This is a genomic window from Fulvivirga imtechensis AK7 (assembly GCF_000331535.1).
Classification (GTDB): Bacteria; Bacteroidota; Bacteroidia; order Cytophagales; family Cyclobacteriaceae; genus Fulvivirga; species Fulvivirga imtechensis.
The window spans coordinates 173,015-287,315 of sequence record NZ_AMZN01000055.1 but is presented as its reverse complement, the minus strand read 5'-3'; the positions used below and the strand labels follow the sequence as shown (position 1 = coordinate 287,315).

The following is a 114,301-nucleotide window of genomic DNA, read 5'->3' as shown; positions in this document are numbered from 1 at the left end:
GACTTATGAGGATGAAGCGCTATTTTATCTGTCATGCACTCGTTCACACTGTCCTGAGTAAGTTACACACAAGCAGTGGACAGCGCTACTAAAAAAGCTACCCATAGAGAACTCACAAAGAAAGGATCAACCTAAGGTAACTCCATACCTCCCGAAGATTCAACAATCGGATTGCTACCCTCACCTCATAATAAAGCCTTTTTTTCAAAGCCGTAGCTTCTTCTTTGGTCCTGACCAGCTTACTCGCTTTTTTACAAACCAAATAAGTAGAGCGTGTATGCCCGCTCCCAAGACTAAATTGTTTTCTACTCAAGGAATTTCGGACTATCCGCTTTTTTACCAGCACCTGATCTACATAATTATATTTAAAATGCCGGGATGAGCGTATCCAGAAGTCAAAATCTTCGTAGGTCAATTGTTCATCGTAGCCTCCCAACTGCTCGATCACTTGTCTTTTGAACATAACTGTAGGCGGGCAAATGAAATATCTTCTGATCACCTCCAGAAAAACATCTCCTTCCGGCACTTCCATCTTTGACTTCCCCTGCCCGTCTATCGGATAATGATATTGCACAAAATTTCCCTCCTCATCAATGATTTCGCAATTTGCGATGGTTACTCCGAAGTGATCTCCGGCTTCCTCTAGTGCCTTTACCCCTGCCTCCACCCTCTCAGGCAGAAGAACGTCATCAGTAGCCAGATCTATAATATATTCCCCTTTTGAAGCCTGTAGACCTATATTAAAAGCCTTGCAGTTACCTACGTTCCGTTCCAGCGGTATAAATCTGATCTGCGGATATTGCCTCACCAATTGTTCAATAATTTTTCGGCTGCTGTCAGAACTTGCGTCATCCACTACAATAATTTCTATATTGTGATAAGTTTGCTGTAGTACAGACTGTATCGCCTCCTCTATAAACCGCTCATGGTTGTAGCAGAGGCAGATGACAGAAACCAGAGGTTGTGAACTCATATAGACATAGTTGCTTAGGTATTATAAACATAGCGAAATAGACATTGAAAAATGGGATCAATGCGTGTTAAAATCAGAAAATGGTCTGGTTTACGTTACTTCATGGTACCTCAATATTATTTGCCCTGACTGGGAGGCGTTGATAGAGGAAAGAGAAGGTGAATATTATACTATTGCACCTCTTCTTGGTCAACAAAAGTGGGGGATAAAGTTTCACCCCAAGCCTCCGCTTGTGCAACAATTAGGAATTGTCTCCATAAAACCGACAACGGAGCATACCCTAAAAGAGGTTGTAGAATTCTTAAAAAGAAAGTATTTATCCTTTAGCTATCCGATCAGCAATACTGTAGCAGAAAATATCCGAGATATTGAAATTCAAAAATGCAACAATCATATTCTTAGCCTGAACAGAGATTACAAGACGATTTTCTCTACATACAGGAGAGACAGAAAAGCTCGTATTAAACAGGGACAGCAGCAGAATATATCACTACATTTTACTGATAATATCGATCAGTTGTTAGAACTATTCCAAACTGAAGTTACTCCTAAAATTGTAGGAGGAGTCAGCGAAAGTTCTATTGAACATATTCAGTCCATTGCTAAATATGCTTTAAAAAAACAGTGTGGCTTTATTTTAGAAGCACTGAACAATGAAAATAAAGTTATAAGTATAGGATTGTTTTTGAAGTTTAAGAACAGAATTATTTACTTAATTGCAGCCACCACTAAGGAAGGTAAAATCTTACAAGCGAATTCGTTGTTGTTAGATCATGTAATTGCAACACATGCTCAAAAACCATTAATACTCGACTTTGAAGGATCCATTGTTCCTGGAATTGCAGATTTTTACAGGAGTTTTGGGGCGGAAGTGGAGGAATATTTTTTATTGATGCATATTCACTCACTGGGTAAGTTACTTTTTAAAATAAAATCAATTTTCCATAAATGATGTTAAGGTCATTGATTGAAATAGGGCGCAGCTTAGGAAAGAAGCTATCCGGTCCATTCCTTATGGACATCGGAAGGCTGGGTGTTGGTAATTTATTTGCAGTAATAATAAGTTTCATTGGCTATCCAATCCTTGCACGTTTATATTCTGATTTAGAATTTGGAGAATTTGCCCTATTTCAAAGCGTCTTTTTAGTCTTAGTATTTTTGTCATCCTTGAATTATCAAGAAGCTTTGCTGTTGATAAAATCTAAAACTCAATTCACTCACCTGCTTAATGGCTTAATTTTAGTCATTATTGGCTTTTCTTTATTGATCACTTTCTTTATATCCTTTTCTGGATTTTCATTCCTAGGTATTAACCTTAACCAACATCATATTTGGTTACTGCCGATCACAGTGATGCTAGGGGCATTTGCACAAATAGGTCACTATGCATTTCTGCGTCAGAAAAAATTTAAGTTCATTTCCTTAGTAAAAATAGTAGAACGAATAATTTTCCTGTCAACAGCTATTTTATTAGCTATTACCAAAGTTATTCACAGCGGCCTAATCTGGGGGCTATTGGCGGGAAGGTTTGCAGCATTTTCTATCTCACTCTGCCATATTACTCCGAAACAGTTTAGAATAACCAAACAGTTTAGGAAAATACTATGTAGACACAGAAATTTTCTTTTTTATGCACTTCCCGGGGGTCTTTTAGAAAGGATTTCACGCCATTTACCCATAATTATAATATCTACACTTGCCGGTAAGATAGCAACAGGTCAGTATGCAATGGCATACAAAATTCTCACTCTACCTGAACTAGTAATTGGGGCGAGTATCGGTCAGGTTTTTTACCAGCGTGCAAGTAAAAAGTTTTTGAGCAACCGAAAGCTTTTGCCCATAATTATACAAACTTGGGGTCTACAATTTATGTTGGGAATTATTCCCTTAGTAGTAATTGTCTTTTTTGGGGATTATCTATTTGCCTTTTTTTTAGGGGACTCGTGGCTGCAAGCTGGTGAAATAGCAAAAATATTGGGAGTAATGTTATTTGCTATGTTTGTAAGTACTCCAACAAGTTCAATACTTAATATACTGAATAAGCAGCATATAGGATTAGTCTTTGGTATTATAGTGTTAGCTACAAGGTCGGTAAGCTTGGTAATAGGCCTGAAACTATTTGCACTAGATGGGGCGTTATGGACATTTGTGATTACCGAGATTGTTGTTATCATCGCTTTTAATCTGTTCCTTCTTAAATTCACCTCCAATTGGGATAATCAATTGACATGAAAATTTTAAAGTGGGCACTGAAATGGACTTATTTGCTTTTTTTAAGCTTAAAAGGATGTTTGTATAGAAATAGACGTATCTTCTATAGTAAAAAACTAGATCTACGATTCTTATTGGACTTGGATGATCTAGTCGATTTTTTGATTTTTCATAAGGGAGTTTTTCAACCTGAAATTATACATAGTATTGCGTTGATCCTGACATCAATAAAATGTACTCATTTTATTGATGTAGGCTCTCACATTGGACAAATGAGTCTTTATGTTGCAAAACACTTTACAAGTGTCAAAATAATTTCATTCGAACCAAATCTGCATTTGGTAGAACGTCAAAAAGAGAATATGCAACAAAATAAATTAAGTTATCAAATAGAAAATGTCGCGCTCTACTCCAAATCTGGATTCGAGCAGCTAGTTGGTGATTCAAAACGTTATAAAGGAGAATATTTTAAGCGTAATACCGGCAAATATACTATTGTATCAACTCCCAAAAATGATAAACAAACAATTTTTCGGGTTTCTACTACAAGCTTAGATAGTTATTTATTAGGCACAAAAAAGCAAACTATATTAGTAAAATTGGATACAGAAGGGTCTGAATTGGAAATATTAAAAGGGGCAAATAATCTTTTTAACCAAAATAACATAATTGTAATTATTGAACTTCTATTTTCCGAATATTCTGAAAAATGCAGTCAAATTTGTAACTTCTTTACAGAAAGATCTTATTCCATTTTTGATCTTCAATTAAAGCCCCTCTCCATAAACGACCTTAAAGATGGCGATTACATATTTATGTATAGAACGCAATGAACATTTTTATCATTCCCTCATGGTATCCATCTGAAAGTAATCCTCTTAATGGAATATTTGTTAAGGAACAAACTTTGTTGATGGCCCAACACTATCCTGATATCAACTTTGGGATTAGCCGGTGGGGACAGAATGACGAAAGCTTTCTTCTACATTCCCAACAGGTAATGAGAAACATAAGGAAGATCTTAAACAAACAAACTGCTTTTGATCATTTGTTGCTGGAAAATGTCTCGGAATTCTTTAGCCCTGCTTATTCCTGGCATCAAAGTATTACAAAAGGTAATATCAAAGGCAAGATAAAAGCATGCCTGAATAACCTGAGACACTTTGAACAGAAATTTGGTAAAGCAGATATTATCCATGCCCATGTCTCATACCCTGCCGGATACATTGCCCAGCAGTTGAGTAAAATCACAGGAATTCCATATGTAATCACTGAGCATATGGCTCCATTTCCTCAAAAATATCATTTAACTAAGACAGGTACACTCAAGCCAGAAATATTAGAAGCTATTAACAAAGCTCATAAAGTAATCGCTGTTAGTGCTGATTTAAAAAAAATGATGCGTCAATATTGCGTATATAATCGTCCCCTGGTAATTCCCAATTTTATACAGATAGCACCACCCATTAAGAAAGCTCCCAGCAAAAAAATATTCAGGTTTATTGTACTAAGTGGAATGATTGAACGAAAAGCAATTGATCAATTGCTGAATGCCATTGATATTGCAACTAAATCCAACAAGAAAATCCACTTCACATTGGTGGGAGATGGTCCGTTACTTAATAAATTGGAACAAAAAGGTACCGATCTAAACTTAGACAAATACCTGACGTGGACTGGTTTCAAACCCAGAAGTGAAATTACAAATCTTCTACTTGAAAGTAATGCTCACATTCTGGTTAGTCACTATGATTCCTTTGGCGTAGCCTATATTGAAGCCATGGCTATGGGCCTGCCTAGCATAGCTGCGGCCATCGGAGGTCCCTTGGACATCATTGATGAGAACACAGGGGTACTTGTGAAGGAGGTAAAACCTGAATTGATCGCTGAAAAAATTCTTTGGATGGTGGACAATTATCAGCAATTTGAAGCAAAAACCATTAGAAAATCTTTTGAAGAACGATTTTCCGTTGAAGCGGTAGCTCCAAAGATCCGAAGTGTGTATGAATCACTCTTGTAGGTGCCTTATCATTACTTTTTTGGAGGTGGTCCTGCAACCACAGTTTCTCTTAAACCGAAGCAAACCTTCATTCACCTCTCCATTGACCGATGAGATGCCAAGGTCCAGATACTTTATCTTTTTTTCCTGGCAATACGCATAAACCCCATCGAGCAACATCACCACCGGGCTATAGCTTCGATAGTCAGCAGCATCTCCGTGATAAAAATTATAAAGCACTTCATTGCTCACCCTGATGCTTACAGCAGTTGCTATCAGCCTGTCTTTGTCATACACGCCAAAAAGCAAATAATTTTCAGGAAGATTGTGGTACATCTTATCCAATGCCTCAAAAGTCATTGTTACGGGGAAACCCCTTCTTAAGCGATTATCTTTGATCAACTCATAAGCCTCCTGAAGCTGACCGGGAGACAGCTGTTTGAATTTAAAACCAGCCTCCCGGCATTTTCTTAGTCGCTTACGCTCATTTTTCCGGATAATAGCCTGATATGCTTCAGAGGAAACTACAATGTGCTGATTAAGTTCGTCTGATAATACTTCAAAACGGTTGTCTGTTAAAATTCGCTCTGTTTGGATAGCGTTGGAGACATAGAATGGCGCTGGCAGCTTTAGCTTCAGCAATAACACCTGCTGCTCTGAACACCAGTCCAATAGTTTTTGGATAAACCATTGCAACATTTCATCTGACAGCTCATGCTCAATTCCCCCAAAACCCGAAAAAACAGCATTGAGCGCCTCATTTTGCCTGATATGAAGGTTCACCTGTGCGTAAGTCGTGTTATTCTTTATCATTACCAACCGATAAAAGGCATCTGTGGGGTAGTTGCCAAGGAATTTCTCAGTATTATAGAGGGCTGAATTTTTATAGCTGTGAGCAAACGGATATTGAAGTACCTGGAAAGAATATGACTCCTGCATCATGATTGTCTGAAAAGATCATAGTCCTTTTGATACTGATCATCTTCAAACTTGCACGAAGTTAATGTTAGCAGCAGAGCATCTTCCGAGCACCGCATTCTGATCCAGTGCTTTCTGGGAAAATACAACGCTTCCCGGGCCTTTGCCAGCTCAAAATGGTATTTTTGCCCTTTACTGCTTTCCAACTCAACCTCAACACGGCCTTTGAGACAGATCAACACACGGTCGGAGTTCAAGTGGCTGTGCCCTCCTCTCACAGCATTGTCCTGCAAGTCGTAGATCCAATACAACCGCTTTACATCAAAAGGGATCGCTGGATTTTCGATAAAACTTAATTTTCCTCCCTTACTTTCTGTCTCGGAAAGCTCGATAATGTATGGCTCCACTATTACTTCCGGCTTCTTAATAAGGTATTCCGATTCTTTTGTAGATAAAGTGCATCAGCCAGGCCGGCCCAATAAGCAGGAATTGCACATCCTTAAAAAACGAAGGTTTTTTCCCTTCCACCTTGTGCCCGTAAAACTGGCCTATCCACGCCACGATAAAAATGACAATCGCAATCAACCAAAGCGGGGCTATATTTAACTGCACCAACCCTCTTGCTGCAAACAAACAAAGCACGGAAAACAGCATCATACCGATGGTCAGGGGTATGGAAAGTGTTACATAATAGATCAATACGATCACCAACACCACAGTAGCCCAGTTCACAAACGGATTCCCGTCATTGCCTAAAAACCTCTCCAGTGGGCCATGAGGTATAGACCAGATCAGCGCCACTATGCTGAAGAATATCAATGGCACACATATCCAGTGGATCATTTTATTGGTCTTATTCTGATGACTTTCGCCATACTCCTGAAGCAGTTGATCTATTTTTCGCATGATTATTCAGTTCTCAGTTCTCAGTTCTCAGTTTACAGTTCTCAGTTCACAGTTCTCAGTTTTCTGTATGCTAATGCGCCCCCAGTCATCCCGACTTTGGAGGGATCTATGTACAAGAAACTGCTTTAAAGATGCATAAATCTCTCCCTTAGACTCAAAATGACCGTTCTTTTTCTTAACTAGTGTCTCTAAGAAAACTCTTGCCGTCATCGCGAGGAATCGAAGCGATCCCCTCTTAATGCACGCTAAAGAAGGGGGATTGCCGCACTTCGTTCGCAATGACGATAAGTTGGTGAGTTTCCTTACAGACACTAAGCCGAACTAATTTAACAATTTTCGAGTAAACCTAAGCAGTCACTTTCGTTTTTACTTTGCTCCAGGCCTTCACCTGCCAATGTACTTTTCCAGTGGTGAGATGATTACCGGCCTCGTCATGGATCTTAATTTCACAGACTACAACAGTAGCATCATTATTTTCCAACGGATCATAGATATTTTCCTGAAGCCACTGATCAGTAATCTCAAAGGCGCCATAGGCCTTCATTTTTCCCTGGTAATGGTAGTCCATTTCCAATGTTTTGAGTATGATCCTGTATTTCTTAGGATCGAGGCGGGATACCATCAGGAAGCCGGTGGTGAACTCAGAAAGTGTGGCCAGGGCACAGGCATGGAGCCCTCTGATGTGGTTGAAATTCCTCTTCTTAAAAGGTAATGAGGTTTTTATGTAATCTTCCCTGATCTCTTCTACTTTAAAACCATGTGGTTTATTGAAAGGGATCATCCTGTTGAGCCCTACATTGAGTACCCACAGGTAAAATTTGGAGATTTTTGCTTTTTCTACTATTCTGGAAGTATCCATGGTTGGTTTTGTTCAAAACGAAAAGATAAATAATTCCGGGGTAAAGTCATTACTCACAAAGCATATTAGTTCAACCATCTCCCTGCTTAATCAATAAGGTAAAAAGTCGTTTGGGCTTTACTCCTAAAAACTGTTGCACACGGCTCAGTACTTCCTGAGCATCAGTGGTAAGCGCTTCATAAGTCACCTCAAGCATCTGATGGCTGGCGAATAAGGAGCGAATTTCTGTGGCACTACTATTAATTTTCTTCTCATAAGCTACCAACTCTTCCGCAGAGAAATCCACCTCCACCTTTGTCTGTAATTTGGAAGTACTGCTCCATATCCCCGTCTCCTCGGCCCGTTTAAGTGAAATCAATTGCTGCCGTTTATCCTCCCTGGTCAGATGAATGACTTTTATATCACGGTCATTTACAACCTCTTCAAAAGCCCTTTGGTAAGCCTCCTGCTCTCGATAGTCGTAAAACATCTTTAGACCAATGGCCCTGATCGCTTTGGTATGAGGTTTAAAAACCATTCTTTCCAATGAAATTATGGGTTTCTCTTTGACCAATCTTTTACGCAGTATTTCCCCATAAGACCATATTTGAGGGTGTGAGTTAAGATAAGTATGTAACAATGTGGATCCCGACCGTCCAGTGCAAACAATAACAAACCTGGTATAATAATTTCCTTTGGGCAGAAGGAGATTAAACAACTGCTTTCGCTTGATAATCCACCAGGTGCTGAAGTATTTCCACTTACTTTTCATGTTAGCCTGATGGTATTGGGAACAAAAGTTAAACCTCCGACTGAGATATACATTAATGAGATCCAAATGTTTAAAAAGCAGAATACGAGTTTCACCAAATCCCCTCCGAATCATAAACCAACACTTTTTCCCACAGATGTTCTGACTCTTTAATAAAGGTTTTATGCACTTCCTCTGCCTGGTATTTGTCCTGCTCCTCCTTGGAAGCAAAGGTCAGGATCATGCAATAGGTGTAGGTATTATCAATTACCGGACGGTCTGTAGCGGCAGGCAGGCCGAGGTATTTCGTTTTTACATATTTGGAGCTGTCGATAAACTTTTTCAAAGAAGCCTCAAATTTTGCCCTATCCTCCTGATTATCGGGGTTCTTCAGCCAGATGAAGACCATGTGGACAAAATCATTATTATCAATCTTCTGAGCTGTTGCTTCATGGACAATCAAGCACGTAATAGCTAAAATGATGACGGATAGATATTTTTTCATGATGGGTGACCATTAAGGTTTAGAAACGATTGCAGAGTTGCGTTTAATTTTAAATATAGGCAGTCTATCCATAGTTTGGATAAAAAAGTTGGATTTTCACTTATAGGACGCGCTGCATGTGTCTTTCGTGTTACATATTTTGATATTTTATTCCAAAATATGTAACTTAGCTCATTCCATGAGAATTGTAAGTAAGAAAAAAATAGTTGATTATTATTCTAAACATGCTGACTCTAAAACTGCTCTGGAGGAATGGTACAAAAAAGTCTCAAAAGTTGAATGGCAAAACCTTAATGAGCTGAAACAACATTTTGTGAGTGCCGATTATGTTGGCAACAGCAGGGTGGTGTTTAACATCAAAGGAAATGATTACCGACTTCTAGCAATTGTAATTTACATATCGGGAAAGGTGTATATCCGGTGGATAGGAACACATGCAGAGTATGATAAAATAGATGCTAAAAACATTTAAAACTATGAAGAAAATTGAAACGGACGCGCAATATCAGAAAGCATTAAAGCAGATCGATGAACTGATGCTCAAGATCGGTGACGATCATAGTTTCGACAATCCGGAATTTGTTATGATGGACAGGTTATCGGACTTAGTTACTGACTATGAAGATCAACATTATAAAATTGAAACACCGTCACTCATAGAGGTGATCAAACTGCGAATGTATGAAATGGGTCTTAAGCAATCCGATCTTGCACAGCTCCTTGGTGTTTCCAAAAGTAGAATTAGTGAGTATCTACGCGGAAAAAGAGATATCACACTCGATGTGGCGAGAAAGCTTCACAACCAATTAAAAATAGATGGCGATATCATCCTTCAATGATAAGTAATTCCGCTTTGCACTGCGGAAGAGGCAAAAAAATCCCGCCTTTCAGCGAGGCTAATGAGCCAAAAAATTCCTTTACACTTGGCTCAAACCACCATCCACAACAATTTCGGCTCCATTGACAAACGATGCTTCGGATGATGCTAAGAATACAACAGCACGGGCTATCTCATCTGCTGAACCGAAGCGACCCAAGGGAACCTGTGCTGCAAAAGCGGCTCCCATCTGCTCCACTTCTTCTTCCGACTTTCCAAGCTTACTGAAAATAGGTGTATCGATAGGGCCCGGGCTAACTGCCACTGCGCGTATTCCTTTTTCTTTCAGTTCAGAGGTGAGTATGCGAACGAGGGACCGTAATCCTGCTTTGGAGGCCACATAGGCGCCTGTGTGAGGAAAACCTTTCGTGTGAGCTATGGTTGTATTAAATATAACCACGCCATTGTCATTCAAAAAAGGTATGGCTTCTTTCACCAGAAAGAATGGCCCTTTTAAATTGGTGCCAATCACCTCATCAAAAAGCGCTTCGGATGTTTGCTCAACAGGGAAGAATGGGGCAATGCCAGCATTGGGAAACAAGATATCAATGCTTCCAAATTTCGACACTGTAGTACTTATCACCCTTTTAATATCATCGATCTTCCCTGCATCGGCAGTTATTGCCAAAACTTCACCGTCAATTTCGGAGGCAGCTTCTTTAAGTGCTTCCTCCCTCCTGCCGGTAATTACTACCTTAGCCCCTTCGCGGGCAAATAATTTAGCTGTAGCTAAACCTATGCCACTGTTGGCCCCGGTAATTATGGCTACTTTTCCAGTTAATTTAGTCATGTTATTTAGTTTTATTTGAAACGAATATTCCAATATACGTTATATTGAAACGATCGTTTCAAATAATTTCAAAAAAAATTATCCGAGGGAAGACATAATTTCCTCTGCTATCCCTTCAAGTTCCTTTCTTGAATTATTAAGCATTCCGGTAAGTCTTAATCCCTGAAGGCTGGAAAAAAGATAGAGTGCCAGGTGTCTCGCATCCTTTGTGGCAGGTATTTCACCGTTTTGTTGCCCGGAATGTATCAGATCGGTAAATGCTCTGATTAGAGAATGTTGGTTATCAGTAAGGAAATCACGGACATGAGGATCCGTGGCGGATAATTCTGCAGTGCAGTTAATTAAATAACAGCCCTTTTTATCTTTATCCTCCTCAATATTGTCTATCAAAGCAATAAAAAAAGACTGTATGCATTCAACGGCTGAGCCACTTTTAAAAAGGTGACTGTATGCAGCGCCTTGCTCCTGCTGCTGGTAGTATTTCATTGATTCAAGAAACAGGGCAAACTTATCACCAAAAGTATTATAAAGGCTGGAACGGTTTAAACCGGTCGTATCCACGAGATCTTGCATAGAGGTGCCATGATAGCCTTTTCGCCAGAAAAGCTCCGTGACCTTTTTGATGACCACCTCTCTATCGAATGTGATGTGCTTCGGCATTCTTTCTAAGACATCATATTTGGACTAATCGTTCCCGATAACAAGAACTTACAAATGCAAATGTAATACTTTGTGGATGTTAATTATTAATTGTGCCCGTTTGCTTTTCTTTCTTACCCGCTGCCGGAACCTTCCACCTTTACCCCAACTCAATATCCGGAGAAAGTCCCACTAATAGCAATTACCCCATTATACCATTAACTCATCATAAATCAAAAAAGGCCACCTTATAGGCAGCCTTTTCTTGCTTTATATTTTAGGGTGTTTAGTATAAGTAATTTAAAGCAGTTTTGTCTGCATTTGTAAATGGTCTGCTTGAACCATCAGTACAAGCCAGCATCCATGAACCATTACCTTGTAGGTCAGCGCCAGTTGGCGTACCTGGTATATGATTAGCTCCTATACTACCACTACCTTCGTTAGCAGTTCCCCCTCCGCAACTGATGCTTCTGTCAAAGTAATCAGTATGACGGAAGCCAATGCAGTGGCCCATTTCATGAGCCATAATTGTGGCAATGCCATCGGTGCTCAACCCATAAGTTGATTCCAATATTCCGCTCATTTTTATAGTACCATAAGGATCACCCGAAGCCGTAGGAAAACCTGCAGAACCAAGAATACCCCTGCGCTCATCACCCTTACTCAATCTCTGAAACACGATGTCTGCACTGCTGCTGGTTACTCTCTGGAATGTTATTGTCAGGTTCTCAGCATTATATCTGCGAATTGCCTCATCCAGACCGGCCTGCTCACCTGAGCTAAACCCCTTTCTTCCTGTAGGCATATAAACGGTTATCACTCTCGGAGTGGCCGTAACCAGGTTATCTGTACTATACTGCTCAACAACTGGTATATTGTGACCAGGACTCATGCGATGAATATCACCTGCGGTTAAATAAATATCATTTTCCACCAGAAAACCGTCTTCGAAACGCATTACACCATCTGTACTAAAACCCAGTTGTGTTAGTTTGGAAAGAATTTCCTCCGGCACCTCATCGCCAGGAGATACATTTTCATTTTCGCATGAAAAGAACAGGAAACCGGCTGCTATAGCTAGCGCCAAAATATGATTTAGCTTTCTCATAATAAAATTGGTTTAGGTTTGTAAAATAAATAATAACGCAAGGTTCGGATTCCTGCCGACTTATCAAAACCTTATTTGGCCTTTTTGCCTTTGGTAGAAATATCAGAAGATCAATTTGAATAATATGAAAATAATATTTTGTCGGTTCAGGGAGTCGGGAGTATTTGACGTTTTGCTTGCAGCTTGAAGCTTAGAGCTTGCAGCTCTAAAATCCCACCCATTAAGGATTAACTATCATAACGTTAACTTTCCTGTAAACCAAAAAAGGCCACCTTGTGGGCAGCCCTTTCTTTTTTTATGTTTAAGATTGATTAGTATAAGTAATTTAAAGCAGTTTTGTCTGCGCTGGTGAACGGTCTGCTAGACCCATCAGTACAAGCCAGCATCCATGAACCATTTCCTGCCAGGTCAGCGCCCGTTGGAGTACCAGGGATATGGTTAGCCCCTACACCGCCATCACCTTCGTTAGCAGTTGAGCCTCCACAACTGATGCTTCTGTCGAAATAGTCAGTGTGACGGAAGCCGATGCAGTGACCCATTTCATGCGCCATGATAGTAGCAATACCATCTGTGCTCAGACCATATTTTGACTCAAGAATACCACTCATCTTGATAGTGCCATAAGGATCACCGGAAGCAGTAGGGAAACCTGCAGAGCCCAGTACTCCTCTACGCTCATCCCCTTTGCTCAGTCTCTGGAAAACAATATCAGCGCTGCTTGTAGTCACCCTTTGGAAGGTAAGGTTTAGATTTTCAGCATTATATCTCCTGATAGCCTCGTCAAGTCCTGCTTGCTCACCAGAGCTGAACCCTTTGCTACCTGTAGGCATGTAAACTGTGATCACCCTTGGTGTACCTGTCACGAGGTTGTTGGTACTATACTGCTCAACAACAGGAATGCTTTGACCCGGGCTCATTCTATTGATATCGTCTGCGGTCAGGTAGATATCATTCTCTACAAGAAATCCATCTTCAAAGCGCATCACTCCTTCGGTACTGAAGCCCAATTGAGTAAGCTTAGACAACACTTCCTGAGGTACATCATCTCCTGGGGCAACACTTTCATTTTCACATGAGAAAAAGAAACTACCGGCTAAAATTGCCAACGCCAAAACAGAATTTAATCTTTTCATAATAAGAAAATTTGGGTTTAAGGTTTTTAAAATAATTTCGCAATGTTCGAAATGATCCCGAATTGTCAAAACATTATTTTGTATATTTTCTCCCGGTAGAATTATTCCGCATAATAATATTCCAAAAACCAAATAAAATTTCATTCATTAGATTAAAAGATGAGGAATAAAATAATGGAGGAAATTCATTTAAAAACCAACATTGTACTGCCGGTGAGCTCACCCAAAAGGAATCAGTATTTCATGATAAATGACTGAAAATAAGTATATTATAACCTGAGCTCTATATTAAAATACTAAAAGGCTGGCATCCCAGGATCTTCCTAAGTTGTGAATTGTATCTTGAAACTTAGTAAGATCTTTCGTGCCTCCTCGAGGCAAGTTAGGCAAGTTCGGGACAGGCAGAATTACCTCAAAAAGAAGCTTTTTAGGTCTGTTTTTTAGATACGAATACAATTTAATCGGCTCTACTATATCGTACTCACGTTATTATAAATACAAAACAAGTTCAACAGGGCAATGATCCGAGCCGTGGAACTGGTCATGAATCGCAGCCGTTTTTACCTGACCCAAAAGTGCAGGACTCACCAGGAAGTAGTCTATTCGCCAACCAACATTTCGTGCCCTTGAATTAAACATCTGATTCCAATAGGTATACTTAACCTCTTCGGGGAAAAAGTGACGAAATGTATCCACGAAACCATGCTCCAGGTACGACTTGAAGCCGTCTATTTCCTGCTGCGTATAGCCGGCTGACTTGTTATAGTTTTGCTTGGCCCGCGCGATATCTATTTCTTCATGGGCTACGTTAAGATCCCCACACAGCACCACAGGTTTGCGTTGTTCGAGGCTTCTCAGGTGGTTTAGAAAGATGACGTCCCATGCCTGGCGGTATTCAAGCCTGTTTAACCCCTGTCCGGAATTCGGGGTATATACATTTACAAGAAAAAAGTGATCAAATTCGGCTGTTATAACCCGGCCTTCCTGATCATGCTCTTCATGCCCCAGATCGTATGTAATATCCAAAGGTTCTTTTTTGGATAAAATAGCGGTACCGGAATATCCCTTTTTCAGCTTAGAGCAATTGACATAGGCCTTGTAATCCGGTAGCAGTTGAAGTGCGGTTTTAATATCCTCAACCTGCCCCTTCGTCTCCTGCAGACATAAAATATCAGGATCAAGGCTTTTCAAACTTGTAATGAAGCCTTTTTTAATTATGGCTCTTAATCCGTTGACGTTCCATGAAACAAGAGACAAATTATTCATACCTGTTCGTTTTTATGTTTACTACAAATAAATAGAATATTTGCTCAGTGAAAAAATAAAACATCGCTGCTACTTGTATTGCCGGACATATGCTCTTTCCAGGCCTTTAAACATATCCATTAATTGCCTGGTGGTCTCACCGGGCTTACCACCACCTATTATAATCTCATCCACCTGTGTAACAGGCAGAACCTTTTTTGTTGTACCGGTTAAAAAAGCTTCTTTTGCCTGGTGCAAATCTGAAATTAAAATATCTTTTTCTAGCACTTCAACCACCCTGGAAGCCAAACCCAACACCTTTTTTCTGGTGATGCCTTTCAATATCCCTGATCCGGGGGTCACCAGTTGGTCCTGATCATTAACTATAAAAAAATTGCTTCTGGTAAGCTCAGTTATTCTACCTCCGGAATGATATAGTACATCAAAAGCCCCTTGTTTCATGATCTCCCGTTGCATCCAGATGCCCGTCATATAATTAATCGTTTTTACATCCGGAAGCTCACGCACATAATTATGAGTAATAACCTTCACGCCCTTTTCATAGCTAAGATCATCAGGAAACTTTATGGACTCCTGTGTAATTATCAGATTAGCAATGCCCTGGTTATAGGCATTAGCAGAATACCCACCTGTCAAAACCATTCGAATGCCTGATAGCGGAACCCCATTCTTATTTATCAGCGTAGATATCTTTTCCAGTATTTGATCTCTGTCAAAAGATATATGATCCACTACTTTTTCAGCAGAGGCAAAAAAACGCTCTATATGGTCATCGAGAAAAATGGGGACATTATCATTCACCCTAAAAAAATCAAAAATACCATAACCCCTTAAAATGCTAAGGTCTCTGATACCAATAGAAGCTTCTTCTACTTGAAGAAGATCATCATTAACAAAGCAAAACATGGCATGAAATTAATGCATTTGTAGAAAATTGTAGTTACAAGGGGACTATATTTCCACAGCCATGCGCCTGATAAAGTGCATAAAGATCTAAATCCATTAAATGGCATGAATGTAGAAGCTTATTTCATCAAACAAGTATTATATGAGGAGTTGTTTTTTAATACTGATCATCGTTTTGTTGGTAGGCTGGTTGCTGGGATTCTTTGCATTTGACCTGGGCTGGTTTATACATTTTCTACTGGTGGCAGCGCTTATTTTACTACTCTTGCGCCTCATTGGAGGCCGCTAAATAATGCTTATACGAAAACTCTAAGTGACTTTAAGAAAATATTCTCGCCAATTAGTGGGATGAAGTCCCCAAAAGCGGAGTCCCCTGCGGAAGAACATCTTTGGGACAAAGCGCAACGCAGACATTGGCGTTTTCTTAGAGACGCTAAATAGTAAAAACTAAATTACAGACTATGAGAACTGACATTCAAACAGTCGGTTTTGATGCCGATCAGGATCTTTTGAATTTTGTAAACGACAGAATTAAACATCTGGCACAGTTAGAGTCACGGATAACAGGTGTGGATGTGTATTTAAAATCTGTTAAGGATGACCGTAATGACACAAAAGTAGCTGAGATCAAGATATTTCTACCCGGGCCTACACTTTATGCAGACTACCAGTCCGACAGCTACAGGGAATCGGTAATGGAGGCTGTGGACAAAGTGAAGCGACAGTTATTGAGGAGAAAGGAATTGCAAAATGAGAAAAGACCTTAATTATAAATGGGAAGGTTCAGCTTATTACCAATAGTATAGTAATAAGCTGAACTCTTTTTAAGGTACTATTAACAACTTAGAAAGATCCTTATCCGGAAAACCTTAAAGCATTCAGGATAGGAGGCTGCCTGTTTCTAAGCATTTTATATCGAACTCAGGTTATACTACTGTATGGAAGCTGTGCCTGATCCGGTACTAATTTGTATTTTGACTTTACTGTCACCGATGACGGCTGTCTTTTTAACAATAATCTGATTGTGATCCTGATCTATTTCCTCAATAGTATCAAAATCAAAGGGCGCTTTAATGGCACCGTTGCGTTTATTAGCCTTCATTACAATCTCTCCCTCAATTTTTTTACCTCTGAAGTCAAGTCGGGCATCACCCGAACCACTGCTCAAAGCAATATTGTGCTGCAGGGCCGAAGCCAGAAATACTTCTACATCTCCTGAGCCTGAATTAAAGGAACTCTTTCCTTTAAGGGTCACGCTTGTAGCCTTGATACTTCCGCTACCAACATTGGCACTAAAAATTGCCTCACTATCTTTTATTGAAATGTTGCCTGAGCCACAATTAAATTTTAGCTCCCCGGATATTCTATAAGCAGAAATATTGCCTGAGCCCGTGTTGGCTTTAATATCTCCGGTAAATCCTTTAAGAGCGATATCCCCAGAGCCCGTGTTGATATCAATATCTCCTGACACACGCGAGAAGTCGATATCACCGGAGCCGGTATTCATTTTTAAGTTTATCTCCAGATTCTCCGCTTCCATATTTCCTGATCCTGAATTGACTTTGATATCCACACCATCAGGTATAGTCAGCGTCCATTTTGAAGAACCACGGTGAGATCCTTTTTTAAAGTCTTCTTTGATAGTGAGTCGCTCGCCCTGTTGTTCGATAACCGGTTGGTATCCACTTCCGAAGCTATGTTTGAGATGTACGCCAACTTCATGATTTGAACCTTTTTTTAGTATGCAATCACCGGAAGAAGTGCTAAGGTTTATTTTCTTAACACCAGAAAATGACCGGGACATCTCCTGAGCAACGATCACTCTTGGTGCAATCAGCAGTAAAGCGACAAAAAGCAAAGTATTAATCTTTTTCATATTTATTTTGAGTTTTTGATCCTTGAGCTAAAGACTGCCCTTGATGCAGAGGGTTGCATTACTATTCCGTGTCTTTAAGAAAACGCCAATGTCTGGTTACGCTATATTTTTACAGTTGCCTCCAATTACTCATTTCGCAGGGTATTCACCGGGTCAAGTAAAGTAGCTTTGATCACCCGGTAGCTCACCGAAACCAGGGCAATAACAAAAGCGACCACTCCAGCCAGCAAAAACTCGGCAACACCTAAATTAAACCTGAATGCAAAGTTGTTCAGCCAGTCATTCATCAAATACCATGAAACAGGCGTGGCTATCAGAAATGCCAGTAGTACCTGAAGTGCAAATGTCTTGGAAAGCAACAGAAACAGATCAACTATTGATGCTCCAAGGACTTTGCGTACTCCAATTTCTTTTGTGCGCTTCTGGATGATAAAAGACGCCAGGCCGAATAGCCCTAAGCAAGCCACGAAAATGGTAATCCCTGCTCCAATGGTAAAAATATTACCGGCCCGTTGATCACTCTTGTAAAACTGTTCCCACTGCTCATCCAGAAAATGGTATTCTATTGGTGTATTTTGATCAAATGTATCGTGGACCTTTGAGGCATGCGCTACCGCTTCTTCGGTATACCTGGGATCAAATTTTAATGAAAAATAGTCTATCTGTTGAAAGGCGTTAGCTCTGTACCCGAGCACCAGCGGAGCTATTCTGTTGTGCAACGACTCAAAGTTAAAATCTTTCACAACGCCTATTACCTGGTATTGCCCACCCCCGATTTGAATATATCGACCAACTGGCTCTTTAAACCCTAATGTCTGTGCCGCTGTTTCATTGATCAGTACATGAAGCGAATCAGTCACAGCATTGCCGGAGAAATTCTCTCCTGCCAGCAGTTCCATTTCGTACACACCGAGCATATGCTCATCAAACCCAATATAATTCGAGCGAAGAGAATCCTGTTGCTCAGCACCGGAAGCTTTCAGATACACCTGTGCAAGATTCTTCCACTCCCCCGGCACACGGGAAGACACTGCTACCCCGGTTATATATGGAGACTTTGCAAATTCATTCTTCATGACCTCAAAGCGTCTTCTCACCTCTCCGCTATTGATGTCCACAACAATAAGTTGCTCTTTGTTAAACCCAAGTGACCTTTCCTGAATGTAGTCCATTTGATTGGATGCTACAATAGTGGCAATGATCATGATAATGGATAAGGTAAACTGCGTAACCACTAGAATTTTTCGCAATGCTACGCTTCCTTTTCCCGTACTCATAGCTCCTTTGAGTATTCTGGCAGGCTTGAGCCTCGACATTACCAACGCAGGATAAATTCCTGACAGTAATCCTATTGCCAATGTAATAATAAAGAGAAGCCCCAGTACACCACCAAATGTTGTGCTGTTAAAAACAAACTGCTTGTCAGTGAGCTGATTAAAGTAAGGAAGCAACACATCTACAAGCCCTATGGAGAGCAGCATAGAAATAAGAGCGATAATTGCAGATTCACTTAAAAATTGCAGCACCAACTGATACTGCTGGGCGCCAGATACTTTCCGCATGCCTATCTCTTTTCCTCTGTGGAGTGACTTTGCAGTAGCAAGGTTCACATAATTAATACTGGCAATTAACAGCATAAAAATGCCGATGCCCATAAATATGAAAATATATGCTTCCTGGCCTTTCGCAGCTTCCGCTCCAAATTCAATGTCTTTGGACTTAAAATGAATATCATTAAGAGATTGCAGGTAAAAGTTGCGGTTGGCTTCCGGCTCGAAATATTTTTCTATGAATGCAGGAATATTCATGGCAAACCGGTCCGCCTGTGCCTGACCATCAAGCACCACATAGGTGTAGGCGCCAAAATTATTCCAGTTTGACATATACCCTCCAAAGCGTTCATCGGTATAAGGCAAAGAGGTCAGGATTTTCAACTGTAGGTGAGAATTTTGGGGCACGTTCTTCATCACTGCTGTGACTACGTAGGCCCCACCATCATCCAGCACTATTTCCTTTCCAATCGGATTCTCATTACCAAACAGCCTTTGCGACCAATCTTCATCTATTACCATTGAAAATGGCTCATCAAGTGCGGTTTTCCTATCCCCTGTGATCAACTCAAAGTCAAAGACCTCAAAAAATGTGGAGTCTGCGAAGTAGTAGGCTCTCTCACCAAACTTGGTGTCACCAATAGAGAAGTTGATATGACCTCCAAACTTAAAAAGCCGGGCACACCGGACCACCTCTTCATAATCGTTCGCCAGAATTGGACCCGTGGGCGGTGATGTCTGACCAAAATATCTTACTTCCCCACCTTTATCATTTATTTCAACGATTCGATATATATCATCTTTTTTGCTGTGCATAGCATCGTAGGCCGTTTCATCAAGTACAAACAAAAAGAGCAGGCTACAGCATGTAATGCCAAGTGTAAGTCCGGCAATATTGATGAAGGAATATACTTTGTTCCTGGCTACATTCCTTATCGCGATCTTTAGATAATTTTTTAACATGTTGTTATAAGTTATTTTGGTTAGAGTTGATCCATCATTCGTTTCGAAGGGTATCCACCGGGTTGGCCAATGCTGCCTTAATGGCCTGGAAACTTACGGTTAGAATTGCAATGGTTAGCGCTGCAATCCCTGACAGGACAAATACACCAACACCTATTTCAACACGGTAGACAAAGTTGGCCAGCCACTTTTCCATACCATAATAGATAATCGGTACTGCTATGAGCAGCGATATCACAATCATTATGGAGAAGCTACCGAACTGAACGCCCACCAGTTGTCCGGCCGAAGCTCCAAATACTTTTCTGATGCTGATCTCCTTTTTCTTTTGTTGCGCCATGAATAATGACAAGCCGAATAGTCCCAGACAGGCGATGATGATGGCTATAATCGTAGCAGAGGAAATAAGCGCCACACCCTTCTGGTCAGCTTCGTATTGTTGGCGCAGGTGCTGATCGAGCTCTGTATATTCCCAGGGAGTATCCGGTATTTGCTCATTCCAAAGACCTGCTATTTGCGCCACTATCGGCTCAAAACTTCCAGGCTCTGCCTCCACCAACATATACTCATAGGCTTCCTCCTGACGATGCTGAAGCATTAAAGGTTCTATACCATGGTGAAGTGACCGCTGATTAAAGTCTTCTACCACTCCTATCACGGTAAAGTTGAAGCGCTCACCGGAAAATGAGTCGGTAAAAACATCTTCACCTATGATATCCTCGGGTGTATAGCCATACTCCTTCACAGCTTTTCGGTTAAGGATCACGTCATTTTCTTTTCCGGTAATGCTTCTCATGAACCCGCGGCCCGCAATGATCCGCAGATCCAACGTCTCAAGGTAGTCGTAGTCGATCCGGTTAATACTGGTGATCACTCCCTCGTTAATGGTGTTTCCTTCGGTATAAACTCTCATGTCGTTAAAGACTTGGTCTCCTGGCAGATAGCTGGCCCCGGTAATATGCATAACACCGGCTACACCCTCCAGATTTGGTCTCATATTATGATAAGCGGCTTTCGCTTCAGGGGTGCGAAGCGGCACAATCACCTTTGAACCCGATGAAAATCCCTTTTCGTAGCTGCTCATGTAGTTCATTTGCTTCAGCATGACCATTACACCACCGATAAGTGCGATAGAGATTACAAACTGAAAAACTACCAGACCCTTTCTAAAAAGCTGAGACCCCCTACCGGGAGCCGTTTTTTGCTTCAAAACTTTGGCTGGCTGGTACGAAGAAAGTAAAAGAGCGGGATAGCTTCCCGAAATAATAGCTGTTAGGAAAAGAATACCACCAATAGCGCTCAAGATATAGAGGTCAAGAAGGGCGCTAAGCTGAAGCGCTTTACCTGTCAGGTAGTTGAAGAATGGCAAAACAATGTCCATCAATAAAAATCCCAGCAAAGTAGCCAATGCAATAAAAAGAACCACCTCCATGAAAAACTGAATGATCAGAGAAGTTCTCTGGGCTCCAAGTGTCTTTCTTACTCCGATTTCCAGCGCACGCTTTCCTGCTTTCGCGGTGGCCAGGTTCACGAAGTTGACACATGCTATCACCAGGATAAAAAAGCCTATCAGAGAAATAATTGTTACCTGCTGAATGCTGCCGTTGGTACTCAGGTCAAAGTTGAAGCCTGAATGCAGGTGTATTTCCTGCACCGGGAACATTCGCAGCATTTTTGTCATGCCGGAAGTGCGGAAGTGCTCAGCACCACGCTTTTGCAGCACATCATTGATTTTTTGCTCCAAAGCTATGGGGTCTGTTCCTTCATTAATTTTTATGTACGAAAAAACAAAATTTTGCCCCGCCCAGGTGGTTACTCCGTTGATAAAATCTCCCCATCCGGGGCTGTTCATAGTAATAAAAAAGTTAGCATTGATGTGAGAGTTTTCCTGCTGATCGGCAATCACCCCTGTCACTTCATATTCATACGGCTCATCTCCATTCGTAATAGTGATCAGTTGGCCAAGGGGAGAAATTTCCGGGAACAATTTTTTGGCAATAGCCTCCTTAAGCACCACAGTGTTAGGCCGGTCCAATACGCTTTCAGGGACACCCTCAGTAAATTTGTAGCTGAAAACATCAAAAAAAGTGGAGTCAACCAGGAAGCCACGGGTCTCGTAGAACCTCCTGTCTTTGAATCGCAGCAAATTCTTATCCACCTGGGGCGGATTTACTACTCTTACAGCAGTGGTGATTTCGGGGATCTCATCCTTCAGCGCCCAGACAATGGGTGGCGACCCTGTGGGCATACCGTTACCTTCTGAACTGGGAAACACTGTAGTTAGGCGATATAAACGATCTGCGTCTCTATGATGCTTGTCATAGCTCAATTCGTTACTGATATAAAGCAGCAAAAGCAGAGTACAACCGATGCCCACGGTAAGACCCGTTATATTCAGGAAAGAGAAGGTTTTTTCTCGCCAGATGTTCCTGAAAGCAATTATGAAGTGATTGCGTAACATATTCTATACAAAATTATAGCGCAATTATTCGTTTCTTAATGTCTCAGCCGGATTGATCATGGCGGCTTTAACAGTTTTATAGCTAACTGTCAGAAATGCTATAATCAAGGTGGCAACCAAAGTGATGATGAAAATATCTGGTTGTAAAGTCATGCGATAAGCAAAGCTTTCCAGCCACTGGTTGCCGAAATACCAGATCAATGGTATGGCAATAAGATTGGCGATCATCACCAAGAGCAAGAACTCTTTTGAGAGCATGCTTGTGATACTCCAAACTCCGGCTCCAAGTACTTTTCTTACCCCAATCTCCTTGGTGCGGGTGACGATCATAAAAGATACCAGTCCGAATAAACCTACGCTGGCTATTATTATGGTAAGCACAGCAAAGATGATCATTACATTCATCAGCCTCTCCTCCGCACGATATTGCTTATCGAAATCTTCATCAAGGAAAAAATAATCGAAATTATCATCAGGGAAATGTGATTCCCAAACACCGGAAATCTGCGTCACAAGGTCTGCTGTGCTACCGGTATTGAATCGAATCGCAAAATACCTGCTTGCTTGGGGGTTATAGTCCATCACCTTTGGCCATATTCTGTTTTGCAAGCCTAGCCCATGATAATCCTTAACCACACCGATTACGGTACCTTCAGGATAGCCAGATGGGGAGGTAATGGTTTTTCCAATGGCATTTTCGGGTGTTTCCCAGCGCATTTCCCTTACAGCAGTTTCATTGATAATTACGCCTTCCTTCAACTCAGCTCCACGGCTCCGGTCGAAATTATTGCCGGCTATGATCTCTAACCCCAGGGTTTCAATGTAGTGCTCATCAATAGACATGTACTCAACGGTAACATTCTCACCTTTCATAAACCCTTCAGGGAAAGCCCACTGACCTTGCCACCCTGGTCTTCCTGGCAGCGCGTTGGTGAAGGTAATTTGTTGTGCAACTGCTTGAGAATGCATGGCATTTATAAATATTTCATGGCTGGTCCCGGTGAAATTATTGGATGTATGGGAAGCGTCAATGACTAATATTTGCTCCTTTTCAAAGCCCAGGTCCTGATCACGCATGTAGTTCAGTTGTTGGAGCACCACCAGAGTGCCGAGTACCAGACCTGCTGAAATGAAAAACTGAAAAACAACGAGAGTTCTTCTAAGTTTCACTCCCTTTCTACTCGTTTGCATCCTCCCTTTAAGCACTTCAGCAGGTTTATAGCCTGACAAAACCCAGGCAGGGTAATATCCGGAGAGTACTGTAATTAAAATGACAAGGATGGCCACACCACCCAGTGTTGTCAGGTTCAAAAAATTGCCTATCTCATACGATTTGTCCATCAATACATTGAAAAACGGAAGAATAATATCGATAAGTAGCGCCACCAGGAAAAAGGCCATGAGTGTAAGCACAAATGATTCGCTCAGAAACTGCCAAAATAATGAGGATCGGGTAGAGCCGACTATTTTTCTCAGTCCAACCTCCTTCGCCCGGTATACCGCCCTGGCTGTGGTGAGGTTGATAAAGTTGATACAGGCCAAAAGAATGACAAATATTGCTATAGCTGATACCAAGTACACCTGGGATAGGGCGCCTTTGGGGCCTAGCCTGTTGCCGATATCTGATCGTATATAAACATCTCCTAAAGGCTCTAGTCCCACATACAGTTCCATGCCCATTTCATTAAGCCACTCTCCTACATTATCCATGTAAATGTGTTTGGCTTTTGCACTGATCGATGCCAAATCAGTTCCATCTTTTAGCAGTACATAATTGAATACATTGATGTTGCCCCACCCCTCACTACTATGATAATCAAAGAATGGGTTGATCTGTTGATAGGCGGTCATGGGGAGTAAAATATCGAATTGTATATGGGATTGAGAGGGCACATTAGCCAAAACACCTGCAACCTGAAAATCAAGTGTATCTCCAAGTATCATAGTTTTGCCAAGTACCTCCGTTTGGCCGAAGTACTTATCACGGATCTTCTCGGTAATGACAATAGAATTGGGCTCCATTAGTGCCTGATTAAGATTACCCTCCCTCATCTCAAAAGAAAAAACCTTCAAAAATCCGGGGCTGGAAAACTTAATGTTTTCATGGTATTTTTTCCCCTCATGATTAACCTCTAAGAAAGAACCACCTTTAAGATAAACCACCTCTTCCACCTCCGGAAATTCTTCTTTTAGTTTTATCCCAACCGGCCAGCCGTTTGTATCCATGCCCCCACCGGCCGGGTTTCTGGTAACCACTCTGTAGATACGATCCTTATTTTCGTGAAACTTATCAAAAGACAGTTCATCTTGAACGAATAGGAGTATAAGGACTCCTACCGTTAGCCCCAAAGCAAGACCCAGTAGATTTATACCGGCATAGGCTTTGAACCTCAGCAGGTTACGAACAGCTATTTTCAAGTAATTCTTTATCATGATCAGATAGATTTTCTCATTATTCGTTTTTCAGTGCTTTTACAGGATCCATCATAGCAGCCTTCAGCGCTTGTATGCTTACTGCCAGCAGTGTAACTACCAGCGTAGAAGCCAACGCCACTCCAAACACCCCAAAAGGCATATCTATTTTATATGCAAAATCGTTGAGCCATTCGTTCATAAAATGCCAGGCTACCGGAGTAGCCACGATGAATGCCACCACTACCAACAGCACAAATTTCCTGTTGATCATTACGGCTATGCCGGATACTGTCGCACCCAGCACTTTCCTGATCCCAATTTCTTTTGTTCTTTGCTCTATAGTAAAAGAGGTGAGCCCGTACAAGCCCAGGCAGGCCAGTAAAATACTGATGACTGAAAATACAGTAACCGTGTTCAGCAACTGTTCTTCGGTTTTGTACTTGTTGTCGAACCAGGTATCGGCAAAATAATATTCAAAAGGAAAACGACCTTCATACTTATTCCAAACCCTTTCCATATGGACCAATGTTTCATGGATATTGTTACCACTTATTCTTGCTGTCAGGTTGGTAAAGTTGCGGGGGTGGATATACATTACAATGGGTTGTATTGTGTTGCGTGACAAACCTTCGAAATGGAAATCCTTAACCACCCCTATGACAGGGTACTGCTCACCATCAGAACTAAATCGGATCTGCTTTTGCAGTGGTTCTTCCCACGCCATCAGCTTTACAAAAGCCTCATTGATGATCAGGGCATTGGAATCCGTTGCCAAAAGCGGGTTGAACTGTCGCCCGTTTGCCATCTCTATCCCCAATGTATTGATGAAATTGGCATCTGTTCTAAAAATGTTCACGCTGATCTGATCCTCACGCCCTTCAGCCAGCACGGTAGTGCCAAAAGTACCCGAACCAATAGTCGCCTGGCAGGCAGAAGTGGCAATAATATCAGGGTGTTGCTCCAAATCGTGCTGAAAACTATGATATTTATCCTCTATGGCGTTATCGATGTTCATCACCACCACATGCTCCTTATCAAAGCCTAAAGGTTTGTTTCTCAGGAAATTGGTCTGCTTATAAACCAGCAACGTAGCCGCTATCAAAACAATTGCAATGGCAAATTGCAGTGTGGTAAGCACCTGCCTGGGCATATGCCCCGAAAGCTTGCTCTTCCCTGAATTTTTTAGTACTTCGGAAGGTTGAAATGCCGATAACACGAAGGCAGGATAGGTGCCCGATAATAGCCCTACTACCAGCACAATACCAGCCACCCCGGTTAACACCAACGGATGGAGCAGTAGTGAAATTTCCATCTGCTTTCCGGTTAGCGCATTGAAGTATGGAAGTGTGATGTCAACAACAAAAAATGCAATGGCTGATGATATGATTGTCAGCAAAAACGATTCACTCATAAACTGAGTAAATAGTTGCTTCCTGTTGGCTCCGAGTACTTTTCGCATACCCACTTCTCCGGCTCTTTTTGTTGCCTTGGCTGTATTGATATTGACATAGTTGATACATGCAATTAGCAGTATCAATAATGCAGTGATGCCGAATATCTTCACATAGGCATAGCTGCCGGACTTTGTATCCCGGCTATACATAATGTCAGAGGAATAGAGGTAGACATCTTCAAAGTTTTGAAGGTATAAAAAATAGCTTTCCGCCCGCTCCGGAAAATGGGACTTCATAAAATCAGGAAATTTCTTCTCTAATAGCCTTGGATCGGCCTTTTCATCTAACAACAGATAAGTGATAAGCGTCTGGCCAAGCCAGTTATTCATCCAGTCGTAGGAAAGCGGCCCAGTACCGGGCACCGTTGTAGACCACGACATAAGTACATTATATTGAATATGTGAATGCACCGGAGCATCTTCAACAATACCGGTGACGAAATATTCCTGCTCATGTAAACCTGTGACCATTTTTCCCAATGGGTCCTCCTCCCCGAATAATTTTTTAGCCAGACTTTCGGTCAAAACAATAGAGGAGGGCGCCACTAATGCTTTATCAGGATTCCCCCGCAGGAGTTTAAAGTCAAAGAGATGGAAAAATGTACTGTCTACAAACAGCAGATTACCCACCTTGCTCTTTTTATCATTGTATGAAATCACTGTTTCATCAAACCAGGGCATCACCCGCGCTACATTCTCCACTTCAGGATATTCTGCATTTAGGGTAGGTCCCATTAAACCGGAAGTTTCGGCCGTTAGAAACGATTCTCCCGTATTAATTGAAACATTTTTCTTGTTGAGTCTATACAGCCGGTCTTTTTTGCTATGAAACTGATCATAAGCATATTCATCAGCTATAAAAGCAATAGCAAATATTGAACAGGAAACAGCAACTACCAGCCCCAGAATGTTGATCAGCAGATATGCCCTGTGTTTGAGCATATTACGCAGCATGATTTTTAAGTAATTTTTAATCATAATTCATGAAGTTTTACTCGTCCTTCAATACGTTCACCGGGTTAGTTCTGGCAGCTCTAATTGACTGGTAGCTGATAGTAACCCATCCTATAACAATAGTGACGAGGCCAGCCAGCAGATAAGTACCCACCCCTGGAGTGATCCTGTAGGCGAAAGTTTCCAGCCAAATATTCATCCCGTAAATGGAAATGGGAATCGACAGGACAAAAGCAATAATGATCAGCTTCGAAAGATCTCCTGATACCATGATCAGAATATCTTTTACCTCGGCACCCATCGCTTTTCTTACTCCAATTTCTTTAAACCTGCGTTCGGCAAAGAACATAGATAGCGCATAGAGTCCCAAACAACTGATTATCACAGATATTACGGCAAAATACTTGATCAGGTCGAATGTATTACGGTCTGACGCATATTGCTTACCCAAATGGTCCTCAAGGGTAAAGTATTCAAAAGGTGTATCAGGCAGCACCTGCTTCCAGTCACTTTCCAGTGTTGCAAGTAGCTCCTGATAATTATTGGTGTTCACATTTAAAATAAGGTTCTCTTCATAATTCCCTTCAGCGAGCTGAAACATCATGGGGTCAATTTCATCGTGAAGTGAAAACTGGTGAATATCATGAACCACCCCCACAATCCGGAATTGAAATTTCATGTCCCGGAAATCGAAGTAGAGCATTTCTCCGACAGCTTCCTCTGGTGTATAACCCAGTCTGTCTGCAGCAGTTTTATTAAGAATTACTTTAGAGATCACAGTATCTTTCTCGGGCTCCTCAAAATATTTTCCAGAAAGCAGCGGTATGTCAAAAAACTCAAAAAAATCATGCTCTACACGGTTGTTATACATCCTTATCCCATCATCCATCGTCTGTCCCTGTTTATACGCAAAAAGATCTGTGATAACGGATGAGCCTGGTACCGCCTGTACACCTGTTACGCCTTGTACCGGTGCATTGGCAATAAATTTTTGCTTGAGTACTCCATAACTGGACGCAGCTTCATCGGTAGACAGTGGAATGACCAACTTTGCCTCTTTATTAAAACCCAGGTCTTTATCTTTAATAAAATTTACCTGTTTTGAGATAATAATGATTGAGCTGATAAGTACTATGGAAATCACAAATTGAAAGACCACCAACGCTTTCCTCAGGAATGACGCCACGCCCTTATCTTTGTTTTTACCTTTAAGCACCTGCACAGGCTTGAAAGAGGACAAGTAAAATGCCGGATAAAGGCCGGCTAACAATCCGGTAACCATTAGAAACATCAGCAAATACTTGCCTGTAGTCCACAGGTTGGCAGACGATAATGCCACCGGATCGTTCACCAGTTGGTTAAATACCGGCAGTGCCATTTCAGCAAAAAGTATACTGAAAAGCAGAGATATCAGCACAATCACAAAGGACTCTCCTAAAAACTGCGTGATCAATCCTTTTGAGGTTACGCCCATTACTTTCCTTATCCCTACTTCCATGGCCCTGTTACCCGCCTGGGCAGTGGCGAGGTTGATATAGTTAACGCAGGCCAGTATAAGGATGAGTACACCAATGGTCATGAGTACCTGGATAAACACCAGACTTTTCCCTTCAAATACGTCCATGTCAAGGTCTGTTGAGGTATGGATCATCTCTATTGGCTGGAGCTTCATTTCCTTTGTTACACCCAATTCCTTCATCTCCTTTCCTCCATTCTTCAGAAATATCTCATGAATCTTATTCTCAACAGTCGCAATATCAGCCTGTTGATTCAACTGCAGATAGGTTGTGATAAGATTGTTACCTACCCAATTAGACTCGAAGCGTTGTATCAAAGGCTTCCAACCGGCATTCTCCATAGATACTACATAGGTGGGCTTCAAATGTGTTGGATAAGCCTCTGCATCAAATACAGCCGTAACTTCATAGTCCTGAGGGCCTGTGGTACTATTAAGTTTGATCATTTGGCCAATCACCTTTCCATCTCCAAAAATTTTTGCTGCCAGTTTCGCCTCAAGTACAATGGCATTTGTGTGGGGCAGTGGGTTTTCCGTATCACCTTTAATAAATTTGAATTTCAGCAGTTGGAAGAATGATGGATCTACGACCACACCATCCTTCAAGTAAAATGCATCATCTTTATAAGAAATAAGATCCCGACTACCAAAAAGAGATGGCATCATTATCCGAACAGAATTGGTAATTTCAGGGATTTCAGCCTCGATAACAGGAGCAATGGGAATGGAAGAAGAACCAAGGGTTAACTTTTGTCCATCCTTTTGTGTAAGATGTGATATGATCCGCACCAAACGCTCGCCGTGATGTTCATCATAACTGAGCTGCTCAGAGATATACAAAAAAAGAAGCAGACAACACGCCAGGCTTACTGAAAGGCCTAAAATATTAATTGCAGCGAAAAGCTTGTTTCGCATGATATTTCTAAAGGTGATCTTGAGATAATTCTTTATCATAGTTGCATATGTTTCCAAAAACCAGCTTTCCAATGATTATGCCACGCGTTAAAATACTGATAATCAAGAATTTGAAATAAAATTACTTATAATTCAACCGTACAACTGCCCACTCATAGAACAAAAAAGTGCCCATCAGTGGACACTTTGCCCCTTATTTCATATCTTTTACGATAGCTTTGAGGTTAAAAATCAAAGAGTTGTTCCACGGCCAAGCAAAGGGGAAAAAGTTTGGTAAAGCGGAAATGACAAGAAGCACCTACAATGCGTCAGCTTTCCTGGTCCTTGGAGGCTTGGGAAAGCATAAAGAAAAAAAGCTTCAGGGATGCTTTACTAAACTTCCAAAAGTTTGGTGAAGCTAAACCGCTCGGAAGTTCAGGCAGTGCGTCAGCTTTCCTGGTCCTTGAAGGCTTAGGAAAGCATAAAGAAAAAAAGCTTCAGGGATGCTTTACTAAACTTCCAAAGTGGTAAAGCTAAACCGCTCGGAAGTTCAGACAGTGCGTCAGCTTTACTGGTCCTTGAAGGCTTAGGAAAGCATAAAGAAAAAAAGCTTCAGGGATGCTTTACTAAACTTCCAAAAGTTTGGTAAAGCTAAACCGCTCGGAAGTTCAGACAGTGCGTCAGCTTTCCTGGTCCTTGAAGGCTTAGGAAAGCATAAAGAATAAAACTTCCGGGGATGCTTTACTAAACCTCCAAAAGTTTGGTAAAGCTAAACCGCTCGGAAGCTCAGACAGCGCGTCAGCTTTCCTAGTCCTTGGAGGCTTAGGAAAGCATAAAGAAAAAAACTTCCGGGGATGCTTTACTAAACTTCCGAAAGTTTGGTAAAGCTAAACCGCTCGGAAGCTCAGACAGTGCGTCAGCTTTCCTAGTCCTTGAAGGCTTAGGAAAGCATGGAAGCTCAAAGGGGAAAAGATACGTAACCAAACTATGGCTAAGCAAAAAGGAAAAATACTGATCATTGATGATGATGACATTATACTACTAACAGCAAAGATGTTCCTGGAGCAGCATTTTTCTGAGGTCCGTACCCTTGATATCCCAGAAAACATTCCCAGGGAGTTGAGTAGCAAAACTTATGATGTCATCCTTCTGGACATGAACTTTAAACAGGGAGAGACATCAGGCAAAGAAGGCCTGAAGTGGCTGAGGGAGATCATGGCCATTGCTCCAGAGACAACCGTGCTACTCATGACTGCTTACGGTGAAGTAAATCTGGCTGTGGAAGCAATGAAAGAAGGTGCGGCTGACTTTATCGTTAAGCCCTGGCAAAATGAGCGGCTGCTGGCTACTGTTCAAACCGGCCTCAAACTCACTGACCAGCAAAAGCAGGTACGGCAACTGAAATCACAGCAGGAGATATTATCATCTTCCGCAGATCATCAGGCCGGGGATATTATCGGCCAGTCCAAAGCCATAAAAGAGGTATTTAATATCATCAATAAGGTAGCGCGTACAGATGCAGACGTATTGATCCTGGGAGAAAATGGCACGGGCAAAGAAGTAGCTGCCAGAGCCATACACCGTCAGTCGATGCGTGCTGATCAGGTTTTTATAAGCGTGGATTTAGGGTCTATTTCAGAGAATCTATTCGAAAGCGAACTCTTTGGTCATAAAAAAGGGGCTTTTACAGATGCTAAAGGGGATAGAACAGGAAGATTTGAGGCGGCCTCGGGGGGCACCTTGTTTCTCGATGAAATAGGAAACCTTTCGCCTGCACTACAAGCCAAATTATTAACCGTATTACAAAACAGGAAAATCGTTAAAGTAGGTACTAATCATCCAATAGATGTGGATGTAAGAGTGATTTGTGCCACCAACAGTAATCTTCATAACATGGTTGCCGAAGGAACTTTTCGTGAGGACCTGCTTTACAGGATCAATACCGTGGAGTGTACAATTCCTTCACTAAGAGAGCGTACGGAGGATATTCCATTGCTTATCAATCATTTTTTGAAGGCATATTGCAAGAAATATAATAAACCAAAACTTTATGTACCTGAAGGTGTAATTAAAAGATTGCAGAAATACAACTGGCCCGGTAACATACGTGAGCTACAGCATGGCATCGAACGTGCTGTCATTATGAGTGATGGAAATGAGCTACAAAGCAGTGATTTTGCCTTTGCTGGAGATGCAAAAAAAGAAGAACAGCTATTTGAAAATTACAACCTTGAAGATCTGGAAGCCTGGGCCATAAAAAATGCCCTAAAAAAGCACAATGGGAACATCAGCCATGCTGCCAAAGAGCTCGGCCTCTCCCGTGGCGCCATGTACAGAAGAATGGAGAAATACGGGATATGATTATTTAACAGAAACCTCCATGCGTAAAAATTTCAGAGTCAATATTATATTCCGAATTCTGCTGATCACACTGCTGCTCACGTTTTTGATCTATTTCTTGCTAGTAAGCGGAAAATACTTGAGAAGCACCTATTTCGCCATTTTTTTGGTCATTGCTATTGTTGAATTTATCTGGTATGTAGACCGTAGTAACCGCGATTTTGCCGCGTTCTTACTTGCGCTGCTTCAGAACGACTTCACCACCACTTTCTCCGAAACTGCCAAAGGTCGATCTTTCAATGAGCTGCATTCTGCCTTTAACCAGATCACGCAAAAATTTAAAACCATCAGCTCTGAAAAAGAGGTGCAACATATTTACCTGGAGTCATTGGTAGAACATGTTAGGGTGGGTATTCTTAGTTATGACGAAAGAGAAAAAATACACCTGATGAACGAGGCGTTAAAAAGGATGCTTGGAAAGCCACAGCTACTCTACTTAAAAGGACTGGAAGGAGTTGATAAAAAGCTTCTGAAAGCGATCCGAACAATAAAACCTAAGGAAAACAAACTGATTAAGTTAAGGACGGGCACTCAGCTATTACAACTTAGCCTTCATGCCTCAGAATTCAAGCTCCAGGGGCAATATTACAAGCTGGTTTCCTTTCAAAACATAAAAACTGAACTGGATGCCAATGAAATGGATGCCTGGCAAAAGCTGATCAGGGTGCTTACACATGAAATTATGAATTCGGTCACTCCTATTTCTTCTCTGAGCAACACTTTGCATGAAATAGTAGAAAAAGAAAGTCAAAATGGTCCATTACAAAAAGATACTGTCGAGAAGCTCCTTACCGGGCTGGATGCAGTCAAAAGCAGGAGCAGCGGCTTGCAGGCATTTACTGAGGCCTATAGGAACCTAACCAGAATACCACCTCCAAATTTCAAAGAAGTGGCAGTAAAACGGCTGCTGGAAAGAATAGAAGTGCTGCTCAAGCCTAATCTGGAGAACATCAATTTTTACATTAATTACACGAAGCCCAACATTAAAGTGACAGCCGATGCGGATCTGCTGGACCAGGTTTTTATCAATATTTTAAAAAATGCATTAGAGGCGCTGGAAGGGACAAACAACCCCACTTTAGAGGTTCTAATTACAGAAGAAGAAAAAGTACGGATCATCATTAGCGACAATGGTCCTGGAATAGATGAAGATAAAATCGATCAGATATTTATACCCTTCTTTACCACAAAAAAAGGGGGATCGGGGATAGGATTGGCCCTTTCAAAGCAGATCATGAGGCTACACAACGGCACTATTAATGTGGAGTCCGCACCAGGAACAGGAACTTCTTTTATCATTGAATTATAATTCCTTATCCATCTCCTTTTTCTTCCTATAATACCGCTTAGCCTTCACGGTACTGCCACAGGCTTGCATATCGCACCATCTCCTGCTGTTGTTCTTACTCTTATCAAGAAAAAGCCATCCGCAAGCACCACATTCTTTAACACGCGAAAGCCTATCGGACATAAGCAGATCATATGCAGATTTCATTACCGGGTATAAAGGCTTTTCAAGGTCCATCCCGTCCCAATATTCCTGGGGCAGGATTGATCCGTCAACCATTATTTGCAGGTTTGAAAGAGCAGAACCCAACAGCTTGTTAAACTGTTTCTTTATATCTTCAGCGATAGGACTGTTGCGAATTACCACCAAAAACAACTCGTGCAAAACCTTCCTTGCTTTGTTCATTTGATCCAAAACCTGCTCACCTGCCTCTCTGTCTTGTTCGTATTTCTCTCTTAAGGCATTAATGTCATCTTCAGGCAAAACTTTCAATCTCTTACTCCATTTCAACACCGCTTCGTATGAACTCAAATAATCATAAGGTTGGTCTACAGTCCAGTCATGCACTGTATTAATAAAATCAAGACAAAGCCAACCTCCATGCAGGCTGATATTTTCTATGCTTTTTTTCTGCGCCATTACAACAAATATAGTCACTTATAATATAAACATATTTTTACCAGTAAAATTCATTTTGATAGCAACATAAATTACTTATATTTATACCATCAAAAACTAATTAGACGGTAAAAAATAAAGTTATGATAGCCAGAACATGGCACGGAATAGTGCCCATTTCGAAAAAAGAAGCGTATTACCAATATCTTCAAAAAACCGGCTTACAGGATTACTCCAGCATTAAAGGCCATCTCGGACTGCAGGTGTTACAAAGAGACGAGCAGGATGTCACTCATTTCTTTCTCATCACCTTCTGGGATTCGTATGAATCCATCAAACGATTTGCCGGAGAGCAATATGAAAAAGCCCGGTATTACCCGGAAGATCACAATTTTCTCCTGGAGCTGGAGCCGATGGTACAGCACTTCGAGGTGTTGGAAGCAAATCAGATAGTCTCTATCAACCAACGGTTTAAGCTCACGAATTATTTAAAATCCAACATCGGACACATCATTGGCCTTGCCGCACTTATCAAGTAAAAATTTTAACCGGTACTATCATGGGAGTAATTAGCAATTCTTTAATTCATGCTTTGGATGGTCGCAATAGCCATTTACCCGCGTCTGTTGTTCTTGAAGGACTGAAGCCGGAGATTGCCGGAAAGTATATAGAAGGCTCTCCGTATACCATTTGGCAGCAAATAGAACATATTAATTTCTGGCAGGAAAGGTATATTGGTCATATCAAAGGTCAAACGCTTCCCAAGATATCGGATTTGGAAGAGGGATGGCCTGGCGAGGACGCCCCTTCCGGAAAGGCCGAACTTGATGCGGCTATCAGCAGTCTCGCAGCGGGAATAGCAGAAGTAAGAACAATGCTCTCACGAGGGGCTGAGATCAAATACCCTTCCAATTATAACAGCGGTTATGATGTAATTACCTCCATGGCCATGCACCTTTCATATCACCTGGGCCAGATCATGATCATGAGAAGAATTCTGGGAGACTATCCTCCGCCATCGGGTGGCTATACGTGGTAACCCTGTGAGGATCAATAACTAATTCATATGAAATATCCAAAAATATTTCTATATTGTGCCTCGTTGTTCAATAGTTGGCGAAATAACCGCCATGAATGCTCTTTCTATAAAACCAATTGCCACACTGAAAAAGAGCAATGATCTGAAGATTATTGTTGTTTCAGTACTTTATTACCTTTCCGCCCACTTTGGACTATGGTTGTCCTTTCCGGACACCAAAACAATGCCTCTCTGGCCTCCGTCAGGCCTGGCACTAGCCTTATTGATCATATTTAAACACCGCACATGGCCTGCTATCACCATTGGCTCACTCATTGCTGTAGCCATGACATTTTTGCACCTCGGGGTCACCTTTTCCTTTTCCGTGGTGATGTCGTTGGTAATCATTGCCATTGGCAACACATGTGAGGCGCTATTCGGGCATTACCTGATCAATAAGCTCATTCAGGCGCGCAACCCCTTTCTTAAAACTACCCATGTTTTTATCTTCCTTCTTATTGCTTTGCTAATGTGCACACTTGGTTCATTCATAGGTGTGGTTGGCATGTGGCTAAATTATATCATCACCACTGAAGCCATGGTATCATATTTTTCCACCTGGTGGCTAAGTAATGTTGTAAGCGTGCTCATTATAACCCCGTTTATCATCTCGTGGACAGAAGATTTTAAGATAACTTTCACCTGGAAAAAATTTATAGAGCTGGCCATCTTTCTGACCGCCCTGGCCATGGTTTTACTTTCTCTAAGTATTGACTCCATCTCCTCCACTATAGAAAAATCATTTCCTTTTCTGACACTTCCCTTCCTGCTGTGGCTGGGATTCAAATTTAACCTGCAGACTACTATGTCCGGCGTATTGGTAGTATCACTTCTTGCGATATACTTTACCATTTTCGGACAGGGACCTTTTGTATTGAGCACCGAAGACCACTCCAGGCTGATACTACAGATCTTCATTGGGGTTACAAGCATCTCCACCATTATACTGTATGCTACTGTTAAGGAAAGAACTGTAGCCCAGGAAGCTTTGGAACGGTTTAATGAACAACTTGAGATGAAAGTTAAAGAGCGTACCCAGGAGCTGCACGATGAAATCCAAATGCGCAAAAAGATCGAAGAAAAGACCAAGATCTCTAATAGTAAACTGCGCAAGGCCAACATTGAGTTGGATAATTTTGTGTACAGCGTATCTCATGACCTCAGAGCTCCTATTGCCTCTGTACTTGGACTTGTCAACCTGGCAAAAAAGGAAGAGGATATAGAAATGATGAAAAAATATCTCTCGATGGTGGCAGATAGCGCAGAAAGACAGGATAGTTTCATAAAAGATATTCTCGATCTCTCTCGAAATGCACGTCTGGAAATAGATACCGAAGAAATTGAATTTGAAGAAATGATCAATGAAATATTTGATCATCTGAAATATAGCGCCGGGGAGAAAAAGATCACAAAAGAAGTAGACATCCGTCAGGAAGTGCCATTCAGCTCTGACAAAAAGCGTTTAAAAGTCATATTTAACAATCTTATTTCCAATGCAATACGATATAGCAACGGATACGACCCCTATATAAAAATTGAAATTGAAATAGACAGTATTACGGCTAAAATAAATATTAATGACAATGGCCGGGGTATATCCAAAGACCACCTCAAAAATGTATTCAAAATGTTTTACAGAGCCACTGATGACAATGCCGGTTCCGGACTGGGTCTATACATCGTAAAAGAAACGGTAGATAAGTTAAGAGGAAATGTTGCACTTCACTCGGTAGAAAGAAAAGGCACTACAGTTAACCTGGAAATCCCAAATCTGGCAGACAACTAACCCACCATTTTAAACTAAAAATGTTCCTCGAGATGAACCAAGAGCATTAGTTGTTATTATTAAAAGTTTTAGTCCTGCAGAATCACCTGTAACAATGCCCAAGGACACTTTAACCCAAAAACTAATCTGGAACAGTTGCATTATCAAGTGCATGGTATAGCCTCTCCAATTCTCTGAGCTTGGCTTGGTAGTCATCCATTTCATGATAGTAAAAACATGTTAATAACGAATCACCAGAGGTCACTCTGAACCTGGATACCGTATTGCTTTCCCGCCATATGAGCTCATAGTTTCTAAGTGCTTTATTCAATTCATAGTAGCTCCCATATTTTTTCACAATATCCCCTTCTTTCAATAGCTGCTTACTGTGCTCGTCCAGAGGTTTAAATTTTGACAAACCCAACGAATCAAGCAAATAGTCTGATACATTGCCCCTCACCTTATACCTCAGTTTAACAAGAGCAGAGTCCACAAAATAAAAGACCAGTTCTTCCACCCCTGTGCGAGCAAATCTTATAGCCGGATAGTCGATCTTATAAAATATCAACCGATGATCGAAGAATTCACCGATATTTCTGGCCCCTCCCAGGCTTTCAGCCGACAGCTTATCGGATAACTTCAACCTATCAAAATCACGTGAAACACGCTGTTCCTGATCTTTATGAAACTCTTCCGCTACTTCTAATTTGCTATCAGACGGCTGATATTTCGTACAGCCAACCACTATAACCAAACAAGCTATAAAGAATATATCTCTGATCATCTGTCTTTAACTCTATATACCAATTTCAACCCAGACCATACATCATCAACCGCACACACCTTCACGTCTACTAATCCGTTCTGTAATGCCATTGATCTCACAAGGTTCTCATCAACAGTTGTAGGTATCCGGGAGGCTTTTTTTGGCCAGGAGACCCATAGCATGCCGTCTTTTTTCATTCGTTCTTTCAGGAAACGGAGCTGTTCCTCCAGCTCATCTTTTCCTGTAGTAAAAAAATGAATAAAATCCAGCACCTCATGTTCATCACCTTCCTCCACCTCCGGAAAGTTATCAAAAAGATCAAAATAATGATCAGGCTGGTTGACAATAAGGACTTTGAAACCATTTTTAATACCCAGCTTTTTGGCAAGTGGGGTTCCCGAATATCCGGCCATATCTTTAATTTGTGATGTCAATATACCTTCAACAGATTAAAAACAAAAATAAAGGCTGCCTTTAACCAAAAGCAGCCTGCAATAATTCCTGAAAGGAATACCTTACTCTTAAACTTTGCTGGTATTTAGTTTATCAAGCACATCCATTACTTCCTTCACATGATCACGTGATGTGTTAAGCAATGCCTTTTCTTCGTCATTGAGGTCAAGCTCGATTATTTTCTCAATACCATTCTTACCAAGAATGACAGGTACACCCAAGTAGCAATTATCAATACCGTACTCACCTTCAAGCTTCACACACACGGGAAAAACTCTTCTTTGGTCCCTTACAATGGCCTCGGCCATCTGCGCTGCTGCCGAACCGGGAGCGTACCATGCAGAAGTACCCATCAGCTTCACCAGCTCACCTCCACCGGTTTTAGTTCTTTCGATAATGGCGTCTAGTTTATCTTTTTCAATAAGCTCCGTTACCGGGATACCACCGACTGTTGTATACCTTGGTAGCGGCACCATAGTATCACCATGGCCACCCATTAGCACTGCCTGAATATCTTTGGGCGATACATTCAATGCTTCTGCAAGGAACGCTCTGTAACGGGCCGTATCAAGAATACCAGCCATACCCATCACTTTTGTTCTTGGCAGCTTAGAGCTCAGGTGAGCCTGGTAGGTCATAACATCAAGAGGATTGGATACCACTATAATGATAGCTTCCGGAGAATGCTTAATAACGTTTTCTGTTACCGATCTTACAATACCCGCGTTGGTTTCGATAAGATCGTCACGAGTCATACCAGGTTTTCTTGGAAGGCCTGAAGTTATTACAACCACATCAGAACCGGCTGTTTTAGAGTAGTCGTTGGTAGAACCGATGGTTCTGGTGTCGTACAGATTAATAGGAGCTTTCTGCCAAATATCCAATGATTTGCCTTCGGCAACACCCTCTTTAATGTCTACAAGTACTACTTCATTAGCAATTTCTCGATAGGCTAGTACATCGGCACAGGTAGCGCCTACATTACCTGCCCCAACTACGGTTATCTTCATAATTTTATTCTATGATTTTGAATGAATGATTTGAATTTCAAGGTGAGCAAATTTAACCAATCCGCAGAATTTCGCTAAATTATGAGGCAATAAATAGTTATCAGTTCTCAGTTTACTGGCACTTCTAATTTCAGATTTCAGATCTCCGATTTTTCCTAGCCTCTATAAACCTGGCTCAAATTAAAGAAACCGAGTGATGATTTATAGGCTTTGAAAAGGTTTGAATTATAGTCATTATATATCTCCGCCAGCGCCTCCAGCATCTTTGCTTTGATTTTTAAATTGCTATCAAAAATATCAAAGATATTGTCTTGTGGAATTACATAAAACTCAGCACTTTCGGAGCTTACAAAAGCATTGAGCAGCCTGTTGGCATCACGAAGCAAGCAACTTTCACCTAAGGCTATCCCTGCCTGTACCTTAGTCAGACTTTCGAAAGTTTCGTTTACATCTATAGTTAATGAGACCTCTCCTTTTTTAAGTAGGTACAGCGCATGACTTGGATCTCCGCGAAAGAAAACCACCTCATCCTGAACATATTTCCGTTCATGCATAAATGGCAGAAACAGAGACATTTGCTTGTAATTCAGATTAGAAAACAGTCGGATCTTTGCAAGAAACACGAACATGTTATGTTCATGGGCGGTAAACGTTTTCTTAAAAGGATTAATCATTGCGATGCATTACAATATTGTAGATTCTTTTGCTATCAGGGCGAACTTTAAAACGATCATCAATGCGATAACCTACTATCCAAGCCACCTCACCATCAGACTCAAGTACGCAAACACGCTCTTTCAAGTTTAAAGGAATTTTCTCATCTATCATAAAATCACTTATCTTTTTTTTGCCTTTCATCCCTAGTGGACGAAAGGTATCTCCCTGCCTCCACTTCCTCAATTTTAAAGGAAACCTCAGCCTATCATAATCCAGGCTTGCCTCGTTTTTTCCTGTCAAAATCCTTTTATCGGTAGCAACCTCAATGACCAACTGTACCACTTCGTTGCTTACCTTGCTGGCGTCATGAGCTAACAACTGCTCGGTGATTACCTGCCCCATGGGGCTTACGATCAAAATCTCACGATCCACATTGAGCTTATATCGATCGGATTCTAAAATTTTCCCGGATGACCGATGTCTTAGCATTGAGTACAGCTCCTGAGCCTGAGAATAATTGAAACCATAGGGCTTTATCAGCTCCTCCAAAAGCACTGCCTCCCTGTCAACTACTCCCTCAATGGCTATAAATATATCTGACCCTTTTTTACTAATATACTTGCCCTCTATCTCAGCAACCCGATACCTCAGTACGGCCTCCGTTTCCTTCATTTTTTCCAGGGTCTGCCTAAAAGTATCATCCAGGGAAGGATTGATCTCCTTCAACACAGGCACAATTTTGTGTCTGATCAGATTCCTGGTGTATTTCACAGAATCATTACTGCTATCTTCCCTCCATTGCAAACCTTCAGCATGAGCAAAATCCACGATCTGAGATTTTGAAGCAAATAGCAATGGTCTGATAATGCCATTGTTTTTCGGGAGCATTCCGCGTAATCCGGCTATGCCCGTTCCTTTCGCCAGGTTAAAAAGTACTGTCTCTATATTATCATCAAGATGGTGCGCAGTAGCTATAGCCGTAAACGAATGCCTGGCTATCAATTCACTGAACCAATCATAACGCAACTCACGCGCAGCCATCTGCGTGGAAATGTTTGCAACAGCGGCATAATTTTTGGTATCAAAACAGCGAACGAAAAATTGAGCGCCAACAGATTCAGCTAATGCCTTTACAAAAGCTTCATCGGTGTCAGATTCTTCACCGCGGAGCTGAAAGTTGCAATGAGCAATGGCAAAGTTGAATCCAGCCTCTTTAAATAAAACAGTGAGTGCGACAGAATCAACTCCCCCGCTGACTGCGAGCAGAATTTTGTCCTGCGGCTCAAAGAGCTTTTGGAGATTGATAAAATCTAAAAAGGCTTTTAACATCGATGCACCGCTTTTTTATTTAATTTTGAAATCGTAAATGTCGAATTACACAACAAGTTGACAAACATATTGAATTTAAATGTGCCTAAAGGCAAAATCTTAGCCGGGCGAAACAACAGTATGAAATTACTTCTAAAGATAACATATATCCTTGCACTTATTACAACTACGGCATTTTCCGGGCTGGCTCAGACACAGGTTGAACTTATAGCTACTGACGTATTGAAAGGAGGAACTGCCGATGGTGAGCAGGTAAGCAGGTTCATTGGCAATGTGATCTTCAGACATAAAGATACCAATATTTACAGCGATTCTGCGCACCATTATAAAAAGAGAAACTATATCGAAGCTTTTGGACATGTTCGAATAACAGATGGAGATTCCGTTGAGATCACTGCCGAAAAGCTTTTTTATGAAGGCAATAAAAAAGAAGCAAGACTTCGGAACAATGTCGTTTTTGTAAAAAAGGGAAAGGCTACACTTTACACCGATTTCTTAGACTATAACCGGGTAGAACAAGAGGCCCGGTACTACAACGGAGGAAAATTAGTCGATAGCATCAACGTGCTTACCAGCAAAAAAGGGTATTATGATCTAACTACCAATATGGCGTCCTTTAAGTCTAATGTAGTGGGTACCAATCCCGATTACACTCTTAAATCAGACACGCTGCAATATAGTACGGAGACCAACATTGTATACTTTCGGGCAGAAACCGAGCTCACCGATACTGAAGGCAACGTATTTACCTATGAGGAGGGGCAATATGACACCAAAGGAAAACGCTCGGACCTTAATTTAGGAGAGATAGAGACCAGGTCATACATTCTTTCCGGAAATAGTCTCTTCCTTGACGACCTCAGAAAGTACTACACCGCTACCGGAAATGTGGAGATGATCTCTAAAGAGCAGGATGTAGTGATCACCGGTGATAAAAGCTTCTATGATAAAAGAACTGGTATAGCAAAGGTATTCGGACATGCCTTGATGAAAAAAATCATGAAGGAAGACACCCTTTACCTTACAGCCGATACATTAGTAGCTATAGAAAATCAAGATCCTCAGAAAAAGAGACTGCTGGCGTATAAAAATGTGAAAATATTCAAAACAGACCTGCAGGGAAGAGCTGATTCACTGGCTTACTTCAATGCCGACTCTATTATTTACATGTATAACGACCCGGTCCTCTGGTCGAGTGGAAACCAGATGACGGCCGATTCCATCAATATAGAGATTTCCAACGGCACCATAGATAAATTGAACATGTCGGTAAATTCATTTGTGATCTCCCAGGACAGCATCGACAACTTCAATCAGATCAAAGGCCGGATGATGGTGGCTCACTTCAATAATGGGCAACTAAAGAAGGTAGATGTCAATGGCAATGGAGAAAGTCTGTTTTATGCACTCGATGATACCGAATCATACCTTGTAGGCATGAATAAAATTGTTTGCAGCTATATGGTCATTAATTTCAAAGCAAATAAAGCAGATAATATTTCCTTTTATGTCAATCCTGAGGCATCATTTATTCCTCCGCATGAACTCCAGGAACCGCAAAAGAAATTAAAGAACTTTGACTGGCGCGAAGAGGAAAAACCGAATAAAGAAGATATGCTGAGTAACAGTATATTAGCACCGGATAAAAACCTGCCCCCAGTCACTGAAGAGATTGAAAACCAAAAGGTAATGAAAACAAAACCAATTAAAAAGCAGTTAAGAAAAACAGACAACCGTTAAAGTTTCCAAAAAAAGGTTACCGGAATCTTGTCGATTAGTATCAATAATAAATATTTTTGCGTATATTAAACAGTTAGACACCTTCAACAAATAAGGTAAAAATTTATTATGTGCTGCTGATATGAGAATATTTCTAACAACAATATTGAGTTTTATGGTAATGTGTTATACACATGCTCAAAACTTTGAAATTGTTGAACATTCCGGCACATATAAAGGTCACATAGGGGAGCAAATATCTGCTCCTATCAAGATCAAAAACTTATCTGATAAGCCTCTTCAAATCATTGTCAAAAGAATAGATAAAGTGATCGGCACCAGTCAGGAAAACTATATTTGCTGGGATGGAGAATGTTATGGTGCGGACGTTAACCAGGTACCATTATCAAAGCGGATAGAACCCGGAGAAACAAGCGCCAAATTTCGCAGCGTGTTGGAATCTGGCTTAGTAGCCGGCTTTAGCACAGTTAAATATTTGATCTACGACAGAAATAACCCTGCTGATGCCATTGAGTATGAAATTACGTACACAGTAGAGGATGACTCCGCGAAGCCTACCATTTTCACATCAGAAGATGTTCGTATAAATGATGTATACCCCAATCCTGTTGTAGATTTCGCCATAGTAGATTATAACCTTTTAAAAGAAGACACAAAAGCCAAGATTGTTATTCACAACGTACTTGGAAGCATAATTGGAGAATACGAACTGGCATATCTGGAAACCAAACTGAAGATCAAAACAGAAAACTTTAACCCAGGGGTCTACTTTTATACACTATACATAGATAATGATGGTGTAATGACAAGAAAGCTTATCGTAAGAAAATAATTCCGATCTTTAAAACTACCTGCTAAATTCCTACGTTATAATACCCGGTTTGGCCAATGTTGCATTATTGCTTATTAATAAATACTAACCTATATTTGCACCCTTATGTTGAAACGGGTATTTTTTAATCATTTTTTGATTGCTTTTTTACTTTTCTCGCTGGCTTCATGCAGTAAATTCAGAAGAATAGAAAAAAGTGAAGACTGGCGTGTAAAGTATGATGCCGCTCTTAATTACTATGAAAACAAGGATTATTACAGAGCAGGCGCTTTGTTTGAGCAGATATTGCCAATAGTCCGTGGTCTTCCGGAAGGCGAAAAAGTGCAGTTTTACTTTGCATATACCCAGTATAATCAGGACTTTTTCCTGTTAGCAGCACATCACTTCAAGGTGTTCTATCAAACTTATGCGCGCAGTGAGTTTGCACAGGAAGCTCAATATATGCATGCCTACTCGCTGTATGCTAACTCTCCTGCGTATAACCTTGACCAAACAAGCAGCATAGAGGCAGTTATAGCCATGCAGGCATTTGTGAACAGGTATCCAACAAGCGCGTTCAGAGATAAAGCCACAGCGGTTATTGACGACATCCAGGAAAAGTTGGAAAGGAAGGGTTATGAAAATGCCCGTCAGTATTATAAAATGGAGAGATATAAGGCCGCTGTTGTAGCTTTCGAAACTTTTAAGAATGATTTTCCGGATTCTGAGTTTAATGAGGAGATAGCATTCTTAAAATTTATGGCACAATACGAACTGGCAAAAAAAAGTATTACATCCAGGCAACTGGAACGATATCGTGAGGCAAATGAGTTCTATTTGGAATTCATAGATACTTACCCTAACAGCAAATATGCCCGTGAGGCAGAAAAGAAATACAATGACAGTTTGGAAAAAGCAACCGAACTCGCAAAGAAATAATTTAACTTAATCAATATAATTATGGCTATTCAAGCATCTATTGTTACAAGAGATATGGACAAACTTTCGGAACCTACCGGAAATGTGTATGAAAGTGTAGCGGTCATCTCTAAAAGAGCCAGACAGATAGCGGTAAATGTAAAAGAAGAACTCAATGCTAAATTGGCTGAGTTTGCATCTACTGTAGACAATCTTGAAGAGATATTCGAAAACAGAGAACAGATCGAGATCTCAAAGTTCTACGAAAGAATGCCTAAGTCTACCAATGTAGCAATCGAAGAATTTGCCGAAGGTAAAGTGCTATTCAGACGAAGAGAAGAGGAAGAAGGCGGTTTGCAACTTTAATTATCAGTGGCATCATGCTCCAGGGAAAAAAAATTTTATTAGGAGTATGTGGGAGCATTGCTGCTTATAAATCTGCTTTACTAACAAGGCTACTCATAAAGGAAGGTGCAGAGGTAAAAGTTATTATGACTGCCTCTGCAACTGATTTTATTACCCCCCTCACACTATCTACACTATCAAAGCACCCTGTACTTACCGACTTTGTAAAAAATGAAAGCGGTGAGTGGAACAATCATGTAGAGCTTGGCCTTTGGGCCGATCTCATGGTAATAGCACCAGCCAGTGCCAATACTATGGCAAAAATGGCTCAGGGCATATGTGATAATCTTTTACTGGCCACTTATCTGTCAGCGCGATGCCCTGTATATATCGCGCCTGCCATGGACCTGGATATGTATCAGCACCCTGCCACAGCGGGCAACATCGCCCACCTCAAGAGTTTCGGCAACCATATCATTGATGCGGAGCATGGCGAACTGGCAAGTGGCTTAACAGGCACCGGAAGAATGGCCGAGCCGGAAAATATACTGGCCATTATCACAAGCGCCCCTGATAAAAAAAAAGCTCTGACTAACAAAAAAGTCCTGATCACTGCAGGTCCTACATATGAAGCGCTGGATCCCGTCAGGTTCATTGGGAATCATTCCAGCGGGAAAATGGGTTACGCTCTGGCTAATGCCATGGCGGCACAAGGTGCAGAAGTTACACTTGTGAGTGGTCCTTCAAACGCCACAATTGCTCATGCAGGTGTGCATCTCGTTAAAGTTACTTCCGCTCAGGAAATGTATGATGCCTGTATCGGCTATTTTCCAACAACTGACATCACCATACTCGCTGCTGCAGTTGCAGATTACAAACCTGCACAACAGGCCCCTCAGAAAATTAAGAAGAAATCTGAATCGCTAACTCTTGAACTGGTTAAAACCCAGGACATTGCCGCAGCATTGGGAAAATTGAAAAAAAATGGGCAGTTTACAGTTGGGTTTGCCCTCGAAACTGAAAACGAAAAGGAGAATGCCATACAAAAGATCAAAGCAAAAAACTTTGACATGATCGTTCTCAATTCATTAAATGATAAAGGTGCAGGCTTCGGGTATGACACCAATAAAATATCTATTATTGATAAACAAAATAATGTCAGGGATTTTGAGTTAAAGAATAAAAAAGATGTGGCTCAGGACATTGTTAAGACCATCATAGATACTATCCATGTATAAGTCAATTGTTGTACTTTTATTTTTACTCACCAATACTTTTGTTAGCGCACAGGAGCTCAACTGCCGGGTGACCATTAATGCCGATCAGGTACAAACCACTGACCGAAGGATATTTTCGGATATGGAAACAGCTTTTTCCCAGTTCCTTAACAATACCCGGTGGACTGACGATTCTTTCGATAGCCACGAAAGAATAAAGTGCAATATCATCATCACGCTCAAAAATCCTAAATCCATTGGCGATTACGAGGCCTCGGTACAGATACAGTCAGCCAGACCCATTTACAACTCCAACTATGAATCTATTCTTTTCAACTTTGCCGACCGTGACTGGCTTTTTGAATATGTGGAATCACAGCCTCTCCAGTTTAATGAAAATACTTTCACCACTAACCTGACATCGATGCTGGCATATTATGCCTATGTAATTCTGGGACTTGATTATGATTCATTTAGCGAATTGGGTGGCTCGATTCATTTAAGAAAAGCGCAAACTATTGTAAACAATGCTCAACGAGCTAATCGTCCTGGATGGGAAGCCTTAGGAAGCACCCGGAATCGCTACTGGTTAATGGAAAACCTGAACAACCAGCAAATGATCGAGATCAGAAAGGGGATCTATAAATATCACCGGCTGGCGCTCGATACCTACGAACAAGATCGTGATAAGAGCCGACAAATGATCCTGGAGGTATTAAAAGAGTTAAAAAAGGTGAAGGATACCTATCCCAACTCGATACTGGTAATATCATTTCTTGACGCTAAATCCGATGAACTGATCAGTATATTTTCAGAAGGTAACATCCAGGTTCGCAGAGAAGTTTTTGACGTGCTATCAACACTCGATCCTTCCAAAAGAGAGCAATATCAAAAAATCATCAAATAATCGTGGCCAAACGCTTGCTCAGAATTCCCGCACACACCATACCTGAAAAGTGGGCAGAAATTTCGGGTAAAAAGGTTAATATTGTGTTTGGTAATGGAGGCGTGTTGTTAGCTACATTACTCCAACTGAAGAATGGGAATTTGGAAATAAAAGATACACGTCTCGCTAAACAAAAGTTGGACCTGAATCAGATTTCCGAAATCATTTTAGACTATTAACTGCAGATGCTGAAACATCTCTTAATTAAAAATTATGCGCTGATCCAACACCTGGAGATCGACCCCTCTGCTAATCTTAATATCATTACAGGTGAAACAGGAGCAGGTAAGTCTATTATGCTGGGTGCCGTTGGCTTACTTCTAGGCAACCGGGCAGATACGAAGGTGCTTTTTAACGAGGAAGATAAATGTGTTATTGAAGGGCAGTTTGATGTTAAAAGCTACAATATTAAAAAAATCTTTGACGAGGAGGAGCTGGATTATGCCGACCTATCGATCTTCAGAAGAGAAATAAGCCCATCAGGCAAATCCCGGGCTTTTATAAACGATACTCCCGTGACGCTGGATGTACTCAGGAGGTTAGGCGAAAGGCTAATGGACGTACACTCCCAGCATGAAACTCTACACTTGGGGAAGCATACCTATCAACTGGCATTCGTAGATGCTTTTGCAGGTACCTCCGCATTACGTGAGTCGTATAGAAAAGATTATCAGGCTTTCCGCTCTACCATGCAGCACCTTGATCAATTGAAGAGGGAGAATGCCGAAATTGGCAAAGAGGCTGATTATAATGCTTTCCTTCTTGAGGAATTAACAAAAGCGGCATTGAAAGCTGATGAGCAGGAAGAGTTGGAATCCTCATTGGAAGTAATGGAACATGCCGAGGAAATAAAGACCCGGCTTAACGATTCGCTGGCAGCCCTTTCCAATAATGAATTTGCTGCAATTGAAGGACTACAACAAGGAAAAGTTCTCCTCGCCCAACTGAGCAGATACGGCAAAAACTATTCAAGTCTTTCCGAGAGATTAGAAAGCGTATTTATTGAGTTGCAAGACATTATCAGGGAACTTGAGAAAGAAGAAGACCAGGTAGAGTTTGACCCTGAACAAACACAAGCCACTCAAGACCGGCTGAGCTTAATATACCAACTACAGCAGAAACACCACGTGCCGGATATAAAAAGCCTGCTTGAAATACAACAGTCACTGGAAGGCAAAGCTGATCGCTTCAACAATATGGATGAGGCTATCCAACAGGCGGAAGATCAGGTAGCACAACTGCGCAAAGTTGCAGAGGAAAAAGCCAAAGAGCTTAGCAAGAAAAGAGATGCTGTGTTTGGCAACCTTGAAAAGGACCTGACATCGCTTTTAAGTCAGGTAGGCATTCCTGAAGCCTCGGTTAAGATCACTAACACCAAGACCGATCTGACTGATAAAGGTATCGATCAGATCAACATACTTTTTAGCGCCAATAAAGGCGTAGCTCCACAGGAGGTTTCAAAAGTAGCGTCAGGAGGAGAATTTTCGAGGCTGATGTTCTGTGTGAAGTATATACTTGCCGATAAAGTATCATTGCCTACGATCATTTTTGACGAAATAGACACAGGTGTATCAGGGGAAGTAGCCATGAAGCTTGGCGGCATGATGAAAAGAATGGCACAAAATCACCAGGTGATCACCATCAGCCACCTGCCGCAAATTGCTGCTAAGGGGGATAAGCACTACTTCGTATTTAAGGACAGTTCGTCACAAAAAGCACAAAGCAGGATAAAAGCGCTAACAAATAGTGAGCGTATCGAAGAGATAGCCAAAATGATAGGGGGAGAAAATCCTTCCAGTGTAGCTTTTGAAAATGCAAAAGAGCTGATCAGCTCGAGCTGATTTTTTATTATATTTAGGGATTATGTTTGATCAGGTACCCGATATTATTGAAGGCTTCACTCATACTGAATACCTGACGGTTTTTAATGCCATAATCTTCGGATACGTAGGCGCTGAGTACTTCCAGGGATGGGGCTCCATTATCAGGAACCGAAAACACATACAGTCTTACTGGCAACATCTGCTTTGGACCATTTTTGCATTTGTAATGTTCATTCAAAACTGGTGGGGCATATGGCCTCGTGTGGCAGATATCAATCAAAGTATTTTCTTTTTTATCTACTCTCTGCTTCCCATTTTTCTGTTTTATTTAATCAGCGTCATACTATTCCCTGATTTTAAAAATCAGGAGAAAGTAGTTATGAAGGAGTATTTCTATGGCAACACCCGTTGGTTATTTGCCCTTTTTGCAGTGTATTTTGTGCTTACCATTATCAGCTCATTTGTTTACAATGATATTGGCAATGTACTTGTCCAGAATATTATCAGAGGAGGCGGAGTAGTGCTCGCTGCAACAGCAGCATATTTCAACAGAACTGTATGGCTCCATGTGATATTTCTGGCGATTGGGTATTACATGCTGATACAGTTCTTTCTGGCGCTACCCACATAAAAGAGGCCACCCCAAAGCCTCAAAGTACTCCGGAGCGACCTGCTTCCCAGCTAATAAGAAATTCTTAATGTACCCCTGTCGGCATAGTAATATTGCCAGCTTCCCCCCGATCCTGAAGTCCATGTATCAAGCCACAAGTAGCGGCTCCCGGAGGAGTTACCCATTATTTTATAAACCCTGACAGCCTGCCTGTTGCGATACCAGTCTAGCGAGGCTCCAGCCTGGCAACGCTCGGGTCCCGCACCATTTTGCCTCAGGAAAAATGCGTAGCCTGATCCAAACACACGTGCTTTACCATTACTTTCAATGCAGACAGCCGTGCCCTCGTCTACACCTATGCCTTTGGCGGTCATTCCCCAGTCTTTGTTCATTCTGGCAAGAAACGTCAGATGCCGCCCTCTCCTGTCAGGATTGTCGTAGTGTGTATCGGTAATAGTATTGCCCAAATATGGAACATTTAAGAAATTCCCCCTTTGCAGTGTCATATACTGATTGTAAGGGTTATCAAGCGCTTCATCTGAATATACGGTGCCATTTGAAGCATCAAAATAGGCATCGCCCTGTATAGCGCAGCCTGCGCTTGTGCCACCAACCGGCACTTTTTTAGTGTTGATCAAATAGTTGATGGCACTTTCAACTTTTGTGTCTTTCCAATAGTTGACATAATTATACTGGTCTCCACCAGAAATAAACAGCGCCTCAGCACCTCTAATCGTAGCCTCTACACCAGGGTCGTTGGCTAAAGTTCGAGAATTGATCAGCAATGTTTCTACAGAATTAACAGACCCCAGCCCATAGATATAGCTATTGTAAGCGTCCGTTCCCGTAGCCCGAAGCACTACAAAATCACCGCCCCCGGATTTATTGATCATCCATTGTATGGCCTCATCAACATCATTGCCACCACCCATTAAAACCGTACCCTGAGTGGTGGTTCGCGAAACATCAGCCTCACTACCTACTATTCCTATAGAAGCACTGGATCTTCCGGTACTCTTACTTTTTTTACCCGGAATTTCGGTTGTCCCATTAGTGTCATTCTCATTTTCAGGGTTTATTGTTGTTTCCTCACAGGAAAACATAAAGAACATTGCGCAGGCTAAAGCCAGCCCACTTTTTATTGAAGTTTTCATTTGGTTGGGTTTTTAGGTTATAGAATACACCAACAACACTACCTTAAGCCAAGGCCAGGATCAGACAGTATTTCCGGGTATCAAATCCGGTGGAGAAAATCTACGATCAACAAAAGCGGTGGCTGTAATAACCAGCATGAGGCTTCAGGCTGTAAAACGATTGTACATACCCACTTTTTTACCCCACCTCTGTACCTCCTCCCCCGGAGGAGAGTGGTGCATGGGTATAAGCTGACCATCGGTTGTGATTACCAACTATTGACTGCTCGTCAGACTTCCACATCTACCGCTTTTCCACTTAGCCACAAGGCGTGTGTTTAGTGTTAATAAAAGAAAAAGAAAGGATGGCTCGACTAACAGTCGAAGATAGGCTGCAGGTTGCGCAAGCTGATTGGTTTAGAGTGATAACCGCAATCCCGCAGGCGGCTTCGGTATGTCTTAACAGAATCCACACCCTATTCTAATGATAAATTCTGAAAATTCAAAATTTCACCAAATAATATTCGGTCTTCAGAAATGTCCTCTGATGTTTTTGTGAGAAATGTTTTTTATGGTTAAATATGCCTGAGTCTTGAGTCGTGAGACTTTGTCGTGAGTATTGAGTAGAAGAGCAGCAATACTAACTATAAAATGAGATACTCTAGTCTCTAGTCTCAATACCCAATACTCAATACTAATATCTCAATACTGATTACATGAAAAAGCTCAACTGGTTTTTGCTATTCCTTGGTCCTTTTATCTTCATCGTTCTCCTGCAATTTCAACATTCCTCATTTTTTACCCCGGAAATCTGGAAAGTCTTAGCGCTTGCCGGATGGATGATCTCCTGGTGGGTTAGTGAGGCTGCACCCATTCCCATCACTGCACTTTTACCAATGATCCTACTTCCTCTTTTGGAAATCTTCAAAATAGGAGAAGCTGCCGCCCCCTATGCCAGTCCAATTATCTTTCTTTTCATGGGAGGCTTTATTATAGCAATAGCTTTGGAGAAACACAATTTACATTTACGAATAGCCCTGAACCTTATCAAGATCACCGGCACCAGTGGCAACGGGATTATTCTGGGGTTTATGCTTGCTACTGCGCTACTCAGTATGTGGATAAGTAATACTGCCACTGCCGTAATGATGCTTCCTGTAGCGGCATCGGTAATTCATTTGCTCTCAGATCATATGACGATAGGCAAGAACAGCAAAAACTTCGCCCCCGGACTTATGCTGAGTATTGCTTACGCAGCCAATATTGGTGGCACCATGACGCTCATCGGTACCCCTCCTAACATAGTAATGGTCGGATACCTGAAGCAAATCCTGGGTTATGAAATGCTCTTCAGTAAATGGTTACTTATGGGTATCCCTGTAGGTATGCTTTTACTATTGGTCTGTTACTTTTTATTAACCAGAGTATTGTTTCCAAACCATATGAAAAAAATCGTTGGCTCCGAAGACCTTATCACCAATAAGCTACATCAACTGGGACCGGTTTCAAAAGCGGAAAAATTAGTATTGGTAATATTCGGACTTACAGCCATCAACTGGATATTTAAATCTCAGTTGAATCAACTTATTGGGAGTGACTTGTTGACAGATACTACAATAGCTATGGCAGGCGGGGTGCTGATGTTCATAGTCCCCACCAACTCAGAGGGATCAGGTTTCTTGTTAGAATGGGGTGATACTGCAAAATTGCCCTGGGGGATACTGATCCTTTTCGGAGGAGGAATGTGTCTGGCTCAGGCGCTGGAAAAAGTCGGACTTATCCAGTTAATCGGGGAAGCTGTCAGCGCCTACGATAACATCAATCTTTTGATATTAACTCTTATAATCACTGCCATTGTTCTAATGATGACAGAATTAATGAGCAATGTAGCTCTGATAGCTATTTTTATTCCTGTAGTTATTGGCGTAGCCAATGGACTGAACGTAAATCCACTTATACTGGTAATACCTGCCACTCTGGCCTCCAGTTGTGCTTTTATGATGCCCATCTCTACCCCTCCCAATGCCATTGTATTTGCCAGTGGTCATATAAAAATGCGAGAAATGATGAAGGCAGGGATATGGCTAAATATAATGGCCGCCATTTTATTGGTGGCGGCCACAAATTTTCTGGTAAAGTGGGTATTTCTCTAGTACTACTTTAACATGGCTTCCTCCCTGGCCTTCTTTTCTTCAATAATGTAAGATAAGCCGAGCCCTAAACCACCGAAGATGAACAGCATTGAAAAATAGCTGAGTTCTCCCATATTGGTGTTACTCTCTATAAAGTAGCCCACAATAAATCCAAGACCTACTCCGATAAGGAGTAAGGAAAACCTTAACGGCCCGGAGGTATTGGATTTTCTTTTCGGAAGCTCTGCCGGATGAAGGCCCTTTTCTATCATGGCCATGCGCTCATCGTTTTCATATTTCCTCAAGTATATCACCATTACAATGCCTCCGATAATGGCTATGATAGGAATAAAGATTGCTAAAATTTCTGGTTCCATTTTCTTACCTTTTGTTAAAACATTTGCTCCTTTGACGCACCCTTCTTCAAGCAGGTTACACAGGGGTAATAAAATTTTTCATCGCACTCCGAATCCGCACATCTCCCTTATTAAGGCGTGTGAGCCAGTTAATTTATGCTAAAAATGAAAAAACTAAAAATATCATTTTTATGTGTAACTTGATAAAGGGTATTAGCGTCAAAGCATGGTGAACATTCAGAATGATGATATTTTACTCGATCGGATCATCAATGGAGAAACGGATCTTTATAATCATATTATAGAGAAATATAAAAGTTATACCTTTACGATCGCCCTGAACATCTTAAATAACAGAGAAGATGCGGAGGAAGCCACTCAGGATAGCTTCATTAAGGCATATCAGCATTTAAAAAGTTTCAATAGGCAATCGAAGTTTTCAACCTGGCTGTACCGAATTGTGTTTAACACTTCTGTTTCGTACAAACGAAAGCAAAAAGTTAAAAAAGAGACGCTGGAAACTATTAAATATACTTATTATGAGGGCCACTCTTCCGAAATGGAGATAAAAGACCAGCAAAAGTATATTCATGAGGCACTGCAAAAACTGCTTGAACTTGACAGAACGGTAATTACACTTTTCTATTTAAAAGAGTTCTCTCTTGAAGAAATCTCAGAAATCATTAATTTAAATGTAAATACCGTGAAGGTAAGGTTACACAGAGCCCGGAAACGGTTGGCTGATGAAATAAAAACAATGTTAAAAGAAGAAGCGTTAAATTTGTAGCTTATGAAAAAGCCGCTAAAAATAACAGACGAGCTGTTACTTGATTATATAGATGGTAGCCTGACTCCCGAGCAAACTGCTCAGGTCAATGAGTCACTCAATGACCCTGGAACTGCCGAGAGATTGAAGGAGTTAAAGCAAATTGATCAGTTTTTGAGTACTCAAATTCTGGAAACACCATCCAGGAATTTCACATCAAAGGTAATGGCAAACCTTCATAAGCCTATTGTTGATCAGCCGTATTATTCCAGGAGGAACGGATTTATTGTACTAGCTCTTGCGCTGCTTACGGTAATCGCCGGATCAATGTTTATGACAGAAAGCGTTGTCAGTATTGATCTTTTTAACTCAATTGATCTTACCCGGTACAATGCCCCTATTGAAATACCGCAAGTAAATATGCCTGATACCGTTAATTTAAAGATACTAACGGATGGCCTTCTTTTTACCATGGTCATACTTGCGCTGTTACTATTGGACAGGGTGGTGCTCAGGCCTTTTTTCAGAAGCAGACGAACGGAAGTGCAGTTTTGAAGGAAATATCTTAGAATAAAAGAGGCCGTCTCAAAAGCCAACGTGTCATAGGATGACGTCAGAAGCAGGCTTTTGAGACGGCCTCTTTTATTTCTGCTTATTCAAAACAGGTATTAATACCGGTAATAATCAGGCTTATAGGGACCTTCAACCGTTACACCGATATACTTAGCCTGGTCTTCATTCAAAGTTTCAAGCTCCACACCTATTTTTTGAAGATGCAGTCTTGCTACTTTTTCGTCCAGGTGCTTTGGCAATGTATACACCTTATTTTCGTAGTTGTCAGTATTGTTCCAAAGCTCGATCTGCGCCAAAGTTTGGTTAGTAAATGAATTGGACATTACGAATGAAGGGTGTCCTGTAGCACAGCCCAGGTTTACGAGCCTGCCTTCAGCTAACAAGATCACATCCCTGCCATTAGACAGCCTGTACTTATCCACCTGAGGTTTGATCTCATCTTTTTCAGCATTTTTGTTCAACCAGGCTACGTCTATTTCATTGTCAAAGTGGCCGATATTACAAACAATAGCCTTGTCTTTCATTGATTCAAAATGGCGTCCAACGATGATGTCCTTATTACCTGTAGCGGTAACTACAATATCAGCTTCTTTAACGGCATCATCCATTTTCTTTACTTCATATCCGTCCATGGCAGCTTGTAAAGCACAAATAGGATCGATCTCCGTAACAAGTACACGAGCACCGGCTCCTCTTAAGGATGCCGCAGACCCTTTTCCGACATCGCCATAACCGGCGACAACCGCTACTTTTCCAGCCATCATTACATCAGTAGCTCTTCTTATCGCGTCAACAAGAGACTCTTTACATCCGTACTTATTGTCGAATTTAGATTTCGTAACGGAGTCATTTACGTTGATAGCGGGCATTACCAACGTACCATTTTTCTCTCGCTCGATCAGTCTGTGAACACCAGTAGTTGTCTCTTCTGAAAGACCCTTAATGCCATCAACATACTGAGGGTACTTATCAAAAACCATATTGGTAAGGTCACCGCCATCATCAAGGATCATGTTCAAAGGCTGGCCATCAGGGAAGATCAATGTCTGCTCTATACACCAGTCAAACTCTTCGGCTGTCATTCCCTTCCATGCATATACAGGAACTCCGGCAGCAGCTATTGCAGCAGCAGCATGATCCTGTGTAGAGAAGATATTACAAGATGACCAGGTGACCTCTGCCCCTAATTCAACCAGTGTTTCTATCAAAACAGCAGTCTGTATGGTCATATGCAAACAGCCCGCTATTCTGGCTCCCTTTAGTGGTTTTTGCTTACCATATTCCTCACGGAGCGCCATTAGACCAGGCATTTCAGCTTCTGCTAACTCTATCTCCTTTCGGCCCCAGGCAGCCAGAGAAATGTCTTTTACCTTGTATTTCAATTTTTCCTCGATCATTATATGAAATGTGTTTTGTTTCTTTTAAAATGTGGATACAAAGTTACGATAAAGGTTCGAGAAGGGCAATTCTTAAGATAACGCACCTCTATTCCTCACCGTGGTTATTTGCTAAATAATTTGAAGCTATAGACTATAATCATACATTATTTTTGTATTAATTTTATTCAAAATCCCGAATCGTACAGCATATGAACCACAACTATATAGAAAGTAGTAAGAAGCAATTTGTATATTATCGTCAATTGGGTGAGAAGACCATAGAACAGCTTTCTGAAGAGCAACTGTTTTGGCAATACAACGAAGAGAGTAACAGCGTTGCCATCATCATTAAACATTTATGGGGAAATATGCTCTCACGATGGACAGACTTTTTAACTACCGATGGTGAAAAAGAGACAAGGAAACGGGATGAAGAGTTTGAAAACAGTGCGTTATCAAAGGGTGAGCTACTTAAAAAATGGAATGAGGGATGGGATTGCCTTTTTACAGCACTCGAAACTCTGAAAGCAGAGGATTTAGAGAAAATAATTTACATTCGCAATCAGGGTCATACCGTGTTAGAAGCCATCAACCGCCAATTGGCTCATTACCCATATCATATAGGTCAGATAATTTTTATTGGAAAAATGCTGAAGGGAAATCGATGGAAGAGCCTTTCCATTCCCAAAGGAAAATCTGAAGAGTTTAATACCGATAAGTTTTCGAAGGAAAGAAGGCACGAACATTTCACTGATGAACCCTTGAATAAGGCCAAAGATTAAAGGGCGTACCATAGTGTACTATAAATTACCAATGCAGAAGATAACAAAAAGGCTTCATTTTCCATTAGTAGTATAAGCATCATACCCTGCGCCCATGCAAACCCGAAAAAAGTGGGCTCACAGAGCGTGAGGCTGGATTATTGCTAAAAAAGAATTGTTGACCAAAAACTTTAACAAGTAAGCTTTTTTTGTATTTTCAACTATGATACATCCACATACCGAACTAAAATTCATTAACAAAGACATTGGCTACGGGGTTGTAGCTACGTCTTTCATTCCCGCAGGTACTATTACCTGGGTTTTGGATAAACTGGACCGGGAATTCACCCCCTCGGAAATAATGGCGCTGGACGACCTTCACCGAAATATTTTAGACACTTATGCCTATCGCAACAGTGTCGGCAATTTTATTCTTTGCTGGGATAACGGTCGATTTGTAAACCACAGTTTTAACTCAAATTGCTTCACCACTCCCTATGACTTCGAGATAGCTATCAGAGACATAGAGCCAGGTGAGCAACTCACCGATGATTATGGTTACCTGAACTTATCTGAGCCTTTTAGAGCTTTTCCGGAAGGAACGCGCAGAAAGGTTGTATATCCGGATGATCTGGTCAAATATGCTAAAGTCTGGGATAAAAAGCTACTCAAACCGTTTAAGCAGATCCCTACCCTGGAGCAACCCCTCCGAAGGTTGGTCAAAGATGAGCTCTGGCAAAAGATCGAGGCTATCGCTATGGGTAAAGAGCAGATGGAGTCGTTGCTCAGTTGTTACTACCAGGAGGATAAAAAACTTGGAGAAGTAAGAACTGTGGGATAACCACTGTCTCTTCCGGTATTATTGTTGGTGTCGTGGATAATATTTCTTGAACAGAAATATTATCCACGTTTTTTATTTCCATGCCCTCACAACTGTATCCATGAACATCCTGACCTTCACAGGGATATCCATTCAGCGGGTTTTTAACAGCCAATAATTTTCTTCTGGCAGCTTTTTTGAACTAATCTGAGTAGTTAAATCTAATTTGAATCCAAATTTTAAAGCTATGAAAACGTCAATTAAGATAATACTCACCTTATGTCTATCCTTATTTCTGGCATCTGCTGGTTTCGCACAAATCAAAACTGATGTTAATGACAATAACTTCAGCACCTGGGATGCCAACGCTGATAGAAGAATAGACAATAATGAGTTTAACAATAGTTTCAGAGATAATAATCCCTATATGGATTGGGATGCCAACAACGATAGTCGACTGGATGAAAATGAATGGAATAATAATTTCACTTCATACTACCAAGATCGTGACGTTGATGATGGGCTATTCGATGACTGGGATATGAACGGTGACGGCTACCTGGACGAAAATGAATACAGGGATGGCACCTTTAAGCTATGGGATGGAAATAACGACAGTTATGTGGATGAAAATGAATATGGCGAATGGTATAATGATGACATTGACTAGTCAGCGAATACCGTTGTAAGCTAATGAGTAAAGTTGAGGCCGTCTCAGGAAGTATTCTTAGACGGCCTCATTTGAATGATGGAATTTTTAGAGTTGTCCTCCAAAAGCATCCCGCTTGGGAAGGCTTTAAAACACAGCCTTGTTTATTTTAATTTATCACAAAGCTACAGGCTCCAGCGCCTTGGCTCGCACCTGCTCCACATCATTTGAAGACCTGGCGAGAGGTGTGCCTAAAAGTGTGCTGCCGGCATCTGTTACTACATAATCATCTTCAACACGTATTCCACCAAACTCCCGGTAGCTCTCCAGCTCCTTGTAGTTAATGAAATCAGCATATTTGTTTTCAGATTTATACATGTCAATCAATTCGGGTATAATATAAATACCAGGCTCTATTGTCACTACAAAGCCTTTTTCCAGCTTCTTACCCAGGCGCAAAGATTTTAGTCCGAATTCCTTGCTTTTCACTAAAGACTCGGTATACCCGATATATTGCTCTCCGAGATTTTCCATGTCATGTACATCGAGGCCCATCATGTGGCCCAGACCACACTGAAAAAACATGGTATGCGCCCCGGCCGACACTGCCTCATCGGCATCTCCTTTCATCAGCCCTACCTGAGTAAGCCCCTGAACAAGTTTCTTACACGCCAGCAGGTGAATATCCTTGAAAAGCGCTCCGGGTTTTAATGCATCCACAGCAGCAGAATGAGCATCTATTACAACATCGTAGAGCGCCCTTTGACGGCTATCAAATTTAGACCCAACGGGATAGGTCCTGGTCATATCACCCGCATACAGAGATGATGACTCGGTACCGCCATCAAAGAGCAGCATCTGCCCTTCTTTTAGTGTGTTTCCATAATAGTGATTATGAAGAATATTGCCATTCACCGTCATTATCGGCGGAAAGGAAAGGTGTACATTATTTTCAGCAGCCTTTTGCACGGCAATTCCCACCAGTTCATGCTCCTTCATGCCGGGTTTGGCTGCCTGCATAACGGCCAGGTGCATATCGCTGGTAATAGACACTGCTTTGTTGATCTCGTCTATTTCCGCGGCAGATTTCACAGACCTTTGCTGTGCAATGGCCCTTATTAAAGGCACGGAATAATCCGAATTGGCTGAAGCAATACCTTTGCCTGTCCACTGGCTTATCTTTACGGTATGTTCAGGTCTATATGGAGGCAAATAAGCTGTATCATTGGACACATGGTCACTGATTTTGGAAGTTGGCAATACCTGTGTAACCCCAACTTTTTCGGCTAGCGAGGCCAGGGAAGGCTGAGGTCCTGTCCAAACGATGTCATCAATACTTAGCTCGTTACCAAAAATAATTTCTCTATTATTATCAATATCAATCAGAGCGCTTATCCCGGGGAGGTTGAGTCCGAAATAATATAAAAAAGTACTATCCTGACGAAAAGGGTACCAGTTGTCTTTGAAGTTGATACTACTCTCATCATTTCCCAAAAGCAAAACGACACCTTTACCCAGTGTTTTTTTCAGGGTATTTCTCCGTTCCACATATGTTTGAGCGCTAAATAATTTGATTTCCATTATTGCTTAGAGATTTATAATTATTATTAAGTTACTTAATATTTTGCTTGATTTGGCAAAGCCACTGAGAAGAATTACAACGCTTCAAATTCCTCTTTACTTAAAACATGGCCGTATTGATCTACATTAGCGTCTCTGGTGATAACGCTGGCATACAGAACATCTCCACTGGAATCCCGGATAGGACTCATAAAATAGAACCTGTAGTTTTCAGCTTCGTTGAGTTGGCTTTTAATGGTAAATTGAAGGCTCTCTCCTGCAAGCACTTTTTTATAATGTTTTTCCCATAAAGTTCTGTGGTCGCCTAACCTTTCTAAAATATTATCCCCCACAGCCATCTGAAATTGCGTGCCATGATACCTTTTCTTAAGTACCTCGTTGAGCAGTACTATATTAAATTGCTGGTCGAATACAATTACTGAATCTCCCGCCTGGTTGAGCAGTACTTCCATAAGCATCTGATTTTTCTCAACAAGGCGCTGCGTTCTTCTCATTTCTTCCTGAGTGGCTTCCATTTCCTCCATATTCTGCCTCATCTCTTCTTCCTGGCTTCTCAGCTCCTCAGATTGTTGCTGTGACTGCTCAAGCAAAACCCTGGTGCGCTGGTTGGTCTTTAATGTAGATATTGTAGAGGCAAGGTTTTCAGCCACCTTTTCTACGAATTCAATTTTATAATCCTCCACTATTTCAAAAGAGGCAAATTCCATTACACCCAGCACTTCCTCTTCTAGCTTAATAGGTACCAGGAAGACATGTGTCGGAGGGGCTACTCCCAAACCCGAGGTTATGCGGATATAATTATCGGGAAGCTCAGTCAGCACCAATTTATCCTTCTCACGATAGCACTGCCCGACAAGTCCCTGATTAAGTTCTATGCGTTTTTCCAGGAACTTCCGTCTTTCATAAGCGTAAGCAGCTACCAACTCCAGGTATATGTCGTTCTCTTCATCATCGTTAATTATGAATAGCCCCGCCTGGTTTACCCCCAAATATTTGACCATCTCACTGATCACTTTTATGTAAAATGCCTCAAGCTCCTCCTCATTCAGCCTGAGTATTTCAGTAAATTTGGCTAAACCACGATTGACCCAGCTTCTCCTCTCTTCTTCCTCACGCGCCTCCTTCAGGCTATCCCGCATGGTGATCAGTGATTGTCCGAGGATATCCTGCTCACCAGCTACCTCGTGAACAAGATCCAGGTTACCTTCGCCTATTCCCTTGGCAAACTCCACCTTATTATTCAGGTTATCTATGAGGATATTGGCAGACACGCTGATCTCACCTACCTCATCTTCAGAAGGTTTGGATACCTTCTTATTGAGGTTAATATCACCATGTGCGATATCTTTTATTAATGCATTTACTCTTTTTAGCGGATCTGTTATCGACCCTGCTATTTTCCACAACACAAAACCTACAATACCCATACCCAACAATGCTATCAGCAGTGATTGTAGCAGACTTTTATTTACCTCCGAAAGGATCACGCTTTTTGGTACGGCAATACCAATAGCCCAAGGGTAATCAGAATTGCCAAGCTCTATTGGAGCCAGCGCCAGCAAGTGGCTTTCCCCATTATTAAGTTCAACGTCTACCAGGTAAGATTGGCCTTTTTTTACACGAAGATCAAGCGCAAACTCCTCAACAATATCGGGAGAGATCATCTCATCCATATTTTTACCAATCAGGGTCTTATTGGGGTGCGCTACAAAAGTACCATTATTAGAAAGAAGAAAGGTTTCTGAATTTTCAAATGGTTTGAAGTCTGATACATACTGAAAATACTCCAGGGAAATATCCACTCCACCGACACCCCCAAATTGACCATTAATAAGTACGGGGGCACATATCGAGGTGCCAAATACGTCATTCCGTTCATCACCGGCATCACTATATTGCGTATAGTAGTAAGGGTCGTTTACCTCTTCCTTTCTTGTTTGCTTCAATTGCAGATAGTTACTGCCCTTCAGGTCTCCTTCCAGGTTGGCAGAGTCAATAGCCGGGCTTCCAGTATGATAAAACGTATACCTTTTTCGGCCATAAGCCTTGTCCCAAGTAGGTTCAAAATGTTGTAATTCAACGCTCAACCAGGCGCTATGATATCGTTCTTCAGTTTGGATAATACCGGATAACATCCCTTTAATAAAATTCTCCCTTGCCACACCGGTGGAATCTTTATATGGGACGACAGAAGAAGCAATCGCTCTTGAAAGCCCTATATCTTCATTTAGCCTGGCTTTCACTTCGTTGGCAAGATTTTCAACATAGCTAAAGGCTAGCTTTTCATTATCCTCAATAGCCTGTGATCTTAATGTAACAACAATAAACCCGATACAAGCTAAAAATACCAGAATAACTACCGGCATAGTCATCATGAGTAGCTTATATTTTAATCCCCTTACTTTCACCAGATGTTAAGTCGTTTAATATTGAAAATTATGTAATATAGGCTTACTTGCCAAAACAGTCAAACCTATTTGTATCTTTTTCCCAAATATATATATGATCGGCTATTTACAAATAAATGACCCCCTCACATAATTTAAAAACTTCTTGCTATCTTTCGCCATGGAACATCCCGGACGCTCGGTAAACTACTCAAAAACCACCATTACAGAACTTATGATCCCATCATATGCCAATTTTGGTGGAAAAATACATGGAGGCATCTTGTTATCTCTAATTGATAAAGTAGCTTACGCCTGTGCTTCGAAACATGCCGGCAACTATTGTGTAACCGTATCGGTGGATGGTGTTGAGTTTCTTCAACCTGTGGAAGTAGGCGACCTGGTATCGCTGCATGCTTCTGTAAACTACGCAGGAAACACTTCAATGGTAGTAGGAATAAAGGTGATAGCGGAAAATGTAAAACTCGGAACAGTTAAGCATACCAACACCTCTTATGTAACCATGGTGGCGAAAGACGACAATAATAACCCTACTTCAGTGCCACCGCTGATACTGGAAAACAAAGAGGAAGTAAGACGATTTGTTGAGTCCCTGAAAAGAAGAGAACTGAAACTTTCTTTTAACGCAAAAATGGATGAAGCAAAATCAGGATTGGACCTTGATCATGCACTCGAAATATTAAGAGATCAGCGATGCATCGTCAAATTACATTGATTTTTATTGTGCTAATTAAACTATTTCACTTTAATTGAAGTTGGATAATCCGGAATTCTATAACAAGATAGTCCTTTAACTTCATGTTTTTGGCAAAAGAAATAGTGAAGAACCGCATCCCTAACTGGTTGAGCCTTAAAAAGTTCATGCAAGGTTTGCATGCCGCTTATGCAGTAGTAATTTTTGCTACTACTTTTATATTTTTTTTCCCTCTTCTCATGTTACCCGTAATATTTCCCAGGCATTTTCATTTGGTTGGTGTTCTCAACAGATGGTGGGCGCGCATCTTTTTAAGCGCGTCTTTCATACCATATGAAAATGACTACAGGGTGAAATTGGATACGAGCAGACAATACATTTTTTGTCCTAATCATTTTTCTTACCTTGATATTCCCTCGATGGGCCTTAATGAGGTCAACAGCATATTTGTAGGTAAAAGTGACATGGAAAAGATCCCACTTTTTGGCTTCATGTATAAGAAACTGCATATAACGGTCAACCGGGATAGCCTCAAAAGCCGGTATAGTACGTTCGTAAAGAGTTGCGAAGCCATTGACCAGGGAAAAAACCTGACAATATTTCCTGAAGGCGGCATAATAACGGTAAATCCTCCGGACATGGCACGGCTAAAAGATGGCGCTTTTCGTACAGCTATTGAAAAACAAATTGCCATCATTCCTGTAACTATTCCCTTTAATTGGATAATTTTACCGGATTCCAGTTTTTTGCCCAGAAGGCGTAAAATGAAAATTATCTACCACGAGCCTATTGAAACGAAAGGCTTAACAATAAGTGATATAGACTATCTGAAGAAAAAAACTTTCGAAGTCATTGATTCAGAACTAAAAAAACAACTAAATGAACATAGATAAGGATCTGTTATATAAAATAGCACACCTTGCTCGTTTGGAGTTTGATGAAAATACCTCTAAGGAAATGATGGAGGATATGACCAAGATCATCACGTGGGTAGAAAAACTGAATGAAATAGATACTGATGGCATAGAGCCTTTAACGACTATGTCTTACGAAGTAAACGCACTACGGGAAGATGAGGTAAAACCACACCTAAGTCATGAGCGGGCACTAAAAAATGCGCCCAAAAAAGATTCTGACTATTTCAGGGTGCCTAAAGTATTGGAATAATAAAACATGCAGTCTAAATTTTTCTGGAAAAACTGGCCATCACCATATAAGCAGCTATACCTGGTCCTTCTTTTCGTTATTACTTTATCTATACTTTGGTTTTGCTATAACTTTCTGGGAGGGGTAGAATCTGTCATTGGCTGGGACATATTGGGAAAAACCGATCGGGTTAATATCATTATTGACACTTTTTCCACAGGACCATTTAATTTGACCACCTCTGCAGACAATATTCTTTTTTTTCAACAGTTTAGCGGCAGTGCTCCTGACACCAACGTGTTATCCTATTACATCTTCCTCCTGGTTGCCGTATTGAGTATCAACATACTGGTGGCTGTGATATCGGCATTGCCCAGATTTTGGTATTTCACCGGTATGGCCATTTTCGCTTTTGTATTGGTAAACTACAAGCTCGAATTACTGCTACTGTTTGGTAGCGAACAAAAATGGGGGTTGATCATTGCCCTTCTTCTGTACTTGCCGGCATCATATTTTTTTAACGCTGTCAGGCAGGAAGTGCCATTTCTAAAAAGGCTATTGACATTTTTATCGATAACTGTCATAATGGCCTTATTGGTAGCCTTCTTTGCTGAAGTGGAGACACCATTCTTATACCTCGCCACTTACGGCATGAGCAATGCGTTGGTCATTAGCCTCATATTTATACTGATGATCGCACATGAGATCATTGCATCTTTCATATACCTGCTCACCAGCTCAGGTAGCACATCAGGTCGTAATACTTTGCTGCACTTTTACCTGATAACGGCAATTTACCTTACCAACCTGGTGCTGGCATATCTCTACGAAACTAACGTCATCAACTGGAATATTATTTATGTTAACTTATTCCTGTTACTATTAATATCAGCGCTGCTAGGACTTTGGGGCTTCAGGCAGCGAGAGGAGCAGTACAAATACCTCTTTAACTTCTTTCCCCTGGGAGCTATCGCCTATGTTACGCTGGCAATATGCTGCTTTACCACCATTGCACATTTCTTTGGAACTTTTAACGACCCCGGCATTGAAGTATTCCGTGACTTCATTATTTATGCACACCTGGGTTATGGAATAATATTCGTGGTATATATCACCAGCAACTTTCTCGATCCGCTAAAGAGAAGTATGCCTGTATACAAGGTACTTTACAAGCCCACAGCTATGCCTTATTTCACCTTCAGACTGGCCGGGCTTATTGCATTTACAGCCTTTTTGGTAAAATCCAACTGGGAGGTGCCCGTTAATCAAAGTATATCTGCCTACTATAATGGTATAGCGGATATGCACTATCACAACAAAGAATTGCGACTAGCGGAAACCTACTATCATGAGGCAGCGGTGTTCGGGTATAGAAACCATAAGTCTCATTACATGCTGGGCTTACTGGCCGCTCAGCGAAAAGATCCTGTTAAAGCCGCTGTTTACTACAAAACTGCTATTGCTAAAAACCCATCACCACAAGGTTATGTTAATCTGAGCAATTTATATTTAGAACAATCGAGATTTTTTGATGCACTATTTGTTCTTAACGAAGGCTTGGAAAATACACCCAAAAATGGCCATATCCTCAACAACCTGGGGCTGGCATATGCCAAAACAAACATCCTGGATACAGCAGCATATTATTTAAATGAAGCATTTGAAAACAAGGTCACACAATATACAGCTAGCAGCAACATCCTTGCTTTACTAGCCAAGCATGATCTACGGCTAAATGCGGATTCAATTATTAATGCCTTTGATGTCCGTGAAGATCCAATATCACTAAACAATAGTTTCGTATTAAAGAACAGAGCGCATGAATATTTGAACAAAGAGTTCACTCCCGAAGACTCGGTATTGAGTTTTCTGGATGCCTCGATCCTATACAATCAGGCATTCAACCATTTATTTGAAGGGGACTCCATAAATACAGGTAAAATCAGTCAATTTATTGATGTCAGCGCCAATTTAAATCATAAAGAGAGCCTTCAATTGGCATTATGCCTCAATCGGTACGATGATCAGGATGTTAACCGGGCCTTTCGGCAGCTCAACTGGCTGGCCAATACGAGTGTTGCGAACGGGGGAAAATATTTCAATCTTATCGGACTTTGGGCGCTTCAGCAAAAAGCCCCCGATGTAGCCGTGGAATACTTCACGTGGGCAGCGGATCGTAATTTCAAAGAGGCAAAGCTTCATTTAGCCATTACTTTAACTGAGAACAGAAGTCTTGAAATGGCACGAGCTGCATGGGAAGAATTACTCACAGTCGGAGACAGTAAAGTAAAGGCTATGGCTCATACTATCCTGAAGATATTAAATACACAACCAACAGACTATCCCGCTTTTAATGATAGCGACAAGTATTTATACCTGCGCTACTTCATCGATCACACAGATACGTTGAAGTTCAACAAGCTTGTATCGGAAATAAAAAGCAGCAACTACAAGGCACAAGCTATTTTCGATATGTCACAAAAACTCTGGAAAAATGATCAAACCGAACCAGCCATTGACTATTACACTCGCCTTTCCGGACTCGAGATTACTGATCAACAGTTGTTTGATGACATCCATTGGTATGAGTTAAAGATGTTGGCAGCCAGAGGCACGGTAAGAGGGCTATCTACAAAGATTAACCAGGGGATAGCGTTTGATGAGAATCGCATTATCGAAAAGCACTACTACACCGCCCTGATCAATGAAGCTAGTGGCGATACGGTGAATGCAAGGCAAAACTATAGTTTTATTGCATACAAGAATCCGTTTTTTGAAGAAGCTGTAATAGCAGCGGCTAATTTTCTAGGCATTAATGACCGATTTGAAGCATATAACATCCTGCTAAGCGCTATTGAGATCAACCCAAGGTCAATAAAGTTATTAAAAGCGTATATACTCCAGTGCGCTCGTGTACAACTCAATAGCTATGCCCGGCACAGCCTGGAGGAGCTTCAGGTGCTTGTATCCGATAATTCTTATAATCAATTTGTCAAAGAATACGAGGAATTGGTTAAAAAAGTAGAAGAAGCAGAACAAAATTTTTAGAACTTTACGGCCCGTTCGATCTGTACGGCAGAATTGTTACCTTTGAATCTCTAAATTTGGAATATTATGGATACTATGGAATTAAAGAAAATACAGCTTAACGATATACATGAAAATTTAGGCGCCAAAATGGTTCCTTTTGCGGGCTACAACATGCCTGTCAGATATTCATCTGATATTGAGGAGCACAACACTGTTAGAAATGGCGTGGGCATATTTGATGTTTCTCATATGGGGGAATTCATGGTACGCGGTCCAAAAGCCCTGGACCTGATACAAAGAGTGACCAGCAATGATGCCTCAAAGCTGGAGGATGGCAAAGCCCAATATTCATGTCTGCCAAATGAAAACGGCGGTATCGTAGATGATCTGCTCGTATACAAGTTAAAAGACAATGAGTATATGCTGGTGGTGAATGCTTCCAACATTGAAAAAGATTGGAACTGGATCCAGAAATACAACACTGAAGGCGCTGAGATGCAGAACATTTCAGATGAGATGTCACTGTTTGCAGTACAGGGGCCAAAAGCTACGGAGGTTTTGCAGAAGCTCACAAACACTGATCTGTCAGAGGTAAAATTCTATACGTTCGTGCATGGCGAATTTGCAGGAGTACCTGATGTAATTATGTCTGCAACAGGCTATACAGGTGCCGGAGGTTTTGAGATCTATGTAAAGAATGAAGATGCCGAAAAGGTATGGCACAAGATAATCGAAGCCGGCCAATCTGAGGGTATCAAACCTATTGGCCTGGGTGCTCGTGATACCTTAAGAATGGAAATGGGATACTGCCTGTATGGCAATGATATTGATGATGCTACATCTCCATTGGAAGCCGGTTTAGGATGGATCACAAAATTCACCAAAGACTTTACCAACTCAGAAAACCTGAAGAAACAAAAAGAAGAAGGTATAACCCGAAAGCTAGTAGGCTTTAAAATGGTGGATAAAGGTATTCCGAGACATGACTATGTTATTGAAAATGCAGAGGGAAATGAAATTGGAAAAGTTACTTCAGGCACCATGTCACCGGTACTCAATCATGGCATTGGCCTGGGGTATGTAAAAAAGGAATTTGCCACACCGGGAACCGAAATATATATTGCCGTAAGAAACAGAAAGCTAAAAGCAGAAGTTGCTAAGCTTCCTTTAATATAATATAAAACAAGGTGGTACTACTATGTTACCACCTTGTTTATCCCACAGTATTCCTTCTACCAAATTTCCTATGAAAACAATTGACGTTTGCCTTAGCCCCGACCTCATCCATCTTTTCGAGGTAAAAAATAAAATCGTTGTGGTCGTTGATATCTTAAGAGCGACATCGTGTATGGCAACCGGACTTGCCTATGGCGTAAAAGCCATTAGGCCCTTTGCCAGCCTTGATGAATGCCGGGCTATGAAATCAGAAGGTTATTTCATAGCCGGTGAACGTAATGGCGATAAAGTACCCGGATTTGACCTCGGTAATTCTCCCTTCGACTACATGGATCCGCTGTTAAAAGACAAAAGTATCGCTGTTACCACTACTAATGGTACAGTTGCCATTGAGAAGTCACAAGAAGCCTCACAGATTGTCATCGGATGTTTCCTGAATATTTCCGCAGTAGCTGAGTACCTGAAGGAGCAGGAAAACGATGCATTGATATTGTGTGCAGGATGGAAAGGTAAAGTGAATATGGAGGACTCTCTGTTTGCGGGAGCTCTTGTGGAAAAGCTTCAAAATGATTTCGCTAATGAATGCGATGCTCCTCTGCTAGTACAGGCCGCCTATCAGGATATGAGCCATAACCTGCTGGCGTTGGTGCAAAGCTCATCTCATGCCAAAAGGCTTCATAAACTGAATATTTACGAAGACATTGAGTACTGTCTGAAAATGGATCTGTACAATATCGTTCCGGTTTTAAAAGATGGTGAGATCGTACTTCTACAAGAAACTACGACCCCCTGATCCGAATCGCAGGCTTACCTGAGCTTGCGATTGTTTTGATGCCGGTCTTTGTCTCTCATCGATTTCTTTTCCAGATTTTTTTGAAAAGCTTCGGTAAGATCCACCCCGGTTTGATTAGCAAGGCATATAAGCACCCATAGCACATCTGCCAATTCGTCTCCCAGGTCCTTATTTTTATCGGATTCCTTTTCCGATTGTTCACCATATCTTCTCGCCATGATCCGCGCCACCTCTCCTACTTCCTCGGCTAGAATAGCCGTATTGGTCAGTTCGTTGAAATACCGGACACCCGTTGTAGTAATCCATTTGTCAACTACCTGTTGTGCTTCTTTTATAGTCATAAGCAATGTATAATTTTTACATAGTTAAAGCCTTGGTTGATAAGAATCAAATTCCATACTACCCGGTTACAGATATTTTTCTGAAAACAGAACTATATTATCTGAAACAGGACGTGACGATTTAAATTGTTAATGCTTTGTTAAAAATAGAACTGTTGCAAGTATACGTGCGTACATAAATCACAATCATCCAAATCCACTTATGAAAAACGCCTTAATTCTCGCCATTAGTCTGACCGCATTATCCTGTTCCTACGAAAAACAAAAAATCACTCCAATCACACAGCAGGATACGACTACATTAAAAAATCTAAAAGAAGTACTTTGGCCGAAGGCATATCACGATCATGATGCCACTTTACTTGCTGAAATTCTACATGATGAGTTTAAAATGATAGACCACGAGGGAGGATGGTCAGACAGAAATGGTGAGTTGGAATGGGTGGAGAATAGCACTTATAAACCCGACTCGTTTTACTATGAAATCAAACGACTCGATATTTTTGACAATGGTACGGCTATCATTTCCGGAACCGGCCACATCCTGAGCGATTCATCGGAAACCGTTTATCAATCCAGTAATGTACTTATTCGACAAAATGGATCATGGAAAGCCATTTCTTCACATGTTTCGGGGGTGAAGAAGCTAGTACTACAGCCATAATTAACGTGAGTTCGATATAGTAGAACCGATTAAATTGTATTCTTATAAAAAAGACCTAAAAAACCTCTTTTTAAGGTCCCCGAACTTGCCTCTGGAAGGCATGAAGAATCTAACTAAGTTCAAGGATACTACCAGCAACTTAGGAAGACCCTTCCTTTCGTACCAATGACAAGTTTTCATTACATGCTGATAGTGAGATGATAGCATCATCGGTATCAAACAGTGTGATTTACAAAGTATACGTGTGGCATTGAAATTCTTACGGCCTCCGCTAAAGGCTTGAAAAACTCTTTTAAGAAGTACAGTCATCTCGCCTGTCCCGAGCTTGCCCTCGGGGACCCCAAGGGAGAAATCCATGCACCTTTGAAGCAGTTACTTGTGCGTAGATACCTCCAGAGCGGGATGACACCTTTAACTTAATAACATTGCCGGAGCCCCTGGGAGAAAGGGCAATAACCGAAGTGATCCTTCTCCAAAACTATGAAACTCCGAAGAAATGGATTTCTGTGCTATTCCATAGCTGGGGTTAGTAGGGCTACTTCTTAAGAGGTGCTTTGCTGAAGGGTGCCGGAACGGGGTCCCATAGCCGTTAACTTAAGAGAATAACGAGCCCCCAGAGGGGGTAAATCTTTGTAGCCCGGGGTGAAGCCCCGGGTTTAAACGAGAAGTTGAGTGTGCCATAGGAAGGCCCAACCATGGAACACAGGCTTCCTTGGCACACATGGCAGGAATGAGTTCGAAGCATTTACCTTAGTAAGCATGGATGCGCCAAAATAGCCTTCTCATCTTCCCAAGCTTGAATGTGGCGCATAAAAAAATCTACTTGTGCGAGGTTTAGTACTAAACTTTTCGCGTTTTGAGCATCGAGATGCTCTAGCCGAATTCAGAATTAAATTTCAAACAAAAAAGCCCGACATTACTGCCAGGCTCTTTGTGACCTCGTCAGGATTCAAACCTGAAACCTCCTGAGCCGTAATCAGGTGCTCTATTCAGTTGAGCTACGAGGCCATTGCTTCAGATTAACTGTGAACTGAGAACAGTAAACAGTCAAACCGTTAACGCGGTGCAAATGTAAATAATTATTGTTCTCAAAAAAAGTGTTATTGATTCATACTTTTTTAAAAAACCTTATCTTTGCCTGCCTCACAATAAAAAAGAGGGATTTAGGTTAAGATATTATGAAGAAAATTTTCGTTTACATACTCACTTTTACTGTTAGCCTTTCTGCTTATGCCGGAAATGGAGATGAAAAAGAATCATCCGATCACAATGGTCCGATGAAGATCCGAAAAAGAGCTGCAAGGCCCGATATTCCCGGTACTTTTCTTATCGATATTGGCTGGAATTTACTTCAAAGTGAACCTTCAACCCTGGAGCTCAGCCTTATGGGATCCAGAACATTGAACATGTATTATTACTACGACATGCCTATCGGCAATTCCAACTTCGTGTTTATGCCAGGTATAGGTGTTGGGTTAAATCGTTTTAAATTTGACAATGATGTAACACTGGTACACGCTCAGGACACAGATGGTAATGATGTTGTTGCAGTAAGCGATCTGAGCACCGGACTTGCAGGCGCTGACATCAAAAAATCGATGCTAATAGCGAATTATATAGACATCCCCATCGAATTTCGCTTTTATGCTAATCCTGACGACAAGAAAAGAAGCTTTAATGTAAGTGTAGGAGGTAGAGCAGGCATCCGCTTCAGCTCTCACACCAAGTTAAAGTATGAGTTGGATGGCGAAAATGTAAAAACTAAAAACAAGCGTGATTTCGGTCTCAACAGATTCAGATATGGCTTAACCGGAAGAATAGGCATCGGAGGCTTTAACCTGTTCTACTACCACAGCCTTTCCGAAATGTTTGATGGTGGTCCATTCGGTACCGAAAACACTTCAAATATTACTGTGGGTTTATCTTTCACAGGATTCTAAACGTTATTTTGATATAAAAAAGGGGCTGCCTCAAAAATCAGTCGTCATTCCAAACTTGATTTGGAATCCCTTGGAAATGAGCAGAAACTAATCGGGGGATCCTGAATCAAGTTCGGGATGACGTCAGAAGGGGATTTTTGAGACAGCCCCTTTTTTTTGACATAATTACTTAACTATTTACCTCTGAACTGCGCCTTTCTTTTCTCCAAAAAGGCTGTTACACCTTCTTTGTAGTCTTCGGAGCTACCAGCAATTTCCTGACAAAATGCTTCATATTCCAGCATTTCATCCAGCGTAGAATTTCCGGATTTATTCAGCATCTTCTTCATCATCCCAATGGCCTTGGTAGGCGCTTGTGAATAATAATCGGTATAAGTTTTCACCGCTTCATCCAGTTGATCAGCAGGCACTACCTTATTGATCAACCCGATATCATATGCTTCCTGACCTTTGATCCTGGAGCCCATAGTGCTCAATTCAAAAGCCTTAGCGCTACCCACCAAACGAGGAAGAAAGTATGAAGACCCGGAATCCAGAACCAGACCAATGTTAACAAACACCTCCGTAAGCATGGCTTCCTCTGCAGCTACAATTATATCACAAGCTAAAGCAATGGAGCAACCCGCTCCGGCGGCCACTCCGTTCAACCTGCAAATTATCGGTTTAGGCAGGTTGCGCATAGCACGAATGATAGGGTTATATCTTTTATGCAATGAGTCTATAAAAGAGCGTTTCTCCTGAGTGGAAGAAGCCTTAAGGTCCTGACCGGAACAAAAAGCCTTACCCTCACCGGTAAGCACCACAACTCTCACAGTATCATCTTTGCCCACCTGCTTCAAAGCATCCTGGAGTTCAAAGGTGATGCCATCGTTCAAAGCATTGTAAACCTCCGGACGGTTAAGCGTAACCGTAGCTACTCCATTATTATTTTCATATTTTAAAAATTCGTACATCCTTATCCAAAGTGTATTTTATGTTAGAAAATATACTGCCCCGAAATTAATAATAAATCCCAACAATGACCCAAAGTGAACTTCTTTAGGATCATGTGTATGGAGATAAAGGCGCGCAGAGCTAACGATGCCATGCAATATAAATGCGGCAACTAAAGGCAAAATTAGCCGGCTGTCGATATATCTTATATGAAATGCCAGCAGGAAGCCGATCAGCCCCGCTGTACCCACCGAATGAGCGCTTACCTTAAAGAACTTAGTAATGATCGTTACCAGCAAAACAGAAAGTGTTATGGATCCGAATATCACCATAAACACCTGTCCTAATTCAAACCTGATGGCAAAAATATAGGTAGCAAACGCATAATAAATAGTGATAAACAAGAAAGGCATCAATCTTTCACGCTTGTCGACCAACCTCAAACTACTGATGGTGTTGGTAAGTCGCAGCATTCCTACACTCAGCAAAGGGAGCACATATGTAAGCAGAAAAACCATGAGCAGTACAGGCAAAATGGCATTCTCGTTAACCGGCTGAATAGCCGTTGGCAGGAAAAAATACAAGGTTGCGATTAACAGCGTTGCCATCAACAATGGATGGAACACGATGGAAATTATATTAGCCAGATGTTTTAACACTATAACTCTTTTCTTAATCTGGCCACGGGAATATTCAACTGCTCACGGTATTTGGCAACTGTCCTTCTGGCTATGTTGTATCCTTTTGCTTTAAGTAATTTCTCTAACTTGTCATCGCTGAGAGGCCTTTTCTTTTCCTCATCATCTATAATCTTCTTCAACTCGCTCTTGACCTCCCTGCTGCTTACATCCTCACCTGAATCAGTAGCAATACCCTCCGAGAAGAAATATTTCAATGGGAAAATGCCGAAATCTGTCTGCACAGACTTACTATTAGCCACCCTGGATACCGTTGATATATCCATATTAATAATATTGGCGATATCCTTTAATATCATAGGCCTCAACTTGCTTTCGTCTCCTTCCAGAAAGTATTCGTATTGAAAGTCAACAATAGCCCGCATGGTGTTTAGAAGTGTGTGCTGGCGTTGTTTGATCGCATCGATAAACCATTTGGCTGCGTCCAGCTTTTGCTTCACAAAGGATACTGTTTCCTTAAGCTTCTTATCCGATTTATCACTTTTATCATAAGCATGAAGCATTTCGGAGTACGATCTGCTCACCCTCAGTTCGGGAGCATTCCTTGAATTCAGCGCTATTTCCAACTCCCCATTATTATTGGTCAGGATAAAATCCGGTATCAGGTATTGTGTCCTTACCAGCCCCGAAGAACTGCCCCCGGGCTTAGGGTTTAACTTCCTTATTAGCTCTATGGCATCCTTGATATAATCCTCATCTTCAAGGTCGAGCTTTTTCATGATCTTACCGTAGTGCTTCTTTGTAAATTCATCAAAGCACTCGCTGATGATCTGTTTAGCCACTATTACATCCACATTCTGTTCGTCTGATCTTCTTTCGAGCTGCAAGAGCAGGCATTCCTGTAAGTCGCGGGCTGCAATGCCCGGAGGATCAAATTCCTGTATCCTTCTAAGGATCTCCTCCACTTCATCTACATCTGTGTCGATGTTCTGAGAGAAGGCCAGATCATTAATAATAGCCTCCAACTCTCTGCGGATATAACCGTCACTTTCTATGCTTCCTATAAGTTGCTTCCCAATGGTATATTGTCTCTCATCGAGACGCAGGAAACCGAGCTGATCCATCAAGCGCTCGTTTAATGTTGTATGCATAGCAATAGGCATCTCCTTATCCTCATTGTCCCCGTCCCCATGCATTTTATACCCACTGAAGTCGTCATCCCTCAGATAATCCTCAACATCCAGTTCATTATCATCAGAAGACTCCTGTTCTTCGTATTCTTCAGGCGCGTCATCCTGCTCCTCCTTTCCCTCTTCCAAAGCCGGGTTATCTTCCAGCTCTTCCTCTACACGAGCTTCAAGCTCGGCAGTAGGTATCTGCAACAGCTTGATAAACTGTATCTGCTGTGGAGATAATTTCTGTTGTAAACTTTGGGTTAATCCAAGCTTCTGCATCCTCTGATTTTTCTTAAATCTTGCTTCAAATAAATTTACGCCAAAGTTATTATATTTCCATGATTCTTTGAATAAAAGCGTAAATTATCGTTTTTTTGCCGTTCTGTTTTACTATTCAGTAAGCATTAACAAATCAATCTGATTTTAGTTGTGAAAGACTTGAAAAGAACAAAGATTAAAGAGCTTTTGGAAGCTCCGATCATCGGCAAAAGAGTGAACGTAAAAGGGTGGGTGCGAACCTTTAGAAACAATCAGTTTATCGCTCTTAATGATGGGTCTACTATTAATAATATGCAATGTGTTGTAGACTTTGAAAATACCGATGAAAAAACCCTGAAAAGGATTACAACAGGGGCGTGTCTTTCACTGACCGGAGACCTTGCCGAATCAAAAGGCAAGGGACAGAGTGTGGAAGTCATTGTCGAGCATATCGAAATACTTGGTGATGCTGATCCTGAAAAGTATCCCCTCCAACCCAAAAAGCATTCATTGGAATTTCTCCGTGAAATTGCCCACCTGAGGGTAAGAACCAATACATTTGGAGCCATTTACAGGGTAAGGCATGCCATGATTTTTGCCGTGCATCAGTTTTTTACCGAAAGAGGCTTCTTCAATGTTCACACCCCCATTATCACAGGGTCAGATGCTGAGGGAGCCGGAGAAATGTTCAGGGTAACTACGCTGGACCCGCTAAATGCTCCTAAGGATGATGAGGGCAATGTAAATTACAAGGAGGATTTCTTTGGCAAGGAAACCAACCTGACGGTTTCAGGACAGTTGGAAGTAGAGACAGCCTGTATGGCACTGTCGGAAGTCTATACTTTTGGCCCGACATTCAGAGCAGAAAACTCCAATACATCACGCCACCTGGCTGAGTTCTGGATGATAGAGCCTGAGATGGCTTTCTACGATATTAATGACAATATGGACCTCGCTGAAGAGTTTTTAAAATACCTGGTGAACTACGCGCTTGACAATTGTGCAGAGGATCTGGCATTTCTCAATCAGCGTGCCCTGGATGATGAGAAGAACAAGCCTCAGCAGGAGCGAAATGAAATGAGCCTTCTCGACCGACTCAAGTTCATTGTTGAAAATGATTTTGAGCGCATTACTTACACTGAGGCCATTGACATATTAAGGAATTCAAAGCCCAATAAGAAGAAAAAATTCCAGTACCTCATTGAAGGCTGGGGTTCTGACCTGCAGTCAGAACATGAGAGATTTCTGGTTGAGAAGCATTTCCAGAAGCCGGTGATCTTATACAACTATCCAAAAGATATTAAGGCGTTTTACATGCGGCTCAATGAAGATGGCAAAACTGTAGCTGCAATGGATGTGCTTTTCCCTGGCATTGGAGAAATAATCGGAGGATCGCAGAGAGAGGAAAGATATGACAACCTAAGGCAGAGAATTGAAGAAATGAATATCCCGGAGAAAGACCTGTGGTGGTATCTTGAGCTAAGGAAGTTTGGCTCTGCTCCGCACAGTGGCTTTGGCCTCGGTTTTGAACGTATGATACAGTTCATCACCGGGATGACTAACATAAGGGATGTAATTCCTTTTCCACGTACTCCGGACAATGCCGAATTCTAAATGATAGATAACCGGTCCATGACCTTTCCCTGGTCATGGACTATTAAAAACCAACTAACCACTCCCCCAACCACTATATTTTTCTTCATTACCCACGTAAGCTCTGTGTAATAATCTCCACGGTTGTTCAATTTTTTACAGTTCTAAAGGACGCTTTTTTACATCATTTTTATGTAAAATTTAATTTATAATAGAAAATCAAATTTTATAAAAAAATTACGTGTGTAAGTTTTGAAAGAAAAAAATCTCAACTACCTTTGCAGCCGCAATCAAAATTCCAAAACTAAAACCTTAAAACTATGAACTATCAGTTGGCTAAAAACTCGTCTGTTAACCTCAAAAAAGAGGATCTTATTCAAAAGCTTGTTCAAAAGAATAAAAAAAATGGCCCCTATCCTTGTGAGGGAGGCGGTGGAATATGCGGTGTTCCTGTTTTCTAGAAAACAAAAAGTGAAGGTACCATTCCTTCACTTTTTATCATTTTTTATTTTCAATTCTGTTCTTTTAAGTAAATCCTCATGACGCAAGATTTGATTGAAGCCTTAGAATGCGAGAATGAAACAGCCATAGTTGAAGGCTTTATGGAGCGATATAATGTTTCATATGAAGAAGCAGTTGACATATTCACAGAAACAAAAAAATGGCTGTGGCTGGCATCTAAAACTTCTGAAGAAGATACTCCTTTATTTATAGATAAACCTCTATTGATTATTGATGAAATGTGGCACACCTTTATTTTGCACACTAAACAATATTACAAGTTTTGTTTGCAAAACTTCAGACGTTTTGTCCATCATCAACCTACACCTCCTAGAGAAAAGATCAAAGCAGAAAAAGAACTGTTAAAAAACCCTACAAAAGCTCTACAAAGACAAGAAGAAAGACTTTCTCGTCAATACAGCTTTATATATGACCATTTAGGACCAGAGACGTTGCTTAAATGGTATGAAATTATGGCAGAAAAATACACACCCGAGTATATTAAATCAATAAAAAAGTATTGAGTAATTTATAAACTTTTCGATCTAAATACACTCATTATTTTTTTATTTCCGTTCAAAGGTTATTTTAGAGCTTTTACAAGAAATTCGATAAATCTTAAAAAGTCAATTAGTAACTCTTGAAAGGATGTTTATTAGGCTCATTGCAGCTCTTTTACTATTTCATCTGCCTGTTGTTGTATTCTCGCAATACCTAGCAAACCACTTTATTAAAAATTATAATAGAAAGGATTATCAAGCTTCTATTGCAAATTTTGGCATCACAAAGGATTCTAATGGGATCATCTATGTGGCTAATTATAACGGAGTGTTGCTATTTAACGGCCAAAATTGGAATGTGGTAAACCTTCCCAGCAGTTCCACGGCCTACTCAATAGCCAGTGACACCAATGATAGGGTATTTGTGAATTTGAAAGACGATTTCGGATATCTAACTGCAGACAAAAAAGGAAATCTAGAGTTCATTTCCTTAGCTAAGGAGGTTCCCGGAAACATCAAAGTTTCCGGTATTAGTAAGATTATCTCCACTGAAGCTGGGGTTTATTTTTTTTCGAAAGAAGTTATTTTTCTGTTGGATAACAATGGAACAATTACATCCATTGAAGCAGGTATGAATTCGTTTGGTTATACCCTACACGAACTAAATGGTAAAGCTACATGCATCCAAGAAAACGTTGGACTTATATCTTTCATATCTGACACCCCAGATGTCTTATTTCAGCACGAAATTATTCCCAACACTTCTCCTATTACATACATTTCGCACTTGTCACATGACACACTTGTACTTGGCACAGCGTCTAACGGATTGTACAAGATGGCTAATGGTCAATCACTAAAGGTTAGTACAGATATATCTCAATATTTGTCATCTAATACATTGTACACTGGAGCAATAATAGAACAAGGTGACTCATCAATTTTCGCATTTGGAACCTTCAAAAATGGAGTAATTATATCAGATAATCATCTTAAAGGATTTTCTATTGTCAACAAAAACACCGGATTACAGAGCAATATGATCAGAGGTTTGACAATGGATAAAAATTCCGGCTTGTGGACAGCTATGCAAGAAGGCATTTCGCGCATTGAAATTAATTCTCCTTGGAAACATTGGAATGAAGAAGACGGAGTAAAAGGGACACCGTGGGATATAATTCGATTTAATAACACGCTGTATGTCGGCACCACCACTGGATTATATTTTATGCAGGACAATCTATTCCTGCCAGTCGTCAACCTCAGTAGTAAGATCTGGTCTTTAGGCACCATAAATAAAAAAGGGGTAAAGACATTACTAGCTGGATCAGAAAGTGGTTTATATGAGATAGTTAACAATACCGCTGAGAAAATTTTACATATTCCAGGAATCACAAAAATTTACACGCCACCTCAATCTCCTGAAAAGATTATTGTAGCAAGCAATAATGGTATAAGTGAAGTTTTTTTTCATGATGGCTATTATGAAAAAAATCTTATAAATGTACCAAGACATACTTTTAGCAGCATCTATAAAGATAAAAAAGGGGATATATGGGTTAGCTCAAAGGCTAAAGGAATATATCATATCTATAAACAAGGTGATCAACAAGCTTTTCAACTTTATGATAAAAAAAATGGATTACCTGATGTTAATGACATAATGATCTGCAGCAATGCCGGTAAACCTTTATTTTTTACTAACCATGGTGTTTATAGCATACTTAGGTCCAACAATGAGAAATCTTTAATTTTTGCTAGCGATACAACTCTCTTTCCTGATGGAACCAATATCAACACCATCGCTCAGAATAAAAATGGAAATTACATTGCTTCAGTTGTTACCGGAGGTACAGTACAAACTATTGGAAGAATATTTAAAAACAGGTCCGGTGAATATAAACACGAAATCACTCCATACAAAAGACTTCCTGAAATGGAAATCATTGCCATTTACCCTGAAGACAACGGTATTACATGGATTGCAGGCTCCGAAGGCCTCTTCAGATACGATGAAAATGTAAAAAAAGATTATACTCTTCCTTTCAATACTGTTGTCAGCAAAGTAAATCTTGCTGACTCAACCATTTTCCATGGATTCTATCCAAAGGAAATTGAAGGCTCCGATATACCTGGCATCAGCATAGAGCAGCCTAAGTCCTACATCCCCACCCTCACTTTCGACAACAACAATATTACCTTCGAATACTCCGCTACCTTTTACGAGGTACCGGAAAAGAATCAGTTCAGCTACTATTTGGCCAACAACGACAAAGGCTGGTCAAACTGGAGCTATGAAACGAAAAAGGAATATACCAACCTGGCTCCGGGCAAATATACTTTTCATGTAAAATCAAAGAATATCTACGATACCGAAGGGAAAACCGCAACTTACCAGTTTGTAATACTAGCTCCCTGGTACCGCACCTCCTGGGCCTACGCGGGATTTTCTCTGCTGGGAGGCGGGTTAATCTGGCTTATCACCATGGCGTACTCTCTGAGAGTAAGGATACAGCGAAAAAAACTACGGCTGATTGTGGCAGACCGTACTTACGAAGTGATGTCGCAAAAGAAAGAGATCGAGAATCAAAATGCGCTTCTTAAAACTAAAAATGAAGAAATCAGCAAGCAAAAGGACGACATTGAATTTAAAAACAGGCAGTTACAGGATTCACAGGAAGAGATCCTGAATATGAATCAAAAGCTAACTGAACTGAATACATATCTGGAGAAAAAAGTCGAAAAAAGAACTTCTAAGATCAAAGCCACGCTAAAAGAGCTTCAGAAGATCAATTTGGAGCTGGATACATTTGTTTATAGGGCTTCACATGACCTGAAAGGCCCCATCAGCCGGATCAATGGCATTACATCTTTAGCAAAATTAGAATCACCGGATACCATCAATCTTAAATACTTTAATTTGATCGAAGAGACTGCAAAAGATATGGGCGTATTGCTGTCTAAGCTTGCTCAGGTACACGAGATCATCAATACACGGGTGGATAAGGAAGAAATAGATATACCTTCTCTGCTCAGCGAAGTCAGGGAAGAAGTCAAATTTCTTGACAAGGGCAGAAATACCAAGTATGCTTTTGATTTGCAAGCTATCATGCTGAACTCAGACCGTTACTTGTTGGGCATTATTATTAAAAACCTGGTGGAAAATGCACTGGTCTTCAGAAAAAATCCGGAGAAAGAGCCTCATCACATACAAATATCTACCTCTTCCTCAAAGGGAACATTTTGTTTAAAAATAAGAGATAATGGAATCGGCATCCAATCAGAACATACCAGTAAAGTTTTTCAAATGTTTTTCCGTGGATCGGATAAATCCAAGGGAAGCGGCTTGGGATTATACCTGGTAAAAATGTGTCTCGACAAGCTGGGGGCGGCCATTGCTTTGGAAAGCAAAGAGAATGAATTCACAGAGTTTACCATAGAAATTCCGACTTGACCAACACCAAAGGAAAGCTTTCCCTTTTCGTCATTCTGAGGCAATCAAACCTGCAGCTTGTTAATAATAAATGAAATAAGGGTAAGTAAATGATTAACCGCAGAGCAAACTGAGGAGAAACAGAGATCACAGAGAAGTCGCTCCGTGTCCGTACCAGTCATCTTTATCTCGGCCTTCCTTGAAAATTGATTTAGAGACAGGAGGATGGATGTCCACGGGCAGCGTGGCCCGTTTGAGGCACGTGCGGAAGCGGCTTTAGGCGTTGGAAATAGCGTTTAGTGGGGAAAACGGGCTTTGCCCTGACGATTCTGTCAGTACCTTGCCTGTGGCGCCTTTTTCTTTTGTTTCGTCCCGATTGGAACATCGGGATGAAAACCAGAGTTGAAACCTCAAAAAGTGGCAAAAATGGCGACTTTTGAGGTTTGCAGAAACCAAACCAGTAGCCAAATCCATGGTTGTAGCGTTCAATAATCAGTTTATAGACCAAAAACAATTATCAAGGGAGCCCTATCTCTGTCTTTTAATAACGATAACGTGTGGATAGCTCAGACACAAAGGATCTGAGTACTGACATGCCAAACTAACTAAAAACAAAAAGCCCCCAGAACAAAGTCCCGGAGGCTCTTCAATAACCCATTAAAATTACCTTTTCAAAAATTTGTAGGTTTCTTTGAAGTAACCTTTCTCATCACGAATAGCCAACAGGTAGTATCCCGGAGCAAGGTCTTTTACTTTTATTTTATATTCATTTTCCCCCACCTTCTCCACATTGGTTTCTACAATATTGCCAATGATATTATGAACGGTGAAGCTGGCTTCCGACAACCTGGAGTTATCAATTCTGACATTCAGATGCTCCACAGTGGGGTTGGGGAATAATTTAACATCGTTTACACGGGCTTCCAGTGATTCATTGCTGAAACGATTCACCTCCCCGGATTGGGCAAACAGGGAGTTACTTCCCAAAACTGTAATCACTGTTAATAATATTGATAGTAGATATATTTTCATGCGCAATCGGTGTCAATTTTATAATTAACCTTGAACAAAAACCGATCCACAATTTGCCGTCATTCACAATTTTTTTGAGCTCCTCGCGTTGCAGACCTCCTAATGAATACGAAGAACGAAACTAAATGTTGTATGAATACCTGATAATCTTTAAAATTATTTGAATTGTTGGTAGGCTTCGGGTATGAAATCAGTGATATCAGTAGCTACCATGCCGATCTCACCAATAACCTCTGCTGCTAGATCTGCCGCTAATCCATGCATGAAGACTCCGATCTTAGCCGCCTCTTCTGGAATATATCCCTGCCCAAGCAACGAAGTGATCATGCCTGTCAATACGTCACCCGAGCCACCACTTGCCATCCCGGGATTGCCGGTGCTATTAAAAAATATATCACCTGAAGGTAAGGCTACGGAGGTATGTGCCCCTTTCAATACTACTATGATGTCATGCTTTCTGGCAAAGTCTTTCTGTAGCGCAAGTTTTTCAAAGTCATCCGACCATTTTCCTACAAGGCGCTCAAACTCTTTCGGGTGCGGAGTGATGATAGTATTTTTTGGTAGAATTTCAAGCATCTCCCCGTGCTCGGAAATAATATTCAAGCCATCAGCATCAATTACCATGGGCTTTTTATAGGTTTGGATAGACTGCATCAAACTGTACACCGTTTCCTGTTCTTTCCCAATGCCGGGTCCCACGCCAACAGCATCATAATTTTCCAGATCAGTATAGCTGGTAAGGAAATGATCTCCCTCATCCGGTATGGCCATTGCCTCGGGTACTGTTGATTGAATAATATCATAACCACAGGTAGGTATATACATCGTAAGCAGTCCGATGCCGGTCCTCAGCGCAGCCCTGGCACAAAGCACCGCTGCCCCCATTTTTCCATAGCTCCCTGACATAATCAACGCCCTGCCATGGTCGCCTTTATGGGCAAATTTCTTTCGTGGCTTCAGCAGTTTGCTTATCATTTCGCTGGTCAGCATATAATAGTGCGACCTCTGCTGATCAATAGCTTCAGCGCTTAAACCAATGTCTACAACATACCACTCCCCAACGTATTGAGCATTCTCAGGAAAGAAAAAAGCCAGTTTAGGTACTTGAAATGTCAACGTATAATCTGCTTCTACAACCGCACCCGGGAAGGTATGGTGATCAGTGAACAGGCCGGAAGGTATGTCGATAGACACCACAGTTTTGCGTGACTTGTTGATCATTTCCACAACATCAGCATGGAGGCCCTGCACCTCCCGGCTCAGGCCTGAACCAAAAAGGCCATCGATAATCACATCAAACTCTTCAAGGAGAGGAATCCCTTTTTCGGTCGTCACTTCCCTCACCGGCTTGATCTCATTAAGCCGCTTTTCGTTTATTTTAAAGTCCGCAGAAGCTTCGTTAGATCTTTTAACTGCAAAAGTATCTACCTGATATTTCTTTCCCAGCAGCATACGAGCCACGGCCAGTCCATCGCCACCGTTGTTGCCCGTACCGCAAATGACCGCCACCTTAGATTTGGGGCTGAAGTGAGAAATAAGCCAATCAGTAAAGGCATGGGCAGCCCTTTCCATCAAGTCAATAGACGGTATGGGTTCATTTTCAATAGTATATTTGTCAACCTCACGTACTTGCTCTGCTGAAAGTATTTTCATCGGTTTAACGGTCTACTTCACCCAAAACAATATCAATTGAACCTAATATGGCTATCAAATCCGCTATCAGACTCCCTTTTGCTAACTCGGAAATGACCGAAAGGTTTACAAAACAACATGACCGGCCTTTGCAGCGGAAAGGAACATCGCTCTTCCCATCCGCTCTGAAAAAGAAGCCCAGTTCACCACGAGGGGTCTCTCCACGCACGTAAAAATCCTGTGCTTTGGGGCGCACCTTTTTCGGCACCAGCTCCTGCGGATCAAACTCGCGTGTGCGCTTATGCTCGTGTGTCAGCTTTTGCAGGCACTGCTCTATAATTTTCAGCGATTCGTGGATCTCCCTTACCCGTACATCAGTACGATCCCAACAATCTCCCACGCTACCCATCTTCCCCTCCCCTACGGGAATATCAAAGTCAATTTCGGGATATACCGAATACCCGTCCACTTTCCTGAGATCATACTTCAGGCCTGAGCCACGGAGCATCGGGCCTGTTATGCCATAGTTGATGGCTAAATCCAACGGAAGTACGCCTATATTGGCAGTCCTTTCTATAAATATTTTATTTTCAATGATCAGTTTCTCCAGCTCAACAAGCTTAGGCCGCAAATACTTTACAAACTCCACACAACGCTCTTCAAACCCAACAGGCAGATCATAAAACAGCCCGCCAATCCACATATAATTATAAAGCATACGCGCCCCGCTGATCCATTCCAACATACGCATGATGTGCTCCCGGTCCCTGATCAGCCAGAAAAAGGGTGTAAAAGCGCCTATATCCATCGCATAGGTACCTATGGCGACAAAATGCGAAGCTATTCGGTTAAGCTCAGCCACTAACACACGGATATACTCTACCCTTTTTGGCAGCTTATCCGCAATACCCAACATACGCTCCACACCCATCGCATAGACATGTTCGGAGTTCATAGCTGCCAGATAGTCCATCCGATCTATAAAGGGAATTACCTGTCCGTAGGGCAGCGATTCGGCATGTTTTTCAAAGCACCGGTGCAGGTAGCCCAAATGGGGCACTACCTCTTTGATGATCTCACCATCACTCACTACCTCAAGCCGTAATACCCCATGAGTAGAAGGGTGTTGCGGCCCAAGGTTAATGACCATCTCTTCCGATCTCAGGTCTTCCTCCCGGTACTTGTTGGGCTCCGACTTGATCAGATTATCCTCTTCGTAGCGATATTGTATGTCGTTAGCCACGGCTAATATTCTACTTTTATGCCTCTATAATACTCTTGCTGCTGATAGTCTTTCCTCAAAGGATACCCCTCCCAATCAGCCGGCATCAATATCCTTCGCATGTCTGGATGGCCAGTAAACCAGATCCCAAACATGTCATAAATTTCGCGCTCCAGCCAATCTGCTGTTTTCCATACTTCAGTCACAGAGCTTACCTCAGGATCCTTCCTGCTTATAACCACCCTGATCATTAATGAAATTTCATAGGGAATGGAATAAAGGTTGTAAACGACCTCCATAGTACCCGCTTCCGGACCATTGTCCAGGCCGGTGATGCAGGAAAGCATATCGAAGTAGGTCTTTTCATTGGCATGAAGCTCTTTGCACACATCCAATAAGTTGGCTGCCTCGATAACAATAGCCTTTGGTGACGCATTTTCGTCCACCTGCACGATGACGTGTTCTGTGAATTTGGTTTTAAGTAGAAGAACTATATCATTAGTAATCATTGTAAATGAATATCTAAAAATTCCTTTAATGGCTTTAAACCTTCTGAATTAAGATTCCAAAGCTGTTTTTCAAAATATTCCCGCTTATCCCCTTTACCCGACCCTCCTACACTAAAAGATTCTACATAAACAAAAAATTTAGCTTTTTCATCAAACCTTTGAAGGTTATCGAGTTGTAGCCGGTCGATGCAGGAAGCATACGAATCTATACACTCAAACAATTGATCATTATCTTTATTTATGCATCCCCTTAATAACGTTTCAAGATTTCCAGAATCATGGTTATTAGGAAAAAGAAAAACATCAAATTCAAAACTCATCTCGTTTCTTTTTTCTTCAATTCGGTCAATTGTTCCATAACAATCTGTATCTGCATCAAAAAAGAGGAGATTAGTTTTCCCTGCCTGAGAACTGGACTTAATACTTTGTTCCACTAAATGAATCTTCTCAATATTTCCCTCAACCACAATAAAATCCTCATCTTCAATAGTAGCTCCAAAATGATATTGAACAAAATGCTTAAGAAAATGCTTATCTGATTTTCCCTCCACTATAAACGAAAGCTCGGCCATTTCAATACCCTCCTCTTATCTCATTACCTACCTCAAGAGCATGATTTAGCTGATCAAAAGTATAGGTAAAGGCTTTCACATCATGTTCTTTGGGATTTTCGACAAGCGTAATAGCTCTTGCATCACTTTCACAACCAAGTTGTCTTATGGCTTTATCAAAATACTGGATACACTCCTTATTATGAGTTGTCATGAACAATTGCACATTATTTTCTATTGCAGTTTGAAGTAATATACCCCAAAACTCGGTAAATCGGCTATAATGAATACCTGTATCTATTTCATCGATCATCAATCTTGTATTTCGAAAAACAATAATTTCGATAAAAAAACGAAACAATTTTAGAGCTCCATCTCCAAAAATTGCCAAAGGGAGCACTGAATTAGAATGTTTCTGTGAAATAACTAAAATAGGTTTTCCCGCTGGTAAAGAAATTTCTATGTTGTCAAGATCAGGAGCTATGGTTCTCAGTGCACTAATTAACTGCTCTTTTCTTTCTCTATTTTTCTGAATGTGATTCGAATACAGATTCACAAGGTCAAAATCATGCCCCTTATAAAATGGTATATAAGGGATAGAATTAAACCCAGCTACATGAAACTCCTTGGATGGACTTACATTTTGATCTTTCTTTTCATTCAGCAATCCAGTGATGCAATGTAAACTAACATTAGATGAGTCAATAGTTAGCTGGTAATTCTCACTTGTCTGAGCGAAATAATCGAATTTGAATAGAACATTTGAAGTATTTTCTTCTATATCTCGAATAAAGTACTTTATATTCTCATATCTTATGGCTGGACCTCCGAAATTTTTGTACGACAGTGCTGTTAACAGGTTCTCACACAATACATTTAAATTCTTATTAAAAAGAAGGGCCTCCAATAAGGAGGTTTTTCCAACATTATTGTCACCCAATATTAAATTGAACTGGCTAATATTTTCAATTTCAAGTGCGTCAAATCGTTTAAAATTATCAAGCCGAATAGATGTTAGGTGCTCCTTTTGCATAAATAAAGATAGTTATATTTCTTTCATCAACTTTTCCAATGCTTTTGGTGCCATCAATGACTCATTCCTGATCTTTTCCTGTAGCTTCATAAATCCCCCTATCAGAGCCTCCGGCCTTGGCGGGCAACCCGGTACATACACATCAACAGGAATAATGCGGTCTACCCCTTTAACTACATGATAGCCGTGCTGCCAGTAAGGCCCCCCACAGTTGGAGCACGATCCCATTGAGATAACATACCTCGGCTCCGACATCTGCTCATACAAGCGTCTGATCCTGTCTGCCATTTTAAACGTGACTGTGCCCGCCACTATCATTACATCTGCCTGCCTGGGAGTAGCTCTGGGAGCCATCCCAAAACGATCCATGTCATAAATGGAAGTGCCGGTAGCCATGAACTCAATAGCACAACACGCGATACCAAAAGTCATCGGCCACATAGATGACAGCCGTGCCCAATTGATCAGATCATCCACTTTTGTGATGATCACTCCTCCGCTATTGAATTTTTTATCTAGTAGACCCATTTGACAGTTCTCAGTTCTCAGTTCTTAGTTCTCAGTTCTCAGTTCTCAGTTGCTGGAACTATATTTTTTGTTAATTCTATCGTATAGTGTTTTTGGCACTGGTGATTTGTAATCAGTTGTGGTTCTTCCCTCCTGCTTAGGCCAGTCGAGATATCCTTTTACCCACGCATACGCCAGACCGAGTGCAAGTATTCCGATGAACACAACCATTTCTATCAACGAAAACCACCCCCATAAACCATTGGTTTGTTCTATTAATTCCTTCTGACCAAACACTGTTGCCCAGGGAAAAAGAAAGACGATCTCCACCTCAAAGAGCACAAAAAGTAATGCCACAATATAAAACCGGATATTAAAACGGACCCAGGCAGAACCTAATGGCTGCTCCCCACTCTCATAGGTGGATAGCTTTTCTTCGTTGGGTCTGTGTGGGCGAACAATCCATGCTGTGACCAGCCCACCCATAACGAATAGCAGACCTCCTATCAGGTAGATCAATATTTCTCCAAATGCTGATATTTCCGGGTAATCCATGTGTTCTTGTGCTTCCGTTCAAATATAGAAAAAAACGGCTATTGAGCCGCCTGTTATATTCATAAGTATCGTCTATAAAGCTATAAAGACAATCAATCTGATTTACGTATCATTAGACCGCACCTTTGCGTTAATAAAAATGAATGAAAACCAAAACAATTATTAATAATGAAGAATTCGAATATTATTCAAAAACTAAACATACTACTTGCAGATTATCAGATCTACTATCAAAACCTAAGGGGCTTCCACTGGAATATCCAGGGTAAGCATTTCTTTCAGTTGCATGATAAGTTTGAAGAGTTGTACACAGACTCCGCCCTCAAGATCGATGACATAGCTGAAAGGATATTGACTATTGAAGGCAAACCTTTGCACGCGTTTGACGACTATATTGAAACTTCTACAATAAAAGCAAAGAAGAATATTCATGATGGAGAAGGCGCAGTGTCTGCCATTATTGATGACTTGAAAAATATTTTGGAGTTAGAAAGGGAAATTAAGGAATTGGCCGTTGAAGCCAGCGATGACGGTACGGAAGACCTGATGTCAGACTTTATTGACGAGCAGGAAAAAACGCTCTGGATGATGAAGGCTTGGCTGAAATAATGATAAGCTATGAGCTTTGGGATTGCGAATTACGAGGCTTTCAATCCCCTGGGCTCATAGCTCCCTCTGATCTTTTAGAGATCTTTTCCAGGTAAGGATTGATGACTTCTATAAACTTCTTTGAGTAAGGTGGTTCAACATTACCATCTATAAGTCTTGTTTTATAATAGATCTGATATTGTGTCATACCAATAGTTCTCCTCAGGTGATATTTTTCTTTCTTCACATCGACACCTAGTCGCAAATGCTTCTCTCCCTCCAGATCATTTTTCTTAATATAGGTCAGCCAGTCATGTCTATTATAATCTAAAGACACAAAAACAAATTTAACTCCTGCGTTCTTTAATCTCTTAATGTTATCTACCGCCCTTTGGTACTGATCTGCTAGAGAAAATCTGCCATTGTATTCATAAAAGGCAATACACAGCAGTGCGTCATTGTGCCTGATAAGACTATCCAAAGCCTTTCTGTTGTTTTGTTCTTCTTCATAAATCTTCAATTCCAATTCTTGCTCTGAAAAATAGTGTTCATTCAGCTTCAATTCGGAATTTTGCTGTAAGTCTTCAACTATTTTTTGCTCTAATTTATTTCTCGTTAACACATTATATGTATCCCAAAATTGAGGATCATAGGTGCTGTAAGCTATATCTGCCCGTGTTATACTGTTTTTATATGTATCAGTGGATTTACCCAAAGTCACCCTGGTATTTAAAATCTCAAAATGGTCTACATGATCCTTACCAAATCTTCTACTCTTTTCTATTCTGAATAGAGAATATCTCTTACCGAAAAGTTTGTAGTCCACCCTGGTCACACCTGTTATAAAATTTAAATTTTCATCACCTTTGTTACTTTCGTATCGCAGTATGGCAAAACTCTTAGAAGATATATATAGTTTACCCGTATGCTCGGCCTTGATTCCATCATAACGTGTATACAATTCTTTGTAAAATCCGATCTCAAACACTTCCTCCCCATCTAAATAGCTCATTTTATTCAATGTGAAAGAATACCCGTCTTTCAGCAATTGTTTTGACCACATAATAGGAGAGGTAAAGGTGGTCTCCATGGCTAAAGCATACATTTCCCCCCTGCTACCCACAATATCAGCGGTCAAAGCCGATCGTACGGCAATAGGTGGATGAAAGCCGTTGTCATGTTGATTGAATAACCTTCGCGTTTGTACCAACTTCAGCTTTCCGTTAAAAGTAGTATCGCGATAAAGACGTTTTCTATACCCCTTGGGCTGATAGAGATCAAAAGCAGCTTCAATCAATCGGGTATAGGTCCCACTCCGTTGGCAATATTCCCGGTAAAAAGCCTGCATGACGAAAGGATCGGTGATATAATTCTTTTTAATTGACCTGATCGCCTTCTTTACAATTTTGTATGCATTAACCTCCTTTGATAATACCACCACTTCCTTCAATATCTTCGAAGCAGGTTTGAGCCATATTGTATCATAAGGCATATCTGCTGATACCTTCTTCGAGAAATAACCCAGACAGGAGATTTTTATGGAGCAGGTATCCTCGCAATCAAATATAAACTCGAACACGCCATTAACATTTGAAGCCGTTCCCTGGTAGCCGCCCTCAACACCAATGCCAGCATAAGGAATTGGCTCACGGGTCACAGAATCATATACAAGGCCGGAAACGAATCTTTTCTGCGCAAATGAACCGGAGGAAATAAGTATTAACAAACATATTATATCAAATCGAGGACTCATTCTTCTTATCATTTTAGCGAGGTTTTCACAATTATCCGAAATTTTTAGGAGTTAAACTAAAGTTTTAGTAATATTACGAAAAATTTAGGAATATGAAAGAACTCACCAAGGCAGAAGAACAGATTATGCGTGTTATCTGGAAGGAAGGACCTGTGTTTATTAAAGACATTATCGATCAGCTTCCGGAACCAAAGCCGGCATATAACACAGTTGGCACGTTTCTTAAAATTCTCGAAGATAAAGGGTTTGTTGCACGAAAAAAGTATGGTGGCGCCTTTCAATATCACCCCTTAGTAGCGAAAAGTAAATACACCAGCTTCCTGATGAAGGGCTTCGTATCCAAGTATTTTGAGGGGTCGGTAGAGAATATGTTTTCGCATTTCATAAAAAACAAAGAGCTCGACCTCAAGACTTTCGAAGAATTGAGCAAAAAATATAAAGACGAAGAACCATGAACTATATATTGACCTCCACTGCCTGCCTGACCGCTTTCTACTTGTGTTACTATCTTTTCCTAAGAGGTGACAAGCTCATGACATTGCAGCGTACTTTTTTGCTTACCGCATTAGCTATTTCCCTGGCAATTCCCATGGTTGACCTCGAATGGAATAACACCACTTCTCCCCTAGAGGCCACTTATTTTCCTATGGAAAATTTACCGGTAACGGAGGCCAGTATGCAAAAAAGCCAGAATTATGCACTTTGGGACTACGTACAATACATCTACTTTCTGGGTGTGGCGTTGATGTTCGTCAGGCTGGTATTAAATTTCAGGAAGCTTTTCCTGATCCTCAAGACAAGTACACTTGAAAAATATGAGCATTATACTTTGGTGTATGTCAACCAGGCCATGCCCATTTCCTCGTTTCTCAGATACATTTTCATATCTACCCGGGAAAATTTTGAACAGGAGGAACTGGAAGGAATCCTGCTGCATGAAAGCAAACATCTTACTGATCTGCATTCCCTAGATGTGCTATTGATGGAAGCAGCAAAGATCATTTACTGGTTCAACCCTATGGTATATATGATGGATCGCTCACTTAAAACGATTCATGAATACATCTGTGATGCGGAAGCCGTTAAGCACTGCGAGCAGTCCAGCTATGAAAAGCTGTTGATCAGTTCGCTGTTTAAAAGATCCGACTTACCATTGCTGAGCCAGTTTAGCGAGGTATCTGTAAAAAAAAGAATCTATATGTTAAACCAAAAAACACCTTCAATTATGAAAAAAGTGAAATATTTGCTGATCATCCCTATCACAGCAGCCCTCATTTTGGCTTGTGATCCTAATGAGCTTAAAGAGATCGAAACTACTTCAAGTGAGACCGGTGAAAATTATAATACCTCCGGTCATGTTACTGACATGATTACCGTTGCAGGTAAAGTTGTTGGCACAGATGGCAGAGCCCTTCCGGGAGTAAATATTATTATAGAAGGAGCAGAAATAGGAACTGTAGCTGACGTCAACGGTAACTACAGTCTACAGGTGCCTGCCGGAAGCAGCCTGACAGCGTCATTTATCGGTATGAATTCTGAAACGATTGCTGTTGGAAATAAATCGGTCATTGACTTTGAACTTAGTGACGACCCCAATTTTAAAGGAACACCCTTTGATGAATTAAAAGCGCTGTCAGTAAATCAAAAAGTTGTTACAGAGCACGGTTCAAAATATTTAACGGGCAAAGTGACCAGTGAAACCGATCAACCTGTTTCGGGAGCGAATATTATTGTAACCGGGCAAAAAGAAGGCGCTACGACTAATCAATACGGGGAATTCAGGTTGAAGCTTGATGACAACAACACTTCCGGCAAAGTAGTTGTAATCAGAGAAGGTTTTAAATTACAGACCCTCGCATTTAAATAGTATTGAAAATCCATGTGGCTTTAAGCAAACATATCAACTAAAAAACGGTTCCGTTGCCGCCTGTCGGATGCGTAACGCAGATGCTGGTGTTTTCTTAGAGACTCTAAATAAATATCCAAAGGTTTCTTCAAAAGCCAGGCTACTACTACAAGCAAACGGCCTTTGAAGAAACCTTTTTTAGCCTTTTCAGATCATCTGCACGTTTTTTTCATTTCTTCACGAAGACTGTAGACCTTTTGTAGACCACTGATTATGAGAATGTTACATTCATAAATATTATCTTGCTGCCTTTTAATATGTTGGAGCAAATAATTTAGATTATGAATGAACATCAAATTAAATTAATCAGAGATTCATGGGGCTACGTTGTCGAGAATGTGCATGAAGCCGGGATGATTTTTTATGATAGACTTTTTGATATCGCACCTGAAGTACGGCCGCTATTTAAAGGAAATATCAAGGATCAATCTCAAAAGCTTACTTTAATGATAAGTTTTGCCATAGACAAGCTAGAGCAATTTGACCTGATCGTCAAAGATATTGAGGCTTTGGGCAGACGCCATAGCAGATATAATGTAAAAGAGGAGCATTATCAAATCGTAGGTCAGGCACTGCTATGGACACTTGAAAAGGGCGCGGGCGATATATGGTCAAAGGAGCATGAAGAAGCATGGACTGCGCTGTATGGAATACTGGCCGCAACTATGACGAAAGCACAAATCAGTGCGTAAGAAGATGGATCGATCAACCAAGGTAGGGTATAAAAAAACCCTGCCTTTTTTTAATACTCAATAGGCACACCTTTGCTAACGTGTCAAAATTGAATAAATAACAACCATTGCTATCGACTCTAAAGATCATTCGTTTCGTACAGACAGCAGTATTTACCCTGGCGTCTCATGAGGTATTTTGCCAACACAATCTTGTACCAAACTACGATTTTGAGGAAATTGAATTTTGTCCTGTCACCTTTTCCCTAAACAGTGGCGACTCTCCACTAGAATATTGGTACTCTCCATCCGAAGGGACTCCGGATGTTTTCCATCACTGCTCAGAAATTAACGGTGTACCTGTAAACTTTGCCGGTGTTGCTTCGCCCCAATCCGGTAAGTCATATGCGGGTATCTACTTAGCTGCAAAAACTGGCAACTACAAAGAGTATTTAGCCATTAAACTTCTGAAGCCGTTGTCACGTGGTATCTATCGTTTCAGAGCATATCTCAGATTGGCTAGCTACAGCGGCTATAAAGTAGATTTACTTCATTTAGGGCTTTCAAAAGATCCCATTTCCATTCGGTCGGCCGGAGAACTGCCCGCACACAAATTTTCAAACTTCTTTAGTATAAATATTTCAGAGGTTACGAGTGGCAAATGGCATCTTGTTGAGGCAAGCTTCATTGCGCACGGAGGTGAAGAGTTTATCACACTCGGAAATTTTGAATACAATAATGATATGGTACTCACTCCTGCCGCTGCAGCCCATAGAAAGTCAAAGGTGAATAACTTTGCATTCTATTACTTTGACAATCTCCTACTCGTAGAAGATATTACTTTTTGGGCTACATCATTTCGGAACAGAAAGAGGTTTACTTTGACTAGTGTATATTTCGATCATGACAAATACCAACTTTCAAAGGAAGGAGTAGATTCCTTAGTTGAGTTAGCCGGATTTCTTAAAATCAATTCACATCTTTCTTTGAAAATATATGGATATGCAGATTCAACGGGCTCAGAAAGTTACAATATGCGGCTATCCAATCTGCGCGCTATAGAAGTCAAAAATCATCTGATATCCAAAGGTATCTCCGGGCATAAAATAACCGTCCTGCCAATGGGTGAGCTTGCAGACAACGTTTCACCAGAAAATAGCCGAAGAGTAGAATTTGAATTTATTGAATAAAAGATATGTCGGACCTGATCACTTATCGGCAACAACGATCAATTCGGCAGAGTTACAGGGTTGTCTATGCTGCCAAATGGCGCTCTGCTTATATCAGATCATACTAACGGGCTAGTTTTTAGACGATTATAAATAGGGAGAACAGCTTTACCTTAATAGACTCCACCAATAGTGAAGGATCTCACAAGGCTGATCAGATAAATTTGATCCCTGTGAAATCCTTTCTTTATCGAAAGCCCGGAAGCTTTGATGCAAACACCTTTGTTTCTAGCAGTCGGTATTAGACCTCAGGCTCCAGTGCCATCCGTCACCACTGGTGTTGGTGATAGAGTAGTAGTGCTGCTTATTCACACGGCAACCCCAGAAGTTTTTACCGCTGTACATGTAGTAGGTGTACACCCAGCCGGCCAGAAGATCTGCATCGAATAATGTTGATCCATTAACTTTACCTTGCAGGTGTATCTGCCCTCCCTGAAATGGATAAACATATACTCTTGAACGGGAGCAATTAGCCCAGGCCCAGTCTGTACCCGGACCATAACGGTTGAGCAGACAGGCTTTATAGCCATTGTAAAAGCTGCTAGGGTTACAATAATTGTCTCTGAACCAGATATCATTTAGCCCTTCCTCTTTAGCTCCTGCCTTGGGTTCCAGGTAAAGAAAATCACCACTGGTCAATTGCTCGTTTTGATAACCATTCTCCACCTCTTCGGATTTCAGCTCAAAGCGCTCATCGATCTGATCCAGTTCAGTGGGTACCGGTCTGCCGGGAGCCAACCGTCTGTGAATTTCGGAGAATGTCATGCCTTCAAACTCTTCTCCAAGTATTGGGGTGTCACCAGGACGATAGCGCTCGAGTATTCCCACATGGCCATCGCGATAAATAAAGGTTACAGACTTGTCATTCACATTAATTTCAGAAACTACCTTCTGATCACCCTGAGTCAGGCTGGGATTATCCTGGATCTGTTGATCAGGGTTTAGATTCTCCTCCTCATTACAACCCATAAAAAATAAGGCCGCAATGCACATTACATACATTAAATTTTTCATTTGTTTAGTCGGTTTAGTTATACATTGGTTTATGCATACAAAGCTGACTAAACGCTGAGGGGGCTACAAGGGCGGTATTCCGGCTTTTAAGTAAGGGAAAATACCGAGGAGGACGGGGAAAAATTCTTTACAAACCATCCCATCTAGCGTTTTACTAACATATTTAGTAAAAACTAAAAAAATTATAGATAAAATTATTAAATTTAAGTGCGAAGGAATTGACAATATTTCCCATTTTTGAAAAAAACAGATAATGCCTGGGCTAAAAAGATTACTTGATCAATTAAACTATAATAAAGAAACTGGGCTCCATACTAAAGATGATATACTTTCTAAGAATCACCTTTTTCCGTTTCGTATTTCTCATGTCTTAAATTTTGTATTAGAACCGACTGCGGTACTTAGTCCTTACCAAAATGGTCCACGAGAATCTTTTAATCCAATAAACAACCCCCTAATTCTCATTTACGATAATCCAAGTAAGGAAAAAAGAAAGGAATTAGTTAGTCAGTGTTTTAGCTTCAGCCAAGCCCCAGTGGTATTAATTACAGATCAAGATGGAAATCCAGAAATTTATCATGGCTATGATTTCGAAGGCAATGGACGGGATCATTTAAAAAAAATAGAGGCAGATATTGATCTATTTCGATCTGAAAGATTGGCTTCAGGGGAAACTTGGAGACATCTTTATCATCAATATTATAAAAATGTAAAAAAAGTAGACAAGTGGTTACTTAGCAATGTAGTCGATGCACGCAGACTTTTGGTTTCCACTGATGTTGGAAATTTGCCCCATACAGTAGCCAATAGATTAATAGGCAGATTACTCTTTATTAGATACTTAATAGACAGAAATGTCCAATTTAGTGATCAAAACCTTGTAACCGGGACAAACAAAAAGGAAAGGGCTCAAAGCTTAAATCGGTTGTTGATGCACAAAGGGAGACTATATAGATTTTTTCACTATATAACAAGCAAATTCCAAGGGGACCTATTTCCTATCAAACCTAGAGATCATGACCCTACAAATGAAATTGAGCTAGTAACAAAAGTACACTTAAATATTTTACATCATTTATTTAGCTGTTCTCAGTTTTTTGTTGGTGAAAATATCGGAGGTTATTATGTTCAGCCATCACTCTTCGATGTTTATGATTTTGAAGTAATTCCCGTTGAACTAATAAGTAATATTTATGAGAATTTCTTAGGTGACACTGATAACAAAGAGAATGAGAGAAAATCATTGAGCTTATTTAAAAAAAGCAGACAATCTGAAATTAAAGCATATTATACCCCTCCCTACATGGTAGACTATGTGCTATCGCAAACTGTTGACAAAAAGCTTAATAACCAGAACACTACATCAGCAAAAATACTTGATCCGTCTTGCGGATCAGGCATTTTTCTCGTTGAAACTATACGTAAGCTTGTTCAGCATCACCTAAAAAATTCAGATACTGCAATATCAAATGAGGAGCTTTGGGACATAGTTAGAAACAACATATATGGAATTGATATAGATAGTGAAGCGATAGAAATATCGATTTTTTCAATATATATAACTCTTTTAGACTACAAAACACCGATTGAGATTGAACATTTTAAATTTCGACCTTTAAAAGGCATAAATCTTTTTAGTGGCTCTAAGAATGACTTCTTTAATACAAACGCGGACTTCCAACCCCTTCTTAGTAATGTAGACTTGGATTTTATTATTGGCAATCCTCCGTGGGGGAAAGTTAAAGAATCTACCTATATGAATTACGTTAAAAATCTTGACAGAGCTGTATTCCCTGAAATAGGAAACCATGAAATATCTCAAGCTTTTTTAATAAGGGTTAACGATTTTATGCATGCTGGTACAGAGTGCATGTTTATTGTAACTGGTAAGGTTCTCTATAACACTGGTATTAGCAAGAGCTGGAGGCAATGGTTTTTAGATTTCTATGAGCTTATTCAAGTAGCAGAACTATCTCCAGTAAATAATAAGGTGACAGGTGGTCCAGAAGTATTTGAAGGAGCCAAGCAATCCCCGGCAATTCTTCATTTTAAAAAAACAACATCTAATGATCATAGAAATTTAGTCAAGCACATTACTTTTCGACCAAATATCAATTTCCTCTATTTTAAAGCGATCACTGTAACAAAAAGAGATATAAAATTCATAAACCAAAACAGATTTATAGAGAAATATGGTGGAAATGATTGGCTATGGAAAATATTAGTGCATGGATCTTTCTTTGATGTTGCTTTTATTAATAGACTTAAAACCTCATACACCACTTTGGGGAAAGTTTTGAATGAATATGGTTTTACCTATAATGGTGGGTTAAAATATAAAGATGGTGATAGAAGACTTGATGTGGCTGCAATCATGAATATGCCATTTCTTGAATTAGAAGAGCGCAAGGAATTTAAGCAATTTCGCACCTGCCCTACTTTATCTTTAGGGGAACAAATCAATAACTTAATATCTAAGGGAAAGTTACAGGATGATAAAATGGGTTATCTTCCAGACCTGAAATTTTTTAAGAGTTTTAAGGTACTTTGTAAAAAAGGATTAGAGGTAGGAAATGATTTCAAAGGTGTGGCTGCAGTTAGTAAAAATGACATTTGCTTCCCCTCTTCCGTAATGTCAATTGTTCCAATTAACAATCAAATCTCGCACAAACAAAGGACAATTCTTTGGAATATTGCAGGATTAATTAACTCTACTCTATTTTCTTATTTTGTTTTTAATACAAGCAGTTCTGCAGGTATTGATAGAACCAGAATATATTTTGAAGAATTTCTAAACTTCCCCATCGTTCTCGATGAGAGAATCGCAATACAATCACAGAAAATACAGGAGTACATTGACCTTGACCATCTCTTTGATGTTGAATATGAAAAGCAGTTAAAAGAGGAATTCAATATTCTTAACTCGCTAATATATGATGCATATAAACTGGATTCCATTGAACGCTCCCTTATAGACTATACAATGAATGTGTCAATTCCATCCTTTAAAAGAATAGAGGATCCAGTTTATCGTATGGGAGGCAATCAAAAGTTTAAGTTATTAAGCCTTCAACTAACTATGTACTCAGAAATTTTCGCAGATCATTTTAGAAAGCTTGGAAGCCTCAATTTAAATATTACTATAAGTATTGGCAGAAATTTTAGCGTTAGCCTTTTCCAAATTACCAAAGAAAACAATAACAGCATACAGGTACTTCCTTACGGGGAGCAATCAAATTTCTTACAAGATGTTGGGCAGTTAACCCTCAACAGGATTTCGCAAGGCATATATTTAGATAGCGATTTAAAGGGCTTTGGCCGAGACTATTTTTACATAATAAAGCCCTCGGAGTTTAAATTTTGGCATGAAGCCATTGCTCACGAAGACTTATCGGAAATTATGAAGACAATAAATGAATCAGCAAGCTAAAAATGGAGGGACTGGAGAGTTTTATTTTCACTGAAGATATAAAAAGGGAATATCGAAGGAACATTGAGAACTTGATTTTCTATGCTTATAAGCAACTGGTTGAAAGTAGCAGTCGTTATTCCTTGGAAAGCATAAAGAAAGAAATCAGAGAACAGGGAAAGAAAACTTCACGTGTCCCGCTTGAAGACTATTTAACCTACGACTTTGTAAACCTTTATTTAAGGCCCAACAGAAGTAGATTTGGTTTACAATATATTTACATTTCCACTCAAATTTCAGAAGTTAAATCAAACATTGAAGTCGGAAAAATTGATATCAAATTTGCTGAACTAAGCGATAACACGTATGTAATAATCGAATGTAAAAGACTTAAAAATGAAGCGGCAAAAATAGACTACTACATTTCAGATGGCATAAAAAGATTCACTAGTAAACAGTATTATCCTTCAATAGATCAAAGATACGCGGGTATGATTGCATTCTTAGAAGATGCAAAACCATCAGCATTTGAAATATTAAAGAATATGAACGACAACTTAGATAAAAGGACAGATATAAAAACAATTAAACTCCTAACTCACGATACACGCTCACCAAATTATAAGTTTGATTCTGCTCATTCCGTCACCGGAGGTTACAATATTGACGTTACCCATTTTTGGTTGGATTATTCCCAACTGATCACAATATAGGTCACCAACTGCCCCTGCTACTGCCTACTGAACCTTCCTACCCTGCCCACCCCTCTCTGTCCAAACTCCTGTACTGGATAGCCTCGGCCAGATGCTCTATCTTGATTTCATCAGAATCTGCCAGGTCAGCAATCGTGCGGGAGACTTTAAGGATGCGGTCATAGGCTCTGGCAGAAAGACCCAGCTTTTCCATTGCAGTTTTTAACAGGGTACGGCCTGCTTCCTGTATTTCACACACATCTTTTACCATCTGCGAAGGCATCATGGCGTTGGAATGGATAGCCTCTTTGTCTTTAAAGCGTATGGCCTGCCGCTCCCGCGCTTTGATCACCCGGTTCCTGATCTCTTCGCTGCTTTCGGTTTTTCTGTTGGCCGTCATCTCATCAAAAGAGACCGGTGTCACCTCCACATGAAGGTCGATCCTGTCCAGCAACGGACCACTGACCTTGCTCAGGTAACGCTGCACCACTCCGGGGGCGCAGACACACTCCTTTTCAGGGTGGTTGTAGTAGCCACAAGGGCATGGGTTCATACTGGCGATCAGCATAAAGTTAGCGGGGTAGTCCAGCGAGACCCTGGCCCTGGAGATCGTCACCCTGCGTTCTTCCATCGGCTGGCGCATCACCTCCAGCACAGTGCGCTTAAACTCCGGCAGCTCATCCAGGAATAATACTCCGTTATGCGATAATGATATCTCTCCTGGCTGCGGATTTCCGCCACCTCCGACCAAAGCCACATCGCTTATCGTATGGTGCGGACTGCGGTAGGGCCTGGTAGAGATCAATGAAGAATTCGAACCCAGCTTGCCGGCCACTGAATGTATTTTTGTAGTCTCTAAAGCTTCGTGAAGCGACAAAGGTGGCAATATGGAGGATAATCGTTTAGCCAGCATGGTCTTCCCTGCTCCGGGAGGACCTATCATGATCACATTGTGGCCACCCGCAGCAGCTATTTCCAGGGCTCTTTTGATGTTTTCCTGACCTTGTACATCTTTAAAGTCGACATCGTAATTATTGAGCTCAGCCATAAAGACATCACGGGTATCTACTTCAAGCGGATCAATGGCGATATCACCTTCGAAAAAATCAACAGCCTCTTTGATATTGCTGACACCTATGACGTCAATATCGTTGACGATGGCTGCCTCTTTGGCATTCTCCTTCGGCAGTACAAAACCTTTGAATTTATTTTTACGAGCTTCTATGGCTATTGGCAGTACGCCCTTGATCGGTCTCAGGTCACCATCAAGGGAGAGTTCTCCCATGATCACGTACTTATCCAGCTCCCCAGCCCTGATCTGACCTGCTGCTTTGAGCATACTTAGTGCAATAGGCAGGTCATAAGCGCTCCCTTCTTTTTTGATATCAGCAGGAGCAAGGTTTACCACCACTTTATTCCTGGGCATGGCGAAGCCGTGGTATTTTATAGCAGACTCAACACGATGTTCACTTTCTTTTACTGCGCTATCGGGCAGACCGCTCATGAAGAATTTCGTGCCCTGACCAACATTAACCTCAATAGTTATCAGTCTGGCATCAACTCCGTAGACAGCCGCTCCAAAAGTTTTTGCCAACATAGCTAAATGGTTTTTTCAATCAACAAAATCAATATATGGATTATTTTTATATGTACTTCCTGTATTCGATCGGCATAGCCGTAGTGAGGCACCCTTAGTTCCAGATCAGCTATCTCGCCAAGTTCTCCTCCACTATTTCCCGTAAGGGCTATTACAGCAGCCCCTTTCAGCTTTGCCTCTTTGGCAGCCTCAATAATATTTTTAGACTTACCACTCGTACTGATGGCCAACAGCACATCGTCTTTGGTTGCAAAAGCTTTTACAAACCTGGAAAAAACTTTTTCATAACCATAGTCATTGCCTACGCAAGACATATAGCTGGGATCTGAAATAGCTATAGCCGGCAAAGGTGCACGGTCATCTCTAAACCTGCCGGTAAGCTCTTCTGCAAAATGCATGGCGTCACAGTGAGAGCCTCCATTACCGCATGAAATGGCTTTCCCTCCTTTTTTAAAAGCCGCAACAAGTATTTCTGCCGCCTTTTCTACCTTTTGAATATGTGTGGGGTCGGATAAAAATTTATCAAGAATGTCATAAGCCTGGAGTAGCTCCTGCTTTATCAATAGCTGGTTAGTCATGTTGAATGGTTTGTTATTCCTCTTTCGGCTCTTCGCTATCTGTCCCCACCGCAGTTATATGTTTGGATGATGCAGACCCGGTGGCCTCCTGTAGATCAAACATTTTAGCCTTTAAAGAGTTGATCTCATGCTCCAGTTTTTCTTTTTCCTTGGTGTGAGTTCTGACAGCCATAGAGATGAGGACAATATCAATAAAAAACAGCAGTAGCCCGACCACCGCTACATAGATCATGAGGTCCATTTTTTCTCTGAGTTTGAGAAGAAACTCAAAATCCTCAGATTTATAATTTACATATATAGAGGCTAGAAGCAAGCCAATATGAAATAGAAAATATATGAAGTAGAATATTGACTTTGGTCTTTTCATTGATCTTCTCTTTAACTCAGGGATGAAATTTAATATAATTCATTAAAAACACACTAATTAAATCTACAAAATTTAATCAGGTATTTTGCATAGCGCTTAACTTTTTGTAGATACCCTCCTGATTCACCAATTCATCGTGAGTACCTCTCTCCACGATCTCGCCTCCCTGAATAACAAGGATCTGATCCGCATGTTGGATAGTGCTGAGGCGATGCGCAATGACCAATGAGGTTCTGTTCTTCATCAGATTAGCCAATGCCTCCTGCACAAGCTTCTCAGATTCAGAGTCTAAGGCTGAAGTAGCTTCATCCAGTATCAGGACAGGAGGATTTTTCATCACCGCCCTGGCTATGCTGATCCGCTGCCGCTGCCCACCAGAAAGTTTAAGACCACGATCTCCAATATTTGTATCGTATCCCTCTTCCATATCCATAATGAAATCATGAGCGTTGGCGATCTTTGCTGCCTGAATAACATCTTCTTCCTTGGGGTCATCCAGCCCAAAGGCTATATTATTAAAAATAGTGTCATTAAATAGAATGGACTCCTGGGTAACGATCCCCATTAATTTTCTAACGGACTCCACGTCACAATCCCGGATATCGGTACCATCAATTTTCACTGCCCCGTCTGTCGGGTCATAAAAACGTGGGATCAGATCCGCCAAAGTGGACTTACCCCCTCCGGAAGGGCCTACGAGGGCAATAGTTTGCCCTTTCTGAAGAGTAAAGGATATGTCCTTCAACACGGGCTCTGTTCCATATGCAAAGCGTACATGATCAAATTCGATCTGTTGTTTAAACGCTTTGATATCAATAGCATTAGGCTTGTTGACAATAGCCGGGGTTGCGTCCACTACTTTAAAGATCCTTTCAGCAGAGGCAATTCCTTTTTGCAACCCGGAAATACCGGCAGCAAAAGCTTTTCCCGGTGAAATGATTTGGGAAAAAATAGCCAGATAAGCAATAAACTGAGGTCCATCCAAACTACCATCAGCGGCCAGTACCAGGGAGCCCCCATAATAGATAATGATACAAACAATGGCTACTCCCAAAAACTCTGAAACCGGTGAGCCTAACTCTTTCTTGTAGGAATAAGACAGGTTAACCCTTCTGTAGTAGTCTGTTTCCTGATCTATTTTATCCGTCACGTATCCTCGTGCGTTAAAAGCTTTTACAATGCGCATACCACCCAGTGTTTCATCTAAAATGTTCACGATCCTTCCCAACGACTCCTGGCTCTGAACAGCGCGCTTCTTCAGACGCCTGACAATTTCCGCAAGCGCCCCACCTGTTATGGGCAACACCAGAATGGTAAAAATGGTCAGTTTAGCCGATATGGAAAATAAGAAAATGAAGTAAATGATAATGGTTACAGGCTCTCTGAAAAGCGCTTTCGGACTATTCAAAATAGAGGCTTCCACTTCCTGCACGTCATTTGTAATTCGCGACATCAGATCACCTTTTCTTTCATTGGTAAAATAGCCAAGGTGCATGGAGGAAACCCTGTTGTAGATATCCATCCTGAGGTACTTGACCACATCCAGCCTTATTTTTGTAACAATGATAGTGGCGAGATACCTGAAAATATTAGTAACAAAAACAGATATAATAACAATGACACATACAAACAGCAGCGCTTGTTGCTTGCCGCTCTGCTGGATAATATTACCGAATGTATAGTAGAAATATTCTATGGCGTAATCCTTTGTCAGCTCAAAGTCACCCGGATCGCTGACTACCTGGGTGTCTGCGGTATCAAATAGTACAGACAGTAGCGGTATCAAAAGGGTAAAGTTGATAGCGCTAAAAACCACCGACAGTAAAATGTATATTATATACTGAGGCAAAAAGGTTCCGAGATTACGGCCGTACTTAAATACCCTGAAAAATGTTCTCATTTATCCTTTGTCATTCATTAACCCAACCCTCAGGGCTGCTTAGCTCTTCAAAAGCATGCTATTGCCAATAGAGGTGCTCAAATTGGGTGTATAATTATCAGTTATTATTCATTTAGGCAGGTTTGGCTTCGGTTTTTGCTTACATCATGGTAAAACGGGTGCAATTTAGGCGTTTACTCGCTAAAACTCACTCAATCGCTGCGGAATATTCCAACGAAGTGCAATAGAGGTGTAGTTTGTCTTTTGACCTGCTACCGGCACTTCGCTTTTGACCTGCCGGTACATATGCCTTAGATCGATAAAGAAGTTGTGCTTCCATTGGTATGATACTGTAAGGTCTGCAAAAAACAGATCCGAATTAACCCCCTGGCCAATCTCATTGCCAAAGTCCTTTTCTCTTGTGCGGTTGCTCAGCAAAATGTTCCCCCCGTAATTTACTCCTGTGGTATCTGCACCGTATTTTGCATACATCAGCTTTCCTGTCAGGCGTAATTTTCCCACAGGTTGATAACGAGCAATAGCCACTAGTTCTTTGAAATTCGCTCCCAGCGGATGAGCCAGAGGCTGGCGATAGTGTGAATAGCTGTTGTATGGATCACCGTGAGAGTAGGTATAAGGCCTGGACAGATTCCCTTCCAATTGAAGGTCGAGGTTATCAATTCCCAAAGCATCCACATACTTAGCGCCTAACTGCAAGGCATATTTGTTAGCCCACCAGCCATCACCTGCCTTGATATTATCCAGCAGGAATTCATCCAGCACCAGTTGCCCGTAAAAAGAAAGCTTCCGGGCTGCAATCCACTTAAAATCAGCGCCCAGGAGCACGTTATCGGAGCTGCCATTCTGCTGCTCAATAGCACGGTAAAAAATTATTGGATTCAGGTACTTCAATTCTATATTCCCATTACCTAAAGAGTCGGCATTACTGTAGATTACGGATTCAAATACCCCTACGTTCAATTTTTTACCGATATTCAGACTCAGGTGATGCAAGGCCATATATTTTTTCGGATATCCGTCACTATCTATAAGGCCTCCGGAATTTCCGAAAACATCAGCCGTCATCTCGGTAAACAGGTTGGTGTAGTTGAGCTTCCATACCTGCGTCTGCGCTTTTAAAAACAGGTAGGCAGGAGCGTAGTCTGAAAGAATAAGTGACCTGTACCCGTTACCCACTTTAAATCTGTCATGTCCAAATTGTAGGTTTATATGGTCTGTAGCCTCAAAACTGATATATCCGCGAGCAGTAAAAAAATCCACACCATTGTCCTTAAAATCTTTCCAGAAGCCTTCGTGTGGTACAACTATCTCTCCAGTGATCTTCTTTCGTACATACTCCGGGTAAATGATTTGATTTTCGCCAATAAATGTGTAGAAACCCACTTTTCTATCAATCATACCCCGTACCTCAACACCGCGGGTATTAATAAAAGTTTTTTCATCATTAGCTGTTTCACGTCCGATCCCCACATATAACACAGGATTGATATGGAGATCAAAATCCTTTGTATCAGCATGAAAAAGATCGGATTCTACTCTATAAAAATGTTTTAGAAAGGGTCTTCTACTTGTATTATTCACACTATCTATCCATTCCCAATTGTCGCTGGCAAGATAATGCAGGTTAAACTGATCCGCAGCCGACCAATTTTGTTGTGAAGGTCGTAATGAATCAACAAAATTCGCTATGTGAGATCTTCTATATGGCTTCCAGGCGCTGAAGAAACCCGGATATATCTTCCCACTTTCTATCTCATACCGGTCTATGATATGGTAGTAATCATCATTCAGGGGAGCGTTAACGCTCTGTGCCAGAGCCACAATGGGCAGGATCAGGAGTATAATAAATGACAGTTGCCTCATAAGAAATTGAATATCCTGCAAAATAAGAAAAAATAGTGTTTATCTTTGCAGAATAAAGTTTTGAAAAGTTTTGCACTTAAAGTTAATTTGGGTAATTTTGTGCCCTCTCTTGGGAAGATTGAACAGAAAAGGTATTAATAAAATGAAAAAAGACATACATCCGGAATACAGAGACGTAGTTTTCTACGACACTTCTAGCGACTACAAGTTCATGACCAAGTCTACTATGACTACTGGCGAGACTATCAAATGGGAAGACGGTAACGAATATCCTTTGATCAAAGTCGAGGTAAGCTCTGCATCTCACCCATTCTACACCGGTAAGAAGCTATTTGTGGATACAGCCGGCCGTGTTGAGAAGTTTAACAAGAAATATAAGAAGAAGTAATTCTCTTTTAATAGCTTTAATTAAAGGTCTTCAGGATAAGCTTATCTTGAAGACTTTTTTATTTTTGTGCCATGAATATTATTCTCTTTGATGACCCTGTCATCAGAAAGTCTTTACTTCCACTAACTTTTACGCGCCCGGTAGCTGAAATACGGGTAGGCATACTCACTATCGCAGAAAAATGGAGTAAACGGCTGGAAAAAAATATTTCATTCAATACTGAGGATTACCTCTGCGAAAAATATCCGTGCATCAAAAAAAATGTCAATCTCTGGATCAATGGTGCCTTTTGTCCTACCGATGACCTGATAGATGCTATTGATGATCTAAACAGTGAAGAGGCGCTGGTACGGGGCACCACTATCGTTGCAGCCAAGACTCAGGGGGATTTTTCCAATTTGCAGCAACTGCCGCAGCAAAAATATGATGGCCATGCTACGGTAATAGATGCTCCCTGGAAAATATTCAAAAAAAATGCAGAGCAGATACAGGCCGATTTCGATCTGATCACGCTTGGTAGAATTTCAGAAGATATTGAAGATGCTCATACCGTCATTTATGGTGCGGAAAATGTATTTGTAGAAGAAGGAGCAACTATTCGCGCAGCCATCATCAATGCTGAAAACGGGCCTGTTTACATAGGAAAAAATGCCGTCATCAGTGAAGGCGCCATTATCCGCGGTGCTTTCGCCCTTTGCGAAGGGGCACACGTAAACATGGGAGCTAAGGTCAGAGGTGACTCTACCATAGGCCCCTTCTGTAAAGTAGGTGGGGAGTTAAGCAATTCAGTACTGTTCGGTTACAGCAATAAAGGTCACGATGGCTTCGTTGGTAATTCTGTAATTGGTGAGTGGTGCAATCTTGGTGCTGATACGAACACTTCTAATCTCAAAAACAACTATGCGAATGTGAAGGTGTGGGACTACGGCAAAGGTGGCTTTACCGATACCGGAGAAATGTTCTGTGGCCTGATCATGGGTGATCACTCCAAATGTAGCATCAACACCATGTTCAATACAGGTACGGTAGTTGGCGTTTCTTCCAACATCTTTGGCGCCGGCTTTCCGAGAAACTTTATTCCTTCGTTTTCCTGGGGTGGCGCTGCCGGCCTCACTACATATCAACTCAACAAAGCTAATGAGGTAATAGCCAGGGTAATGGAGCGAAGAGGATTGATCTATGATGCTGCAGAACAGGAGATCATGAAGAATATTTTCGAACAAACAGCCGAATACAGGATTTGGGAAAACCAATAAATTAAGATTATGCTATTTAGCGACATCAAAGGGTTGGACGAGGTAAAAGAACGGTTGATCAATGCCGTAACTCATGAACAAGTAGCTCATGCACAGTTGTTTCTCGGCAAGCCAGGCAGCCCCAACTTACCGATGGCCCTGGCCTTTGCCAGCTACCTCAACTGTGAAAACAAGCAGCCAAATGATGCATGTGGAGCATGTCCTTCATGTGTGAAAAACACTAAATTTATCCATCCCGATGTGCATTTTGTCTTTCCGGTGAGCGCTACAAAAAATGTTACCGGTAAAGATGTGGTGAGCACCAGTTTCTTAAAAGAATGGAGAACTTTCCTGATGGAAAACGCATTTGGCAACCTCGACAGTTGGTCCGGGTACTATGGCGGAGAAGACAAACAGGTAAATATTTCAAAGGAGGAAAGCCGGCAGATCATTAAAAACCTGTCACTTAAAGCCTTTGAGGGCAAATATAAGGTGATGATCATCTGGTTGCCGGAATATATGCACCCATCTGCTGCTAACGGCATATTGAAAATACTTGAGGAGCCACCCGAACAAACTATCTTTCTTTTAGTTTCTAATGACTCGGAACGGTTGCTGACAACGATCTTATCGCGAACACAAGTTGTTACTATTCCCAAATTTACCGATGAGAGCATTGTTGCTACGCTGGTTGAGAAGCTGGGCATCGATCATCAAAAGGCGGCAGAACTTGCGCATTTGGCAGATGGAGACCTCAACCTGGCCATTAAACTGAATAATAATATAGAAGACAATAGTCATCAGCAGTTTGCGGACTGGATGCGAGATTGTTTTAAAAAGGACTACACTCAGTTGGTAGCTCGTAGTGATGAATTTCACTCGATGAACAAGGTAGCACAAAAAAGTCTGCTCCAGTATGCCCTAAACATGCTTCGGGAATCACTTATCTATGAAACGACTCCCGAATTGAAGCGCGTTAGTGGTAAAATAGATAGCTTTGTGGAAAACTTTAGCAAAGTAGTGGACGGTGACAAGGTAGCCCGGATATCAGGTATGATCAACGAAGCGTACTATCACCTGGAAAGAAATGCAAGTGCAAAAATCATATTTTTGGACCTGTCACTACGAATAGCCAGGGTTATAAAATAGTCGGAAGTCGGGAGTCGGAAGACCGAAGTGGTTGGTAATCAGTGATCGGTAATCGGTAATCAGTAGCCGAGTGACACCGAGAACTACAACTTTAAACTGTAAACTAAGAACTGCAAACTGCAAACTGCAAACTGTAAACTGAAAACTGAGAACTGTAAAACTGAGAACTGAGAACTGAGAACTGAGAACTGTAAATTGAGAACTGTATAGCATGGATAAGATCAGAATAGGAACGAGAGGAAGTAAGCTGGCACTGTGGCAGGCAGAACATGTCGCTTCATTGCTTAGAGAGGGAGGCATTGAATCTGAGATTGTAACCATTGACACGAAGGGTGACAAGATATTGGATGTATCCATAGCTAAAATAGGTAGCAAGGGCGTTTTCACTGAGGAAATTGAAGATGAGCTAAAAAAAGGAAGCATCGACATAGCGGTTCATAGCGCTAAAGATATGCAGTCGGAGCTACCGGAAGGTTTTGAGCTCATCGCCTTTACAACCCGCGAAGTCGTGAACGATGTGTTAGTAGGTACGGACATGAGTCTGTCATTGGAAAAGCAGAAGGAAATTACTATTGGCACCTCTTCTACAAGGAGAGTAGCTTTATTAAAACATTTTTACCCTCACGTAAAAACGGTACCCGTACGCGGAAACCTGCAGACACGTATTGGCAAAATGAAAGATGGCGTGTGCGATGCACTTCTGTTAGCGTATGCCGGTGTACATCGCATGGAATATGACGATATGATCATCTCGAAACTGCCATTAGACAAATTCATTCCTGCTGTCGGTCAGGGTAGCATTGCTATAGAATGTTCCGACTCACTTTCGGAAGACAAGAGAAAGGCCATCAGAGAATTCGTTAATGACACGGAGACAGAAAAAAGATTGCTTTGCGAAAGAGGCTATCTGAGAAGAATGCAGGGCGGCTGCAGTATTCCATTATTTGCGTTAGCTGATCTTCAGAATGGCACACTTACCATTAAAGGAGGTATTGTGAACCTGGAGGGGACAAAGATCATTAGAAAAAGGATGGTCGGACCTGCAGAGAATGCCGAGGCCATCGGTGTTGACCTGGCAGAAGAAGTATTGAAATGTGGTGGGGACGTCATTCTCAGCGATATTAAAGAAAAACTGAACCGAGTATAAACCATGAACATCAAAAACCTGATCGTTGCATTGGCAGTAAGTATTTTTGTTAGTGCCTGTGCCACAGAAAAAGATTACCTCGTTACGATTAAAACCGAGTATGGCGATATGCACGCCATACTCTATGATGAAACCCCAAAGCATAAAGAAAATTTCATCAAGCTGGCCAAAGAAGGCTTTTACGATAGCCTGTTATTTCACCGGGTAATAGAAGATTTTATGATCCAGGGTGGTGATCCCGATACAAAAAAAGCGCAGCCCGGTCAGCAGTTGGGTTCAGGCGGACCGGGATACCAGATCCCGGCTGAGTTTGACAAGGATCTGTTTCATATAAAAGGCGCTCTTTCCGCTGCCCGGACAAATAACCCTGAGAAAAAATCTAGTGGAAGTCAATTCTATATTGTACAGGGAAAGACATGGACAAAAGAAGAGCTTACTACTGATATGAACAAGCTCGGAATGGCTGCCAGACAGCTAATGAACAGAGGTGACCAGGACTCTGTTAAACAAATGTTGATGAATATTTACCAGACCGAAGGACCTGAAGCTTACGGCAACAAGCTCATGGAAATGCGGAGCTATATCGAAGAGGTAATGCAAACAGACGTCACCAAAGAAATGGCTCCTGAGCGCTTGGAAGCATACACCACCGTGGGAGGCGCTCCTCACCTGGATGACGAATACACTGTGTTCGGTAAGGTGATAGGCGGTCTGGATGTTATCGACAAGATTGCGGCACAACCAACCGACCAACGAGACAGGCCCAAAAACGATATTAGAATGTTTGTAGAAGTAGAAGAGCTTCCGAAGAAGAAAATCAGTAAATTATACGGCTACGAATATCCTGAAAAGGAGTAGTTCAGTTGGCAAAAGCGTTGGCAATTGGTAGTGTTGACTAACTAATGCATATAAGAACACTATCAATCATCGTCATTGCGAACGAAGTGCGGCCATCCCCTCTCCCTTGGAGTGTAAAAGGGGATCGCTTCGATTCCTTCCCGAGACAAGCCCGGGGCAGGCGCGAAGACGGCAAGAGTATAGTTAGCAGCGAGTAATTTAAACAGGCTTCCGGCTTCGGGTGTTCATACTTCAAATTTTAAAAAATTATGAAAATATTAGTTACCGGTTCAAATGGCTTATTAGGACAGAAGCTTATCAAACTTTTGCTGAGTGAGCCCGGAATAGAGGTGATAGCTACCGCGAGGAATAGTGACAGGCTTCCTGAAAGCTACGGAAATTATGAGTTTGCTGCTTTGGACATTACTGATGAAACACAGGTATTGTCTGTGATCAAAAAGTATGCTCCCGATGTCGTGATCAATACAGCAGCGATGACAAATGTCGACCAATGTGAATCGGAGAAGGAGGCCTGCCGGAAGCTGAATGTTGATGCGGTAAGCTACCTGATCAAGGCTTGCGAAGCCACAGACAGCCACCTGGTACACTGCTCCACGGATTTTATTTTTGATGGCACCCGTGGGCCTCTGGATGAGAACGAGAAGCCCAACCCTGTCAATTATTATGGAGAAAGCAAACTGGCTGCCGAGGAGCTTATTGAAAAAAGTAATATTTCCTGGGCGATTGCACGCACAGTATTGGTTTACGGCATCGCTCATGACATGAGCCGCTCCAACATTATCCTGTGGGTAAAAAATAGCCTGGAAGGTGGGAAAGATATTAATGTAGTGGATGATCAATGGCGCACCCCTACGCTGGCCGAAGATCTGGCTATGGGGTGCTACCTCATTGCTAAAAAGCGGGCTACGGGCATCTACAACATTAGCGGTAAAGACATGCTCACACCTTATGACATGGCCATAAAAACTGCGGATTTCTTTAAGCTTGACAAATCTCTTATTCATAAAACTGATGGCTCTAAGTTTACACAGCCTGCCAAAAGACCGCCTAAAACGGGTTTTATTATCGATAAAGCCAGAAAAGACCTGGGGTACGAGCCGCATTCTTTTGATGAGGGCTTGAAAGTATTACAAGAGCAGATGCAACTGGCATAGTAGTGGTGGCACCACTATAACCGTTATGGTATGAACGGTGCGACCACTATTATAGTAGTGGCACGACTAACGTCTTTGGCTCGAATAAGATGCAACTGGCGTAGTGGTGGCGCCACTGTGACCGCTATGGCAAGAGTGGTACGACCACTAATACTTTAACACGACTAAATCACTAAACGACACCTTCAGTGAAAACAAAAAGCATCGGCAAGATTGTTATTTTTATAGTCGTTATTTATCTACTGCTCATTATGGCTGCTTTTCTCGCACAGGAAAAACTGATCTTCCATCCCCAACGGTTATCGCAAGCCTTTCAATTTAACCTTCGGCAAGGCGATGAAGAGGTTTTCCTTACCACCTCTGATGGGAAAAAGATCAATGCACTGTTTTATCCGGGCCAAGCTGATGAGGTAATACTCTACTTCCATGGCAATGCTGGCAGTCTGGCGGGGTGGCAGCAAATAGCTGATGACTTCACAGGACTAGGCTACAACTTCCTCATTATCGACTACCGTGGATATGGAAAAAGCTCCGGTGAGATCACCGAGCAGGGTTTATACCTTGATGGCGATGCAGCTTTTCGCTTTTTGGTAGAAGAAAAAGGTTTTCAACCGGAACAGGTCATCATTTATGGGCGGTCCATCGGTAGTGGTATTGCTACGGAGCTCGCTAAAAGGCGTGACACCAAAGGGTTAGTGCTGGAATCTCCGTTCTCAAGTTTAAAAACCCTGGCCAATCAGAAGATGCCCTTTCTATTCCCTTCGCTATTCCTTCAATTTCACTTCGACAATATCGGCAAGCTTACCGATATTGATTGTCCAATCCTTTTTATCCACGGAGGCAGAGATGGGCTAATACCTGCCTCCCACAGTAAAAATCTACATGAGGCTTATTCCGGTGAGAAGAAGCTTATTGTCATTCCACACGGATCTCATAATGACTTGAACCTGTATGAAGAATACCACGAGGCATTAGCCTGGGCTTTCTCGGAATTTTTTTGATTATTAGGCCTTGAGTTGCTGCAGATGATTTTTCATAGCATCTGTCTTACTTTTTTGTCTTGACACAAAAAAGTAACAAACCCCAAAGGGATCCCTATGGGAAAAAGTCAAGCATTGCCTTCGCGTAGCCGCTATGGCGAAGCAAGGGCTGTGAGCAAATGGCTAAATTTCAATGCCTGCGATGACAAATCACAAACTCACCCCGTGAAAAACGGGGCTCAAACAGTGTGATTTATAAAGGGTACGTGTGGCATTGAAATTCTTACGGCCTCCGCTAAAGGCTTCGGCCGCCAGCGGAACGCCATTTTCTCAAGGCCGTTCGGGTAATTGTCATTATCCTCAAAATCAACTGAAAGTTGTTGGATGCCCCCAGGATGACTGGTCTTTTGAGAGCAACTCCTAGTCATGGTCAAGCTCTTCAGACTAAGGCCGGTTATCTCTGACTTTTAGCCTTCTTTGTTCAGAACGAACTTTTGAGAAAAGTAATCCGGAGGGATTGAATGTAAATAGCCCGGTCATGCAATGCCGGGCAGACTAAAGGAAGACACAACAACTCCGGAGGGGTTGAATTAGGCAGGCATCAAAAACCAAAGATTTCATTCCGTTCCATTATGCTGAAATGATCTGCAAAACCAACTCCCGCGTTAAAGGGCGTCCATTGGCTTTGGATTTTATCATAGCGAAGGGATACCTAAAATCACAGCCTGCCCTCCAGTGGCTACAGCCGTAGGCCGTTTTCCCTTTTATCAGCGTTCCCTTTTTACATTTAGGACACAAAGGTTTACTGCTTTTACCTGAGGCCTTCAACTTGGTTTTACCCTCAAACTCCAGTTGGAAATCATCTGTTAACTTCACTACACCTTCCACCTTTTCACCACCATGTATAAAACCCTTCAGCTTTGTCGTAGCCTTTTTCTCCAGTAGCCGCTGTACCTGCTTATGGGTCAGCTTCTTGCTCATAAACTCGAAGGGTATGCGCATATTACAGCCCGCTTTCCACTCACTACAGCCATAGCTGCTTTTTCCTTTAATAATAACCCCCGAGCTGCATTTCGGGCATTTCATTTCTTTGGAAACCTTCTTCTTTGACTCTTTCTTACTGCCCGCACCCCTCGGTGCTACAATGATAGACTTACCGGTCTCGCTTCGCACTTCCGAAACCAGGTCGTCTACCATTTTCTTCATGTTAGCGATGAACTGCCCGGCACCGAACTCACCTTGCTCTATCTCCTTCAGCTTCTTTTCCCAATGCCCTGTAAGCTCAGCAGATTTGAGCAGCTTATTCCGGATCGTATCGATAAGTTGAATCCCGGTTGGCGTGGGAAGAATTTGCTTTTTTCTCCGCTGGGTATACTTTCGTTTGAACAGTGTTTCAATGATACTGGCACGGGTCGATGGCCTTCCGATACCATTGGCCTTCATTAAATCACGCAACTCTTCATCGTCTACTTGCTTACCGGCCGTTTCCATGGCCCGTAGCAACGAGGCTTCGGTGTAGTTTTTTGGAGGCTTGGTCATTTTTTCAATAAAAGAAGGCTCATGCGGACCGCGCTCTCCTTTTTCAAATGATGGCAAAATTCCCTCATCATCTTCGCTGTTTTCCTCATCGTCATCAGCACTACTCTTTTTATTCTCCTTCGGAAAAAGCACCCTCCACCCCTCTTCCAGGATCTCCTTACCCCTTGCTACGAACTTTACGGTTTCTACTTCAG

103 protein-coding genes and 1 tRNA gene (1 of these 104 only partly in view) are annotated in these 114,301 nt (G+C 41.3%); 53 read left to right on the top strand and 51 right to left on the bottom strand.

Annotated features, from left to right (window positions below):
* Nucleotides 1-112 precede the first annotated feature (112 nt).
* Nucleotides 113-973, bottom strand: a complete 861-nt coding sequence (locus C900_RS17655) for a glycosyltransferase family 2 protein (protein ID WP_009581484.1) — start codon at nucleotides 971-973, stop codon at nucleotides 113-115.
* 64 nt (nucleotides 974-1,037) lie between these two features.
* Between C900_RS17655 and C900_RS17650 the strand changes: the two genes are divergently transcribed.
* Genes C900_RS17650 through C900_RS17635 form a run of 4 tightly spaced genes read left to right on the top strand, consistent with a single transcriptional unit; the run spans nucleotide 1,038 to nucleotide 5,204 of the window.
* On the top strand, nucleotides 1,038-1,925 hold the full coding sequence (locus C900_RS17650) for a hypothetical protein (protein ID WP_040496994.1): 888 nt from the start codon (nucleotides 1,038-1,040) through the stop codon (nucleotides 1,923-1,925).
* The gene (locus C900_RS17645; protein ID WP_009581482.1) at nucleotides 1,922-3,205 is read left to right on the top strand and encodes a lipopolysaccharide biosynthesis protein; all 1,284 of its coding nucleotides are present in this window, start codon (nucleotides 1,922-1,924) and stop codon (nucleotides 3,203-3,205) included. The genes C900_RS17650 and C900_RS17645 overlap by 4 nt, the downstream gene beginning before the upstream one ends.
* Complete coding sequence (locus tag C900_RS17640) at nucleotides 3,202-4,017, top strand: FkbM family methyltransferase (protein ID WP_009581481.1); 816 nt, start codon at nucleotides 3,202-3,204, stop codon at nucleotides 4,015-4,017. Before C900_RS17645 ends, C900_RS17640 begins: the two co-directional genes overlap by 4 nt.
* Nucleotides 4,014-5,204, top strand: coding sequence for a glycosyltransferase (locus C900_RS17635; RefSeq protein WP_009581480.1), 1,191 nt, complete (start codon nucleotides 4,014-4,016; stop codon nucleotides 5,202-5,204). The genes C900_RS17640 and C900_RS17635 overlap by 4 nt, the downstream gene beginning before the upstream one ends.
* Here C900_RS17635 and C900_RS17630 read toward each other — a convergent pair.
* From C900_RS17630 to C900_RS17600, 6 genes are all read right to left on the bottom strand, one after another.
* Nucleotides 5,193-6,125 carry a GNAT family N-acetyltransferase gene (locus tag C900_RS17630; RefSeq protein WP_009581479.1) on the bottom strand — a complete coding sequence of 311 codons (933 nt, stop codon included), beginning with the start codon at nucleotides 6,123-6,125 and terminating at the stop codon, nucleotides 5,193-5,195. The two genes, C900_RS17635 and C900_RS17630, sit on opposite strands and share 12 nt — an antisense overlap.
* Nucleotides 6,122-6,508: a sugar 3,4-ketoisomerase gene (locus tag C900_RS17625; RefSeq protein ID WP_009581478.1), complete on the bottom strand. Its 387-nt coding sequence runs from the start codon at nucleotides 6,506-6,508 to the stop codon at nucleotides 6,122-6,124. Before C900_RS17625 ends, C900_RS17630 begins: the two co-directional genes overlap by 4 nt.
* Nucleotides 6,509-6,524: 16 nt before the next feature.
* Entirely contained in the window at nucleotides 6,525-7,007 is a 483-nt protein-coding gene (locus C900_RS17620) for an Mpo1 family 2-hydroxy fatty acid dioxygenase (RefSeq protein WP_009581477.1), read from the bottom strand.
* Between the two features lie 346 nt (nucleotides 7,008-7,353).
* Nucleotides 7,354-7,866, bottom strand: coding sequence for a DUF4442 domain-containing protein (locus C900_RS17610; RefSeq protein ID WP_009581476.1), 513 nt, complete (start codon nucleotides 7,864-7,866; stop codon nucleotides 7,354-7,356).
* 70 nt (nucleotides 7,867-7,936) lie between these two features.
* Nucleotides 7,937-8,617: a Stf0 family sulfotransferase gene (locus C900_RS17605; RefSeq protein WP_040496992.1), complete on the bottom strand. Its 681-nt coding sequence runs from the start codon at nucleotides 8,615-8,617 to the stop codon at nucleotides 7,937-7,939.
* A 91-nt stretch (nucleotides 8,618-8,708) separates the two neighbouring features.
* Nucleotides 8,709-9,101, bottom strand: a complete 393-nt coding sequence (locus C900_RS17600; protein WP_040496991.1) for a Dabb family protein — start codon at nucleotides 9,099-9,101, stop codon at nucleotides 8,709-8,711.
* A 178-nt stretch (nucleotides 9,102-9,279) separates the two neighbouring features.
* Here C900_RS17600 and C900_RS17595 point away from each other — a divergent pair, with 178 nt between their 5' ends.
* Complete coding sequence (locus tag C900_RS17595; RefSeq protein WP_009581473.1) at nucleotides 9,280-9,573, top strand: type II toxin-antitoxin system HigB family toxin; 294 nt, start codon at nucleotides 9,280-9,282, stop codon at nucleotides 9,571-9,573.
* A 4-nt stretch (nucleotides 9,574-9,577) separates the two neighbouring features.
* A complete protein-coding gene (locus C900_RS17590; RefSeq protein ID WP_009581472.1) occupies nucleotides 9,578-9,940 on the top strand; it encodes a helix-turn-helix domain-containing protein in 363 nt (120 codons plus the stop codon).
* Nucleotides 9,941-10,018: 78 nt separating this feature from the next.
* Here C900_RS17590 and C900_RS17585 read toward each other — a convergent pair whose 3' ends face one another.
* The 6 genes from C900_RS17585 to C900_RS17560 form a co-directional block, all read right to left on the bottom strand.
* Nucleotides 10,019-10,768 (bottom strand): glucose 1-dehydrogenase, encoded by a 750-nt coding sequence (locus C900_RS17585; protein WP_009581471.1) that lies wholly within the window; start codon nucleotides 10,766-10,768, stop codon nucleotides 10,019-10,021.
* 78 nt (nucleotides 10,769-10,846) lie between these two features.
* Nucleotides 10,847-11,428 carry a TetR/AcrR family transcriptional regulator gene (locus tag C900_RS17580; RefSeq protein ID WP_009581470.1) on the bottom strand — a complete coding sequence of 194 codons (582 nt, stop codon included), beginning with the start codon at nucleotides 11,426-11,428 and terminating at the stop codon, nucleotides 10,847-10,849.
* 265 nt (nucleotides 11,429-11,693) lie between these two features.
* Nucleotides 11,694-12,515, bottom strand: a complete 822-nt coding sequence (locus tag C900_RS17575; RefSeq protein WP_009581469.1) for a M57 family metalloprotease — start codon at nucleotides 12,513-12,515, stop codon at nucleotides 11,694-11,696.
* Nucleotides 12,516-12,826: 311 nt separating this feature from the next.
* A complete protein-coding gene (locus C900_RS17570) occupies nucleotides 12,827-13,648 on the bottom strand; it encodes a M57 family metalloprotease (RefSeq protein ID WP_009581468.1) in 822 nt (273 codons plus the stop codon).
* 489 nt (nucleotides 13,649-14,137) lie between these two features.
* Entirely contained in the window at nucleotides 14,138-14,914 is a 777-nt protein-coding gene (locus tag C900_RS17565) for an exodeoxyribonuclease III (protein ID WP_009581467.1), read from the bottom strand.
* 69 nt (nucleotides 14,915-14,983) lie between these two features.
* Nucleotides 14,984-15,820, bottom strand: a complete 837-nt coding sequence (locus tag C900_RS17560; RefSeq protein WP_009581466.1) for an aminotransferase class IV — start codon at nucleotides 15,818-15,820, stop codon at nucleotides 14,984-14,986.
* 142 nt (nucleotides 15,821-15,962) lie between these two features.
* Here C900_RS17560 and C900_RS29985 point away from each other — a divergent pair, with 142 nt between their 5' ends.
* Together C900_RS29985 and C900_RS17555 are read left to right on the top strand one after the other, a co-directional pair.
* Entirely contained in the window at nucleotides 15,963-16,109 is a 147-nt protein-coding gene (locus tag C900_RS29985; protein ID WP_009581465.1) for a lmo0937 family membrane protein, read from the top strand.
* A 172-nt stretch (nucleotides 16,110-16,281) separates the two neighbouring features.
* Nucleotides 16,282-16,587, top strand: coding sequence for an HPF/RaiA family ribosome-associated protein (locus C900_RS17555; RefSeq protein WP_009581464.1), 306 nt, complete (start codon nucleotides 16,282-16,284; stop codon nucleotides 16,585-16,587).
* A 164-nt stretch (nucleotides 16,588-16,751) separates the two neighbouring features.
* Here C900_RS17555 and C900_RS17550 read toward each other — a convergent pair whose 3' ends face one another.
* From C900_RS17550 to C900_RS17525, 6 genes are all read right to left on the bottom strand, one after another.
* Nucleotides 16,752-17,696, bottom strand: a complete 945-nt coding sequence (locus tag C900_RS17550; protein ID WP_009581463.1) for a DUF4097 family beta strand repeat-containing protein — start codon at nucleotides 17,694-17,696, stop codon at nucleotides 16,752-16,754.
* Nucleotides 17,697-17,821: 125 nt separating this feature from the next.
* A complete protein-coding gene (locus tag C900_RS17545; RefSeq protein WP_009581462.1) occupies nucleotides 17,822-20,209 on the bottom strand; it encodes an ABC transporter permease in 2,388 nt (795 codons plus the stop codon).
* Nucleotides 20,210-20,243: 34 nt separating this feature from the next.
* Entirely contained in the window at nucleotides 20,244-22,670 is a 2,427-nt protein-coding gene (locus tag C900_RS17540) for an ABC transporter permease (RefSeq protein ID WP_040496990.1), read from the bottom strand.
* A 24-nt stretch (nucleotides 22,671-22,694) separates the two neighbouring features.
* Complete coding sequence (locus C900_RS17535) at nucleotides 22,695-25,103, bottom strand: ABC transporter permease (protein ID WP_009581459.1); 2,409 nt, start codon at nucleotides 25,101-25,103, stop codon at nucleotides 22,695-22,697.
* 19 nt (nucleotides 25,104-25,122) lie between these two features.
* Complete coding sequence (locus tag C900_RS17530) at nucleotides 25,123-27,516, bottom strand: ABC transporter permease (RefSeq protein ID WP_009581458.1); 2,394 nt, start codon at nucleotides 27,514-27,516, stop codon at nucleotides 25,123-25,125.
* Between the two features lie 13 nt (nucleotides 27,517-27,529).
* Nucleotides 27,530-29,962, bottom strand: a complete 2,433-nt coding sequence (locus tag C900_RS17525) for an ABC transporter permease (RefSeq protein ID WP_009581457.1) — start codon at nucleotides 29,960-29,962, stop codon at nucleotides 27,530-27,532.
* A gap of 927 nt (nucleotides 29,963-30,889) precedes the next feature.
* On the opposite strand from C900_RS17525, the gene C900_RS17515 reads away from it, so the two are divergent.
* Nucleotides 30,890-32,263: a sigma-54-dependent transcriptional regulator gene (locus tag C900_RS17515; protein ID WP_009581453.1), complete on the top strand. Its 1,374-nt coding sequence runs from the start codon at nucleotides 30,890-30,892 to the stop codon at nucleotides 32,261-32,263.
* Nucleotides 32,181-33,611: a sensor histidine kinase gene (locus C900_RS17510; RefSeq protein ID WP_083867518.1), complete on the top strand. Its 1,431-nt coding sequence runs from the start codon at nucleotides 32,181-32,183 to the stop codon at nucleotides 33,609-33,611. Before C900_RS17515 ends, C900_RS17510 begins: the two co-directional genes overlap by 83 nt.
* On the opposite strand, the gene C900_RS17505 is transcribed toward C900_RS17510, so the two are convergent.
* The gene (locus tag C900_RS17505; RefSeq protein ID WP_009581451.1) at nucleotides 33,606-34,229 is read right to left on the bottom strand and encodes a CGNR zinc finger domain-containing protein; all 624 of its coding nucleotides are present in this window, start codon (nucleotides 34,227-34,229) and stop codon (nucleotides 33,606-33,608) included. The genes C900_RS17510 and C900_RS17505 overlap by 6 nt on opposite strands.
* Before the next feature lie 122 nt (nucleotides 34,230-34,351).
* Here C900_RS17505 and C900_RS17500 point away from each other — a divergent pair, with 122 nt between their 5' ends.
* The 3 genes from C900_RS17500 (at nucleotide 34,352) to C900_RS28625 (ending at nucleotide 37,072) form a co-directional block, all read left to right on the top strand.
* A complete protein-coding gene (locus C900_RS17500; RefSeq protein ID WP_009581449.1) occupies nucleotides 34,352-34,747 on the top strand; it encodes a hypothetical protein in 396 nt (131 codons plus the stop codon).
* 20 nt (nucleotides 34,748-34,767) lie between these two features.
* Complete coding sequence (locus C900_RS17495) at nucleotides 34,768-35,247, top strand: DinB family protein (protein ID WP_009581446.1); 480 nt, start codon at nucleotides 34,768-34,770, stop codon at nucleotides 35,245-35,247.
* A gap of 91 nt (nucleotides 35,248-35,338) precedes the next feature.
* Nucleotides 35,339-37,072 carry an MASE1 domain-containing protein gene (locus tag C900_RS28625; RefSeq protein ID WP_009581443.1) on the top strand — a complete coding sequence of 578 codons (1,734 nt, stop codon included), beginning with the start codon at nucleotides 35,339-35,341 and terminating at the stop codon, nucleotides 37,070-37,072.
* A gap of 121 nt (nucleotides 37,073-37,193) precedes the next feature.
* On the opposite strand, the gene C900_RS17485 is transcribed toward C900_RS28625, so the two are convergent.
* The 5 genes from C900_RS17485 to tilS form a co-directional block, all read right to left on the bottom strand.
* Nucleotides 37,194-37,835 carry a hypothetical protein gene (locus C900_RS17485; protein WP_009581442.1) on the bottom strand — a complete coding sequence of 214 codons (642 nt, stop codon included), beginning with the start codon at nucleotides 37,833-37,835 and terminating at the stop codon, nucleotides 37,194-37,196.
* Nucleotides 37,832-38,230, bottom strand: a complete 399-nt coding sequence (locus tag C900_RS17480; protein ID WP_009581441.1) for a DUF3052 family protein — start codon at nucleotides 38,228-38,230, stop codon at nucleotides 37,832-37,834. Before C900_RS17480 ends, C900_RS17485 begins: the two co-directional genes overlap by 4 nt.
* A gap of 108 nt (nucleotides 38,231-38,338) precedes the next feature.
* Nucleotides 38,339-39,280 carry a malate dehydrogenase gene (mdh, locus tag C900_RS17475; protein ID WP_009581440.1) on the bottom strand — a complete coding sequence of 314 codons (942 nt, stop codon included), beginning with the start codon at nucleotides 39,278-39,280 and terminating at the stop codon, nucleotides 38,339-38,341.
* Nucleotides 39,281-39,435: 155 nt separating this feature from the next.
* Complete coding sequence (locus C900_RS17470) at nucleotides 39,436-39,954, bottom strand: Crp/Fnr family transcriptional regulator (RefSeq protein ID WP_040496987.1); 519 nt, start codon at nucleotides 39,952-39,954, stop codon at nucleotides 39,436-39,438.
* Nucleotides 39,947-41,266, bottom strand: coding sequence for a tRNA lysidine(34) synthetase TilS (gene tilS / locus C900_RS17465; RefSeq protein ID WP_009581438.1), 1,320 nt, complete (start codon nucleotides 41,264-41,266; stop codon nucleotides 39,947-39,949). Before tilS ends, C900_RS17470 begins: the two co-directional genes overlap by 8 nt.
* A 120-nt stretch (nucleotides 41,267-41,386) precedes the next feature.
* On the opposite strand from tilS, the gene C900_RS17460 reads away from it, so the two are divergent.
* From C900_RS17460 to C900_RS17420, 9 genes are all read left to right on the top strand, one after another.
* The gene (locus C900_RS17460) at nucleotides 41,387-43,006 is read left to right on the top strand and encodes an OstA-like protein (protein WP_009581437.1); all 1,620 of its coding nucleotides are present in this window, start codon (nucleotides 41,387-41,389) and stop codon (nucleotides 43,004-43,006) included.
* Nucleotides 43,007-43,127: 121 nt separating this feature from the next.
* The gene (locus tag C900_RS28620; RefSeq protein WP_083867517.1) at nucleotides 43,128-43,838 is read left to right on the top strand and encodes a T9SS type A sorting domain-containing protein; all 711 of its coding nucleotides are present in this window, start codon (nucleotides 43,128-43,130) and stop codon (nucleotides 43,836-43,838) included.
* Between the two features lie 105 nt (nucleotides 43,839-43,943).
* On the top strand, nucleotides 43,944-44,756 hold the full coding sequence (locus C900_RS17450; RefSeq protein WP_009581435.1) for an outer membrane protein assembly factor BamD: 813 nt from the start codon (nucleotides 43,944-43,946) through the stop codon (nucleotides 44,754-44,756).
* Between the two features lie 21 nt (nucleotides 44,757-44,777).
* The gene (locus C900_RS17445; RefSeq protein ID WP_009581434.1) at nucleotides 44,778-45,101 is read left to right on the top strand and encodes a DNA-directed RNA polymerase subunit omega; all 324 of its coding nucleotides are present in this window, start codon (nucleotides 44,778-44,780) and stop codon (nucleotides 45,099-45,101) included.
* A 14-nt stretch (nucleotides 45,102-45,115) separates the two neighbouring features.
* On the top strand, nucleotides 45,116-46,318 hold the full coding sequence (gene coaBC, locus C900_RS17440; RefSeq protein WP_009581433.1) for a bifunctional phosphopantothenoylcysteine decarboxylase/phosphopantothenate--cysteine ligase CoaBC: 1,203 nt from the start codon (nucleotides 45,116-45,118) through the stop codon (nucleotides 46,316-46,318).
* Nucleotides 46,311-47,204, top strand: coding sequence for a type IX secretion system protein PorD (gene porD, locus C900_RS17435; RefSeq protein ID WP_009581432.1), 894 nt, complete (start codon nucleotides 46,311-46,313; stop codon nucleotides 47,202-47,204). Before coaBC ends, porD begins: the two co-directional genes overlap by 8 nt.
* 2 nt (nucleotides 47,205-47,206) lie before the next feature.
* A complete protein-coding gene (locus C900_RS17430; RefSeq protein ID WP_009581431.1) occupies nucleotides 47,207-47,422 on the top strand; it encodes a hypothetical protein in 216 nt (71 codons plus the stop codon).
* 6 nt (nucleotides 47,423-47,428) lie between these two features.
* Nucleotides 47,429-49,084 (top strand): DNA repair protein RecN, encoded by a 1,656-nt coding sequence (gene recN / locus C900_RS17425; RefSeq protein WP_009581430.1) that lies wholly within the window; start codon nucleotides 47,429-47,431, stop codon nucleotides 49,082-49,084.
* A gap of 22 nt (nucleotides 49,085-49,106) precedes the next feature.
* Entirely contained in the window at nucleotides 49,107-49,697 is a 591-nt protein-coding gene (locus C900_RS17420; RefSeq protein ID WP_040496986.1) for a hypothetical protein, read from the top strand.
* 50 nt (nucleotides 49,698-49,747) lie between these two features.
* Here the strand turns inward: C900_RS17420 and C900_RS17415 are convergent, their stop codons facing one another.
* The gene (locus C900_RS17415) at nucleotides 49,748-50,830 is read right to left on the bottom strand and encodes a cyanophycinase (protein ID WP_040496985.1); all 1,083 of its coding nucleotides are present in this window, start codon (nucleotides 50,828-50,830) and stop codon (nucleotides 49,748-49,750) included.
* 695 nt (nucleotides 50,831-51,525) lie between these two features.
* On the opposite strand from C900_RS17415, the gene C900_RS17410 reads away from it, so the two are divergent.
* Nucleotides 51,526-52,962 (top strand): SLC13 family permease, encoded by a 1,437-nt coding sequence (locus C900_RS17410; RefSeq protein ID WP_040496984.1) that lies wholly within the window; start codon nucleotides 51,526-51,528, stop codon nucleotides 52,960-52,962.
* Between the two features lie 2 nt (nucleotides 52,963-52,964).
* Here C900_RS17410 and C900_RS17405 read toward each other — a convergent pair whose 3' ends face one another.
* Nucleotides 52,965-53,318, bottom strand: a complete 354-nt coding sequence (locus tag C900_RS17405) for a DUF6249 domain-containing protein (RefSeq protein WP_009581423.1) — start codon at nucleotides 53,316-53,318, stop codon at nucleotides 52,965-52,967.
* A gap of 205 nt (nucleotides 53,319-53,523) precedes the next feature.
* Here C900_RS17405 and C900_RS17400 point away from each other — a divergent pair, with 205 nt between their 5' ends.
* On the top strand, nucleotides 53,524-54,084 hold the full coding sequence (locus C900_RS17400; protein ID WP_009581422.1) for an RNA polymerase sigma factor: 561 nt from the start codon (nucleotides 53,524-53,526) through the stop codon (nucleotides 54,082-54,084).
* A 3-nt stretch (nucleotides 54,085-54,087) separates the two neighbouring features.
* Nucleotides 54,088-54,618 carry an anti-sigma factor family protein gene (locus C900_RS17395; protein ID WP_009581421.1) on the top strand — a complete coding sequence of 177 codons (531 nt, stop codon included), beginning with the start codon at nucleotides 54,088-54,090 and terminating at the stop codon, nucleotides 54,616-54,618.
* 113 nt (nucleotides 54,619-54,731) lie between these two features.
* On the opposite strand, the gene ahcY is transcribed toward C900_RS17395, so the two are convergent.
* A complete protein-coding gene (gene ahcY / locus C900_RS17390) occupies nucleotides 54,732-56,033 on the bottom strand; it encodes an adenosylhomocysteinase (protein WP_009581420.1) in 1,302 nt (433 codons plus the stop codon).
* Nucleotides 56,034-56,224: 191 nt separating this feature from the next.
* On the opposite strand from ahcY, the gene C900_RS17385 reads away from it, so the two are divergent.
* The 3 genes from C900_RS17385 (at nucleotide 56,225) to C900_RS17375 (ending at nucleotide 58,266) form a co-directional block, all read left to right on the top strand.
* Entirely contained in the window at nucleotides 56,225-56,797 is a 573-nt protein-coding gene (locus C900_RS17385) for a DUF1572 domain-containing protein (protein ID WP_009581419.1), read from the top strand.
* A gap of 202 nt (nucleotides 56,798-56,999) precedes the next feature.
* Entirely contained in the window at nucleotides 57,000-57,617 is a 618-nt protein-coding gene (locus C900_RS17380; protein ID WP_009581418.1) for an SET domain-containing protein, read from the top strand.
* 226 nt (nucleotides 57,618-57,843) lie between these two features.
* The gene (locus C900_RS17375; RefSeq protein ID WP_009581417.1) at nucleotides 57,844-58,266 is read left to right on the top strand and encodes an EF-hand domain-containing protein; all 423 of its coding nucleotides are present in this window, start codon (nucleotides 57,844-57,846) and stop codon (nucleotides 58,264-58,266) included.
* 156 nt (nucleotides 58,267-58,422) lie between these two features.
* On the opposite strand, the gene C900_RS17370 is transcribed toward C900_RS17375, so the two are convergent.
* Nucleotides 58,423-59,826: an aminopeptidase P family protein gene (locus C900_RS17370; protein WP_009581416.1), complete on the bottom strand. Its 1,404-nt coding sequence runs from the start codon at nucleotides 59,824-59,826 to the stop codon at nucleotides 58,423-58,425.
* Nucleotides 59,827-59,900: 74 nt separating this feature from the next.
* Nucleotides 59,901-62,234 (bottom strand): cache domain-containing protein, encoded by a 2,334-nt coding sequence (locus C900_RS28615; RefSeq protein ID WP_157494066.1) that lies wholly within the window; start codon nucleotides 62,232-62,234, stop codon nucleotides 59,901-59,903.
* Between the two features lie 160 nt (nucleotides 62,235-62,394).
* Between C900_RS28615 and C900_RS17360 the strand changes: the two genes are divergently transcribed.
* The 6 genes from C900_RS17360 to C900_RS17335 all read left to right on the top strand — a co-directional run bounded on the left by C900_RS17360 (nucleotide 62,395) and on the right by C900_RS17335 (nucleotide 69,073).
* On the top strand, nucleotides 62,395-62,949 hold the full coding sequence (locus C900_RS17360; protein ID WP_040496983.1) for an acyl-CoA thioesterase: 555 nt from the start codon (nucleotides 62,395-62,397) through the stop codon (nucleotides 62,947-62,949).
* An 89-nt stretch (nucleotides 62,950-63,038) separates the two neighbouring features.
* The gene (locus C900_RS17355) at nucleotides 63,039-63,821 is read left to right on the top strand and encodes a lysophospholipid acyltransferase family protein (protein ID WP_157494065.1); all 783 of its coding nucleotides are present in this window, start codon (nucleotides 63,039-63,041) and stop codon (nucleotides 63,819-63,821) included.
* Nucleotides 63,808-64,095 carry an Asp-tRNA(Asn)/Glu-tRNA(Gln) amidotransferase subunit GatC gene (gene gatC, locus C900_RS17350; RefSeq protein WP_009581411.1) on the top strand — a complete coding sequence of 96 codons (288 nt, stop codon included), beginning with the start codon at nucleotides 63,808-63,810 and terminating at the stop codon, nucleotides 64,093-64,095. Before C900_RS17355 ends, gatC begins: the two co-directional genes overlap by 14 nt.
* A gap of 6 nt (nucleotides 64,096-64,101) precedes the next feature.
* Nucleotides 64,102-67,122: a tetratricopeptide repeat protein gene (locus C900_RS17345; RefSeq protein ID WP_009581410.1), complete on the top strand. Its 3,021-nt coding sequence runs from the start codon at nucleotides 64,102-64,104 to the stop codon at nucleotides 67,120-67,122.
* 75 nt (nucleotides 67,123-67,197) lie between these two features.
* Complete coding sequence (gene gcvT, locus C900_RS17340) at nucleotides 67,198-68,280, top strand: glycine cleavage system aminomethyltransferase GcvT (protein WP_040497023.1); 1,083 nt, start codon at nucleotides 67,198-67,200, stop codon at nucleotides 68,278-68,280.
* Between the two features lie 70 nt (nucleotides 68,281-68,350).
* Complete coding sequence (locus C900_RS17335; RefSeq protein WP_040496982.1) at nucleotides 68,351-69,073, top strand: 2-phosphosulfolactate phosphatase; 723 nt, start codon at nucleotides 68,351-68,353, stop codon at nucleotides 69,071-69,073.
* A 14-nt stretch (nucleotides 69,074-69,087) separates the two neighbouring features.
* On the opposite strand, the gene C900_RS17330 is transcribed toward C900_RS17335, so the two are convergent.
* The gene (locus C900_RS17330) at nucleotides 69,088-69,414 is read right to left on the bottom strand and encodes a nucleotide pyrophosphohydrolase (protein WP_009581407.1); all 327 of its coding nucleotides are present in this window, start codon (nucleotides 69,412-69,414) and stop codon (nucleotides 69,088-69,090) included.
* Nucleotides 69,415-69,616: 202 nt separating this feature from the next.
* Here C900_RS17330 and C900_RS17325 point away from each other — a divergent pair, with 202 nt between their 5' ends.
* Complete coding sequence (locus tag C900_RS17325) at nucleotides 69,617-70,078, top strand: nuclear transport factor 2 family protein (protein ID WP_040496981.1); 462 nt, start codon at nucleotides 69,617-69,619, stop codon at nucleotides 70,076-70,078.
* Nucleotides 70,079-71,012: 934 nt separating this feature from the next.
* On the opposite strand, the gene C900_RS17315 is transcribed toward C900_RS17325, so the two are convergent.
* A tRNA-Arg gene (locus C900_RS17315) sits at nucleotides 71,013-71,086 on the bottom strand.
* Between the two features lie 170 nt (nucleotides 71,087-71,256).
* Here C900_RS17315 and C900_RS17310 point away from each other — a divergent pair.
* Nucleotides 71,257-72,018, top strand: coding sequence for an outer membrane beta-barrel protein (locus C900_RS17310; RefSeq protein ID WP_009581405.1), 762 nt, complete (start codon nucleotides 71,257-71,259; stop codon nucleotides 72,016-72,018).
* Between the two features lie 173 nt (nucleotides 72,019-72,191).
* Here the strand turns inward: C900_RS17310 and C900_RS17305 are convergent, their stop codons facing one another.
* Genes C900_RS17305 through rpoN form a run of 3 tightly spaced genes read right to left on the bottom strand, consistent with a single transcriptional unit; the run spans nucleotide 72,192 to nucleotide 75,043 of the window.
* Nucleotides 72,192-72,971: an enoyl-CoA hydratase/isomerase family protein gene (locus C900_RS17305; RefSeq protein WP_009581404.1), complete on the bottom strand. Its 780-nt coding sequence runs from the start codon at nucleotides 72,969-72,971 to the stop codon at nucleotides 72,192-72,194.
* 18 nt (nucleotides 72,972-72,989) lie between these two features.
* Nucleotides 72,990-73,559 (bottom strand): hypothetical protein, encoded by a 570-nt coding sequence (locus tag C900_RS17300; protein WP_051052875.1) that lies wholly within the window; start codon nucleotides 73,557-73,559, stop codon nucleotides 72,990-72,992.
* A 50-nt stretch (nucleotides 73,560-73,609) separates the two neighbouring features.
* Complete coding sequence (rpoN, locus tag C900_RS17295) at nucleotides 73,610-75,043, bottom strand: RNA polymerase factor sigma-54 (protein ID WP_009581402.1); 1,434 nt, start codon at nucleotides 75,041-75,043, stop codon at nucleotides 73,610-73,612.
* A gap of 150 nt (nucleotides 75,044-75,193) precedes the next feature.
* Between rpoN and asnS the strand changes: the two genes are divergently transcribed.
* From asnS to C900_RS17280, 3 genes are all read left to right on the top strand, one after another.
* Entirely contained in the window at nucleotides 75,194-76,636 is a 1,443-nt protein-coding gene (gene asnS, locus C900_RS17290; protein ID WP_009581401.1) for an asparagine--tRNA ligase, read from the top strand.
* A 518-nt stretch (nucleotides 76,637-77,154) separates the two neighbouring features.
* On the top strand, nucleotides 77,155-77,640 hold the full coding sequence (locus C900_RS17285) for a glycine-rich domain-containing protein (RefSeq protein ID WP_009581398.1): 486 nt from the start codon (nucleotides 77,155-77,157) through the stop codon (nucleotides 77,638-77,640).
* A gap of 124 nt (nucleotides 77,641-77,764) precedes the next feature.
* On the top strand, nucleotides 77,765-81,070 hold the full coding sequence (locus C900_RS17280; protein WP_009581397.1) for a sensor histidine kinase: 3,306 nt from the start codon (nucleotides 77,765-77,767) through the stop codon (nucleotides 81,068-81,070).
* Between the two features lie 642 nt (nucleotides 81,071-81,712).
* Here C900_RS17280 and C900_RS17275 read toward each other — a convergent pair.
* The 8 genes from C900_RS17275 to C900_RS17240 form a co-directional block, all read right to left on the bottom strand.
* A complete protein-coding gene (locus C900_RS17275; protein WP_009581395.1) occupies nucleotides 81,713-82,081 on the bottom strand; it encodes a T9SS type A sorting domain-containing protein in 369 nt (122 codons plus the stop codon).
* 156 nt (nucleotides 82,082-82,237) lie between these two features.
* Nucleotides 82,238-83,734 (bottom strand): bifunctional ADP-dependent NAD(P)H-hydrate dehydratase/NAD(P)H-hydrate epimerase, encoded by a 1,497-nt coding sequence (locus C900_RS17270; RefSeq protein WP_009581394.1) that lies wholly within the window; start codon nucleotides 83,732-83,734, stop codon nucleotides 82,238-82,240.
* Nucleotides 83,735-83,738: 4 nt separating this feature from the next.
* Nucleotides 83,739-84,956, bottom strand: a complete 1,218-nt coding sequence (locus tag C900_RS17265; RefSeq protein WP_009581393.1) for an NADH-quinone oxidoreductase subunit D — start codon at nucleotides 84,954-84,956, stop codon at nucleotides 83,739-83,741.
* Between the two features lie 2 nt (nucleotides 84,957-84,958).
* Entirely contained in the window at nucleotides 84,959-85,444 is a 486-nt protein-coding gene (locus C900_RS17260) for an NADH-quinone oxidoreductase subunit C (protein ID WP_009581392.1), read from the bottom strand.
* Nucleotides 85,441-86,016, bottom strand: coding sequence for a DUF3226 domain-containing protein (locus C900_RS17255; RefSeq protein ID WP_009581391.1), 576 nt, complete (start codon nucleotides 86,014-86,016; stop codon nucleotides 85,441-85,443). The genes C900_RS17260 and C900_RS17255 overlap by 4 nt, the downstream gene beginning before the upstream one ends.
* Nucleotide 86,017: 1 nt before the next feature.
* A complete protein-coding gene (locus C900_RS17250; protein ID WP_009581390.1) occupies nucleotides 86,018-87,028 on the bottom strand; it encodes an AAA family ATPase in 1,011 nt (336 codons plus the stop codon).
* Nucleotides 87,029-87,040: 12 nt separating this feature from the next.
* Nucleotides 87,041-87,556, bottom strand: a complete 516-nt coding sequence (locus C900_RS17245; RefSeq protein WP_009581389.1) for an NADH-quinone oxidoreductase subunit B — start codon at nucleotides 87,554-87,556, stop codon at nucleotides 87,041-87,043.
* A 45-nt stretch (nucleotides 87,557-87,601) separates the two neighbouring features.
* Entirely contained in the window at nucleotides 87,602-88,090 is a 489-nt protein-coding gene (locus C900_RS17240; protein ID WP_009581388.1) for an NADH-quinone oxidoreductase subunit A, read from the bottom strand.
* Nucleotides 88,091-88,258: 168 nt separating this feature from the next.
* On the opposite strand from C900_RS17240, the gene C900_RS17235 reads away from it, so the two are divergent.
* Nucleotides 88,259-88,699, top strand: a complete 441-nt coding sequence (locus C900_RS17235; protein WP_009581387.1) for a Dps family protein — start codon at nucleotides 88,259-88,261, stop codon at nucleotides 88,697-88,699.
* A 40-nt stretch (nucleotides 88,700-88,739) separates the two neighbouring features.
* On the opposite strand, the gene C900_RS17230 is transcribed toward C900_RS17235, so the two are convergent.
* On the bottom strand, nucleotides 88,740-90,431 hold the full coding sequence (locus tag C900_RS17230) for a carboxypeptidase-like regulatory domain-containing protein (protein WP_040496979.1): 1,692 nt from the start codon (nucleotides 90,429-90,431) through the stop codon (nucleotides 88,740-88,742).
* Between the two features lie 92 nt (nucleotides 90,432-90,523).
* On the opposite strand from C900_RS17230, the gene C900_RS17225 reads away from it, so the two are divergent.
* From C900_RS17225 to C900_RS28610, 4 genes are all read left to right on the top strand, one after another.
* Nucleotides 90,524-90,886 (top strand): BlaI/MecI/CopY family transcriptional regulator, encoded by a 363-nt coding sequence (locus C900_RS17225; protein WP_009581385.1) that lies wholly within the window; start codon nucleotides 90,524-90,526, stop codon nucleotides 90,884-90,886.
* The gene (locus tag C900_RS17220; RefSeq protein ID WP_009581384.1) at nucleotides 90,883-92,298 is read left to right on the top strand and encodes a M56 family metallopeptidase; all 1,416 of its coding nucleotides are present in this window, start codon (nucleotides 90,883-90,885) and stop codon (nucleotides 92,296-92,298) included. The genes C900_RS17225 and C900_RS17220 overlap by 4 nt, the downstream gene beginning before the upstream one ends.
* A gap of 320 nt (nucleotides 92,299-92,618) precedes the next feature.
* Complete coding sequence (locus tag C900_RS17215; RefSeq protein ID WP_040496978.1) at nucleotides 92,619-93,029, top strand: globin family protein; 411 nt, start codon at nucleotides 92,619-92,621, stop codon at nucleotides 93,027-93,029.
* Between the two features lie 107 nt (nucleotides 93,030-93,136).
* Complete coding sequence (locus C900_RS28610) at nucleotides 93,137-94,198, top strand: OmpA family protein (RefSeq protein WP_009581382.1); 1,062 nt, start codon at nucleotides 93,137-93,139, stop codon at nucleotides 94,196-94,198.
* A 267-nt stretch (nucleotides 94,199-94,465) separates the two neighbouring features.
* Here C900_RS28610 and C900_RS17205 read toward each other — a convergent pair whose 3' ends face one another.
* On the bottom strand, nucleotides 94,466-95,251 hold the full coding sequence (locus C900_RS17205; RefSeq protein WP_009581381.1) for a hypothetical protein: 786 nt from the start codon (nucleotides 95,249-95,251) through the stop codon (nucleotides 94,466-94,468).
* Between the two features lie 253 nt (nucleotides 95,252-95,504).
* Between C900_RS17205 and C900_RS17200 the strand changes: the two genes are divergently transcribed.
* Entirely contained in the window at nucleotides 95,505-98,681 is a 3,177-nt protein-coding gene (locus tag C900_RS17200) for an Eco57I restriction-modification methylase domain-containing protein (RefSeq protein ID WP_009581380.1), read from the top strand.
* Between the two features lie 2 nt (nucleotides 98,682-98,683).
* The gene (locus tag C900_RS17195; protein ID WP_009581379.1) at nucleotides 98,684-99,373 is read left to right on the top strand and encodes a hypothetical protein; all 690 of its coding nucleotides are present in this window, start codon (nucleotides 98,684-98,686) and stop codon (nucleotides 99,371-99,373) included.
* A 37-nt stretch (nucleotides 99,374-99,410) separates the two neighbouring features.
* Here C900_RS17195 and C900_RS17190 read toward each other — a convergent pair whose 3' ends face one another.
* The 5 genes from C900_RS17190 to C900_RS17170 all read right to left on the bottom strand — a co-directional run bounded on the left by C900_RS17190 (nucleotide 99,411) and on the right by C900_RS17170 (nucleotide 105,657).
* A complete protein-coding gene (locus C900_RS17190; protein WP_009581378.1) occupies nucleotides 99,411-100,949 on the bottom strand; it encodes a YifB family Mg chelatase-like AAA ATPase in 1,539 nt (512 codons plus the stop codon).
* Between the two features lie 2 nt (nucleotides 100,950-100,951).
* Nucleotides 100,952-101,527, bottom strand: a complete 576-nt coding sequence (gene lpcA / locus C900_RS17185) for a D-sedoheptulose 7-phosphate isomerase (RefSeq protein ID WP_009581377.1) — start codon at nucleotides 101,525-101,527, stop codon at nucleotides 100,952-100,954.
* 13 nt (nucleotides 101,528-101,540) lie between these two features.
* Entirely contained in the window at nucleotides 101,541-101,894 is a 354-nt protein-coding gene (locus C900_RS17180) for an Asp23/Gls24 family envelope stress response protein (protein ID WP_040496976.1), read from the bottom strand.
* Between the two features lie 76 nt (nucleotides 101,895-101,970).
* Nucleotides 101,971-103,794, bottom strand: coding sequence for an ABC transporter ATP-binding protein (locus C900_RS17175; protein WP_040496975.1), 1,824 nt, complete (start codon nucleotides 103,792-103,794; stop codon nucleotides 101,971-101,973).
* Between the two features lie 180 nt (nucleotides 103,795-103,974).
* Nucleotides 103,975-105,657 (bottom strand): hypothetical protein, encoded by a 1,683-nt coding sequence (locus tag C900_RS17170; RefSeq protein WP_009581374.1) that lies wholly within the window; start codon nucleotides 105,655-105,657, stop codon nucleotides 103,975-103,977.
* Between the two features lie 142 nt (nucleotides 105,658-105,799).
* Here C900_RS17170 and C900_RS17165 point away from each other — a divergent pair, with 142 nt between their 5' ends.
* The 7 genes from C900_RS17165 to C900_RS17135 all read left to right on the top strand — a co-directional run bounded on the left by C900_RS17165 (nucleotide 105,800) and on the right by C900_RS17135 (nucleotide 112,589).
* Nucleotides 105,800-106,045, top strand: a complete 246-nt coding sequence (locus C900_RS17165; protein ID WP_009581373.1) for a type B 50S ribosomal protein L31 — start codon at nucleotides 105,800-105,802, stop codon at nucleotides 106,043-106,045.
* A gap of 71 nt (nucleotides 106,046-106,116) precedes the next feature.
* Nucleotides 106,117-107,301, top strand: coding sequence for a GlmU family protein (locus C900_RS17160; protein ID WP_009581372.1), 1,185 nt, complete (start codon nucleotides 106,117-106,119; stop codon nucleotides 107,299-107,301).
* A gap of 9 nt (nucleotides 107,302-107,310) precedes the next feature.
* Nucleotides 107,311-108,429 (top strand): DNA polymerase III subunit, encoded by a 1,119-nt coding sequence (locus tag C900_RS17155; protein WP_009581371.1) that lies wholly within the window; start codon nucleotides 107,311-107,313, stop codon nucleotides 108,427-108,429.
* Nucleotides 108,430-108,640: 211 nt separating this feature from the next.
* Nucleotides 108,641-109,576: a hydroxymethylbilane synthase gene (gene hemC / locus C900_RS17150; RefSeq protein ID WP_009581370.1), complete on the top strand. Its 936-nt coding sequence runs from the start codon at nucleotides 108,641-108,643 to the stop codon at nucleotides 109,574-109,576.
* Between the two features lie 3 nt (nucleotides 109,577-109,579).
* Nucleotides 109,580-110,434 carry a peptidylprolyl isomerase gene (locus C900_RS17145; RefSeq protein WP_009581369.1) on the top strand — a complete coding sequence of 285 codons (855 nt, stop codon included), beginning with the start codon at nucleotides 109,580-109,582 and terminating at the stop codon, nucleotides 110,432-110,434.
* Nucleotides 110,435-110,682: 248 nt separating this feature from the next.
* Nucleotides 110,683-111,588, top strand: a complete 906-nt coding sequence (locus C900_RS17140) for an SDR family oxidoreductase (RefSeq protein WP_009581368.1) — start codon at nucleotides 110,683-110,685, stop codon at nucleotides 111,586-111,588.
* 188 nt (nucleotides 111,589-111,776) lie between these two features.
* A complete protein-coding gene (locus C900_RS17135) occupies nucleotides 111,777-112,589 on the top strand; it encodes an alpha/beta hydrolase (protein WP_009581367.1) in 813 nt (270 codons plus the stop codon).
* A gap of 609 nt (nucleotides 112,590-113,198) precedes the next feature.
* On the opposite strand, the gene C900_RS17130 is transcribed toward C900_RS17135, so the two are convergent.
* Nucleotides 113,199-114,301: the 3' portion of a type IA DNA topoisomerase gene (locus tag C900_RS17130; protein WP_009581364.1), read on the bottom strand. Its footprint extends 1,204 nt past the window's final position; only the last 1,103 of its 2,307 coding nucleotides appear in the window; its start codon lies beyond the right edge, outside the window; it ends in the stop codon at nucleotides 113,199-113,201.

What these genes read in the sequence shown, in the direction of transcription:
- C900_RS17655 (WP_009581484.1), bottom strand. Translation starts at nt 973, where the DNA reads ATGAGTTCACAACCTCTGGTTTCTGTCATCTGCCTCTGCTACAACCAT.
- C900_RS17645 (WP_009581482.1), top strand. Translation starts at nt 1,922, where the DNA reads ATGATGTTAAGGTCATTGATTGAAATAGGGCGCAGCTTAGGAAAGAAG.
- C900_RS17640 (WP_009581481.1), top strand. Translation starts at nt 3,202, where the DNA reads ATGAAAATTTTAAAGTGGGCACTGAAATGGACTTATTTGCTTTTTTTA.
- C900_RS17635 (WP_009581480.1), top strand. Translation starts at nt 4,014, where the DNA reads ATGAACATTTTTATCATTCCCTCATGGTATCCATCTGAAAGTAATCCT.
- C900_RS17630 (WP_009581479.1), bottom strand. Translation starts at nt 6,125, where the DNA reads ATGATGCAGGAGTCATATTCTTTCCAGGTACTTCAATATCCGTTTGCT.
- C900_RS17620 (WP_009581477.1), bottom strand. Translation starts at nt 7,007, where the DNA reads ATGCGAAAAATAGATCAACTGCTTCAGGAGTATGGCGAAAGTCATCAG.
- C900_RS17610 (WP_009581476.1), bottom strand. Translation starts at nt 7,866, where the DNA reads ATGGATACTTCCAGAATAGTAGAAAAAGCAAAAATCTCCAAATTTTAC.
- C900_RS17605 (WP_040496992.1), bottom strand. Translation starts at nt 8,617, where the DNA reads ATGAAAAGTAAGTGGAAATACTTCAGCACCTGGTGGATTATCAAGCGA.
- C900_RS17600 (WP_040496991.1), bottom strand. Translation starts at nt 9,101, where the DNA reads ATGAAAAAATATCTATCCGTCATCATTTTAGCTATTACGTGCTTGATT.
- C900_RS17595 (WP_009581473.1), top strand. Translation starts at nt 9,280, where the DNA reads ATGAGAATTGTAAGTAAGAAAAAAATAGTTGATTATTATTCTAAACAT.
- C900_RS17590 (WP_009581472.1), top strand. Translation starts at nt 9,578, where the DNA reads ATGAAGAAAATTGAAACGGACGCGCAATATCAGAAAGCATTAAAGCAG.
- C900_RS17585 (WP_009581471.1), bottom strand. Translation starts at nt 10,768, where the DNA reads ATGACTAAATTAACTGGAAAAGTAGCCATAATTACCGGGGCCAACAGT.
- C900_RS17580 (WP_009581470.1), bottom strand. Translation starts at nt 11,428, where the DNA reads ATGCCGAAGCACATCACATTCGATAGAGAGGTGGTCATCAAAAAGGTC.
- C900_RS17575 (WP_009581469.1), bottom strand. Translation starts at nt 12,515, where the DNA reads ATGAGAAAGCTAAATCATATTTTGGCGCTAGCTATAGCAGCCGGTTTC.
- C900_RS17570 (WP_009581468.1), bottom strand. Translation starts at nt 13,648, where the DNA reads ATGAAAAGATTAAATTCTGTTTTGGCGTTGGCAATTTTAGCCGGTAGT.
- C900_RS17565 (WP_009581467.1), bottom strand. Translation starts at nt 14,914, where the DNA reads ATGAATAATTTGTCTCTTGTTTCATGGAACGTCAACGGATTAAGAGCC.
- C900_RS17560 (WP_009581466.1), bottom strand. Translation starts at nt 15,820, where the DNA reads ATGTTTTGCTTTGTTAATGATGATCTTCTTCAAGTAGAAGAAGCTTCT.
- C900_RS29985 (WP_009581465.1), top strand. Translation starts at nt 15,963, where the DNA reads ATGAGGAGTTGTTTTTTAATACTGATCATCGTTTTGTTGGTAGGCTGG.
- C900_RS17555 (WP_009581464.1), top strand. Translation starts at nt 16,282, where the DNA reads ATGAGAACTGACATTCAAACAGTCGGTTTTGATGCCGATCAGGATCTT.
- C900_RS17550 (WP_009581463.1), bottom strand. Translation starts at nt 17,696, where the DNA reads ATGAAAAAGATTAATACTTTGCTTTTTGTCGCTTTACTGCTGATTGCA.
- C900_RS17545 (WP_009581462.1), bottom strand. Translation starts at nt 20,209, where the DNA reads ATGTTAAAAAATTATCTAAAGATCGCGATAAGGAATGTAGCCAGGAAC.
- C900_RS17540 (WP_040496990.1), bottom strand. Translation starts at nt 22,670, where the DNA reads ATGTTACGCAATCACTTCATAATTGCTTTCAGGAACATCTGGCGAGAA.
- C900_RS17535 (WP_009581459.1), bottom strand. Translation starts at nt 25,103, where the DNA reads ATGATAAAGAATTACTTGAAAATAGCTGTTCGTAACCTGCTGAGGTTC.
- C900_RS17530 (WP_009581458.1), bottom strand. Translation starts at nt 27,516, where the DNA reads ATGATTAAAAATTACTTAAAAATCATGCTGCGTAATATGCTCAAACAC.
- C900_RS17525 (WP_009581457.1), bottom strand. Translation starts at nt 29,962, where the DNA reads ATGATAAAGAATTATCTCAAGATCACCTTTAGAAATATCATGCGAAAC.
- C900_RS17515 (WP_009581453.1), top strand. Translation starts at nt 30,890, where the DNA reads ATGGCTAAGCAAAAAGGAAAAATACTGATCATTGATGATGATGACATT.
- C900_RS17510 (WP_083867518.1), top strand. Translation starts at nt 32,181, where the DNA reads ATGGGAACATCAGCCATGCTGCCAAAGAGCTCGGCCTCTCCCGTGGCG.
- C900_RS17505 (WP_009581451.1), bottom strand. Translation starts at nt 34,229, where the DNA reads ATGGCGCAGAAAAAAAGCATAGAAAATATCAGCCTGCATGGAGGTTGG.
- C900_RS17500 (WP_009581449.1), top strand. Translation starts at nt 34,352, where the DNA reads ATGATAGCCAGAACATGGCACGGAATAGTGCCCATTTCGAAAAAAGAA.
- C900_RS17495 (WP_009581446.1), top strand. Translation starts at nt 34,768, where the DNA reads ATGGGAGTAATTAGCAATTCTTTAATTCATGCTTTGGATGGTCGCAAT.
- C900_RS28625 (WP_009581443.1), top strand. Translation starts at nt 35,339, where the DNA reads ATGAATGCTCTTTCTATAAAACCAATTGCCACACTGAAAAAGAGCAAT.
- C900_RS17485 (WP_009581442.1), bottom strand. Translation starts at nt 37,835, where the DNA reads ATGATCAGAGATATATTCTTTATAGCTTGTTTGGTTATAGTGGTTGGC.
- C900_RS17480 (WP_009581441.1), bottom strand. Translation starts at nt 38,230, where the DNA reads ATGGCCGGATATTCGGGAACCCCACTTGCCAAAAAGCTGGGTATTAAA.
- mdh (WP_009581440.1), bottom strand. Translation starts at nt 39,280, where the DNA reads ATGAAGATAACCGTAGTTGGGGCAGGTAATGTAGGCGCTACCTGTGCC.
- C900_RS17470 (WP_040496987.1), bottom strand. Translation starts at nt 39,954, where the DNA reads ATGATTAATCCTTTTAAGAAAACGTTTACCGCCCATGAACATAACATG.
- tilS (WP_009581438.1), bottom strand. Translation starts at nt 41,266, where the DNA reads ATGTTAAAAGCCTTTTTAGATTTTATCAATCTCCAAAAGCTCTTTGAG.
- C900_RS17460 (WP_009581437.1), top strand. Translation starts at nt 41,387, where the DNA reads ATGAAATTACTTCTAAAGATAACATATATCCTTGCACTTATTACAACT.
- C900_RS28620 (WP_083867517.1), top strand. Translation starts at nt 43,128, where the DNA reads ATGAGAATATTTCTAACAACAATATTGAGTTTTATGGTAATGTGTTAT.
- C900_RS17450 (WP_009581435.1), top strand. Translation starts at nt 43,944, where the DNA reads ATGTTGAAACGGGTATTTTTTAATCATTTTTTGATTGCTTTTTTACTT.
- C900_RS17445 (WP_009581434.1), top strand. Translation starts at nt 44,778, where the DNA reads ATGGCTATTCAAGCATCTATTGTTACAAGAGATATGGACAAACTTTCG.
- coaBC (WP_009581433.1), top strand. Translation starts at nt 45,116, where the DNA reads ATGCTCCAGGGAAAAAAAATTTTATTAGGAGTATGTGGGAGCATTGCT.
- porD (WP_009581432.1), top strand. Translation starts at nt 46,311, where the DNA reads ATGTATAAGTCAATTGTTGTACTTTTATTTTTACTCACCAATACTTTT.
- recN (WP_009581430.1), top strand. Translation starts at nt 47,429, where the DNA reads ATGCTGAAACATCTCTTAATTAAAAATTATGCGCTGATCCAACACCTG.
- C900_RS17420 (WP_040496986.1), top strand. Translation starts at nt 49,107, where the DNA reads ATGTTTGATCAGGTACCCGATATTATTGAAGGCTTCACTCATACTGAA.
- C900_RS17415 (WP_040496985.1), bottom strand. Translation starts at nt 50,830, where the DNA reads ATGAAAACTTCAATAAAAAGTGGGCTGGCTTTAGCCTGCGCAATGTTC.
- C900_RS17410 (WP_040496984.1), top strand. Translation starts at nt 51,526, where the DNA reads ATGAAAAAGCTCAACTGGTTTTTGCTATTCCTTGGTCCTTTTATCTTC.
- C900_RS17405 (WP_009581423.1), bottom strand. Translation starts at nt 53,318, where the DNA reads ATGGAACCAGAAATTTTAGCAATCTTTATTCCTATCATAGCCATTATC.
- C900_RS17400 (WP_009581422.1), top strand. Translation starts at nt 53,524, where the DNA reads ATGGTGAACATTCAGAATGATGATATTTTACTCGATCGGATCATCAAT.
- C900_RS17395 (WP_009581421.1), top strand. Translation starts at nt 54,088, where the DNA reads ATGAAAAAGCCGCTAAAAATAACAGACGAGCTGTTACTTGATTATATA.
- ahcY (WP_009581420.1), bottom strand. Translation starts at nt 56,033, where the DNA reads ATGATCGAGGAAAAATTGAAATACAAGGTAAAAGACATTTCTCTGGCT.
- C900_RS17385 (WP_009581419.1), top strand. Translation starts at nt 56,225, where the DNA reads ATGAACCACAACTATATAGAAAGTAGTAAGAAGCAATTTGTATATTAT.
- C900_RS17380 (WP_009581418.1), top strand. Translation starts at nt 57,000, where the DNA reads ATGATACATCCACATACCGAACTAAAATTCATTAACAAAGACATTGGC.
- C900_RS17375 (WP_009581417.1), top strand. Translation starts at nt 57,844, where the DNA reads ATGAAAACGTCAATTAAGATAATACTCACCTTATGTCTATCCTTATTT.
- C900_RS17370 (WP_009581416.1), bottom strand. Translation starts at nt 59,826, where the DNA reads ATGGAAATCAAATTATTTAGCGCTCAAACATATGTGGAACGGAGAAAT.
- C900_RS17360 (WP_040496983.1), top strand. Translation starts at nt 62,395, where the DNA reads ATGGAACATCCCGGACGCTCGGTAAACTACTCAAAAACCACCATTACA.
- gatC (WP_009581411.1), top strand. Translation starts at nt 63,808, where the DNA reads ATGAACATAGATAAGGATCTGTTATATAAAATAGCACACCTTGCTCGT.
- C900_RS17345 (WP_009581410.1), top strand. Translation starts at nt 64,102, where the DNA reads ATGCAGTCTAAATTTTTCTGGAAAAACTGGCCATCACCATATAAGCAG.
- gcvT (WP_040497023.1), top strand. Translation starts at nt 67,198, where the DNA reads ATGGAATTAAAGAAAATACAGCTTAACGATATACATGAAAATTTAGGC.
- C900_RS17335 (WP_040496982.1), top strand. Translation starts at nt 68,351, where the DNA reads ATGAAAACAATTGACGTTTGCCTTAGCCCCGACCTCATCCATCTTTTC.
- C900_RS17330 (WP_009581407.1), bottom strand. Translation starts at nt 69,414, where the DNA reads ATGACTATAAAAGAAGCACAACAGGTAGTTGACAAATGGATTACTACA.
- C900_RS17325 (WP_040496981.1), top strand. Translation starts at nt 69,617, where the DNA reads ATGAAAAACGCCTTAATTCTCGCCATTAGTCTGACCGCATTATCCTGT.
- C900_RS17310 (WP_009581405.1), top strand. Translation starts at nt 71,257, where the DNA reads ATGAAGAAAATTTTCGTTTACATACTCACTTTTACTGTTAGCCTTTCT.
- C900_RS17305 (WP_009581404.1), bottom strand. Translation starts at nt 72,971, where the DNA reads ATGTACGAATTTTTAAAATATGAAAATAATAATGGAGTAGCTACGGTT.
- C900_RS17300 (WP_051052875.1), bottom strand. Translation starts at nt 73,559, where the DNA reads ATGGCAACGCTGTTAATCGCAACCTTGTATTTTTTCCTGCCAACGGCT.
- rpoN (WP_009581402.1), bottom strand. Translation starts at nt 75,043, where the DNA reads ATGCAGAAGCTTGGATTAACCCAAAGTTTACAACAGAAATTATCTCCA.
- C900_RS17285 (WP_009581398.1), top strand. Translation starts at nt 77,155, where the DNA reads ATGACGCAAGATTTGATTGAAGCCTTAGAATGCGAGAATGAAACAGCC.
- C900_RS17280 (WP_009581397.1), top strand. Translation starts at nt 77,765, where the DNA reads ATGTTTATTAGGCTCATTGCAGCTCTTTTACTATTTCATCTGCCTGTT.
- C900_RS17275 (WP_009581395.1), bottom strand. Translation starts at nt 82,081, where the DNA reads ATGAAAATATATCTACTATCAATATTATTAACAGTGATTACAGTTTTG.
- C900_RS17270 (WP_009581394.1), bottom strand. Translation starts at nt 83,734, where the DNA reads ATGAAAATACTTTCAGCAGAGCAAGTACGTGAGGTTGACAAATATACT.
- C900_RS17260 (WP_009581392.1), bottom strand. Translation starts at nt 85,444, where the DNA reads ATGATTACTAATGATATAGTTCTTCTACTTAAAACCAAATTCACAGAA.
- C900_RS17255 (WP_009581391.1), bottom strand. Translation starts at nt 86,016, where the DNA reads ATGGCCGAGCTTTCGTTTATAGTGGAGGGAAAATCAGATAAGCATTTT.
- C900_RS17250 (WP_009581390.1), bottom strand. Translation starts at nt 87,028, where the DNA reads ATGCAAAAGGAGCACCTAACATCTATTCGGCTTGATAATTTTAAACGA.
- C900_RS17245 (WP_009581389.1), bottom strand. Translation starts at nt 87,556, where the DNA reads ATGGGTCTACTAGATAAAAAATTCAATAGCGGAGGAGTGATCATCACA.
- C900_RS17240 (WP_009581388.1), bottom strand. Translation starts at nt 88,090, where the DNA reads ATGGATTACCCGGAAATATCAGCATTTGGAGAAATATTGATCTACCTG.
- C900_RS17235 (WP_009581387.1), top strand. Translation starts at nt 88,259, where the DNA reads ATGAAGAATTCGAATATTATTCAAAAACTAAACATACTACTTGCAGAT.
- C900_RS17230 (WP_040496979.1), bottom strand. Translation starts at nt 90,431, where the DNA reads ATGAGTCCTCGATTTGATATAATATGTTTGTTAATACTTATTTCCTCC.
- C900_RS17225 (WP_009581385.1), top strand. Translation starts at nt 90,524, where the DNA reads ATGAAAGAACTCACCAAGGCAGAAGAACAGATTATGCGTGTTATCTGG.
- C900_RS17220 (WP_009581384.1), top strand. Translation starts at nt 90,883, where the DNA reads ATGAACTATATATTGACCTCCACTGCCTGCCTGACCGCTTTCTACTTG.
- C900_RS17215 (WP_040496978.1), top strand. Translation starts at nt 92,619, where the DNA reads ATGAATGAACATCAAATTAAATTAATCAGAGATTCATGGGGCTACGTT.
- C900_RS17205 (WP_009581381.1), bottom strand. Translation starts at nt 95,251, where the DNA reads ATGAAAAATTTAATGTATGTAATGTGCATTGCGGCCTTATTTTTTATG.
- C900_RS17200 (WP_009581380.1), top strand. Translation starts at nt 95,505, where the DNA reads ATGCCTGGGCTAAAAAGATTACTTGATCAATTAAACTATAATAAAGAA.
- C900_RS17195 (WP_009581379.1), top strand. Translation starts at nt 98,684, where the DNA reads ATGGAGGGACTGGAGAGTTTTATTTTCACTGAAGATATAAAAAGGGAA.
- C900_RS17190 (WP_009581378.1), bottom strand. Translation starts at nt 100,949, where the DNA reads ATGTTGGCAAAAACTTTTGGAGCGGCTGTCTACGGAGTTGATGCCAGA.
- lpcA (WP_009581377.1), bottom strand. Translation starts at nt 101,527, where the DNA reads ATGACTAACCAGCTATTGATAAAGCAGGAGCTACTCCAGGCTTATGAC.
- C900_RS17180 (WP_040496976.1), bottom strand. Translation starts at nt 101,894, where the DNA reads ATGAAAAGACCAAAGTCAATATTCTACTTCATATATTTTCTATTTCAT.
- C900_RS17175 (WP_040496975.1), bottom strand. Translation starts at nt 103,794, where the DNA reads ATGAGAACATTTTTCAGGGTATTTAAGTACGGCCGTAATCTCGGAACC.
- C900_RS17170 (WP_009581374.1), bottom strand. Translation starts at nt 105,657, where the DNA reads ATGAGGCAACTGTCATTTATTATACTCCTGATCCTGCCCATTGTGGCT.
- C900_RS17165 (WP_009581373.1), top strand. Translation starts at nt 105,800, where the DNA reads ATGAAAAAAGACATACATCCGGAATACAGAGACGTAGTTTTCTACGAC.
- C900_RS17160 (WP_009581372.1), top strand. Translation starts at nt 106,117, where the DNA reads ATGAATATTATTCTCTTTGATGACCCTGTCATCAGAAAGTCTTTACTT.
- C900_RS17155 (WP_009581371.1), top strand. Translation starts at nt 107,311, where the DNA reads ATGCTATTTAGCGACATCAAAGGGTTGGACGAGGTAAAAGAACGGTTG.
- hemC (WP_009581370.1), top strand. Translation starts at nt 108,641, where the DNA reads ATGGATAAGATCAGAATAGGAACGAGAGGAAGTAAGCTGGCACTGTGG.
- C900_RS17145 (WP_009581369.1), top strand. Translation starts at nt 109,580, where the DNA reads ATGAACATCAAAAACCTGATCGTTGCATTGGCAGTAAGTATTTTTGTT.
- C900_RS17140 (WP_009581368.1), top strand. Translation starts at nt 110,683, where the DNA reads ATGAAAATATTAGTTACCGGTTCAAATGGCTTATTAGGACAGAAGCTT.